Origin of the sequence: Sphingopyxis sp. Root1497, from assembly GCF_001427085.1 — a bacterium.
Classification (GTDB): Bacteria; Pseudomonadota; Alphaproteobacteria; order Sphingomonadales; family Sphingomonadaceae; genus Sphingopyxis.
The window spans coordinates 994,211-1,103,252 of the sequence record NZ_LMGF01000003.1; the positions used below are offsets into that span (position 1 = coordinate 994,211).

Sequence of the window (109,042 nt, forward strand, 5' to 3'; positions counted from 1 at the left end):
ATTCACCGCCGCCAGACGACCGGTTTCATTGGAAACTATTCCATGCTAGACCATGGCCCATGAAAGACGGCTTTACCCACGTCCATGAAACCCCGCCGCCCGGCGCCGCGGCCGACTGGACGATCGCTCAGAACTGGGACGTTTTCACCGCCGATGAACATGCGATGTGGGACCGCCTCTTCGCGCGCCAGTCGGCGATGCTGCCCGGCCGCGCGTCCGAAGCGTTCCTGCGCGGTATCGACGTGCTGCGGCTCGAGAAACCGGGCATCCCCGACTATCGCGAACTCAACGCGCGGCTGATGGCGGCGACGGGGTGGCAGGTCGTCGCGGTGCCGGGGCTCGTTCCCGACGAGGTGTTTTTCGACCATCTCGCGAACCGCCGCTTCCCCGCGGGCAATTTCATCCGCACCCCGCAGCAGCTCGACTATCTGGAAGAACCCGACGTCTTCCACGACGTCTTCGGCCATGTCCCGATGCTCGCCGACCCGATATTCGCCGACTATATGGTCGCTTATGGCGAGGGCGGGCTGCGCAGCCTGAAATTCGACGCGCTCAAACAGCTCGCGCGGCTTTACTGGTATACCGTCGAATTCGGGTTGATCCGCGAAGCGGGGGGCTTGCGCATCTATGGCGCCGGCATCGTGTCGAGCTATGCCGAAAGCGTCTTCGCGCTCGATTCGGACAGCCCGAACCGCATCGGCTTCGACCTCGCCCGCGTCATGCGCACCGATTACCGGATCGACGATTTCCAGCAGAATTATTTCGTCATCGACAGCCTCGACCAGCTGCTCGATACGACGGTGAACACCGACTTCGCGCCGCTCTATGCCGCGAACGACGCGCTGCCGCCGATCGCGATCGCCGACATCCTGCCCGGCGACGAAGTGATCACCTGCGGCACGCAGGACTATGCGCTCGCCAAGAGCGGCTGACTCTCAATCCCGGTCCTTGCGGACCTCCGATACCAGCCGCCGGCGATGCTGAAAGGCTTCGCGGTCGGGCGGCAGGCTGTAAATGCCGCGCAGCAGCGCGGCGTCGTTGTCCGATAATTCGCGGCGCCCCGCCTCGCCGTCGAACAGCGCCATGATCGAATCCTCGGGCGGCGGCGGCCTGCTGCTCAATTCGGCGAGCGCGACCATCGCCGCATAGGACGCGACCGAGTCGAGCAGGGTCCCGTCGGCCTTTTCGGCATCGATGATCACCGTCGCCGACCGCAGCGCGCGCACGACCTGGGTGCTGACGATGCTGCTGTTATATTGCCGCACCACCCCGGACGCCGCGGGCATTCCGTCGCGGCTCTCGTCGCGGGTGCTGTACCACCAGCGGATCGCGCCATCGCCCTCGACCAGCCGTTCGCGGACGACGGGCGACAGCGCCGCGGCCTGTCGCGGTGATTTGGCGAAGATCGCGCGGGTCAGGCCCTCGCCGTCGTCGGTGAAAATGACGGCGATGTTGGGGACGCACGCACCCGATGCGACGGGCGCGCCCGCCGATGCCGCGACCGCACGAATCCGCTTGTCGACGATCGCCGCGACCGCGTCATCGACGCCGACCGTGCGCGGACATATCGGCATGATCCACCGCGCGACCGGCTCGAGCCGGGCGACACCGGCGCGGCGCACGAATTCGGCGGCGCGTTTCCGCTCCTCGGCTGCGGTGATCGGGGTTCCCGTCACGACGATAGGGTCGGGATCGCTGCCGGCGGCGGCAAGCAGGGCGAGGGCGGCGATCAGGCTCATGGCAGGTCTCCCGGTGACGCGGCGCCAAGCCTAGCAAATGGCCGGAGAATTTCCAGCACCTGACTTACCAGCTCCCGAAACTCGCGTCCGACGGGCTCGCGCGGTGAAAGGCGCGCTCCTTGCGCCGCCAGCCGTAACGGCGGCGCTTGACCAGCAGCAGGCACGGCCATTCGGCGCTGCCGCCGCGCGCGGCGAGGCGAAATCCTTGCGCGCGATAGGCGGTCAGCACCGGCTCCATCTGGCGTGAGATCAGCCCGGCAAGGATTGCATGGCCGCCCGGCGCGGTGACGCTCGCGATATCGGGGGCGAGGGTGATCAGCGGCCCCGCGAGGATGTTCGCGATGACGAGGTCATAAGGCGCGCGATGCCTGATCGCGGGATGGTCGGTCCCCGGCGCGACCGCGACCGCCAGCCGCCCGCCGCCGCGGCCGAGCGGCACGCCGTTGATGCCGGCATTGTCTTTGGTGACGAAGATGCTCGCCGGATCGATGTCCGATGCGATCGTCCGTGCGCGCGGCCACAGCGCCATGGCTGCAAAGGCGAGCAGGCCGGTGCCGGTGCCGATATCGGCGATGTTGCGCGGCACGACACCCTCCCGCGCCATAAGGTCGAGCATCGCGAGGCAACCCGCGGTGGTGTCGTGCCCGCCGGTGCCGAACGCCTGGCTCGCGTCGATCAGGAAGGATGTACTGCCCGGTGGCACGCGGTCGGCAAAGCTGCTGGTGTGGACGAAGAATCGTCCCGCCTGCACGGGCTCGAGTCCTTGTTGCGAGAGGGTGACCCAGTCCTCCTCGGGCAGTTCCTCGATCACCGGCTTCGCGCCTTTGGCGCTCGGCGCCAGCGACTGCAGCAATTCGACCAGCGCCGCATCGGGCCGCTCGTCCATATAGGCGTCGAGTTGCCACTGCCCGGCATCCTCGTCGATCTCGCGCGTCACCACGACGGGGGCATCGGGCCGTGTGTCGAGTTCGGGAATGTCGCCCGACAGCGCTTCGGCCTCGGCGCGGGTGCAGGGGAGCGAGACGATCCAGCTCATTTCGCTGCGGCTTCCTTCGCCAGCCGGTCGTCGAGCCGCTTTGCGGCGCCCTCGGCATAGGTCTTGCACGCACTCGCGTCGACCAGCGGCGCCTCGCCCGCGAGTCGATCGAAGAGGTTGCTCGCGCCCGGATGCGGAGTGATCAGCAGGTCGCACGGCAACGTCGGCACCTTGGCAAAGGTCGCGCGCAGCATCGCGACATAATCGGGGTGGTCGCTGAACCGGTAATCGTCCGCCGACACCGCGCTCAGGCTATCGACATAGGCGATCGTCCGGCAATCGCCCGCCTCGCACGCGCGCCAGGTCCAGCTCGTGCTGCCCGGCGTATGCCCCGGCGTCGCGTGGATCGTCAGCCCGATGTCGCTGATCGGCAGGCGCTCGCCATCCTTGAGTTCGCGCGATACCTTGACCCCGGCGAAGGGCGGGATCGCACCACGCTGCGGATCGATCGCCTCGGGCTCGCCGCTGGTCAGCGTCGCCACCGCCTCGTGCCGCGCCAGCACCGCGGCGCCGGTCGCATCCTGCAGCGCCTTCAACCCGCCGACATGGTCGAGATGCTCGTGGCTCGCGAGCAGAGTGCGGACGTTCTTGGGGTCGAAACCGAGCGCGCGGATATTGGCGAGGATGCCCGGTGCGGTCTCCGCGGTCGCGCCGTCGATCAGCACCAGCCCGTCGGGGGTCGCGATCAGCAGCGCGGTAATGCCGCAGGTGCCGACATAATAGGTGTTGCCGAAAATCTTCGCGGGCGGCGCGGCGTCGCTCCACCCGTCGCGTCCTTCGCACGCGGTCGCGAGCGCCTTGCCGGTCGGAGCGGGCGCGGCGGGGGCAGGGGTTCGCTGCGGCGTGCAGCCGGCGAGCGCCAGCGCGGCGAGGATGGCGATTCTAGCGGACATAGCTGGCTCCGTTCACGTCGAGCACCGCGCCGGTCATCGATGCGGGCGCGTCGATCGCGCACCAGCGCGCCATTTCGCCCACTTCCTCGGGCATCGCGACGCGGCCGAGCGGAATGTCGGCAAGCAATTTGTCGCCGCCGCGGCTCTCCAGATACTCCTCGGCCATGCCGGTCATCGTGAAGCCGGGACATATGGCGAAGGCGAGGATATTCTCCTTCGCATAAGCGCGCGCGATCGTTTTTGTCATCGCGACCACGCCCGCCTTCGACGCGGCATAATGCCAGTGCGCCGGGCTGTCGCCACGATGCGCGGCGCGGCTCGCGATATTGACGATGCGGCCCTCGGACTTCCGCTGCTGCCAGTGCAGCACCGCCAAACGGCAGAATAAGGCGCTCGCGGTCAGGTTGATCTGCTGCGTGCGGTTCCAGTTGGCGAGCCAGCCGGCGTCGTCCGAGTCGATCGGGTTCGCCTCGAACACCCCGGCGTTGTTGATCAGCACGTCGATGCGGCCATCGAGCTCTGCAAGCGCGCGGTTCCAGATGCGCCCCGGCACGTCGGGGTCGGCGAGGTCGCCGTCGGCGCTCGACAGCGCGACGACCTTGGCCGTGTCGGAAACCAGCGCTTCGGCGATCGCGGCGCCGATGCCGCGGCTCGCGCCGCTGATCAGGATATGGGTTTGCATGGCCCGCCCTTAAGCGGACCCCGTCACCTTGCCAAGCATGGGGTCGGCATGCCGGTCAGGCAACGCGGCGGCTGAACTCGCTCGCGGCCTGTTCGAGCGACTGCAGCCGCTCGCCCATCTTGGCGAATTCGTCGCTCAGCACGCTGATTTCGCCAGCGACCATGCCCGAATCGTTGCGGATGCTGGCGATCGTCGACGACATCGAATCGGCGGCGAGCGCGGTTTCGTCGACCGCGGCGGTGATCGAGGTGACCGTCTGCGCCTGCGCGTCCATCGCGTCGCGGATGCGCTGCGCCGAATGCTGGACCTCGACGATCGTCGCCTGGATCGACTGGTTGGCGGCGACCGAACCCCTGGTCGCCTGCTGGATCGCGGTGATCTTGCCGGCGATATCGTCGGTCGCGCGCGCGGTTTCGTTGGCGAGGCTCTTCACCTCCTGCGCGACGACGGCAAAGCCGCGACCCGATTCGCCCGCGCGCGCCGCCTCGATCGTGGCGTTGAGCGCGAGCAAATTGGTCTGGCCCGCGATCTCGCGGATCAGGCCCAGGATCGATTCGATCGATTCGGCGTGGTGCGACAGGGCTTCGGACATGGCGACGGCTTCGCCCGCCTGTTCGGAGGCGCGGATCGCGACGTGCGAACTGGCTTCGACCTCGCTGCGCGCGTCCTCGATCGCGCGGATCAGCCCCGCGGCGGTCGAGGCGGCTTCGCGCATCGCGATCGCCGATTGTTCGGATGCCGCGGCGACTTCGCTCGTCTTGGCGATCATGCCCTTGGCGGCATGGTCGGCCGAGGCTGCCTGCCTGGCGAGTTCGCGGCGCACGCCGTCGGTTTCCTGGACCAGCGAGGCGATCGACTGGTCGAAATCGCCGGCCAGCGCCAATCGCTCGCCCGAAATGACCGCGCGGTTCAGCTTCTCGGCATAGGTTTCCATGATGTCGAATTCGAGCAGCGCGAGCCGGTTGATCGCCGCGCACAGCCGGGTCAGCCGCGCGGCATCGCCGGCGCAGGCCTCGACCACATAATGATAAGCCAGCCGCTGGCTCTCGCCGATGCACGACAGGACCGATGCCAGCGGCACCCCGACGCGCAGCGCCATATGGGTGTTCTGGCACGCGATCGTCGCCGCGGCCTGGCCGTCGGCATGGGCATATTTCTCGCGCATATGTTTCGCGCTGCCGGCGATATAGCTGGTCAGCAGGTCGCCCTCGACCTTGCGTTCGACGAGCGACAGGCCGTTGAAGGCATCCCAGTAAGCGCGCGCCATCTCGGGCTCGTGCCCGGTGACGATCGCCGCGATTTCGGCGCCATCGGCCGCCAGCTGGCCATCGAGATCATAGAAGGGGAAGCGATCCGACATCAGGATCGGATCAATCTGCTGCTTATGAATCGGATTTTCCTTCACCATGATCCTGCTTCCCTCACATCGTTCGTGGCGCGCGGCGCTGCCGTCCGCTGTCACCGGCGAAAATCATGACCGATCTATGTGGGGAAGGGGTAAATTCGGCGTTAACCAGCGCCGCGAAAAATGCGCGTCAGCCCTCGCCGCGCACCGGATAGCCCTCGAACGCCTTGATCGTGCGCAGCGCGAAGGCACTGTGCATCGCGGCGACCCCGGGCAGCCGCGACAGGCAATGGCGGTGCAGCCGGTCGAAGTCGGCGACATTGCGCGCCGCGACGCGCAGCCGGTAATCCGACGCACCCGACAGCAATTGGCACTCCAGGATTTCGTCGAAGCTCTTCACCGCGCTTTCAAAGGCGGTCAGCGCTTCCTCGCTCTGCGAGGTCAGGCTGATGTCGACGAAGACGTCGAGCCCGAGGCCGATCTTGTCGGGGTCGAGCCGCGCGGCATAGCCGGCGATGATCCCGTCGGCCTCGAGCGCGCGGATGCGGCGGTGGCACGCCGAGGCCGACAGCCCGACGCTTTCGCCGAGCTCGACCGCGGGACGCGGCCCCTGTCGCTGCAGCAGGTCGAGAAGCTTGCGGTCGATCCGATCCATCATGAAGCGCTCCAGGGCGATTTCGCGCACAATTTGTGCGCGCTTGTCGGGGAATGGACCATGATATGCAAGCACCTCGCGCGGCGAAGCTGCTATATCGGCGGCAGAGAGTCGTCGGCAACGCGAGACGCGATCGGCGGCCACCCGGCATTGGAGAGCGACGCATGATCATCGGCACCCCCAAGGAAATCAAGAATCACGAATATCGCGTCGGCCTGACCCCCGAAAGCGCGCGCGAGCTCCACGTCCACGGTCACCGCGTGCTCGTGCAGACCGGCGCCGGTGAAGGCATCGGCGCGCACGACCGCTATTATGTCGAGGCGGGTGCCGAGATCGTCCAGACCGCCGAGGAAATCTTCGCGACCTGCGACATGGTCGTGAAGGTCAAGGAGCCCCAGCCCGTCGAGCGCGCGATGCTCCGCCCCGGGCAGATCCTCTACACCTATCTCCATCTCGCCCCCGACCCCGACCAGACGCGCGACCTGATGGCGTCGGGCGCGGTGTGCATCGCCTACGAAACCGTCACCAGCCCGCACGGCGGCCTGCCGCTGTTGAAGCCGATGAGCCAGGTCGCGGGCCGGATGTCGATCCAGGCCGGCGCGACCGCGCTCGAAAAGGCGCACGGCGGCCGCGGCGTGCTGCTCGGCGGCGTGCCGGGTGTGGCGCCGGGCAAGGTCTGCATCATCGGCGGCGGCGTCGTCGGCTTCAACGCGGCGCAGATGGCGGCGGGGCTCGGCGCCGACGTCACCATCCTCGACCGCGATCCCGAAGTGCTCGAACGCGTCGGCACTTTTTTCGAGGCGCGTGCCAAGACGCGCTTCTCGAACCGCGCCAACCTCGCCGAATGCGTCGCCGAGGCCGACCTTGTCATCGGCGCGGTGCTGATCCCGGGCGCCGAGGCTCCTAAGTTGGTCACCCGCGACATGCTCGGCACGATGCGCCCGGGCTCGGTGCTCGTCGACGTCGCGATCGACCAGGGCGGCTGCTTCGAGACGAGCCATGCGACGACCCACGCCGATCCGACCTATGTCGTCGACGGCATCGTCCATTATGCCGTCGCCAACATGCCGGGCGCGGTCGCGCGTACCAGCACCTATGCGCTCAACAATGTCACCCTGCCGCACGCGCTGCGCATCGCCGACCTGGGCTGGAAAGAGGCGCTGAAACGCGACGTGCATCTTGCGCAGGGACTCAACGTCTGGAATGGTAAGGTGACGTTCGAAGCCGTAGCCGAAGCGGTCGGGACGGACTATGTGCCTGTGGAGCAGGCACTGCTGTGACAACAAGGACTTGAGACTAAAATGACCCCCAGCGAAGACCTCCCCGAAACCGGCACCGGCGAAGAAAGCGAAAACGAAGTCCTGCGCGCCGCCCGCGAACTTCAGGCGCAAAAGGAAGCCGCCGAGGCGACCGAGGCCGCCGACAAGGAAGCGACAGGAACCGGCAAGAAGGCCGGCTGGAAAACCGCCGCAGCCGCGGCCGGCATCGGCATCGGCTCGGCGGCGGTGCTCGCCGCGCTGCTCTACGCCAACCGCGGGAAGAAATGATCAGGGCATTCCGATTTCGCTGCCCTTGGGGTTGGTGAAACCGTCGGTTCCGAGCAACCAGATGTCCTCGTCGGCCATGATGATGCCCATGTCGATCGGCACGTTATAGCGCACGAAATAATGGATTTCGGTCGGCTGCGGGTCGAGCAGGTGCGATACGACGAAGAAAGCCTTCTCCTTCATCTCCTCGTCGGGGCGCGAGTCGATCATCATGCAGCTCTTGAGGAAGGGCCGCCAACTGGCGACTTTCCCGGCGGCGTCGATATCGAAACGGTAATGGCCACCGAGCGGAAAGACTCCCGCGGTCACCGACGGTGACATCATATAGGCGCGTATCCGTCCGTTGCCGTCGGGAGGCAGGATAACGCTGTTGGCGCTGCCCTCGGTGCAGAAACCCAGCTTTTCCTTCACGAAGCGCTCGGTCGCTGCGTCGCGCGCGTCGACAAGCCGGTTGGCGAGCGGCGACAGGGCGGCATCCTCGCCTTTCGGCACCAGCCCGCCTTCGACCACCGCCGCGCCCTGCATCACATAACGCACGATCGCGTAACGCGGACCGTTCCGCTGGCCGAAATAGGTGACCAGCAATTTGCCGTCGTCATGCGGTTCGACGACCCAGCCGCGCAGGTCGGGATAGTCGGCGGGTTTGATCAACGCCAGCAGCGCATCGGTGCTGTGCCAGGCCGCCTGGTCATATTGATAGATCAGCTTGCCCGTCGCCATCGCCTCGGCATTGGCGGTCTTCTCGGCTTCGGTGACCTCGGCCATGGCGGCGGGCGCCAGCGCCGCCGCCATCAGGCCGACGGCCGCCATGGCCAGAACCGCGTTTTTCCGCTTGATCACGCCCGTCTCCCCCGTTCTAAGGGGCGCAGGGTCGCAAATATTCCCGCGCCGTGCAACAAAGGCTCCTAAGCAATTGCATATCGCGGCCATGGCGCTAAACCGGCGCCCATCGACCGATTAGAGTCAGAAACGGGGCTGATATGGCTGGCAACGAACCGAGCGGCAGGCCGCTCTCGCCGCATTTGCAGGTTTATAAATGGGGACCCGCGATGACGGTCTCGATCCTCCACCGCGCCAGCGGGGACGGGTTGGCGATCGTCGGCGCGAGCATGTTCCTCTGGTGGCTCTACGCCATCGCGGCGGGGCCCGAGGCCTATGCGGCGTTCGTCGCCTGCGTCTGGCACGACCCCAGCCCTGATGCCGGCATCTTCCACATGATCACCAACATCCTGGGCAAGGTCGTGCTGGTCGGACTGACCTGGGCCTTTTTCCAGCATATGTTTTCGGGCCTCCGCCACTTCGTCCTCGACGCCGGTGCGGGTTATGAACTCAAGACCAACAAGCTGTGGTCGACCGTGGTGATCGCTGCGGGCGTGTTCGCGACCGCCGCGACATGGCTCTATATATTGGGGAGCGCACTCTGATGGGCAACGGCACGCATCTCGGCAAGGTTCGCGGCCTCGGCTCGGCCCAGCATGGTTCGCACCACTGGCTGCAGGCGCGGCTGACCGCGCTCGGCAATCTGCTGCTCGTCGGCTTCCTCGTCGTCTCGCTCCTGCGCCTGAACCTCGGCGATTTCGCCGCGGTGCATCGCTGGGCGTCGCAGCCGATGGTCGCGCTCGCGCTCATCCTGCTCGTGGTCAGCATCTTCGTCCATCTGCGCCTCGGGCTGCAGGTGCTGATCGAGGACTATGTCCACGGCGAAGCGACGCGCCTGCTCGCGCTCGTCGCGCTCAATTTCTACGCCATCGGCGGCGCCGCATTCGGGATCTTCACGATCGCCCGCATCGCACTGGCGCCCATGGCGCTCGGCCCGGGGGGCATGTGACATGACCGAAGCTTACAAGATCATCGACCATATCTATGACACCGTCGTCGTCGGCGCCGGCGGGTCGGGCCTGCGCGCCACGATGGGCAGCGCCGAGGCGGGGCTCAAGACCGCTTGCATCACCAAGGTGTTCCCGACGCGCAGCCACACCGTCGCGGCGCAGGGCGGTATCGCCGCCAGCCTCGGCAACAATTCGCCCGACCACTGGACCTGGCACATGTACGACACCGTCAAGGGGTCCGACTGGCTGGGTGACCAGGACGCGATCGAATATATGGTTCGCGAAGCGCCGCAGGCGGTCTACGAACTCGAGCACGCCGGCGTGCCCTTCTCGCGCAACCAGGACGGCACCATCTACCAGCGCCCGTTCGGCGGCCATATGCAGAATATGGGCGAAGGCCCGCCGGTGCAGCGCACCTGCGCCGCGGCCGACCGCACCGGCCATGCAATGCTCCACGCGCTCTATCAGCAGTCGCTGAAATATGACGCTGACTTCTTCGTCGAATATTTCGCGCTCGACCTGATCATGGAAGACGGCGTGTGCCGCGGCGTGATCGCGCTGTGCATGGAGGATGGCAGCATCCACCGCTTCCGCTCGCAGGCCGTCGTGCTCGCGACCGGCGGTTATGGCCGCGCCTATTTCACCGCGACCTCGGCGCACACCTGCACCGGCGACGGCGGCGGCATGGTGCTCCGCGCCGGCCTGCCATTGCAGGACATGGAATTCGTCCAGTTCCACCCGACCGGCATCTATGGCGCCGGCGTGCTGATCACCGAAGGCGCACGCGGCGAGGGCGGGTACCTCACCAACAGCGAAGGCGAGCGTTTTATGGAACGCTACGCCCCGTCGGCGAAGGACCTCGCGTCGCGCGACGTCGTGTCGCGTTCGATGGCGCTCGAAATCCGCGAAGGCCGCGGCGTCGGTCCGCACAAGGACCATATCTACCTGCACCTCGACCATATCGATCCCGCGGTGCTCGCCGAGCGCCTGCCCGGGATTACCGAGAGCGGTAAGATTTTCGCGGGCGTCGACCTGACGCGCCAGCCGCTGCCGGTCGTGCCGACGGTCCATTACAATATGGGCGGCATTCCCTGTAACTATCATGGCGAAGTCGTGACGCTGAAGGACGGCAATCCCGATACCGTCGTCCCCGGCCTGTTCGCGGTCGGCGAAGCGGCGTGCGTGTCGGTCCACGGCGCGAACCGCCTCGGCTCGAACAGCCTGATCGACCTTGTCGTGTTCGGCCGCGCCACCGGCCACCGGCTGCGCGACATCATCAAGCCCGGCGCCGCGCAGGCCGCGCTGCCCAAGGACAGCGCCGACCTCGCGCTCGGCCGCCTCGACCATTTCCGCAACGCCAATGGCGGCTCGCCGACCGCTGTCGTCCGCGACGAAATGCAGCGCGCGATGTCGATGCATGCCGCGGTGTTCCGCACCGACGAACTGATGGCCGAGGGCAAGGACAAGCTTGCCAAGACCTATCAGCGGATGAACGACATCGGCGTCACCGACCGCAGCCTGATCTGGAACACCGACCTCATCGAAACGCTCGAGCTCGACAATCTGATCAGCCAGGCGACGGTGACGATGCACTCGGCGTTCAACCGCAAGGAAAGCCGCGGCGCCCACGCGCACGAGGATTTCCCGAACCGCGACGATCCGAACTGGATGAAGCACAGCATCAGCTGGTTCGACGGCTGGGGCGGCAAGGGCGGCGGCGTCCGCCTCGATTACCGCCCGGTCCACGAATATACGCTCACCGACGACGCCGAATATATCAAGCCGAAGGCTCGGGTTTATTGAGGTGGGGTAACGTGCGGTCTCCGAATGAACATGCCGCCGCGGCGCGTCTGCTGCTGGACGATATGTGGCGCGAGGTTTCCGACGCGCCGAAGCTGGATCCGCACGACACCGGGCTTGCCGAACAGATCGACGCGATCTTCGCGGGGCGAGAGGTAGGATATAAGAAAGCAATCATTATCCAGCTGGCTGGGAAAGCGACCGACTTTTCGCTCGACGCGCAAGCACTTCAAAAGGGATCCGGCGCGCCGGGCGCTTGGGATGCTCGCGAGTTCGGCAAGCGCGTTTTTGTCCCTTGGAACGCATCTATAGGCAACCCCCTCGGCGACGCTGACGACCCTTATGTCAGCAACCAGTTTCGCAACCCGCGGTTTGATGCTTCCATTCGCGGAAAGCGAAAGGCGCTGATCCTCTTTGATGCCACCCTGAGCATATTGGAGCGGGCGAACGCGGCGGCGTCGATCGACGAGGTCGTCGACCTTCTCAGGCAGGTTTTGTTCGGTTTGAGGCGTTTGTTGCAGGACAAAACGTTCGACTACCCCATTCCGCAACGCGCCAGCCTCGATGCGACGCAGGCTGCAGTCTCGAAATTTTTGAGCGTTTCATCGGGCGGCGGCCGCCTTCAAGCGGTGGCTCATGCCCTCTTCAAAGGTCTTTCCGAAGCTGGGTTCGAATATGAAAATCTTCTGGCCCGGCATGTCAATGCGAGCGACGCCGCTGGAAAATCGCCGGGTGACGTATCGTTTTCCAAGGCGGGTCGGCGCACCGCGATCGAGGTCAAGGACCGCCTCCTGACCGCGGCGCAGGTGAGTGCGTCCGTCACGAAAGCGCGGGTATCCGAAGTAACCGAGCTTCTCTTTCTCGTGCATGGCGACAAGGGCGAGCGCATTTTCGCGACCGAAGACGACCGAACGGCGATCGAAGAGATTGCGTTGAAGGAATTTTCGTCCGGATTGAATGTCTATTGGGAATCCTATCTGCACCTGTCGCGGTCGCTGCTGGTCGTCCTTGGAGAGGAAGGGCGAAGAGATTTCTTGAAATTTGTGGGACTCGCCTTAGAAGAACAAAGCGTGGACGCTCAGCATCGCTGGGCTTGGGCGCAGATCGTTGCGGAGATTTGACCTTGCTGGACGCAATAGATCTTTTTGCAGGGGCGGGGGGGCTTTCGCTCGGTCTCAAGGACGCAGGCTGGAATGTCCAGGCTGCTGTCGAGTTCGATCAGACAGCCCTTCAGACGCATGAAGAAAATTTCCCCGGCGTCCGGCACATCGGGGACGACGTGCGCGATGTCAGCTTCATGCAGTTTCGCGATATCGACCTCGTCGCGGGCGGCCCGCCTTGCCAACCATTTTCGGTCAGCGGCAAGCGATTGGGGAAGTTCGATGTGCGGGACATGGTGCCCGAATTCGTCCGCGCGGTTGGCGAAGCGCGGCCGAAGGCGTTTGTGATGGAAAATGTCGCGGGCTTGGCGGCGGCGAAATTCAACACTTATCTGGAAGCGCGTATTTTCGAGCTCTATGATTTGGGGTATACGGTTTTTTCGCGAGTTCTGACGGCATCCGACTATGGCGTCGCGCAGAACCGCCAACGATTGTTCCTCGTTGGCATTCGGTCGGATGTCCAAAAAAGCATATTTTCATACCCCGCAGCGACCCATGGCCCATCGACCAATGTGCCCCATCTTACCGTCCGCGAGGCGTTGAAGGGTGTTCCGCAGGACACGCCGAATAACGCCAAGGTTGTCTTTTGCAAAAACCCTGTCCTGCGCTCATCGCCCTATGCCGGCATGATGTTCAACGGCAAAGGGCGACCACTCAACTATGAGGGGCTGGCTCATACGATACCGGCGAGCGCTGGAGGGAACCGAACGCATATTCTCGATCCGTTAGGTGTCACAAAAATTTATCACGCCGAACTGCTGGCAGGGAAGAAACCAAGAGTTGGTCAGCTTGGAGAGGTCCGCCGATTGACTGTACGAGAATCGGCGCGCCTCCAATCGTTCCCGGATGACTTCAAATTTCTTGGCCGCCAGAGCGCAAGATATTCTCAGGTCGGCAATGCCGTTCCACCCAAACTCGCGGCGGCGGTGGTCGACAGTATAAGGCGCGCGATAGCATAGTCCGTCACCGTTGAGATTGCCCGGTGATCAGCGTTTGAAGCCAGCCGCCGGTGATATCGCGCCACGCAGGTGTCCAGCGGTAGCCGTTTCGCGGGTCGATGACTTAACCCCCAAACCACCCATGGAAGAAATTAAGGTCGGAGAAGGGTTCGTCGACGGCCTGGCCCATGATCCAGAGCTTCTGGCACGCGATCAGGAAGAACATCAGCGCGATCGTCCACACGATGATCGTCTTGATCACCTGCCAGCGGTGCGCGTCGGCGATCGCTTTGGCGCGGGCTTTGTAATCGATGCCCAGATCGCCTTCGAACTCGGCAACGAGCTGCGCACGGCGGGTGCGCGAAATATTCGCGATGCCCGCGGCGGTATCTTCCCCGATCGAACGGCGAGTCGCCATCTTCCCTGCCCTGTCTAACGCGCTCGAAGCGCTAGTGTCACACCCTGCTCAATAGCCGGGAGCCACTGACAAAGCGTTAACCCGCAAAAAATCGATCGCGATCAGTCCGGCGCGATCCCGATCAGCTTGATCCGGGCGCTCGCGCCGCGCAGCAGTGACAGGTTGCGCGGCGCGACGTCGAGCGCGGCGGCGAGCAGTCGCAGCACCGCTGCGTTCGCGGCGCCATCGGCGGGCGGCGCGGTGACGCGCAGGTGCACGGTGTCGTCCGCGATCGTCACCGTGTCGCGGCTCGCGCCGGGGGTGACGCGCACCGCAAGCCGTCCGCTCGCCGCCAGCGCACGCAGCGCTTCGGTCAGCGCCGGCTCGGGGCGATATTTCAGATGGTCACGACCAGCTTGCCGACCGCGCTGCGGTCGCCAAGCTTGGCGATCGCCTGGCCGCCGTCGGCAAGGGCATAGGTGCCGGTGACCCGCGGCTTGATCTTGCCCTGCGCCCATAGCGCGAACAGCCGCGCGATATTGCCGCGGTTGCGCACGGGTTCGCGTGCGACGAAGGCGCCCCAGAAGACGCCGGCGACGTCGCAGCTCTTGAGCAGCGTCAGGTTGAGCGGCAGGCGCGGGATACCTGCAGGGAAACCGACGACGAGATAGCGGCCTTCCCACGCGATCGAGCGCAGCGCGGGTTCGGCATAGTCGCCGCCGACCGCGTCATAGACGAGGTTCGCACCGTTCGGCCCCACGGCCTCCTTGAACTTGTTCGCGAGCTCCTTCGACTGGTCCTTGTCGAACGGCTGGCGGCCATAGACGACGACTTCGTCGGCGCCGGCGGCCCGTGCGATCTCGGCCTTGTCCTCGCTCGACACCCCCGCGACGACGCGTGCGCCGAACGCCTTGCCCAACTCGACCGCGGCGATGCCGACCCCGCCCGAGGCGCCGAGGACGAGCAAGGTGTCGCCTTCCTTGATATGCCCGCGATCGACCAGCGCGTGGATGCTGGTGCCATAGGTCATCAGCAGCGAGGCCCCTTCGGCGAAGTCATGACCCTCGGGCAAATGATAGACATTATGCACCGAAACCGCGATCGCCTCGGCCATGCCGCCGTTACCGCAGCCCGCGATCACCCGGTCGCCGACCTTGAAGTCGGTCACGCCCTCGCCGACCTCGGCCACGAGTCCCGCGACCTCGCCGCCCGGCGCAAAGGGGCGTTCGGGCTTGAACTGATATTTGTCCTCGATGATCAGCACGTCGGGGAAGTTGACCGCGCAGGCCTTCACGTCGATCACGATCTGGCCGGCACCGGCACTCGGGCGCGGCAGTTCGCCGATGGCCAGCGTTTCGGGGCCGCCGGTGGCGGTCGACAAGAGAGCCTTCATCATCTTCTCCTCACAGGGGTGTTACAGCGAAGGTTGCAGCCAGGGCCGGTCCTGCGCCAGTTTTTTCTCATAAGTGCCGATCGCGGCGTCGCTCTTTTCGGTGATCGAAATCTCGTCGAGCCCTTCGAGCAGGCACATCTTGCGGAACGGGTCGATCTCGAAGGCGAAGCGGTCCTGGAACATCGTCGTCACCGTCTGGTTTTCGAGGTCGACATGCACCGGATCGGTCAGCGCGACCTCCATCAACCGGTCGATCGCCGCCTGCGGCAGCACCACCGGCAGGATCCCGTTCTTCACCGCATTGCCCGAGAAGATGTCCGAGTAGGACGGCGCGATCACGACGCGAATGCCAAGGTCGCCCAATGCCCATGCGGCATGTTCGCGGCTCGATCCGCAGCCGAAATTATCGCCCGCGATCAGGATCGGCGCGCCTTTATATTCGGCGCTGTCGAAAAGGTTGTCGGGGTCCTTGCGGATCGCCTCGAACGCGCCGCGGCCCATGCCCTCGCGCGTCGTGCCCTTCAGCCAGTGCGCGGGGATGATGACGTCGGTATCGACATTCTTCAGCCCGAACGGAATCGCGCGGCCATCGACCTCGTTCAGCGGGGTCATGCCATCAGTTCCCGCACATCGGTGAGCTTGCCGGTCACCGCCGCCGCCGCCGCCATCGCGGGGCTGACGAGGTGGGTGCGGCTGCCCGGACCCTGGCGGCCGACGAAATTGCGGTTGCTCGTGCTGGCGCAGCGCTCGCCCGCGGGCACCTTGTCGGGGTTCATTGCGAGGCAGGCCGAACAGCCGGGTTCGCGCCATTCGAGCCCCGCGTCGGTGAAGATGCGGTCGAGTCCTTCGGCCTCGGCCTGCGCCTTCACCAGCCCCGATCCGGGGACGACGATCGCCCATTTGACATTGGCGGCCTTGTGGCGACCCTTGATCACCGCCGCGGCGGCGCGCATGTCCTCGATGCGGCTGTTGGTGCAGCTGCCGATGAAGATATTTTCGACCGGCACATCCTGCATCCGCGTGCCGGGGGTGAGGCCCATGTAAGCGAGCGATTTCGCCGCTGCCGCCTGTTTCGACGGGTCGGCGAAGCTCGCGGGATCGGGGACGACCCCGGTGATCGGCACGACATCCTCGGGGCTGGTGCCCCAGGTGACGCTCGGCGCGATGTCGGCGGCGTCGATCACCACGACCTTGTCGTAGGTCGCGCCCGCATCGGTCGCGAGGCTCTTCCAATATTCGACCGCCGCGTCCCAGTCGGCGCCCTTGGGCGCATAGGGGCGGCCCTTCAGATAGTCGAAGGTCGTCTCGTCGGGCGCGATGAGGCCCGCCCGCGCGCCGCCTTCGATTGCCATGTTGCTGACCGTTAGCCGGCCCTCGATGCTCAGCGCTCGGATCGCGCTGCCGGTATATTCGATGACATGGCCGGTGCCGCCCGCGGCGCCGATGGTGCCGGTGATGTGGAGGATGATGTCCTTCGCGCTGATGCCGGGGCCGACCTCACCCTCGACGCGCACTTCCATCGTTTTCGCGGGTTGCAGCAGCAGCGTCTGTGTCGCGAGCACATGCTCGACCTCGCTCGTCCCGATGCCGAATGCCAGCGCGCCGATGCCGCCATGGCACGCGGTGTGGCTGTCGCCGCAGACGATCGTCGTGCCGGGCAGCGAAAAGCCCTGTTCGGGGCCGACGACATGGACGATGCCCTGCTCGGGCGCGGTCGCATCGATATAGCGGATGCCATATTCGGGCGCGTTCTTTTCGAGCGCCGCGAGCTGCGCGGCGCTTTCGGCGTCGGCGATCGGCAGCTTGTGGCCCGCCGCGTCGAGCCGTGCCGTCGTCGGTAGGTTGTGATCGGGCACCGCGAGCGTCAGGTCTGGGCGGCGCACCGTGCGTCCGCTGGCGCGTAGCCCCGCGAAGGCCTGCGGGCTGGTGACTTCATGGACAAGGTGGCGGTCGATGAAGATCAGGGCGGTACCATCGGGGCGCTGTTCGACGACATGCGCGTCCCAGATTTTCTCATAAAGGGTGCGGGGCCGAGTCATGCGGTTCACTTAAGCCCCCCCGACAACAATGCAAGCGAGTGGCGATCCAAAACGCAATTTTCGGTCGTGCGCTCTGATTCTCCCTTCGTCATGCCGGACTTGATCCGGCATCCCGCTTTGCGACGTGGACAAGCGGGACCCCGGATCAAGTCCGGGGTGACGAGGAGATGATGGTGTGGCTGGCATAATCGGCCTATGATCGCGCCATGTCGCCGCTCGCCATCCTCATGCTCGTCCTTGCCACCGTCGTGGCGATGGAAGGTGTCGCCTGGGCCAGCCACAAATATATCATGCACGGTTTCGGCTGGGCCTGGCACCGCGACCATCATGAGCCGCACGACAAGCGGCTGGAAAAGAACGACCTGTTCGCGCTCTTCGGCGCCGCGCTCAGCATATCGATGTTCGCAGCCGGCAGCCCGATGATCATGGGCGCATCGGCGTGGGAGCCGGGGACGTGGATCGGCCTCGGTGTGCTCTTCTACGGTATCATCTACACGCTCGTTCACGACGGGCTCGTCCACCAGCGCACTTTCCGCTGGGTCCCGCGCCGCGGCTATGCCAAGCGCTTGGTGCAGGCGCACAAGCTCCATCACGCGACGATCGGCAAGGAAGGCGGGGTCAGCTTCGGCTTCGTCTTCGCGCGCGACCCCGCGAAGCTCAAGGCCGAACTCAAGGCGCAGCGCGAAGCCGGCATCGCGGTCGTGCGCGACGCGCTGACCGACTAGCGATAGGCGTCGACGGTCTCGAACAGCGCCGCGACCCCGCGCCGGTCGGCTTCGCCGAGTTCGGGGCGCCAGATGTCGAAGATCAGCACGACGCGGTCGCTGTCGGCATGGTTGATCGCCTCATGCTCGATCGAATCGTCGAAGATGAGCAGCTTGCCTTCCTCCCACTGCCGCGCCTCGCCGCCGACGGTAAGCGCGCCGTCGCCGGGGACGATCAGCGGCAGGTGGCAGATCAGCCGTGCGTTGATCATGCCGTAATGCGGCGCGATATGCGCGCCGGGCTGGAGCAGCGAAAAGAGGATCGACGGCGAGCGCACCGAGATGCGGCACTGCGGAACGGTTTCGAGCGCGGCGAAGGTCGCCGGAAAGCGTGCCGCCATCTCGGGAACGATCGTGCCATTGTGCACGAGATGGAGGGCCGACCAAGAGGCGTTGTCGTGCATCCCGTTGAATTCGACGCGTGGCCGGTCCGGTGCATGCGTCAGATAGGGCTTGAACAGATCGGGGTCGGTGAGCGCCGCGTGCAGCTCGGTGCGGATCGCGTCGGTAGCGGCCTCGAAAGCGGGGACCCAGTCGAATTCCTCGCGCTCGTAGAAGCGCCGTTGCGGCAGGCCTGGGAAGAGGAAGCTCGACGGACGCTGCAATTCATAGTCGACATGGTCCTCGCCGCGCATCACCGCGAGCGCGCGGGCGAAGCCCGGGCTGCGCGCTTCGGGCGGCAGGCCGCGCGCGGCGAGGCCCGCGTCGACGGCGAGGCCGAATTCACGTTCCAGCTCGGCGGCGGCGGTGCGCGCGCCGTCGGCCAGTTGCGCGAGCGACGCCGGGAGCGTGCCGATGATGTCGGCCCGGCGCAGCGCGGTGCGATACCAGCTTGCGGCGGCGCGCCGTTCGCCCGCGGCGCGGCGGCAATCGCCCTTCCAGATCAGCGCGCGCAGGGCGCCGTCATCCTGTTCGAGGATCGCGTCGGCCGCCTTTTCCTGCCCGTCGCGATCGCCCGCGAGACGACAGGCTTCGCCCAGCATCAGCCAGACCTGCAGATTGGCATGGCCTGCATCGACCACGCGTTTCAGCGTGCCGCGCGCTTCGGTCAGGTCGCCTCTCTGCAAGGCTGTGCCGCCCTGCTGCGCGAGGCGCGTCGCTTCGCGTACATCCATCGTCGTGTCAGCCATGACGATAGTCTGCGGTGATCGACCCGGCCGCCGCCAGTTCGTCCTCATGGCTTTCCTCGCGCCAGCTTTCGGCGAGCGCCTGTTCTTCCCAGTCGCGCATCGCCGGATGCGCGAGGATATGGTCGACCCACGCCTGTCCGGCGCCGACGTCGAGGCCATAGGTGCGGATGCGAAAGGCGACCGGCGCGAAAAAGGCATCGACCGCCGAGAATGATGTGCCGGCAAGCCATGGCCCGCCGAAGCGGACGAGTCCTTGTTCGAACACTTCGCGGATGCGCGCGACATTGGCCCTCAGCGCGTCGGACATCGGCTTCGGGGTCACACGCACGCCGACGTTCATCGTGCAATCGTTACGCAGCGCCGCAAAGCCGCTGTGCATCTCGGCCGCCGCGCACTGCGCCCAGGCGCGTGCATCGGGATCCGCCGGCCACACCGCGTCGTGCCGGTCGGCGAGATAGAGCGCGATGCCGAGCGAGTCGTAGATCGTCCGCCCCTCGTGGAGCAGCGCCGGAACCTGTCCGGTCGGCGAAAAGCTGCGAAAGGCGTCGTAATTGACCGGCTGCGCGAAAGGCTCGATCCGGTCCTCGAAGACGATGTCGAGCGCGCGCATCAGCATCCACGGTCTCAGCGACCAGCTCGAATAGTTGCGGTTGGCGGTGATCAGGCAATAGTCGCTCATGTCGGGTTCCGTCGTTCAGTCGCCGGCGGCCGCGGTGCCCGCGGTCTGCCGTTCGGTCGGCGCGCGGCCGACCAGCCGGTTGCCCAGCTTGTGCGCGAGTCGGTGGCTTGGGCGTTCGCACAACAGGAAAAAGACATAGGTCATGACGCCGGTCACCACCAGATAGAGCAGAAGCGACACGACGCCATGGTCGCCGCCCTCGAACAGTCGCATCGCGACCGGATGGACGAGGTAGAGGCTGAAGGTGGCGCGGCCCATGCGGTCGAATGGGGCGGGGCCCGACCGGTCGAGCATCCGCACCAGTTCGAAGCCGAGCCAGAAGGTCGCGAAGATCGCGAAGATGTTGAGGATGAAGGCCGAAGAGGTGAAGAGGCCGAAACTGACCAACTGCGTCTTCGCGAGCTTGAAGACGACCGCCATCGCGAAGATGCCGACGCGCGTCGCGTTGATCCACAGCGCCGAAAGCCGGCCGAAGCGATGCAGATTCTCCGCCAGCCAGCAACCCGCGAGCCAGCAGGGAAAGCCCACGAGGAAGGTGCCATAGCCGAGCGCGCGATAATTGCGGTTGTCGACGAAGACATCGGCGTAGACATAATAGATCAGGATGGTGACGACGCACGAGATGGCGAGCGGGATATGCATCCGGCCGTTGAAGCGGACGAGCAACGGATAGAGGAAATAATAGATCAGCTCGCAGATCAGGCTCCACAGCACCGTCGCCTTCCAGCTCACCTCGGTGATCTGGCCGATATCGGGAAACACGAAGGCGATCATGAAGGCGATCGACGGCAGCACGATGCGGATCGACCGTTTGACGTAGAACTCGCCGGTGCTGAAGCTCTTCCCCTGGTGATAGGGGGCGTGGATGACGAAGCCCGAGATGATGAAGAACACGATGACCGCGGCGGGCCCGTTCCACAATATGTCCCATCCCGATGAAATCAGGCGATTATAACGCTCGGATTCAAAGATCTGGAAATTGGAATAATGGTGGCCGATCGCAACGACCGCCGCACAGATGAGGCGGATCGTGTCGAGACCATGGTAATAGTTGACGGCTTTGCGTTCATCGGCCTGCGACGCTGTCATCCCGCCCTAACTCCCGCCGTTTCTGCATGGCACAATGGACCGCGTTGCTAGCGAAGGAATCGCCGCAGCACCATCGAATTGCGAACAGCCGCGCTGCGCTTTTTCGGTCGTGCGGATTTGGGGTCCCACACGTCAGTTGGTGCAAAGATCGTCCGCGCGCCGGTGGCGGCGCTGTGCGACGATCGGCGACGTATAATGGGGATCATGGGCGAAGGGCAGCGACGTCCCGTCGGCGAGCGCCGCCAGCACGCTGCCGAAATCGGTGCTCGCCCGCCAGCCCAGCCGCCGCTCGGCGCGCGACGGGTCGTAGACGCGGTCGATCCGCTCGGGCAGCACCCAGCCGCGCGCGGCATAAAGCGCTTCGGCCTGTGGATGGTGGCGCGCGATCACCGCGCGTGCATCGCGGGCGAGGTCCGCGGCTTCGTCGCGGGCAAAGGGCGGCGGCGCCGACAGGATGAAGGTGTCGCAGCCGATATCGGGCGCGCGTTCGAGCGCGACAAGATGCGCGGCGGCGGCATCCTCGACGGTCAGGCGGCGGTTGAGCAACTCGTTCGCCTTCAGGTTGAGGCCGCCCGGCACCGCGAGCGTGTCGTCATCCTCGGGAAAGAAGCGCCCGGTGCGCAGGATCAGGGCGGCGATACCGTGCTCGCGGTGGACCAGCCGGCATGCCTGTTCGGCGGCAAGCTTGGTGATGCCATAGATGTTGCGCGGCTCGAGCGGGCCGAAATCCTCGTCCATCCACCACGCGCCCGCCGCGCCGGCGCCGTCGCGCACATCGGCGCGCACCATCAGCGAAGTGGTCGACGTGAAGAGGAACCGGTCGTTGCCCGCCGCAACCGCGGCCTCGATCAGGTTCAGCGTGCCGCTGACGTTGACATCGACAAACGCCTGGCGCGGGTATCGCACGATATCGGGCTTGTGCAGCGCCCCGGCATGGATGACCGCCTCGATGCCGTGGTCCGCGAAGATCCGGTCGACCAGCGCGCGGTCGGCGACGGTGCCGACGATCTGGGTGTCGTCGCCGGGGACGATGTCGAGGCCGACGACTTGATGCCCCGCGCCGCGCAGCATCGGCGCCAGATAGCGGCCAAGCCAGCCGGTCGATCCGGTGAGCAGGACGCGCATGTCAGGCGGCTTTGGCGCGCGCGGTGCGGCGTTGCGAATGGTCGGTGGCGCGGGTGTCGGCGATCAACGGCGAGGCACCGTCGCCGGTATCGGCGCTGATCGCGCGGTCGCGATAGGCGAAGCGGTCGGGGTCGGTGACGATCCGCCGCATCATCCGGTAAAGCCTCGCATAGGTGACCAGGCTGCCGCCGAGCGCGTGGACCAGGTGCGCGCCATAGCCGGTCCAGAAGGCAAAGACATTTTCGCGCGGCAGGCCGGGACGCCGCTGGGTCCGCCGCTTGATCCGCACATAGCCCGATTCGAGCTTGGCGACGCCCTCCAGCCGCACCGCCTCGCGATAGGCAAGCAGGCGGTTGACCGTCGTCTTTTTCTTGTTCGAACCGAGCGCGGCCATGCGGCGCAATATGCGCTCCATATGATCCCAGCTGTAAAAGCTGCGGTGCGCGTCGCGATAGGCGCGCTCCCATTCCTCGTCGCTCATCGTCGGATGGTGGGTGACGCGGTGGTTGAGGTCATATTTGTTGAGATCGGGGTCCATCCATGCGCCGGTGTCGACCAGACGGCGATGGTCCTCGCTGCCCGGCAGCGGGGTCAGGTAATTCAGATAGAGCGTGTCGACGGGAAGCTCTTCCTTGAGCATCTCGATATCGTGCATCACCGACGCATAGCTGTCGTTCGGGAAACCGATGATATAGCCGCAGGTGATCACCACCGGGTGGCGTTTCCACGCCAGGAACATCTCGCGATATTCCTCGACGCGGTTCTGGCGCTTTTTCGCGGCCTCCAGATTGTCGGGATTGATATTTTCCAGCCCGATGAAATTCTGGTCGGCGCCCGCGGCGACGCATTTGTCGATGAAGCCGTCGATCCGGTGCGCGAGGGTGTCGACTTGGATCGCCATGCGGACGCCCAGTCCTTCGTCCTGCAAGGCGATCAGCCGATCGAGCAAAGGCTCCCAGTGACGATTGCGCGCGAAATTATCGTCGGTCAGAAAGAAGCGCGACACGCCCTGCGCGGCGTTGGCGCGGATGATCGCCTCAAGGTCGTCGGGGGTGCGGAACCGGCTCTTGCGCCCCTGCACGTTGATGATGGTGCAGAAACTGCATTCGAACGGGCAGCCGCGGCCGAGGTCGAAACTGGCGTAACGATTGATGTTGCGGTCGACCTGCGCCTTGGGGAGGAGCGGCAGCGGCGCGCCCTCGAGATGCGGGGTCTTGCCGAGCCAGTTATAAACGGGCTTCATCGCACCGTTCGCGGCATCGACCAGCACCTCGTCGATCCGGCCCTCCTCGGCCTCGCCGGCGAAGAAGGAGACGCCGAGGTCCTGCGCCTCGACCAGTTCGGGCGGCATCGCCTTCAGCATCGACAGGCAGCCCGAGACATGGAAGCCGCCGATCGCGACCTGCACCCCGCCCGACCGCAAGTCGCGCGCGAGGTCGAGCGCGCGGGGGAACTGGTTCGACTGCACCCCGACCAGCCCGACAAACCCGCCCCCGGCGCGGCGGATCGAGCGGGCGATCTTCGCGGCGTCGACCTTGCTGTGGATCTCGTCGACCACCTCGATGCGCACCTCGCGGTCCGCGAGCACGCCGCGTGCCAGCGCATCCTCGATGATCCCGGTCAGGCAGGCGAGCGAGTTCGATGGGATGATCGACCGCCACCATTGCAGCGGATAGCCGTCGTCGTCGTAGCGCGTCGGCTTGACCAGCCAGATGTGAAAGGGGGGCCGCCTGGCATCGGTGCCGACGGCGGTGTGGCGTTGCGCGGTCAAGGATGATTCGGCGCCCAAGACCATAGTCCTAGCGCGGCGCCAGAGGCGCCGCCAGCCCTCGATTGCCCTGCCGGTTCGGGACGATTATCCCTTTGTTTCCTCGGCAATCGGGCGTGCCTTGGCCGCGGCGCCGCCCTGTTGGGGCAGTTCGCTGAGGTCGAGCCAGTTGGCGCCCGCGCGCTTGTGATAGCTGTCGATCGCTGCGAAGGGGATGCGGAAGGGGAAACCGAAATCGCTGTTCCACAGCGCGACGACGCCCGTGCGCGTCGCCGGTTCGAAGATCATCGTCGCGCGATAACCCGACACCGCCCCCGAATGGCCCTCGAGCCGGTGGCCCTCATAGGTGAAGTTCCGCCAGCCGAGGCCATAGGATGCCTCGTTCGTGGCCTGACGCAGGGCGCCGCCATAGAGCCGCGCGGTGCCGACGCGCGGGCGATGGGCGATCTGCAACGTCGCGGCCGGCAGCACCTCGGGGCGGGCGCCCATCATCGCCTGCATCCATGTGGCGAAATCGACGATATCGCTCTCGACCCCCGCGGCGGCGGGAACGCGCCAATAGGCCTCCTTGACCGGCCGGACATGGCCGTTGCCATGCGGCCTCGCCCAATCCTTCGCGCCGGTCAGCCGCGCCATCCCGTAACCCGCGCTGACCATGCCCAGCGGCAGGAAAAACCGGTCCTCGACCGCCTTGCCGAACGGCTTGTCCGCAGCGCGCCCCAATATCTCGCTCGCGGTATCGAAGGCGATGTTCTGATAGGTGTGGCAGGTGCCGGGTTCGCATTGCAGCGGCGCGGTGGCAAGGCTGGCGCGCAGCAATGCCGGGTCCTGCCCTTCTTCCAGTTTCTCGTCATAGGCGTTTTTGGTGAGGCCGGTGCGCTGCGCCAGCACATCGGCGAGCGTGATCCGCGCTTCGGCGCCGCCGGGCAGGCGCAGCGATGCGTGCGAAGCGCCGACCGGACGGTCCAGATCGATCCGGCCGTCGCGGGCCATCGCGGCGGCCATCGCGCCCGTCGCGGTCTTGGAAACCGAGGCCCAGCGGAACAGGGTCTGCAGCGTGGCCGGCGCGCCGGTCGAGCGGTCGGCGACGCCATAGGCGCGCACGAAGCTCAGCTTGCCGTCTTCGACCACCGCCACCGCCAGCCCGGCCATTTCGGGCCGCTGCGCCAGCTCGGTCAATTGCTTGTCGAGCGCGCGATAGTCGATCCGCCCGCGCCATTCCGCCGGTGTGTCGGGCAGGTTCTCGGGGGCTGCCATCGGGATCGGGATGCTGGCAAGCGTGTGGCTGCCACCAGAGGCACCAAGGCCAAACCAGCCCGCCGAGCCGAGCACGGCGAGGGCTATCAGAACAAGGAAAAAGCGCTTCATGGACTCGTGACTGAATGGCGACCTTATATTTGGCTGTCGTCTTAGCGGCGACTTCCCCTGCCGTCACCCCCGCAGCGGCTCACGGTGCCAGATGGCGCCAGGCCTTGAACGTCCCGACGGCGTAAACCGCGCCATAGACCAGCACGATCAGCGAAGACCAGATCGCGAAACTGTCGCTATGCTGCGGCCGCCACAGGTGGAGGGGCACAAAGACCAGCCCGCGCAGCAGGTAGACGCCGGTGATGACGATCAGCCCGGTCCGCAGCAGCGGCAGGCGCGGAAGCGACCCGGCGCCCGAAAAAGCATAGGCGGCCCAGACCATCAGCACGGCGGCAATCCCCAGCGTGATCAGCGTCGGCGTCCAGTCGCCGCGCGCGGCGGCGCGCGCCATGCCCTCGCCGGCGCCGAAGAACCGATACCAGTCGGGGCCGCCGAAGATGCAGGCGATGTGCAGCAGCGCGGCCAGAACCGACAGCCACCCGCCGACGATCAGCCAGGCGGAGCCGGGACCCGCCGCGACATCATGCAATATAATGCGCCGTCGTCTTTTCGGCGACGTCCTCGGCCGTCACCCCCGGCGCGAGTTCGATCAGCCGGAACGGGCTGTCATGGTCGTCGCGTTTGAACACCGCGAGGTCGGTGATGATCATGTCGACGACATTCTGTCCGGTCAGCGGCAGCGTGCACGCTGGGATGAACTTGGGGCTGCCGTCCTTGGCGTTGTGTTCCATCACGACGATGATCTTCTTGACCCCGGCGACGAGGTCCATCGCGCCGCCCATGCCCTTGATCATCTTGCCCGGGATCATCCAGTTGGCGATGTCGCCATTTTCGGCGATTTCCATCGCGCCGAGCACGGTCAAGTCGATATGCCCGCCGCGGATCATCGCGAAACTGTCGGCCGAACTGAAATAGGCCGTTTGCGGCAGCTCGCTGATCGTCTGCTTGCCCGCGTTGATCAGGTCGGCATCCTCGTCGCCTTCCAGCGGGAAGGGCCCGATGCCGAGCATGCCATTCTCCGACTGCAGCGTCACCGTCATCCCCGCGGGGATATGGTTTGCGACCAAAGTCGGGATGCCGATCCCCAGGTTGACGTAATAGCCGTCCTGCAGTTCCTTCGCGGCGCGCGCCGCCATATCATCACGCGTCCAGGCCATTATTTCGGCTCCCATTTTTTGTCGGAGGGGAAGGCGTCGTCCCAGCCCAGTTTTTCCCACGGGCCATAGACGGGGTTGGGAAAAAGGAACCAGCCCTTGTCCCATAATGCGGTGGCGTCCGCGCTGGTCGCGAGCGTCATGCGCTGCGCCGCGAGCAAATCCTTGGCGTTGAACTGCTGGCTGAAGTCGCCGAGCTGGTCGCCGCCGAGGATGATGACGCAATATTTCGCCGCGATCGCCGCGCGGCGGCCATCCTTGCTCGATCCGCCGGCGTCGTCGCCCATCAGGAACAAGGTCTCGCCATGCTTGAACGCGCCAAGCCCGGCGGCACGCAGCGTATCCTCGCTGCCCTTGGCATTGGCGGCGCTGCGGTTGGTGTTGGCGATCACTGCGATCCCCGCGGCGCGCAGGGCGTTCACCATCTCGATCGTGCCCGGCATCGCGACCGCCTTGCCCGCGCCGGTCTTTTCCCACTGGTCCCAGACCTTGGGGTCGAAGCTGGTGCCTTTCTCGGCGAAGTGGCGCATCGGGCCAAGGTTCCAGATCAAGGTCTCGTCGGCGTCGAACACGGCGGCGAAGGGCTTGTCGCCGCATGGCTCGAATGCCGGGGCATCCATCGTCGCACCAGGTGCGAGGACGACGCTGTCCGTCGGCCGCTGCTTGATCCGTGCCACGCCATAGTCGGCGATCCGCGCATTGGTCGCGCGCACCGCGACCGCGGCCTCGGGCGAACCATAAAGATATTGCAGCGCGACCGGCGGCTTGGCCGCTTCGGCCAGCGCGGGGCCGGGGGGCGGTGGAACGGAAACGGTCGCATCGGGTGTTGCTGCGCATCCCGCAAGCGACAGCGCGATGGCGACCGCGACGCCACCTGATTCAATTCGGAAGCCGGCCTTGGACATTAACTGGCCCTTTCCGTTTGATCCGGGCTTTCGATTCGAGAACGTTCCTCGTCGAAGCCCTTCCAAAGCTCGCTCAGCGCTTCTTCCTCGCTAAAGCTACCCGTCGCTGCATATCCTGCCGCGGCCGTATGCATGCATTCCACCAAAAGCGAACCGAGTAGTGCGGGCGAATTTACGACGTCGGGCGCAACGAGAACGAAGGATCGTTCCGTCGAGACCCAGAACCGAGCCACCTCGTGATACCGATCGTCGAGTTCCGCATGACCGGTCAACGGTACGGAATGAGGATGCTCCGGTCGCCGACCGAACATCACGCCGTCTCGCGCGGACGAACGGTGCGGAATTCGATCTTCTTGTCGTACGGCGCGCCGACGATCATCCGCTTCACATAGATGCCGGGCAGGTGGATCGCGTCGGGGTCGAGGCTGCCGGTCGGCACGATCTCTTCGACCTCGGCGACGCAGATTTTCGCCGCGGTCGCCATTGGCTGGTTGAAGTTGCGCGCGGTCTTGCGGAAGATCAGGTTGCCGCTCTCGTCTGCCTTCCACCCCTTGATGATCGCGAGGTCGGCGAAGATGCCGCGTTCGAGGATATAATCCTGACCGTCGAAATTCTTCACTTCCTTGCCCTCGGCGACGAGCGTGCCGACGCCGGTCTTGGTATAGAAACCGGGGATGCCCGCGCCGCCCGCGCGGCAGCGCTCGGCGAGCGTGCCCTGCGGGCAGAATTCGACCTCGAGCTCGCCGGCCAGATATTGCCGCTCGAACTCCTTGTTCTCCCCGACATAGGAGGAGATCATCTTCTTGACCTGCCTGGTGCGCAGCAGCTTGCCGAGCCCTTCGCCGTCGATGCCGGCGTTGTTGCTGGCGATCGTCAGGTCTTTGGTGCCCGCGTCGCGGATCGCGTCGATCAGCCGTTCGGGAATGCCGCAAAGGCCGAAGCCGCCCGCGCAAATCTGCATGCCGTCGAAGAGCAGTCCTTCGAGTGCGGCGGCGGCGTCGGAATAGCGCTTGTTCCCCATGAAACAGCCTCCTTGATGGGTGATCGGCGCCGACATTGGCGCATTTGATCCATCAATTCTAATTATTCTAATTTTCCGCTATGCATAAATGATGTCTATCAGTCGCATCTCGCTCTACCATCTCGAAACCCTACTGTGGATCGACCGGCTGGGAACCTTTTCGGCGGCGGCCGAGCGTCTGAACACGACCCAGCCGGCGGTGTCGGCGCGCATGCGCGAGCTGGAGCAGCGGATGGGGGCCACCCTGTTCCGGCGCGACGGGCGCGGCATGTCGCTGACCGCGGCGGGGCGCAAGCTGGTGCGCGATTGCGATCCGCTGCTGCGCGACATGCAGCGCGCGTTGCTCGGCTCGGGCGGTTTTGCCGAGGCGAGCGGGGTGGTGCGGATCGGCGCGGGCGAGATCGCGGCGGCAAGCTGCCTGCCGCCCTTCGTCGCGGCGCTCAAGGACCAGATGCCGGGGGTCGGGCTGGAGATCGAGATCGACCTCACCGCGAACCTGATCCAGCAATTGCTCACCGGGCGCACCGACATCGCCTTTGCCGCCGGGCCGGTCGCGCATCCGGCGCTCAAGACGCGGCCGATCGGCGAGGTCGCGCTGGTCTGGCTGGCGAGTCCAGCCACCGCCGCGGCCTTTGCCGAAGGGCGTGAAGGCGCCTCGGTGCCCGTCTGGTCGCTTGCCAGCCATTCGCCGATCCACGGCCGGATGCGCGAGGCGATCCGGTCGTCGCGCATCGCACAGAAATCGCTCAACCTCTGCAACAATGCGCGGATGATGATCGACATCGCGCGGGCGGGCGGCGGCGTCGGCATCTTTCCCGAACCGATGGTGCGCGGCGCGATGGCCGAGGGGGCGTTGGTCGAACTCGCGGGGCTGCCCGCGCTCGCGCCGGTCGAATTCCAGGTCGCGATGCGCGTCGCCGATACCGAGCCGGTGCTGACGCGCATTTTCGACGAAGCGGCGCAATTGCGCATCGCCGGCGCAAATTTGACCCCGGTCAATGATGGGGCATCCGGCTGACGCCAAGAGGGACCCCATCAGCACAGGAGGTCCCGATGCGTTCGATTCTCGTCCACGCCGATCATGATAGCGCGAATGAAGGGCGGTTGCAGACCGCGCTCGCCATCGCGCGGCGACAGCGCGCGCATGTCACGCTGATGATCGCGACGCCGTTCCAGCAATTCATCGCGGTCGATCCGTTCGGCGGCACCTATCTCGCCACCGAGGCGATGGCGAAGGCGCAGCTCGACGATGCCGCGCTCGACGCGGCGCTGTCGGCGCGGCTGGCGAAGGAGGATGTGCCGTGGGACATCGCCACGGCCGACGGCGATATCGCGGCGTCGCTCGCGGCGGCGGCGACCTTCGCCGACCTCGCGATCGTCAGCCTGCCGGGCGCCGGGCAAGATCGCTGGAAGGAACCCGGCCTGCTTGCCGGCGACCTTGCGCTGGCGATCAGTGCGCCGGTGCTGGCGCTGCCGCGCGACGCGGCGACGCTCGATCTCGATGCGCCCGCGATGGTCGCCTGGAACGGCAGTCCCGAGGCCGCGCACGCGCTGCGCGCCGCGCTCCCGCTGCTCGGCGGACGGCGGGTCGAACTGGTTGGCGTCGGCGAAGATGACGGACGGCTGCCCGCGACCGATGCGCTCGCCTATCTCTCGCGCCACGACATCCATGCCGGGGCGCGGGTCATCCCGCGCGGGACGCTGTCGGTCGAAGAGACGCTCGAGGGCGCCGCGCTCGACATGGGGGCGGGGCTGATCGTCATGGGCGCCTTCGGCCGCAGCCGGCTGCGCGAGACGCTGTTCGGCGGGGTGACGCGCTATCTGGTGACGAGCGGGCGCATCGCGCTGCTGCTCGCCCACTGACGCGTCAGGGCAGCGCGATCCCCAGCACCGCCGACAGGTCGGCGAGCGCCTGTTCGCCGCTCGTCACCTTGATCGCGTGCATGCCGAGCGCCGCCGCCGGTTTGCAGTTGATGCCGAGGTCGTCGAGATAGACGCACTCGGCCGGCGCGACGCCCAGCGTTTCGCACATCATCAGATAGATGGCGGGGTCGGGTTTGCGCACGCCGGCCTTGCTCGATTCGATGACATGCTCGAAACGCGCCATGATGCGCGCGACTTCCTGCGCGGCTTGCTCGCTGCGCGTCATGCCGGCGCCCTTGATCCCCATCTTGCTGCCGGGGACATTGTTGGTGATGCACCCGATGCGAAAGCCCGTCGCCTTCAGCGTGTCGAGCGCCGTCACCATGTCGGGCCGTACCGCCCCCGCGATCACCGCCAGCACCGCTTCGCCCCGCAATTCATGCCCCAGCGCGCGCGCCTCGTCCGCGAACAGCGTGTCGAAGGTCGCGGCGTCGATTTCGGCGCGCTCGAACTTCGCCCAGGCATTGTCGTCGGGGTTGGCGGCATTGACCCGCCGCACGAAATCGTGCGGCAGCCCGCGCTCGGCCTCGAGCCGGTTGAAAGCTTCAAAGGGGGACGCGGTGATGACGCCGCCGAAGTCGAAGATGACGGTGGTGATGGACATGGCGCGGCTAGAGCGAAATTTGCCCGCCGCGTCAAACCGCCATTCGCCGATCTCCCCCTCAGTCGCGCCGCCAGTCGCGCCGCGTCATCCCGACGAAGCGCTCGCCGAGCCCGCGGGCGTTGCGTGTCAATATGTCGCGCAGCGTGCGGGTCGCCTCGATCGCTTCGAGGCCCTTGGCGGTAAAGGCCAGTTCGCGGTTCGCCGGATCGCCATAGACATGGCGGCTGAGCAGCGGGTTGGTCAGGGCCTGCGAAAAGGCGTCCATCGCCACCATCGCCAGGATCAGGTCGGGCAGCGGGCCGTTGTGACCCACCGGCTCGGCGAACAGGCCGACATAGAATTCGACATTGTCGGGCGTGCCGTAAAGCGCCTCCAGCTCGCTCGCGAGGGCCTTGCGGCGGGCATCCTCGGCGGCATTCTTGCTCTTGCCGACGATGTTGCGAAAGCTTTCGGCCCGGTCGAGCCCCATGGCGGCGCGATAGGCATTATAGCCGTCGATATGGTTTACGCGTGCCTGTTCGACCGCCTTGGTCTCGGCCCGGATCAGGAAGCTCGCCGAATTGTGGAGACCAATCTGCATCGCGTTGTTTGCCGAAATCTCGGCGAACGAGGTTGCCAGCCCGTCGCGCAGCACCAGCCGGTTGTCGAGCAACAGTCCGGCACCCGGCAGCGTCGCGCCGCCCCAGACGAGGGTTTCGGGCACCAGTGAATGCCAGCGATAGAGCAGGCTGAACTCGGCGGTCATCCAATTGGGGCGATTCCAGTCGGCTTCCCACGCGACCTCGGGATCGGCGCGAAAGCGGAAGGCGGATGTGTTGATGTGGTTGATATATTCCTCGACCACGATCTTGATGAACATGAAGATCAGGATGTTGCGCGCGATCTGGAACACGCGCTCATCGTCCCAGCCGGGGTTCTGCGCGTCGAGCATCGCCGCCAGCCGGTTATGTTCGCGCAGGAACAGGGTGTTGACCATCGTCACCTGCGGCGCGGCATTGGCGCGATCGCCGCCTACCGCGAACAGCGATTTTTTCCCTTCGGGCGTGGCATGATCGAGTCCGAGCGGCGGGTCGAGGATCTGGCTGCCGTCGTCGGCCAGGAAATGCGGGTCGATGCTGCCGTCGTCGCGATAGAGGAAGGGCGGCCACTCCTCGCCGCCGACCGTCTGGGTCTTGAGCCGGCCCTTGTGCCCCGCGGTTTCGCTGCGCAGCCGCAACACATCGGTCTGGCGCCGGGTACGGCCATAGAGCGCGCTCAGGTCGATCTCGTGATTGCTCGTCGTGCGCCGCCGGTTGGTCAGCGCGTCGTCGTTCGACAACTGGGTGCGGATAAAGCCGTCGGTCAGATATTGGGCAAAGGCCGGAAACAGGCAGGTCGATTTGGCGCAGGGGCGCTGCCCGCCCGGACCGGGAGCGAACAGCGCCGCGACGCTGTTTTCGGGCGGTCGCCGGCTGCGCATCGCTTCGGCATCGGGATAACGGTTCGCCGGCAGCAGCCGCGCATTGTAACTGCGGTCGGTCAGCCCGTCCCAGCAGATATAATCATAGCGCGTGCTCCACGGATGCGGGCGGTTGCGCGCGCCGTCGACCAGCTTGTCGATCAGGAATTCATTGACTCCGCTGCGGCCGGCCACCGCGGTGATCGCCTTCAGCGCCAGATCTTCGAGAAAACTACCCATGTCGCCCTCCATCCCCCATGATCGGGATTGTTCGGACTTGGCGAGCGACGATTTTCGAAAGACGCCCGTTGCAGCGACCGGCGTTTCTGTTCTGGCCCCGCGATGGCGGGGGGCTTTTTCATACACGAAAAGCGGCGGCCCCGCACCGCCAATCGACGGGCGGAGCCGGGGATCGGATCAGGCGGGCAAGACCAGGATGCCCGCCTTCGGGTCGGCGTCGCCCGACAGCATTTCGCGATAGGCGGCAAGCGCCGCTTCGCCGCCATGGCGCTTGTCGATCGTCGCGAGTCGCGGTGCGACGTCCATGAACGCCAGCCAAGCTTCGGCGATCTTCCGCCCGAACGCCGGGCCGCCCCAGTCGGCGATGCGTTTCTGGCTGCGGCCGGGGGCGAAGAATCCCTGGCGCTCGGGGCCGGGCAGCCCCTCGACATCGGCCTGCGCATCCCAATGCGACTTGCCGACGATGATCGACGCCTGCAGATGGCCGCCGAAATGGCTGTGCACGACGCGCGTCACCGCGCCATTGCCCGCCATGTCGACGAGCGCGGCGGGTGTCGCGGCGTTGAGCGTCATGATCTGGTCATAGCTGATCACGCGGTCGTAGATGCCCTGCGCGGCGAGCGCGTCGACATTCGCGGCGCTGGTCAGCCCGATCGTTTCGGGGCGATGCCCGCCGCGCTGCGCGAGCGAAAAGCCGAGGCCGATCGCGGTCTTGCTCGACGCGCTCGCGATCAGGATCTGCTGCACGCCATAGTCGCCCTCATCCTCGAACTGGTCGGCGATCAACCAGCCGGTCAGGAACAGCGGGCGGAACACCGGCCAATAATCATGGTCCGCGGCGCGATAGTCGGGCAGCGCGCCGATCCGCTGATACTGGTTATAGATCGGGGGCAGGGTGGTGCGGCGCGGCGTCACGTCGGTGAAGCCGCCGGGACCGGCGTTGCCGACATTGAGCACCGCATGGCTCGCCATCGGATAATAGCCATAGAAAGTCTCGCCGACCGTCACGCCCTCGGCGGCGCTTTCGGTCACCGTCGCGAATCCCCACACCGGCAGACGGCCGGGCACATCGCGTTCGGCGAAGAAATCCCAATAGCCCTGGTCGTTGCCGAACAGCCCGGCGGGCTTGCCGAACACCGCATAGGTGATGTTGTTCGCGGTCATCGCATAGCTGTCGATGCGCACGCGGACCTGCCCCGGCGCCAGCGGCGCGGCCCGATCGGCCACAAGCGCGGCACGCGCAATATCGTCGCGATCGATGTCGATCGCCCATCCGGTTTCATTCATGTGCGGACCCCTCCGGCTGCTTGCCCGCGAACGCGGGATGGTCGATAGTCATACAGATGACAGCGCCCCTGACAATCGCGGTGAAACGCATTTACGAACCGGCCGAGTCGGACGACGGCACCCGCTTCCTCGTCGACCGGCTGTGGCCGCGCGGGGTGTCGAAGGAGAAGGCCGCGCTCGCCGCCTGGCTGAAGCCGCTGTCGCCCAGCGACGATCTGCGCGAACGCTTTCATCATGCGACCGCCGATTCGGATGAGGCGTGGGATGCGTTCCGCCATGGCTATTTTGCCGAGCTCGCGGGCGGCGGCGAGGCGGTGAAAGCGGCGCTGTTCACCCTCGATGCCGCCGCGAAGGCGGGTCCCGTGACATTGCTCTATGCCGCGAAGAGCGAGGAGCGGAACAATGCCGTTGCGCTGCGCGAGTGGCTGCTCGCGCGCTAACCCGCCACCGCGCCGAACAGCGACCCGATCGCGATCGTCGCCGCCATCGCCATCGCGCCCCAGAAGGTGACGCGGACCACCGGGCGCAGCATCGGGGCATTGCCCGCCCAGGCGCCCAACGCGCCGAGCAGCGCGAGGAACAGCAGCGACGCCGCCGAGACGGTCCACGGCAGCGATGCGCCGCGGTCGAAAAATACGGTCGCCAGCGGCAGCGCGGCGCCGACGGTAAAGCTCGCGGCGGAGGCGGCCGCCGCCTGGATCGGCCGCGCCGCCATCTCGCTCGACATGCCGAGTTCGTCGCGCAGATGCGTGTCGAGCGCGTCGTGCGCGGTCAGTTGCGCCGCGACCTGTTGCGCGAGCGCGCGGTCGAGCCCGCGCTGCTCGTAGATTTGCGTCAGCTCCTCCAGCTCGAACTCGGGATCGGCGGCAAGGTGGCGCTTTTCGAGCTCGACGTCGGCTTTCTCGGCGTCGCCCTGCGAACTCACCGACACATATTCGCCCGCCGCCATCGACATCGCGCCCGCGACGAGACCCGCGGTGCCGGTGACGAGGATCGACGAGGCCGAGGCGCCCGCCGCCGCGACCCCGGCGATCAGGCTGGCGGTCGACACGATCCCGTCATTGGCACCGAGGATCGCGGCGCGCAGCCAGCCGATCCGCGTGACGGCGTGGGTTTCCTCGTGCATGCGTTTCCCGTTTCTGGCCCTAATATTGCAGCTGCAGCCCCGGCCGCGCCCAGCGGGTCTTCACCAGCCGTCCGCTGCCTGACAGCGTCAGATAGGCATCCTGCCGGTCGGGCCCGCCGAACGCAATATTGGTCGTGAAAATGTCGTCGGTCGCGACGAATTCGACCAGCTCGCCCGCCGGCGACACCACCGAAATCCCGCATTCGCCGATCGTCGCGACGCAGATATTGCCCGACGCCTCCATCGCGAGGCTGTCGAAGAATTTATAGCCCGCGGGGCGATAGAGCGGGATGCCGGGGCCGCCCGGCCCCGCGTCGGCGGCGACCTTGCCCGGCGCGACGATGTTGAACTTCATCAGGCGGCAGGTGTAGGTTTCGGCGGCATAGAGTATGCTGCCGTCGGGCGACAGGCCGACGCCATTGGGGTTGTTCGACGGAAAGATGACCTCTTCGATAAAGCTGCCGTCGGCCTTGGCGTAAAAGATGCCGACGATGTCGTGGCTCCGCTTGCTGTAATCGACCTTGCCATGGTCGGTGAACCAGAAGCCGCCATGCGCATCGAACATGATGTCGTTGGGGCCGCGCAGCACGACTCCGTTGTCGCCCGACTTGTACAATATCTCGACCGCGCCGGTGTCGATGTCGATGCGTTCGATTCGGCCGCCCGAATAGTCGCTCGCGATGCCGTGCGGCGCCAGATAGCCGTTCGATTCGACATAGTTGAAGCCGCCGTTGTTGCAGCAATATAGCTTGCCGTCGGGACCGATCGCGAGGCCGTTGGGACCGCCGCCGGGGGTTGCGATCACTTCCTTCCTGTCGCCGGGCCAGCAGCGCGTGATGCAGCCGCGCTCGATCTCGACGACGATGACGCTGCCGTCGTCCATCACGACCGGCGCCTCGGGAAAGCGCAATCCGCTCGCGATCAATTCAAACTCGGCCATCCTCGTCTCCCTTGCGTGTGCTTTGCTGCTGTGCTTTGCGCGCATCATGCCCGTTCGCTCGCTCTTCGCCAGTATTTTCTACGAAGCCGACATCGGTTCGGCGGACCTGCTCGAAGAGCTGGAGGAAAGCAGCCGGCTGTTCGCCGAAGAGGATGGCGCGGGCCGGCGCTGGAGCCGCGACCATGGCTATAAGGGCTACACCAGCTACGCGAGCCTCGGCGACCTGCCCGAGCGCGATCCGGCCTTTTATGACCTGAAAAAACTGCTCGACAAGGAGGTCAAAGCCTTCGCCAAAGCGGCGCATTTCGACCTCGCCAAGCCACTCAAACTCGACAGCCTGTGGGTCAATATCCTGAAACCCGGCGGCACCCACAGCGGCCATATCCATCCGCACAGCATCGTGTCGGGGACCTTCTATGTCGCGGTCCCGCCGGGATCGGGCGCGCTCAAGCTCGAGGATCCGCGCCTCGCGATGCTGATGGCGGCGCCCGGCCGCACCGACGATGCGCCCGAACATCTGCGGCCCTTCGTCTATGCCGAACCCGCGGCAGGGCGGGTGTTCCTGTGGGAAAGCTGGCTGCGCCACGAGGTTATGCCGCACACGGGCAAGGGCGAACGCATCAGCATCAGCTTTAACTATCGCTGAGGGCGACTATATCACCCTCGTCATTGCGAGGGGCGAAGCGACGCGGCAATCCAGAGTCGCGTAAACCACCTTGGATTGCTTCGCTTCGCTCGCAATGACGAAGCTTTTGATCGAGGACCCCCCATGACCGACACCGCCACCTACGACGCCGACCTCCAACTCTTCATCAATGGCGCCTGGCGAAGCGGCGAGGGGCGCGAGGCGCGGCCGGTCTATAACCCCGCGACCGCGGGCACGATCGCCGAGCTGCCAGTGGCGACCGCCGCCGACCTCGACGAGGCGCTCGCCGCCGCCGACCGCGGTTGGCCGAGCTGGCGCGCCAAGACCCCCGACGAGCGCGCCGCGCTGATGCACAAGGCCGCCGGGATCATCCGCGAACGCGTCGACCATATCGCCACACTGCTGACGCTCGAACAGGGCAAGCCGATCGCCGAGGCGCGCGGCGAAGTGCTGTCGGCGGCGGGGCTGCTCGCCTATTTCGCCGAACAGGGCAAGCGCATCGAGGGTCGCGTGCTACAGCGTCCGGCCGGACAGCGCGCGATGGTTACCAGGCATCCGATCGGCCCCGTCGCGGGTTTCAGCCCGTGGAATTTCCCGGTCAATCTGATGGTCAAGAAGATCGCCCCCGCGCTCGCCGCGGGTTGCGTCGTGATCGCCAAGGCGCCCGAGGAAACCCCGGGTTGCACCAGCGCGATCATGCGCTGCCTGATCGACGCCGGCATCCCCGGCGATGCCGTCCAGCTCGTTTATGGCGATCCCGACATGATCAGCCGGCACCTGCTGGCCAGCCCCGTGATCCGCAAGGTCAGCTTCACTGGTTCGACCGCGGTCGGCAAGCATCTGATGAAGCTCGCCGCGGATAATGTTCAGCGCATTACGATGGAACTCGGCGGCCACGCGCCGGTGCTGATCTTCGACGATTGCGATCTCGAGGCGACGCTCGACAAGGTCGTGTGGCAGAAATTCCGCAACGCCGGACAGGTGTGCATCTCGCCGACGCGCTTCTATGTCCAGCAGGGCATTTACGACGCGTTCGTCAAGGGTTTCGCCGAGCGCACCGCGAAGGTGAAGATCGGCAGCGGTCTCGACGCCGATACCCAGATGGGCCCGCTCGCCAATGCGCGCCGCGTGTCCGCGCTGGAGGCTCTGGTCGCCGACGCCAAGGCAAAGGGCGCGCGCGTCATCGCCGGCGGCGAGGCGACCGGCAACGGCTATTTCTTCCAGCCGACCGCGATCGCCGACGTCCCGGTCGAGGCCGATGCAATGAACATCGAACCTTTTGGCCCGATGGCATTGATCCGCCCGTTCGGAACCGAGGACGAGGCGCTGGAGCAGGCGAACCGGCTGCCCTTCGGCCTTGCCGCCTTCGCCTTCACCGAAAATGGCCGCCGCATCAACCGCATCGTCGACAGCATCGAAAGCGGCATGGTCGGTGTGAACAGCTTCGTCATCTCGACCCTCGACATGCCGTTCGGCGGCATCAAGCAATCGGGCTTCGGCAGCGAGAGCGGCCCCGAAGGGCTTGAGGGCTATCTGGTCACCAAGGCGGTGCATATTTATTGAGCGGGATTGGCGGCCTTCCTCTTCATCGTCACCCCGGACTTGATCCGGGGTCCCGCTTGAGATCGAAACCGGTCGATGCCGTCAAAAAGCGGAATCCCGGATCAAGTCCGGGATGACGACAGAGGGGATATCAATCCCGCTCCAGTGCGACAAAATCGCGCGCCATCGGCGCCAGATGCGCGCCGCCGTCGACGAAGATCGTCTGCCCCGTCACCGCCTCGGCGCGCGCAAGATACATCACTGCATCGGCAATCTGCCCCGGCGTCGGCAGCGCGCCGAGCGGCATGCGTTTGCCGAGCCGCTCGACCTGCGGCGCCGAATAATCGCCGGTCGCCATCGTCAGCCCCGGCGCCACCGCGTTGACGCGTGCGCGGCCGCCGAACGCGACCGCCAGCGTTGCCGTCGCCTGCCACAAGGCCGATTTCGACAGGCTGTACGCGATCTGGTCGGGGACCGGATGGACGACGCGCTGGTCGACGATGTTGACGATCGCGGGGCGCCGCCCCTCGCTTGCGGCGACCAGCGCCTTGGCGAGCATCACCGGCGCGGACAGATTGACCTGCATCATCGCGGCGAGCGCCGCCGCCGACAGGTCGGTCCATTCGCCCTCGGCGAAATACGCCGCATTGTTGACCAGCAGGTCGGGCGCGCGGCCGAATTTCTCGATCACCGCCGGCACCAGCGCATCGACCGCAGCGGGGTCGGACAGGTCGGCGGCGAAGCGGTGGCTCACCGCTCCCGTCTCGGCCAGCGCCGCGGCCAGCACCGGGTCGGCCTCCGCAGCGGTGCGCTTGTGCAGCGCCAGCGCATAGCCTTCACGCGCCAGCCGCGCCGAAATCGCGGCGCCGACGCGGTGGATGCCACCCGTCACCAGCGCCAGCTTTTGCGTCATTTGCCCAAACCCGGCCGGGTTCGCCGCATCGTGATGCCGATCTGTTCGCCTTCCTCGGCGATCGCCAGCTTGACGATCTTGACCTCGACCGCCTCGACCTTGTCGTCCTGCAGGAACAGGGTGTCGATGATATGGTCGGCGACGCTTTCGATCAGCACGAAATGCACATCCTTGGGCAGCCCCTCGGTCGCCGCGAATTTCAGGTGCATATAGTTCTTCGACCGGCTGAGCGGCGTCGTCGGATCATAATGATCGGCCATCGCCAGCTTGGCGCGCACCGAAATACGCAGCGGCTGCGGCAAATGGGTTTCTTCGGAATAAATGCCGGTCAGCACCTGGACGGTCAGCCCGTCCACCTCCAGCCACAATGTATCGGTCACAAGAAATTCCTGTTCGGCCGGGGCGACATTCGGCTTTCCATCGCCGACCCCGGACCCTAAAGCGCCGCCGCATTAGCGAAAGGGCGCACGTTGGTCGAGTTACTTCCATTGTCGGATATTGCACCATCGGCGGTCGAGGATATCCTCGACGCCGCATTCGGGGCGGACCGCTTTGGACGAACCGCCTATCGCATCCGTCAGGGCATGGATGTGGTGCCGGCTTTGAGCTTCGCGGCGGTCGAGGATGGCGCGCTGGTCGGCACGATCCAGTGCTGGCCCGTCGCGCATGTCGACGCCGTTGGCGCCGCGACCCCGCTCGTCATGGTCGGCCCCGTCGCGGTGCGCCCCGACCTCCAGCGCACCGGCCATGGCCGCACGCTGATGACCTATATGCTGGAGGCCGCGGAGACCGAGGCCGACAGCGGACTGATGATGATCGGCGACCCCGAATATTATGGCCGCTTCTTCGGCTTCACCGCCGATGCGACCGGGGCGTGGGATTTGCCAGGCCCCTATGAAAAGCGTCGCCTGCTCGCGCGCGCGGTGAACGGGCACGGCCTGCCGACCGGCGCAGGGATGATCGGCCCGCGCTAGGCGCAAAAAACGCTGTCCTACATTATCCCGCTCGCTTAGCGTTTTTTTCGATGATTCCCTGCCTCCCCTCCCGACAGCGATTTGCGAATGAAGTTGCGCAGTTTTCCGCCATTTCTCTGAATCGGCTTCGCGCGGCTCGCCGGCGAAAGCCTGGGTCCATGGCGGTGAAACGCGGTCGGCCCCTGACGTCTTTTGCGGGAGATCGCCCCGGAACGCGTATCGTGAATGAAGTTGCGCAGTTTTCCGGGGTTTTCGTGCCGGTGCTCCTGTCGGCCCTTCGCTATCCCGAACGCGCATCGCGAATGAAGTTGCGCGGTTTTTCGCCGCTTTTTCCCGCGAAGGTCGGGGCGCCATGGTAACCCCCGCGCCATCGCTCCCCAGGGATTTCGCGCAGCTGTCGCTGACCGAGGCGGCCGAACTGCTCGCGGCGCGCAAATTGCCGCCGGTCGAGCAATGGCATCCCGAGCGCACCGGTGACAGCGCGATGGAAATCCGCACCGACGGCAGCTGGTATCATGAGGGCGGGCGCATCAACCGCCCCGCTATGGTCAGGCTTTTCTCGACGATCCTGCGCCGCGAACCCGACGGCAGCCATGTCCTCGTCACCCCCGCCGAAAAGCTCGTCATCGCGGTCGAGGACATGCCCTTCCGCGCGGTCGAGATGAAGAGCGAAGGCGCTGGCAAGGACCGCAAGCTGGTCTTCCGCCTCGACACCGACGACCTGGTGATGGCCGGTCCCGACCATCCCTTGAGCTTCGGCACCGACCCCGACAATCCCGATCCGCGCCTCCACGTTCGCGGCGCGCCCGGCAATGGCCTCGAAGCACGCGTCGATCGCGCGCTTTATTATGAGATCGCCGACCTCGCGCTCGCCGAGGGCGACGATCCACCCGCGATCTGGTCGAATGGCGCGCGCTTCGCGCTGGTGACCGCCTGATGCTCTCCGACAAGCTGCGCGTCGCGCTCGACAATCTGCTCCCCGGCGAGGATGAGGACGAAACCTATCTCGGCACGCCGACGCTGCGCGATGCCGCGGTGCTCATTGCCTTCACCGACCGCCCCGAACCGGGCATCATCCTGACCCAGCGCCCGCAATGGCTGCGTAGCCACGCGGGGCAGGTCGCCTTTCCGGGCGGCAAGATCGATCCCGGCGACGTCGACGCGGTCGACGCTGCGCTGCGCGAGGCAGAGGAGGAAATCGGACTCAACCGACGCGACGTGACGATCGCCGGCACATGCGACGCCTATCGGTCGGGCAGCGGTTATCATATCACCCCGGTGCTCGGCGTAATCCCGCCCGACCTGCCGCTCGATCCCAATCCCGACGAGGTCGAGGACTGGTTCGAGGTGCCGATCGATATCCTGTTCGACCCCGGAAATTACGCGCTCCACCATGCGCATTGGCAGGGCCATGATCGGCATTATTATGACATGATGTGGCAGGGACGGCGGATTTGGGGCGTGACGGCGGGCATCATCATCAACCTCGCGCGGCGGATGCCGGCGGGCTGGCACCGATGACCGTGCTGCCCGACGCCGAATGGCGCCATGGCGAGGGGCTGCGGCGCATCGTCACCGCGCTGCTCGCACGCGGCGGGGCGGTGAAGCTCGTCGGGGGTGCGGTGCGGGACACGCTGCTCGGCCTGCCCGTCGCCGACATCGACCTTGCGACCCCGCTGATGCCCGACCAGGTCATGCAGCGGCTCGAAAAGGCGGGGATCAAGGTCGTCCCCACCGGCATCGCACACGGCACCGTCACCGCGATCGCCAGCCACGAACGACACGAGATCACGACATTGCGCCGCGACGTCGCGACCGACGGCCGCCGCGCGACGGTCGCCTTCGCCGACGACTGGCGGGACGATGCGGCGCGGCGCGATTTCACGATCAATGCGCTCTATGCCGACCCGCTGACCGGTGCGGTCGACGATTATTTCGGCGGTCTGGCCGACCTCGACGCGGGACGCATCCGCTTCATCGGCGACGCCGCCACGCGCATCGCCGAGGATCATTTGCGGATATTGCGCTTCTACCGCTTCGCGGCGCGCTTCGGACAGGGCGAACTCGACCCCGACAGCCATGCGGCGGTGATCGCCGCGCGCCAGTCGCTGAAAAGCCTGTCGCGCGAACGCGTCGCTGACGAGCTTACCAAGATATTGGCGCTTCCCGACCCGCGTGCCATCGTCGGCCAGATGGCGACCGACGGCATGTTCGCGGTGATCCTGCCCGAACTCGCTCCCGATTTCGCCGCGACGCTCGACCGCCTGCTCGCCAATGAAGCCACTGCCGGCGCGGCCCCTTCGGCATTCCGCCGCCTCGCCGCCTTGCTCCCGCCGGACGCACCGACCGCCGAGGATGTCGCGAGCCGACTCCGCCTCTCCTCGCGCCAGCGGAAACATCTCTCCGCGCTCGCCGCGCATCGCGCTGCCGCGCTGCCGCCCCCGCGCCAGCTTGCGCACAAGATCGGCATCGAAGCTGCGACCGACGCTTATCTGCTTGCCGCGGGATCCGAAGAGGCGGCGGATGCCGCACAATCGCTGGCGGGCTGGACCGTTCCGACCCTCCCGCTCAAGGGCGGCGAGATCGTCGCGCGGGGCGTCACCGTCGGGCCCGACGTCGCGGCGCTGTTGAAAGCGGTCGAAGCGGCATGGGTCGCCGAGGATTTCCCCGATGCGGCGCGCGTCGCCGCGTTGCTCGATCAGAAGATCGGGCGCGTCAGCGACTGACGCCAGTAATCGAAGGCGGTGTCGGCGACCATCGGGTGCGCGAACAGGAAGCCCTGCCCGAAATCGCAACCGAGCGCCGACAGCAGCCGCGCCTGGTCGGCGGTCTCGACCCCTTCGGCGGTGGTCTTCATGCCCAGCGCTTCGGCCAGGCTCTGGATCGTGCGGACGATGGCGACCTTGTCACGGTCCTCGACCATATGTTCGACGAAGCTGCGGTCGATCTTGAGCACGTCAAGCGGCAATCGCTGGAGATAAGCGAGGTTCGAATAGCCGGTGCCGAAATCGTCCATCGCGACGCGCGTCGACAGCGCCTTGAGTTCGCTCAGGACCGACAGCGCGAGGTCGGGATCGCCGATGATCGCGCTTTCGGTCAGCTCGATCATCAGCCGCTCGCCGCCGATCCCGTTGGACGCCAGGGCCTGGCGCACCGCCGCCGCGACATCGTCGCGCACCAGCTGGATCGCCGAGACATTGACCGAGAAATAGCAGTCGACCGGCGCGCCGCCATTCTTGGCGTCCCATTCGGCGATCGTGCTCGCCGCCTTGGCGATCGCCCATTGGCCGAGCGGGACGATCAGCCCCGAATCCTCGGCGATCGGGATGAATTCGGTCGGCGATATCGACCGGCTGCCGGCATTGTCCCAGCGCGCCAGCGCTTCAAACCCCGACACCTTGCCCGTCGCCAGCTCGATCAGCGGCTGGAAGGCGAGGTGGAGCCGGTCCTCCTCGATCGCGCTGCGCAGCGCGGTTTCCAGCCCGAAGCGATTGTCGGACAGCATCGCGGCTTCGGGTTCGTAAATCTCGATGCGGTCGGTCTGCTTGGCGCGCTTCAGCGCGATCTGGGCGTGACGGATCTGGTCGGCGACATCGGTGTCCGCCGCGGGCTGAATCGTGCAGCCGAGCGCGCAGTCGACGCTGACCTTCAGCTCGCCGATGCGAAAGGGGTGGTCGAAACAGCCGCGAATGCGGCGCGCGATTTCGCGCACATCGGCGCGGCCGCCCGCGATGCGCGACGAAATGGCGAATTCGTCGCCGCCGGTGCGCGCCAATATGTCGCCGCTGCGCAGGCTCGACTTCAGCCGCCGTGCGACGGTGATGATCAGTTCGTCGCCCGCCAGCGGGCCGATATGCTCGTTGATGCGGCTGAACCGCGCCAGGTCGAGCAGCAGGATGGCATGGTCCGATTCGCCATCGGCGGCGATTCGCTGTTCGACCAGTTCCTCGAATCCGGCGCGATTGGGCAGGCCGGTCAGGCTGTCCGACACCAGTTCGCGGCGCAGATTGCGCTCGGTCATCATTTCCTGGGTGCGGTCGATCAGCGTCAGCAGGAACAGATTGTCGTCGCCGCATTCTTCCGACAGCGGCCCGATCGATCCACGCAGGTCGCGCGCCGCCGGGCCCTCGCCCAGCTGGCACGAAAATTCCTGCGTATCATCAGGGGCCTGTTCGGCGCGTTCGATCGCGCGGCGCAGCTCGATCGGCGCGTTCGCACCGGCGGGTGAGAGGGCGAGTCGGTCGAAGGCGGCGTTGCTCGCGTGCAGGCGAAAATTGCCGCGCGCGAGCGGCCGGATCAGCGCCGCCGGCACCGGTAATGCGTCGATCCAGCCGACGAACAGAAGGGGCCGGTCCTCGCCGGTTCGATCGATAGGCATAAAAGAGGGTTTTGTGCGACCTTTCCCCATTGCTCAAACACTATGGGGCGGGGGGTAAAGAAGCTATTTACGGCTACATCGAAAAGCGATCAGCCGAAACGATTGTTCCGTGGAAAGCCGGTGGGCGGCATGCGCCCCGCCGCGCCGCGGGCTACCCGCCACGGCGCCAGGTCGGTTTCGGTGCGCGTGCGCCCCGTATCGCCGCCCATCGCCCAGCTCAAACCGTCGGCAAAGGCAAAGGCGACCGCGTCGGACAGCCCGCCGTCGCGATAGCGTTGCAGCATCACCCCCTGGCCGCGCGCCATCACCGGCACTTCGGCGAGCGGGAAGACGACGAGCTTGCGGTTCTCGCCGACCACCGCGACGCTGTCGTCACCCGCGCCGATCGACCGCACGACGCCGAGCTGCGCCTTGGGTTTGAGGTTAACGACGTTTCGTCCCTTGCGCGTCTCGGCGATGATCTCGCCCATCTGCGCGACAAAACCGTGCCCACTGGTCGAGGCGAGCAGCAGCCGGCCGTCGGCGCTCGCCGGGAGCAGCGCGACCATGCGCGCCTCGGGGTCGATATCGACCATCAGCCGCAGCGGCTCGCCGAAACCGCGGCCGCCGGGCAATTTGTCGGCGCCGATGGTATAGAAACGCCCGTCGCTCGCCGCGATCAGCAATTTGTCCGTGGTTTGCGCATGGACGGCAAAGGCGAGCTCGTCGCCTTCCTTGAACTTGAACTCGCCCCACTGGTCGGCCGCGACATGCGCGCGCTGGGCGCGGATCCAGCCGCGCTTCGACAGGATGACTGTCACCGGTTCCTTCTCGATCATCGCGTCGAGCGGGATGTCGCGCGCCGGGGCCGCCTCGGCGATCGTCGTGCGCCGCGCGCCGAGCAGGGTGTCGAGACCATAGACCGCGCGCAGCTTCTCCAGGTCCTTGCGCAGCCGCGTCTTCTGCCGCGCCGGACTCTCGACCAGCTTCGCCAGCTCCTCGCGCTCGGCGGTCAAATCCGCCTGTTCGCGTTTCAGCTCCATTTCCTCAAGGCGGCGCAGCGAACGCAGCCGCATGTTGAGGATCGCCTCGGCCTGCCGGTCGGTCAGGATGAATTCGGCGATCATCACCGGCTTGGGCTCGTCCTCGGTGCGGATGATCTCGATGATCCGGTCGAGGTTCAAAAAGGCGATGATGTAGCCCGCGACCAGTTCGAGCCGGTCGTCGATCTTCGCGATGCGATGCTGCGCGCGGCGGACGAGCACGACGATCTGGTGCTGCAGCCATTCGGTGAGCAGCTGGTGCAGCCCCATCACCTTGGGCGTGCGTGTTGCGTCGAGCACGTTGAGGTTGAGCGCGAAGCGGCTTTCAAAATCGGTCAGCCGGTACAGGCTTTCCTTCAGCACTTCGGGGTCGACGTTGCGGCTCTTGGGGACGAGGACGATGCGCAGGTCCTCAGCGCTTTCGTCGCGCACATCCTCGAGGATCGGCAGCTTCTTGTCGGCGATGAGCTGCGCGATCTGCTCGATCAGCTTGCCCTTGGCGACGCCATAGGGGATTTCGCTGATGACGAGCTGCCAGGTGCCGCCCGCCTGTTTCTCGATCCCCGTGTCTTCCCAGCCGCTCTCGGCCTTGCCGGTCGAAAAGCGGGCGCGGACGCGAAAACCGCCGCGGCCGGTGGCATAGGCGTGGGCGATCGTCTCGGGGCTGTCGACGACGATGCCACCGGTCGGGAAATCGGGACCCTTCACATGGTCGAGCAGTTCGGTCAGCTCGGCGCGCGGGTTCTCGATCAGCACCAGCGCCGCGTCGATCACCTCGGCTGCGTTGTGCGGCGGGATGTTCGTCGCCATGCCGACCGCGATCCCGCTCGCGCCATTTGCGAGCAGGTTCGGGAACAGCCCCGGCATGATCTCGGGCTCTTCATCTTCGCCATTATAGGTCGGCTTGAAATCGACGGTGCCCTCGTCGAGGCCCTGCATCAGGTCGACGGCGACGCGGGTCAGCCGCGCTTCGGTGTAACGATAGGCCGCGGCATTATCGCCGTCGATATTGCCGAAATTGCCCTGGCCGTCGACGAGCGGATAGCGCAGCGAGAAATCCTGCGCGAGGCGGACCATCGCGTCGTACACGGCGGTGTCGCCGTGCGGGTGGAACTTGCCGATGACGTCGCCGACGACGCGGGCGGATTTCTTGTAGCCCTGCGACGGGTCGAGCCGCATCGCGCGCATCGCCCACAGCAGGCGGCGGTGGACGGGCTTCAGGCCGTCGCGCAGGTCTGGCAGCGACCGCGCGGTGATCGTCGACAACGCATAGACGAGGTAGCGCTCCGACAGCGCGCTGTCGAAGGGCGTGTCGGTCATGCCGGGAACGGGTGCGTTGCTGTCGGGATCGTCGGTCGAATTCGCCATGGTCGCGGCGCGATAGCAAGGCTGGCGCCACAAGGCAAAGGGGGTGTTGATGGCGGGCGGATGTTGGCGAAGGTGCCGCGTAGAAGAAGTTTATTGCAAATGACTCTCAATACCATATAGGGCCGGTGCATCGCCAGCGCCGGAGAGTTTATGTACGCCTTTGTCGACCGCCCCGTGGACAGCCTGTGCAACGGCGGCCGCTTCCTGTTGTGGGCGATGCGCGGCTGGGTCGGGGCGGCGGAGCGGGGCGAATGCCCGCCACGCGCACTGCACCGCGGTTTTTCGGGGATGAATGCCAGAATGGCGCTGCCCGATTTCCACGTCGCGATGGCGATGCTGGCGAGCGACGGACGCGCAGGCCTGACGCTCGCGCCGATGGCCTGCGGCCGGATCGCCGAGGATGAGGCCATCCTCATCGGGCTGTGGCGCGACGCCGCGCGCGGTGAAGCGGCGCGGCTGCGCGCGACTTTGAAGTTGCTGGTCGCGCCCGATGTTGCCGCGCCGATCGCCGGTGCCATGACCGGCGCGGTCGCCGCGCTCGGTGCGGCGGGTTTCGACCTGCCGCCGCTTTCCGCCCCACCCCCCAAGAAACATCAGGAATCCAAGTGATGAGCGACCGTATCGCCGCCGCGGCCAAGCTGGCCCCCTCCGCCTCGCTGACCGTCGAGGCGGTGCGCAGCGTCCGCCATTGGAACGACCATCTGTTCAGCTTCACGATCAGCCGCCCGTCCAGTTTTCGTTTCCGTTCGGGCGAGTTCGTGATGATCGGCCTGCCGGGTGGCGAGGGGCGGCCGCTGCTGCGCGCCTACTCGATCGCCAGTCCCGCCTGGGCCGACGAGCTGGAATTCCTGTCGATCAAGGTGCCGGGCGGCCCGCTGACCTCGCGGCTCCAGTCGATCGAGCCGGGCGACCCCGTCTATCTCGGGCGCAAGCCGACGGGCACGCTGGTCGCCGACGCGCTGACCCCGGGGCGGCGGCTGTTCCTGCTCTCGACCGGCACCGGCCTCGCCCCCTTCCTCAGCCTCGCGCGCGATCCCGACATTTATGAGCGGTTCAACGAGATCGTGTTGGTCCATTGCGTGCGTCAGGTCGGCGACCTGGCGTTCCGCGACGACCTCGAAAGCCAACTCGCCGGCGATCCGCTGGTGCAGGATCAGGCGTTGCTGCAATTCCATTATCTGCCGACGGTGACGCGCGAGCCGTTCCGTACCACGGGGCGCATCGACGCGCTGATCGACGATGGCGCGCTATTCGGCCATCCGCTGACCGGCCCGGCGGCGTTCGACCCGGCCAGCGACCGCGTCATGATGTGCGGCAGCATGGCGATGATCCGCGACCTGCAGGCGCGCTTCGAAGCGCTGGGCTTCAGGGAAGGCTCGAACGCCGCGCCGGGCGATTTCGTGATCGAACGCGCGTTCGTCGGCTAAGGCTCAGTCCGCATAGGCCTTCACCAGATCGACCATATAGTCGCGCCCGACATAGAGCGATTTCACCTCGATTCGTTCGTTGAGGCCGTGGACGCCGTTGCCGTCGGGGTCACCCCAGATGCCGGGGATGCCATAGGTCGGGATGCCGACCGCGCCGAGGAAGGTCGCATCGGTATAGCCGTTCGCCATCGACGGGATCACCTTCAGCCCCGGCCAATATTTGGCGACCAGCCTTTCCATCGGGCCGATGACCTTCGGATCGAACGGCGGCGCGGGCGGTGCGGGGCGCTTGGGCGGCAACTGGGTTATGGCGACGCCGGGGTCGCCGATGACCTTCGCCAGTTCGTCCTTGATCGATTCGATGCTGTGCCCGGGAAAGATGCGGCAGTTGATGTTCGCGCCCGCGCGCTGCGGCAGGGCGTTCGGGGCGTGGCCGCCGTCGAGCAAGGTCGCGACGCAGGTGGTGCGCAGGTTGCTGTGGAGGAACGGGTCCTCGTTGACGATCGCCTCGGCCGCCCTGTCGGCCGGGTCTTTCGCCAGCGCCACCATCGCGCCGCCGGTGTCGTCGCCGCGGATGGCGCCGGCTTCGGCAAAATAGCGCCGCGTGACGTCGGTCATCTCGACCGGAAAGTCATGCTCCTCAATCTTCGTCAGCGCGCGGGCGAGTACGTAGATCGCATTGGCGGGCACCGGCGCCGAGCTGTGCCCGCCGGGGTTGCGCGTTTCGAGGCGGAAGTTGGCGAAGGTCTTTTCGCCGACCTGCACCGACTGGCCGATCACCCGGCCCTTGCCGTCGCTGTCGCCGCCGCCGCCTTCGTTGAGCGCGAATTCGGCGTCGATCAGGTCGCGCTTGTTGGCTGCGAGCCACTCGACCCCGTTGAACGCACCATTGCTTTCCTCGCCGCAAGTCAGCGCCATCTTGATCGTGCGTTTGGGCTTATAGCCCGCCTGCTGGAAGCGGATCAGCATGTCGACCCACACCGCGGCCTGCGACTTCACGTCGAGCGTGCCGCGGCCATAGAAATAGCCATTCTCCTCGAACAGGGTGAAGGGGTCGCGCTCCCAATCCTCTCGCTTCGCCTCGACCACGTCGATATGCGCCATCACCAGGATCGGCTTCGCCGTCTTCGAGGTGCCCGGATAGACGGCGACGAGGCCGCCTTCCTTCGGATGTTCGGGGGTGGCGAAAAGGGTGAGTTGGTCGCCCGGAAAACCCGCCGCCTTCATCCTTGTCGCCATGCGCTCGGCGGCGAGGGTGCAACTGCCCGACGACAGCGTCGTGTTGGTTTCGATCAGCTCCTTGAAAACCTCCCGAAAGGCGATCTGGTCGGGGCGCGGCGCCTGCTGCGCGGCGGCGGGCGCGGCAAAGGCCAGCGCGCACAGCATCAGCGGCCAGATTTTCTTCATGATGAAATCCCCTTCGCAAACGAAGGGAGCAGAAAGCGACGGTGCTCGCAAGGCGGATTGACGGGCGGTTCGGGCCTTAAGGAGACAAAGGATACGGACGAACGCGTCCGAAATGTCTCCTTTGTCGCTTTAAGCGGAGGGTGGGTGCGGGAGGTTCGCGATAAGCTGCAAGGGGCAGGCGGCGCCGTCATCCGGCAGGGTAGATCATAGCGCGGTTTTTTAGGAAAGCAGTTTTTCGCGGGTGGGTGAGAGGTCGGTTTCGGGCGCGAGGGGGCGTTCTTGATCCTCCCTGTGGCGCAGCCAAGGGGAGGTGGCAGCGCGAAGCGCCGACGGAGGGGCTATGGCGCGACGTTGCGGCCCCTCCACCACGCCCTCCGGGCGCGGTCCCCCTCCCCATCGCTTCGCGACAGGGAGGATTCCCATGTCGGCGTCCCACCTGAAAGCCGGCGCAGTCATCGCTTATGTCCTCTGCACGGTCCTGTTGTTTTTCTTGCGCGGTTGTTGGCTTTCGCGCATCCCCGCCTTCAGGGAAGAGGAGCCTAAGTGACCGAAATCGACGATCATCCGCCCGGACTGGTGGCGCGCGCCGTGCGGCGTCTGTTGTTGCTGATGTACCGGATGCGCGGCTGGAAGGCGGTCGGCGAGGTGCCCGAACCGCGGCGCTTCATCCTGATCGCCGCGCCGCACACCAGCAACTGGGATTTCGTCAACTTCCTCGGCCTGACCGCCGACCTGAAGGTCCGCGCGCATTTCATGGGCAAATTGTCGCTGTTCAAATGGCCGCTCGCGGGCTTCATGAAACAGATGGGCGGCATCCCGGTCGACCGCCACAATGCCAGCAACGCGGTGCAGCAGATGGTCGACGAATTCGCGCGCCGCGCCGAATTCATGCTGACGGTCGCGCCCGAGGGGACGCGCGGCAAGGCGAAGAAATGGCGCACCGGATTCTATCAGATCGCACTGGCGGCGAAGGTGCCGCTCGTTGTCGGGTTCATGGATTATGGGACCAGGACCGGCGGGCTCGGCCCGTTGATCTGGCCGACGGGCGATTTTCGCGCCGACATGGTGAAGGTGCTGGAGATCTATAAAAGCTGCGTCCCGAAATTTCCGGAGCGGGCGGTGAAGTCGATCGACGATATCGTGGGGGCGGATTAGGACCGGACGCAACAGGGGCAGGAGACGGCGATGACGAGCGTGGGAATCGTGTTGGCGACCAATTTCTTCGGCCTGATCCTGGTCATCGGTGTGCTGTGGCTGATCGCGCTGTCGATCCGCGACGTGTCCTTCATCGATGCCTTCTGGGCCTTCGGCATGGTGCTGCTCGCGTGGGGCACCGCGATCCAGGTCGGCAACGAAGGGCTGCGCGCGCAATTGCTGCTCGGGCTGACGACGCTGTGGGGGCTGCGCCTCGCGACCCACCTGTTCATCCGCTGGCGGCGGAGCGGCGAAGACCCGCGTTACGAAAAGATCATCGCGGGGATCATGAAAAAGCGCCATTGGGGGTGGGAAACGACAGCGCTGGTCAGCGTCTTCCTGACCCAGGCGCCCCTGCTGTTCGTCACCAGCCTGCCGGCGCAGATCGGCATCTTTGCGAGCGCGGCATCGCCGGCGTCGCAGATCGGGGTGATCGGCTGGATCGGGGTCGCGGCGGCGCTGACCGGCATCGCGTTCGAGAGCATCGGCGACTGGCAGCTCGACCGGTTTCGCGGCGACCCGGGCAATCAGGGCAAGATCCTCGACACCGGGCTGTGGCGCTATACGCGGCATCCCAATTATTTCGGCGATGCGCTGACCTGGTGGGGGATCTGGCTCGTCGCCGCCGACGCGGCGCTGTGGGTCGCGGCGGCGAGCGTGATCGGGCCGTTGTTCCTGAGCTTCACGCTGACCAAATGGTCGGGCAAGGCGCTGCTCGAACGCGGCATGAAGCACACGCGGCCGGGCTATGACGCCTATGTCGCGCGCACCTCGGGCTTCATCCCCTGGCCGCCGAAAAAACATGGGTCGTGAAAAAGCGTGGCGCTTGATCCCGGCCTCGATGCCGACCGACCGGTCCCCGCCGATGCAAGCGCGCTCGGCGATGCGCCGCGCATCCGCGCGATCCTGACCGAAGCGGCGCGCGAAGGGCGCAGCGTCAGCTACTCCGAACTGCTCGGCGACCTTGGCTTTCGTTTCACCCGGCCCAAGATGCGCGCGGTATGCCGCACGCTCGAAGAGGTCGACCGGCTGTGCGCGGCGGACGGTCAGCCCGACATGGCGGTGCTGGTGGTGCGCGAAAGCGACCGCCTGCCCGGGCAGGGCTGGTGGGTCGGCGGCACGGCGCTGCTGCTCGGTTATCACGGCCCGTGGGAGGGCGCGGCGGCGGCGCGCTTCATAAAGGAGCAGCAGCAGGCGGTGTTCGATTATTGGTCGGGGCGATAGGTGATCAGACAGCTCGCATATCTTGTGCAGTCGGTCCTGAGTTTCATCGTCTTCGCCGGCCTTAGGGAACTGCGTCTCGACCTTTGGGCGGTTATAGCGCTGATCGTCGCCCTGAATTTCCTCGTCATCCTGATCCACGAACTCGGCCATGCCTGGGCGGTGGTGCGCTGGGGTGCAACGCTGCGCGCTATCTGCGTCATGGGCATCCATTATGACGTGCCCAAGAGGCGGCTCTCGTTTCGCCGCTTACCGCACAAGGCGGAGGTGGGTGGTTACGTTTCTTATGCGCCGCATCCGGTCCAGCATTCCTCGAAGAGCGCCCTCGCGATCGCGCTGGCCGGGCCGGGCGCCAATTTGCTTCTGGCGTTGGTTGCGGGCGCGGCGCTGCTGTTTCTCCCCGACCCCACCGCTTGCATCGTCTCGCGCGATCCGATGATCGCGATCAGCGGGGGCTATGCCGGGCTGCCCGACGAGGACGCGATGCGGCGCGCCTTTGCCGAGGTCGCGCGGCAGGAAAAATGCGTGTGGATCGGTGCGCTTCTCCACCGTTTTGCCGAGGTTCTGGCGATCCTGTCGGCGGGAATCGGTCTGTCGAACCTTCTGCCTTTCAATGGCAGTGACGGCGAAATAGTCCTGTCGCACGCAAAAGTGCTGCGCCGGAAGCGGCGCTGATCGTGGCGACGTGTCCTGCGACTCAGCGCGCCTCAGAGCCGATCGATGCGCTCGATTGCGCTGCGCAGCAGCGGCCGCAATTCGTTTGCAAAAGCCTTCGTATGTTCACGGTAGATGCGGAGGATGTCGTCGGTCGGCTCGTTCTTGCTGACGATCGCGGTTTCGCGCGCGATCATCTTCGCGTTATCGGCGATGCTTTTCTCGATGAGGCGTACGTGCCGCCATAGCGCGACGTCGTCGATCCGCGAGGTCGTGAGCGCATGGGCGAAAACCTCGCGCCCGAATTCGAGCTGGGTGAGCAGCAGGACGATGCTGTCCTTCTGCTTCGCCTTGTCCGGCCCGCCCGCGTCGCCGCGCGCGATCTTCGCGAGCGTGGCGTCGAGATCGTGCATCGCACCGCCCAGCAAATTGACGTCGTCGCGCCGGGCGGTGCGGCGGGAGCGGTCGGCGACATAGATGGCGGTGCCGGTCGCTCCGCCGATACCGATCATGGCGCCCGCGAAAGCGAGCCAGTCGCCGGGCGTCGCGCCGTAAAGGATGGCCTGCGCGATCAGGAAGACGACGACGACGGCGAGTCCCGCCAGTCCGCCGACCACAGCCTCACCGACCTTGTCTTTCCAGTGCATTGCCGCCGCGGCCGGGCCTATTTCTTCAACCCAATCTCGCGCAGCCGCTCCTGCAGATACTCATCCGCGGTGATCGGCGTCGGATAGAGGTCCGGATGTGCGGCATCGACGCAATTATCCAGCGTCTCGATCGGATAGTCCGACCGGAAGTGGAGGAAGAAAGGCATCGAATAACGCGCCACGCTCGCCCGCCCCGCATCGGGGTTACGCACGCGGTGCGTCGTCGAGGGCAGCTTGTTGTTGGTCAGCCGCTGGAGCATGTCGCCGACATTGACCGCCATCGCGCCCGGCGGGGGCGAGACGGGGAGCCAGCTGCCGTCCTTGTCGAGGATTTCGAGCCCTGCTTCCTCGGCGCCGAGCAGCAGCGTGATCGTGTTGATATCCTCATGCGCCTCGGCGCGGATGCCCTTCGCGGGCGCCTCGACCGGCGGATAATGGAGCAGGCGCATCACGCTGTTGCCGTCCTTGACCGTGTCGTCGAAGAAGGCGGGGTCGAGCTTGAGGTAGCGCGCGATGCCCGAGAGCAGCCGCGCGCCGACGCGGTCGAATTCGGCGAAGAGCTTGTCGTATGCGGTGCGGAAACCCGCGACCTCGGCGGGCCAGACATTGTTCGGCTGCTGCGCGGCGAGGCGGTGGCCCGCGGGCAGGTCGCGGCCGACGTGCCAGAACTCCTTGAGGTCGACCTCCTTCGCGCCCTTGGCGATCTCGGTCCCGAAGGGGGTGTAGCCGCGCGCGCCGCCGCCGCCGGGGATATGATAGGCGCGCTTCCGATCCTCATCGAGCGCGAAAAATTCCTTCGCCTTGTCCCACGCCTCGTCGATCAGATCGGGGTCGATGCCATGGTCGGTGATCATCGCAAAGCCGAAGCGTTCGAAGGAGGCGCCGAAATCCTGCGCGAAACGGTCGGCGGGAAGCGCCATGGAAATCACGGGTACGGCGGCGGTCATAGGTCGATCCATCTATCAAGGGGCGGCGCCAGGGCGCGCGTCATGCCATGCGATTTAGGCGTTGCGCGGCACAGGTTAAAGGGAAAAAGGCGGTTCCGTCCCGCGCATCGCTCGGCTAAGCCCGCCGCCATGGCAAAGCAATATTGGCTGATGAAATCCGAACCCGACGCCTATGCGTGGGAAACGCTGGTCAAGGACGGCAAGGGCATGTGGGACGGGGTGCGCAACCACAGCGCCAAGCTCAACATGAAGGCGATGAAGGTCGGCGACGAGGCGCTCTTCTATCACAGCAATATCGGCAAGGAATGCGTCGGGATCATGGAGATCGTCGAGGAGGCGACCCCCGATCCGACCGCCGAGGACGGCTCGCCGTGGGTCATCGTGCGCGTCGCGCCGGTTCGTCGGCTCGCGCATCCGGTAACGCTGGCGGCGATCAAGGCCGATCCGGCGCTCGCCGACATGGACCTGATCCGGCTGTCACGGCTGTCGGTCGGGCGCGTGACGCCCGCCGAGTGGAAGCATATCCTCAAAAAATCGGAAAAGCCCGGCGGCTAGAGCCGGGGCAGCGGCGTGCGCAGCTTGGTCTGCATGTGCGCGGCGACCGACGGGTGCAGCGGGTTGACGAACTCGCAGCCATATTCATTGCCGTCGACGCGGCGGACGATGCATTCGAGTTGCTGCAGCCCGGGCAGGCTGACCCAGATATGCTTGCCGATCGCCGGCCGCGCGAAGGTGTTCATGCGAAAGCCGGTCGACGACAGGTCGAACAACTCGGCGTCATAGGGGTTGAAGCCCGCCTCGCGAAACCGCGCGTTCGCCTTGACCTGCGCGCGCTCGGCGCCGCGGGTTTGGGCGCCCGGCTTGGTGGAGAATGTACCAGAGTGTTTCACGGTCGGCTGCGTTCCCGTTGAAGTGGAGCGGCGAATCTAGGGGGCGATGCTTTCGCAGCGGTAAACGGAGAGCGTAAATATCTTCGGAACGCGGCTTTACTGTCTCGCGGCGGGACGGTTTGCGCCTCAGTCCGACGGGCGGACGCGTCCGCGGCCCGCCTTGATCGTGCTGCGCGCCTTTTTGCTGTCGACGCGGCGCGCCTTCGCCGCCTTGCTCGGCTTGGTTTTCACCCGCCGTTCGGGGCGGATAAGCGCGGCATCGACCAGCGCGGCCAGCCGTTCGCGCGCGTCGGCGCGGTTCGCTTCCTGGGTGCGATAGCGGCGTGCGAGGATGACGAGTTCGCCATCGGTCGTCATCCGGCTGCCGGCGAGGGTCTTCAGCCGTTTATAGGCTTCGGGGTCGAGCCCGAGCGCATAGACGTTGACGCGCAGCTGGCACGCGGTCGCGACCTTGTTGACATTCTGCCCGCCCGGCCCGGTTCCGGCGAGGAATTTCTCGCTGATCGCCGATTCCGGAATCTCAGCCACGCGTCGGCTCCGCACCCTCCGGCGCGGCGAAACCCAGCGCGGTGAAGCGGTCGGGGAAGGGGGCTTCGGCGAGTATCGACGGCTTGTCGCCGCGCGCCACCACCAGCCGTTCGGCGTGGAGCATCGTGCGATCGCGGGGGCCGCCGGTGCCATAGACGGGATCGCCGACGAGCGGAAAGCCGAGGCCTTCGAGTGCATGGACGCGGAGCTGGTGGGTGCGCCCGGTTTCGGGGCGGAAGCGCAGCAGGCTGCGACCGCCCGCCTCGGCGAGCTTTTCCCAATGCGAGATCGACGGCTTGCCGCGCTTGCTGCCGTCGGCATCGCCGACCATGCGCCAGCCATCCTCGGCGGTCGAAATCTTGGCGAGCGGCAGGTCGATCGTGCCGCGCTCGCCCGCGACGATACCGTCGACGATCGCGAGATAGGCCTTTTCGACCTCGCGCGCCTCGAATGCCTGGGTGAAGCGGCCATGCGCCTTGGGATTGCGCGCGAGCAGCAGGCATCCCGAGGTGTCGCGGTCGAGCCGGTGGACCGCGAGCGGCCAGCGCTTGAACCCGAACTTCAGCGTGTCGAGATGATTGATCAGGCTGATGCCGCCATCGCGCGGCGCATCGACGGGCAGGCCCGCCGGCTTGTCGACGACGATCGCCTCGCCGTCGAGGAACAGGATATGGTCGGTGAGTAACATCGGCGGCCTATAGGCCGCGCGCCGGTCAGCCGAAAGAATAAACGTCCATGCCGAGCAGACCATAGGTGGTGCTCGTATGCAGCCGCTCGGCGGCGAAGGGCGTGGCGCCCGCGCCCATCGCGACGAAAAGCGGCAGGATGTGATCCATCGTCGGGTGATTGTCGTGGCCGTGCGGCGCCCGCTCGACCGCGTGCAGCACATCGTCGACCGCGAAACCGGTCACCCACGCCGGGGCGGGGGCATCAATGGCGGGGCGTGCCGAAAACAGCGCGCGCAGATTGTGCGTGATGCTGCCCGATCCGACGATCAGCACGCCGTCGTCGCGCAGCGGCGTCAGCGCCTGACCGAGCACATGATGCCATTCGGGCGAGGCGTTCGACGCGATCGAGAGCTGGACGACGGGGATATCGGCACCGGGATAGATCAGCGACAAGGGCACCCAGGCGCCATGGTCGAGCCCGCGTTCGGGATCGGCGGTGACCGTCAGGCTATGGTCGCCGAGCAGAGCGACGATGCGCGCCGCGAGCGCCGGGTCGCCCGGCGCCGGATAGCGCATCGCAAAGAGTTCGTCGGGAAAGCCGCCGAAGTCGTGGATCGTCGGCGGGTTCGCCGACGAGGTCACCGTCGCGCGGCCCCCTTGGTACGCCGCGTCGTGGTGCGCCGACACCATCAGGATCGCGCGCGGGCGCGGCAATTGGGTGCCCAGCCCGGCGAGGAAGGTCCGCGCCGGGCTGGGCTCGAGCGCCATCATCGGCGAGCCGTGCGAAACGAAAAGGCTCGGGAGACGGCGCATCGATTCAGGCCGCCTGCTTGAGGTCGGCGATCGACGCGGTCGCGCGGGCGATCGCTTCGCCGTCTACCATCTGCTGGTCGGCGGCGATGATCTGCACGTCGGTGATGCCGACGAAGCCGAGCAGCTGGAGCATGTAGCGGCTCGCGAAATCATAATCGCTGCCGACCGGCACGCCGCCCGAGGCAACGACGAGATAGGCCTTCTTGCCCTTGAGCAGGCCTTCGGGGCCGGTCTCGGTGTAACGGAAGGTGCGACGGGCGCGGGCGATCAGGTCGACCCACGCCTTGAGCGCGGCGGGGATGCCGAAATTATACACCGGCACGCCGATAACGATCGTGTCGGCGGCTTCGAGTTCGGCGATCAGCTCGTCCGAAAGCGCGAGGGCCGCGCGTTGGTCGTCGTTGCGCTCGGCATCGTCGGTGAAATTGGCGCCGACCCAGTTTTCGGTCAGCAGCGCCGGCGGGGTGAGCGCGAGGTCGCGCTGGGTGACCGCGGCGCCATAGCCTTGTTCGACAAGGCGGGCGACGAGCTGGTCGGTGAGTTGGCGGGTGGTCGAACCGCTGTTGCGGGCCGAGGCATCGATGCGAAGAATATGGGACATGATTTTACTCCTTGGACTGGAACATTGGGAAGAAGGGGGTGCCGCGAGTTCATTTACCGGGGGAAGGGGAACTCGCGGCACAGGGGTGGGCCGCCGCCAGGGGAGGGGGAGAGGCGGCGGCCCGGGGNCACCAGTTCGGCGTCGTCGATCGCCTCGACCTCGATCGTGCCGACGTCGCGCAGTGCGATGCCGTCGCGAGGGTCGGCGTCCTCGCCGTTGACGCGAATGCGGCCCTTGGCGGCGACGAGATAGGCGTGGCGCCCGGCTTCGAGGTCGTAGGAGACCTTTTCACCGGCGTTCACCGTTGCCGCGGCGACGCGGGCGTCGGCGCGGATCGGCAGGGCGTCGTCACCCTCGATGCCGCTGGCAAGCGTCACGAACTGGCCCGAGCGATCGGCCTGCGGGAACTGGCGCGCGCCCCAGCCGGGGTTGCCACCGGCACGGTCGGGCATGATCCAGATCTGGAACAGCGTGGTCTGCTCGTCCTCGAGGTTGAACTCGCTGTGCGTCACGCCGGTGCCGGCGCTCATCACCTGGACATCGCCTGCCGCGGTACGGCCGGTGTTGCCCATCGAGTCGCGGTGGGTGATCGCGCCGCTGCGGACATAGGTGATGATTTCCATGTCGCGGTGCGGGTGCGGGGGGAACCCCGCCTGCGCCGCGATGGCATCGTCGTTCCACACGCGCAGCGCGCCCCAGCCCATGCGCTTCGGGTCATGGTAGTTCGCGAAGGAGAAATGGTGGCGGGCGTCGAGCCAGCCATGATTGGCGTGGCCGAGGCTGTCGAATTTGCGAATGTCGATCATGGCGTCGTCCTTTCTATCGGCCTTCGGCGGGTGCCGCGGTGGCCGTCTTGTTGAAGCCAAGATAGCGATTGGGATCGTTTCTAAAATAGCGTAGATGGAAATCTATCGTTTCCATTTTTGACCTCGTCATTGCGAGGAGCCGGAGGCGACGCGGCAATCCAGAGTGTACGTAATCCGCCCTGGATTGCTTCGCTTTGCTCGCAATGACGGGGCAACAGGTGGCGACCATGGGCAGGCAATAGAGGACAAAGAGAATGGCGCTTCCCGATTATGAAGGCTGGGCCTGTTTCGCCGCCGTCGCCGACAGCGGCAGCTTTACCGCCGCCGCGACGACGCTCGGCCTGTCGAAGGCGAGCGTGTCGAAAGCGGTGACCCGGCTCGAGGCATCGCTCGGCATTGCCTTGCTCCACCGCAGTTCGCGCACCGTCACCGTCTCGACCGCCGGCGCCGGGCTGCTCGGCGAGGCGCATGCGATGGTCGCGGCGGCGACCACGGCGACCGAGGCGGCGCGCGGCGACCGCAACGACCTGGCCGGTCCGATCCGCCTCGCCGCGCCGATGAGCTTCGGGATCAAGGTGCTCGGCCGCCCGCTCGCGACCTTCCTCGAAATGCACCCCGCGGTCGAGATCGAGGTGATGCTGAGCGATGCGCGCCATGATGTCGTCGCCGAGGGGATCGACCTGGCGTTGCGCATCGCGAGCATGGAGGATTCGAGCCTGCTCGCGCGCACCATCGCGCCGGTCGCGGGATCGGTGATCGCGAGCCCGGCCTATCTGGAAAAACAGGGCACCCCGCGCCACCCGCTCGACCTCGGCCGCCACCGGCTGATCGGATACGGCCACCGCGAACGCGCGATGCCGCTGCGGTTCCACCGTGACGGCGAAGAGGCGACAGTGATCCCGACCGGGCCGCTCTTTACCAACAATGGCGACATCATGATCCCGCTGTTGATCGCCGGTGGCGGGATCGCAGTGCTTCCCGATTTCATCGCCGAGGAGGCGCTGGTGAAGGGCGACGTCGTCCGCATCCTCACCGACTGGTCGCTGCCGCAATCCTATCTTCACCTTCTTTCGCCACCATCGCGGCTGCGCCCGGCGCGGGTGAAGGCGTTGTCGGACCATCTGGTCGACACGCTCAAGCGCTCCTGCACCGGTGCGCATGCGCAGCATCTGATGCTCGCTTCGGGGCGTTCGGGACCCGAAACTGTGGCATGAATGCCTCGCGACTCGTGGATTCCTGCGGGTTAAATCAAAATTAACCTTTTCCCTTCATTGCTTTCATGGTTAATGTTCCGGCAGTCCCGCAACAGGGGTTCGGTCGGTGACATCACGCAGGTGATCAAGCGGACGGGTCGCGGGGTCATCGTGGGAAACAGTCAAGGGGTGCCCAATGCGCGTATTGCTGATCGAGGACGAGCCGACGACCGCCAAGGCGATCGACACGATGCTCACGACCGAAGGCTTCAACGTCTATTCCACCGATCTGGGGGAAGAGGGCCTGGATCTGGGCAAGCTCTATGATTACGACATCATCCTGCTCGACCTGAACCTGCCCGACATGCACGGCTATGACGTGCTGAAAAAGCTCCGCACCGCCAAGGTGCAGACGCCGGTGCTGATCCTGTCGGGCATTTCCGAAATGGATTCGAAGGTACGCTCGTTCGGCTTCGGTGCCGACGATTATGTCACCAAGCCGTTCCACCGCGACGAACTGGTCGCCCGCATCCATGCGGTCGTCCGCCGTTCGAAAGGCCACAGCCAGAGCGTCATCAAGACCGGCAAGCTGGCGGTCAATCTCGACACCAAGACGGTCGAAGTCGACAGCACCCGCGTCCATCTGACCGGCAAGGAATATCAGATGCTCGAGCTGCTCAGCTTGCGCAAGGGCACGACGCTGACCAAGGAAATGTTCCTGAACCATCTTTATGGCGGCATGGACGAACCCGAACTCAAGATCATCGACGTCTTCATCTGCAAGCTGCGCAAGAAACTCGCGCTCGCGTGCGGCGGCGAAAACTACATCGAGACCGTCTGGGGCCGCGGCTATGTGCTGCGCGACATCGACGAAGAAGGCAATGAAGTGCGCCGCGTCGCCTGACGCGCAGCGCACTTTTTTATCGCAGGTTTACACGGGGGACCCGGCGCGGAGCGATCCGCGCCGGTTTTCCGTTTTGCCGTCTGCAGGTCGGCTTTGGGGTGGAAAGCGGGCATTCCCTAAATCCTCCCTGTCGCGAAGCGATGGGGAGGTGGCAGCCCGCAGGGCTGACGGAGGGGCAGACGCCGTAGGCGTCGCGCGACCTCGCGGCCCCTCCACCACCGCTTCGCGGCGGTCCCCCTCCCCATGGCTTCGCCACAGGGAGGATTTATATGTCCCCTTCCGCCCGAAAACGGGCGTTACCGCCGCGCGCGCCAGTCGCTCATGTACGGATTGCCCGGCGATGCGGCGCCGAGCGACAGGCCGGGGCGCTTCGCAACGTCCTTCGGCGGCGGGATGATACGAAATTCGACGCTGCGGTCGGCCGAGGGGACGCCGCCGCCGTGTGCCGCACGCAGCTGGTCGAGGCGGATTTCCTCGTCGGTTTCGATCCCGAAACGCTGATCGACGACCCAGCGCACCGTCCCCATCATCGCCCTGTGGCCCGGCAAATGGACGGTGAGCCGTTCGCCGCGCGCCAGGCAATGCGGCGCCTGGCCGCCGATTCCGGTCTGCGACACATTGCGCACGGTCACGTCGAAGCGGCCGAACCGGTCGGATTCGAGCGCGGCCTTCACCAGCCGCGACTGGCGCGGCTGCCGTTTTTCGGCGCTTTCGGAAGCAGATTGTTCCTCGTCGTGCGACATGGGCGACCCAAATCATGCCGCCGGATCCCACTCCGGGCAGCGATTTTGGTCCCATCGCTGCCTATAGCATGGGATGGTAAATAATCGGCTAGCGCGGGCGTCGGCTCACCCTATTTTTGCGGTGGCAGGCCGCCAAATGTGACGATGCTTTCGGCACCGCCCGGCGACACCGCCGACACGCCGAAAAAATGGTCGTCGATCTGCACGCCTTTGAGCAGGATTTCGCCGCCGGCGTCGGCCTGAACCAGTTTCGAATCGGTCCAGCCACTTTTGTCGGCGCGGCGCCAATGGATGCGATAGGCGGCCGCATCCTTGACCGGCGTCCAGGCGACTTTCGTGTCCGAACTCACCGCGCCGTCGATGCTGACGCTGGCCGGAGCGGGCGGCGCGTCGGCGAGGGTGCGCGCCAGCGCGACGTTGAGCGCGGTAACGCGGGCGAGATAGGGGAAGTCCATCTCGTCGACCGTGTCGCCATATTTGCGGCCGTTCTCGGTGCGCAGATCCTGGTGCTGGTGGTCATAATCCTCGACCCCGACGGTGAAGCGGATTGCCGGATAGCCGAGTTCGAGCGATGGCAGATGATCGCCGCCGCGGCGAAAACGGTCGGGGCGGCGCACCGCGAGCACCTCCAGCCCGATCGCCGGGTTCGCTTCGCCCGCCCGGATCGCCGCCTTGGCAAGCGCGCGCGACGGGCCGTCGTCCTCGCCGCCGATGCCGCGCCGCGCGAGCTGTGCCGCCAGATCCTCCGACGCGCGGATGCCTTCGCTAAACACGCGCACCCGGCCGTCGACGATCGTGCCGTCGAGCCCATGGGTGCCGCCGACGATGTCGTTGTTAAGCATCGCCGCGACCTGCCACTTCTCGGTCTGCGCGTGCCGCGCGAGCAGCTTGCCGCCCCACAGCCCCTGCTCCTCGCCCGACAGCAGCGCATAGACGATCGTCGCGCGGTGCTTGTCCTTCGACAGCAGCCGCGCCGCCTCGATCACCAGTGCGGTGCCCGACGCGTCGTCGTTGGCGCCGGGGGCGTCGGCGGTGAAGTTCATCGGGTCGGTGACGCGGCTGTCGATATGGCCCGCGATCATGATGACATGCGCCGGATCGCCGCTGCCTTTCTGGATCGCGAGGATGTTTTCGACGATCACCCCGTCGGGTGCGCGCGGGCCTTCGAAGCGGTCGCTGATTCGCGACACCGTCAGGCAGCCGCCGCAGGTCTTGGAAATGCGCTCGAACTCGGCGGCGCCCCAGTTGCGCGCGGCGCCGATGCCGCGCTTCGGATCGGTCGCCGATGACAGTGTGTGGCGGGTGCCGAAGGCGACGAGCTTCTCGACATCGGCCTTCAGCCGCGCGGGGTCGGCGGCAGGGGTGTCATCCTTCGCGAGGGCGGGGGTGGCTGCGGTCAGCAGCAGCGCGGCGAACAGGCTGTGTTTGATCATGCCGCTTCATGCGGCTTGGCGCGGACAAAGAAAAGCCCCTCCCCCGGAGGGGAGGGGCTTGAGGAGCTTAGCGCAGGCCCGAGAATTTGATGTCCTGCACGCGGCCATAACGGATGTCGCAGCTGAACTTGCCCTGGTCGTAATAGCCGCCGCGGCCCCAGCGACCGCCGTAGCCGTCGCGGACGACGACGCGTCCCTTGACCTTGTAGCCGTCGCGCTTGCGATCGATGCTGGTCACCTGGGTGACGTCGGTGTTGCCATAGCGGCGGCTGCCGCGTTCGACCGCGCTGACGCACTGGTTCACCGCGCTGCGGCTGTTGCCATAGCGGCCATAGTCATAGCCATATCCGTACCGCGCATCATTGTCGTAGCGACCACCGCCGCGGTTGTCGTAGCGTCCATCGTAACGGTCGCCGCGGTCGTAACGGTCGTTGCCGCCGCTCGACAGGATCGCGGCGAGGCCGCCGAGGACGACGGCGCCGGCGATCACTTCGCCCGCGCTGATCCCGTCGCCATCGCGATCGCGGTCGCGGGCCATCGCGGGGGTGCTGCCGAGCAACATTGCGCCGGCGGTGGCCGCACCAACTGCGGCCTTGGTCAATTTGGTCATAGCCATGGTTCGGTCTCCTTCAACGCAGGGGGCAGAGTTCGCCGCCTGTTGATGCCGGTATAGAAGGAGGGGGGTGTCGCGGGTCTGAACCCGCCGCTTATCTGGGGTTCAGACTTGGTTTAGCGGGGGTTCAGCTTCAAAAGCAAAGGACCGCGCCACCCTTGGGTGACGCGGCCCTTTGCGAACGCGGTGGGTGGTGATCAGCCGCCGAAGTTGACGTCGACTACCCGGCCGTTGCTGTAGCTGCACCCGAAGCTGCGGACCTCGCCGCTGGCGTGCGAGGCGGTGCCGGTGACGTACCAGCCGCCATTGTTGGGCACCGTGTCGTCGACCCGGTCGACGCGGGCATCGTCGCCCATTTCGGCCTCGACCGCCCAGCTGCACGCGTCGGCGGCGCGCGCCTCGGCCTCGCCGCGGCCATAGGCGCCGGTGGATGCGTCGTTGTCGGTGTCGGGTTCGTAGCGCGGCACTTCGCGATACTGGTCGTTCGGATAGGGCGGGTCGTAGCGCGGCTCGCGGCGCTGGTCCTTGTCCTTGCTCGCGGCGCTGGCGATCGCGGCGATCGCGCCGATGACGAACAGGCCGCCGAGCACTTCGCCGGTGCTGATGTTGTCGCGGTCGCGATGGCCCCAGCCGCCGTGGCGCCCGCGCGCTTCGGCGGGAACGGCGCTCAGCCCGACCGAGGTGATGACGACCGCGGCGGCGGCGGCGATATTGGCAATCTTACGCATCGAGGATTCCTTCCCCACGCGCGGACATCGCCCATCGCGGTCCGCCATCGTCGCGCAATAGGACCAGGATGCTTTCGCGCCGCTGAACCGGTATTCGGGCACGACGAAACGTTGCCGGACGGCAAAAGGCCCGCCGTCCCTGTCGGGAGGCGGGCCCTCTGCTCTTGCCTATCCGTGGTTCAGCAGGCGCAGCGCGGCTTCGGCCGGGGCTTCCACTTCTTCTTGGCGACATAGCGCTTCCGCACCGGGACATTTTCATAATAGGAGCGGGTGGTCGTCTCGACCCGCTCGGTCACGACCGGCGCGCCGGTGGTGATGATCGTCGTCACGACGACCCCCGGGGTGTAATAGCCATAGGGCGCGCCATAACCCTGATAGCCGTAGCCGCCCTGCTGATAGACGGTCGTGCCGCCCTGGCCGTAATAGCCCTGCGGCGGATAGCCCCCGCCCTGATAGGTGCTGCCGCCCTGCTGATAGGAACTGCGGCGGCTGTGCCACTCGTCGCAGCGCTTGCGGTCGGCGTCGCTGCCGATCGCGCCGCCGGCGACGGCGCCGAGCGCGCCACCGATCAGCGTGCCTTCGGTCCGGTTGCCGCGCCCCGCGATGCGATTGCCGGCGATGCCCCCCACGACGCCGCCGACAACCGCACCGCCGACCGTGCCCCCCCGGCCACAGCGGCGATCCATTTCCTCGTCGTACCGCGCGTCGTACCCGTCATAGCGGCCACGATCGTCATAATAGGGATCGTAAGCGGGCGGCGGCGCATAGCTGGTGCCCGCACCCTCGACCGTGCCTTCGTAGCGGCCGTCGTAACGGCGGCCGTCGGGCGCTTCATAGGTGCCGTTCCAGGTGCCCGTCCAACGCCCCTCGGCGTCGTAGGTGCCGTTGACCTGGCGGTAATCGACTTCGCTCGGCACGCGGTCGGGATAACCGGTGTAGACGCGCGCGTCGGGCGCCGACGGCGCGCCATAGTCGAGCCGCGGTGCGGGATCATGGCCAAAGGCGTGCGCCTGGCCCGCCAGCAGCAGCGATCCGGCGGCGAGCCCGAGAAGAATTGCGGTGCGCATGGTCTAACTCCCTGTTCCGACAGCGGTCGCCGGGGGCGGCAACAGCGATTGGTTAACAGCTTGTTAGCAAAATCGCGGCTTTTCCGCGAATCCGTTTACCTTGACGATTTCGTCCCGATTTGGGTCAGATTCAGGCGGCAAGCGCCGCCGCAATGCGCGCGACCAGCGACTCGGCACCGGCCTGATCGTCGGCGGTGAAGCGATTGGGGATGGGGCTGTCGAGGTCGAGTACTCCGATCAACCGGTCGCCGACGACGATCGGCACCACCAGCTCGCTGCGGCTGTCGGCGTCGCACGCAATATGACCGGGAAAGGCGTGGACATCCTCGACGCGCTGGGTCGCGCGCAGCCGCGCCGCGGCCCCGCACACGCCCTTGTCGAGCGGGATGCGGATGCACGCCGCCTTGCCCTGGAACGGCCCGAGCACCAGCTCGGTCCCGTCGAAACGGTAAAATCCCGCCCAGTTCAAATCGGGGATCGCCTGCCAGATCAGCGCCGCGACATTGGCCATATTGGCGATGCCGTCGGGCTCGCCCGCAACGAGCGCCTCGGCGGCGGCGGCGGTTTCGGCCCATTGGGCGTCGGCGGTGGTGGCGGTCGGGGCGAAGGCGAAGGACATGTCATTTCCCTTTGAAGCAGGGGGGAGGGGCGAGCGGCTGAGCGTCGCTGCGCCAGCTGATGCGAAAGACGATATATTGGGCGTCATGGTCCGAAAGGCGAGGGCCATGTTTGCCGTCGAACAGGGTCGCGACCGAAAGCGGTTCGACGCGTAGCCGGTCGTTGCTGCGATACCCGATCAGGTCATAGGCCTGTTTCCATGCCGCGTGGTCGGTCATCGGCGCCGGGCGGGCGGCAAAGCCTGCGCCCTTCCCGACCAGCCGGAAGGCCGGATCGGCGGCGAAGCGTCCGCTGCGGTCGCCGGCGCGATAGTTGTTGAAATCGCCGGCCGCGATCATCGCCGTATCGGATGCCGCGAACCCGGTCAGGAAAGCGTCGTTTTCCTTCGTCTGCAACATATGCGCGGTCTCGGCGCGCGCGATCCCGACCTTGGCGGGTTCGCGCGAATTGCGATGGGTGTTGAAGATCGCGAGCGGTTCGGGCGCGCCGGGCAGGGGGAGGGCGAGGAACTGGGCGCCCTTGTTCGACAGGCAATCATATCCGGCGCAACTGTCGCGCCCGAAGGCCGTGCTGACGACGCCCATGGCGGGAAGGTCGGTCGCGACATAGAGTCCGCCATCGAGCCATTTGCCGACATGTTCGCCCTTCCACCAGCGCGCGGCGTCGGCATAGCCCGCGGGCGGCGGCGCCGCGGCGAGTTCGCGCCGCTGATCGCGTGCCGGGCCGGGAAGGATCGTGCGGAACCCGGCCGCGACGGCGATGCGCGAGGCTTCGGGCGTGAAGGCCTTGTGCAGGATCAATATGTCGGGGCCGAGGCCCGCGGCGCGGCGTTTCGCGATCCAGTCGGCAATGTGCGCCAGTTTTTCTTTGCGCCCGCTACGGATCGGCCAGGGCAAGCCCTCGACGTTCCACTGCAGCACGCGCAGCCGCATCGCGCTTCGCCCGTCGGCCAGGCGCTCGACACGCGGCAGGCCGGCGAGGTCGCCGCACGCCGCGTGGCGTTCGACGCGCGCCGCTTTCCCGTCGGGCAGGACAGCCCAGACCGCCGCCACCAGCCCCAGCAGGACGGCGGCGGCGATCCAGGGCCAGCGCCTTACTGGACGCTCAGCCCGGTCCATTTGGCGGCAAAGGCATATTTGTCGGCGGCTTCGGCGATGATCTTGTCGGTCGGCTTGCCCGATCCGTGGCCGGCGCGCGTTTCGATGCGGATCAGGTGCGGCTTGTCGCCGGCATGGGCGTGCTGGAGCGCGGCGGTATATTTGAAGCTGTGCCCCGGAACCACGCGGTCGTCGGTGTCGGCGGTGGTCACCAGCACCGCCGGATAGGCCGTGCCGTCCTTGATATTATGATAGGGCGAGTAACCGAGAAGGGTCTTGAAATCGGCCTCCTTCGACGGATAGCCATAATCGTCGACCCAATAGCGCCCGGCGGTGAAGCGGTCGAAGCGCAGCATGTCCATCACGCCGACCGCAGGCAGCGCCGCGGCGATCAGGTCGGGGCGCTGGTTGGTCACCGCGCCGACGAGCAGCCCGCCGTTCGATCCGCCCTCGATCGCCAGCTGGCCCTTGCCGGTGATCCCTTGCGCGATCAGATATTCGCCCGCGCCGATGAAATCGTCGAAGACATTCTGTTTCTTGTCTAGGCGGCCGGCGTCGTGCCACGCCTTGCCATATTCGCCGCCGCCGCGCAGGTTCGCGATCGCGAGCACGCCGCCCTTGTCGACCCAGGCGAGGCGGGTGGGCGAGAAGCCCGGGGTCATCGACACATTGAAGCCGCCATAGCCGTAGAGCAGCGTCGGCGAGCCCTTGCTGCGGTCGAGGCCCTTCTTCATCACCAGGAACATCGGCACCTTGGTGCCGTCCTTCGACGTATAGAAACGCTGTTCGACGCTGAAATCCTGCGGATTGAAGGTCAGCTTAGGCTCGGCGAAAATCTCGCTTTTGCCCGTCTGGGTGTCGAGCCGATAGATGGTCGTCGGCCGGGCATAGCTGGAGAAGCTGTAGAAGGTTTCGGGGTCGGCCGACTTGCCGCCAAAGCCCGACGCCGACCCGATATCGGCGAGGTTGATATTGGCGACCGGCTTGCCGTCGAGCGCGACCATTCGCGCCTCCGACTTGGCATCGCCGAGGTAGGACAGGATGATGCGGTTGCCGACGCGCGAGGCGCCGACCAGCGTGCCCGCCTGTTCGCCGACGAGCTGGGTCAGCGCCGCGGGCTTCCTAATATCCATCGACACCAGCCGCTGGCGCGGTGCGCCCTTGTTGGTGAGGAAGGTGAAGCGCGGCCCCTCGTTGGTCACATATTCCCAATTGTTCGCGAAATCGCTCACCAGCGACACCGGCTTGCCCGCGCCCTTGGGCCCGATCGGATAGAGCGTCAGCCCATAGCGTTCGTCGGTGCCCTCGGAGCCGATAACGATCAGATATTTGCCGTCGTCGCTGACCACCGCGCTGTTGTTGAGCTTGGGCTTGTCGGGGGTCGCGTGGATCAGCACGTCTTCGCTCTGCGGGGTGCCGAGCCGATGGAAATAGACGGTGTGATTTTCGTTGAGCGACTGGAACGCTGCGCCCTCGGCGGGTTCGGGGAAGCGCGAATAATAAAAGCCGCTGCCGTCCTTCGCCCAGTCGAGCGACGAAAATTTCACCCAGCGCACTTCGTCGGGCAAATCCTTGCCGGTGGCGACATCCATCACCCGGACGATGCGCCAGTCGGTGCCGCCGTCCTGCACCGAATAGAGCAGGTTCTTGCCGTCCTCCGACGGGGTCCATTCGGCGAGCGCGGTCGCGCCGTCCTTGGCCCAGCCATTGGGGTCGATCAGGACGCGGCCCTCGCCCTTCAGCCCTTCGCGCACGAACAGCACCGACTGCGGCTGCAGCCCGTCGTTGCGGGTGTAGAAATAGCGGGTGCCCGCCTTGCGCGGCAGGCCGAAGCGTTCGTAATTATAGAGTTCGGTCATCCGCGCCTTGAACGCGTCGCGGCCGGGCAGCGTGTCCAAATAGGCGTCGGTGACCTTGTTCTGATCGGCGACCCACGCCGCGACCTTTGGGTTGACGCGGACGTCGTCCTCCAGCCAGCGATAGGGGTCGGCGACGTCGACCCCGAACTGCGGATCGACCGTCGTGCCGCGCTCGCTGTCGGGATAGGTCAGCGCGGCAGGGGTGGTCGCGCTCGCGGCGTCGCCGGCGGCCTGTGCGGCGGCGGGGGTCATGAACAGGGCGACCAGCGCCAGCGGCGCGGTGACGGCTTTACGGGACATGGCAAGGCGACCTCTTGGTTTGGGAAATTATCGTGCGTGCCAATGTAAGGATGCAAAAGCGGGGGGCAAGCGGATTCAGGCTGGGAGGACCGGTTCAAGCGTGCCTCGATACGCCACGATCAGCCCGGCCAGGGGCAGGCGGATTTCGACATTGAACTCGAACTTGCCGTCGGCGTCGGTCTCGAAGCTCGGCCCGCCGGGCATCAGGAAACGCGGCATCGGCACGCCGAGCAGCGACCAGCGGCGCGGCACGAGCCGCATCCGGTCGCCGTCGACGACGAGCGCCATCGCAAAGGCGGCAGGGCCGAAGCGTTCGACGAGCAGAAAGGCATTTTTCCCGCTTCCCGCATATTGCAGCGAGGTAAAGCGCCGTCCGCCGAAGTCGCGCGTCCAGCGCTCACCCTTGGCTTCGGGGGTGAAAGTCACGGTCACCGGCACCGCGTCCGCTGCCTTGGGAAAGCCGATGATCGCGGCGGCGAGCCGCGCGAGCGGACTTTTGCCGCGGCGGACTTCGGCCACGCCGCGCCATCGGCGCGCGGCCTCGCTCGCATGGAGTTCGCGGACGCGGGGCGGCAAGGCGTCGAACGCCGAGCCGAGGATGCGACGATAGAAGGGCGCGTCGGGTTCGTCGGCGCGAAAGCCGGTGTGGATCGAGCGCGGTGCGAACAGCGCCTCGAAATCGGCGAGGTCGAGCGCGTCGATCGACGAGCGTGCGCCCGGCTCGGGGCGTATCCCGGCCAGCAGCTTGCGGACGATCGCCTCGATCGCCATCGACGGAATGTAGGGGCCGTCGTCGCCCTCCGCGAGCAGGTGCCAGCTGCGTTCGACCGGCACGCCGTCCGCTTGCCCGCGGGCGCGGATGAACATGCCGCCGCGATGTTCGCCAAACTTCATCCGGTTGAGGACCCAATAGAAAAGCCGCGACAAGGGTTCGAGCGAGGGCAGGCGCAGCGTCGAACGCGCTTTCGCGAGCAGGTTCAATATGCGGTGCAGGATTTCGGGCACCGGCCCCGCGCCCATCCAGATGTCGGTCAGCGCCGGATAAGCGGGGGGGAGGACTTGGAGGTCGGGGACGTCGACGAGCGAGAAATGGATATTGCGCAGCGGCAGGCGGCCGGGGACGGCGACGGTGAAGCGCAGGCTTTCGGCGAGGCCGGTGCCGTGTCCGTCCTTGCCAGCGCGCCGCAGCTTCACCGGTGCGCCGGCGTAACCCACCACCGCGCGCATGACGTTGAGCCCGATCCCGGCGTAAGGCGACGGGGCGATGCCGCCGTCGACGGTGCGGATCTCCATCGTTTTCGCCATGTCGCGCAGCACCGCGGCGGTGAGCGCGGGAAAGCTGCTGACCCCCGACAGGACGAACACCCCTGCGGCCTTCGCCGCCGCGTCGAAGCGGCTCACTCCGAAAACGAAATCGGCGCCGTCGGCGAAATCGAGATAGTCGACCCCGGCGGCGATGCAGGCTTCGATCACGCGATAGCCGTCGGCGCCATAATCCTGGAACGGCCCCGAGGCGTCGACGACGAGATCGGGCTGCTGCACGGTGAGGGCGTCCGCAATGTCGCGGCGGTCGAGCTGGAGCGGGATGACGCGCGCCTGCCCACGATAGGCCGCACAAAAACCCTCGGCGCGCTGGCGGTCGCGCCCGGCGATCAGCAGGTCGAGATCGGCGCAATCGGCGAGCAATTCGGCGAGGCGTCCGCCGAAGACGCCATAGCCGCCGAGGATCAGGATTTTCATGGGACGTCTTTCACAGGATGCGGGCGCGATGCTCGGGCGGGGCAACCCAGCAGGTTTCGCGTTTGCCGAACAGGCGGTACCGATTGCGGGCGACCCAGCGATAGACGGGATCGCGGAGCGCTGCCGGGATCAGCCGGAAGAGACCCATTAGCCGCCAGGGCAGGCCGAGCGCTTCATAGATTGAGAGTACCGCGTCGCTGTCGCGGCGCACATGATCGCCCGCGACCACCAGCATGCTCACCGGGTCAGCGGGGTCGAGGCCGTGCGCGCGGGCGAGCGCGGCGCCTTTTTCCCCCTGGATCGACGCCAGCCGGAAATGCCCCGCCCTGTCGTGGCGCAGCACGAACTGCGCATTGGCCGAGCAAAGGACGCATTCGGCGTCGAACAGGATGACCGGGCCATCAGCCATCGCGGAACAATCCGTGCTGGTTAACCAGTTCGCCGAGCAGCGCGTGCGTCACCTTGAGGTCGAAAGCAAAGCGCCCGCTGCCGAGATGCTGGTGCGTGACCATCGTCTCGCCGGGCGTGACCCAGCGGGGGAGGCGCAGCCGCAGCTGTCCCAGCTGCCAGAAATAATGGTCGGAGGTGAAGATCAGCGCATCGGCCTCGGCGCGCACGGTCAGCGCCATGCCGAAACCGCGCCCGATATGCTCCTCCAGCCCCGTCGGCCCGGCGAAGCTCTTGGCGCTGTGGATCACCTGCGGGTGGCCCGCCTTTCGGCCGTAGAGTCGCGTCCAATATTGCCCGCCGCTGCGGCGGTCCTCGCTCACCGCGACCGCCGCCGGGGCGGGGCCGCTGGCGGCGAGGGGGAGCGGCGCGCCGATCAGGCGGCAGACCTGCGCGAGCAGCCAGCCGGCGCCAGAGAGGTGCGTCCAGACGATCTCGCCGCTATAGGCCGCGACAGTCTGGCCGGTGAGGCGCTTGGAGAAGCGGCGGCGGACGTCGCCTGGCAGCGCGTCCCAGTCGGCGCGGGGGACGAGGCGGCGGAAGCTATAGTCGTAGAGCGCGTCGTCGTCGCGTACCGACGGGGCGGGGGCCGTTTCGATCCGTTCGCGCTGCGCACCGCCCCACATCGTCCGTCTCCTACTTGGCCTCTTTGCCCATGCCGGGCCGCCAATTGATCAGCTTGGTCACGCCGGCGCCCAGCTTGATCAGCCGCATCAGCGCCGGCTTCGGCACCGCCAGCATCTCGTCGTGCCAGCGCGACATCGTCGTCACGAAATCGAGCATGTCGGAAAGCCGCGCCTTCGCGCCGTCGCTCAGGCCGGGGTCGTTTGCCGCGCGCGCGACGCAGGCTTTCAGCGCCGCCTCGGCCGGATCGACCTCGCGCGCCTTGCGCCCGGCAGCGATGCGCGTCACCATTTCCCAGATGTCGGTTTCGGCGGCGAAATGATCGCGCCGGTCGCCGAGCACCGGCACGCGGCTGATCAGCCGCCAGCCGAGCAGCTCCTTGATCGAATTGGAGACGTTCGAGCGTGCGAGACCCAGCAGGTCGGCGATCTCCTCGGCGTGCAGCGGCCGGTCGCTGACGAAGAGCAGCGCGTGGATCTGCGCGACCGACCGGTTGACCCCCCATTGCCCGCCGAGATTGCCCCAATGGAGGATGAACTCGGTCGCCGCGGGGGACAGTTTCGACTCATGTTCGATTATTTCTGTCATGACAGAAATAATAGTCGAAACAGGAACGATGTCAATATTGCCGTGAGGGCGGGAACGCGGCTAGACGGGGTGCGGGGTCGCTCCGGAAGGTGGAGCTTTTATGCGGACAGGGATGGCGGCGGCTTTGCTGGTGGCGGGAACGGTTGGCGCGGCGGCGCCGAACGCGATGGCGATGCAGGTAGAGAGCGCGGCGGGCGAAGCCGAGATCGAGGCGATCGGGCAGATGGTCTCCGATGCGTTCGACCTCGACTATAGCACGCAAAAGGACGCGATCCGCGACGCCTTTATCCAGATCGAGGCGCGCGCCAAGGCATCGGCGGTGCGCTTTGCCTCGGACCCCGAGACGAGCCTGAAGCTGCGCGAATTGCAGGCCATTGGCGCCTTTTATGCCGCGCAGCACAATGATCCCGACTATGGCGATGTCGCGGGTCAGCAACAGGAAATCGCCTGGCTCGACGAGACCGTGCGGCTGCTCGGCCCGGCGCTCGCGGCGCGCGGCGGCGATGGCGATCATTATGAATTTCGCGGCGCCGCCGGACAGTTGTTCGACCATGGGCTGCGTTTCGACGATCCGCGGCTCGCCGAATGGTCGGCGATGCGGGTGCAGGCGAACCGCTACCGCGTGAAGGCGATCCCCGACGACTGGTTCGAAAAAGTGCTGCTCGCCGAGGCGCTTTACGACCATGGCTGGATGACCAGGGACCAGGCGCTGATCGACGAAGCCAATCGGATCGCCGCGAGCCTGCCCGTGGACGAATTGCGCGGTTCGCTGCGGCGCAAGCGCGACGCGGTCGCGGCGGGCGAGGCGCCCTATTGAAGGCCAGGCGATCGATCGCCCGGCGCGTGGGTTGCGGCGGCGGCCCGCGCGGCCTATCATGATCGCCTGATTTCGAAGGAAGAGTAAGCCGCCATGGATTTCCCGGCCAAGCCATCGCCCCAAAGCCTTGCCTTGCAGGATGAAGTCCATGCCCGCCACGATCACCCTCTCGAATCTTCACTACACCACCCCTGACGCCCAGCCGCTGTTCACCGGCCTCGACCTCGGCTTCGCCGCCGAGCGGACGGGGCTCGTCGGGCGCAACGGCGTCGGCAAGACGACGCTGCTGCGCCTGATTGCGGGCGAGATCGAGCCGCGAGCAGGCGGCGTGCGTGTCGCAGGCACGCTCGCGATGCTCCACCAGACCGTCCAGCCGCAACCCGGCGCGCGGATCGCCGATCTGTTCGGGGTGACCGACGCGCTGGCGCTGCTCGCACGTGCCGAGGCGGGCACCGCGACGGCCGACGAACTCGCCGACGCCGACTGGACGCTCGAAAGCCGGATCGAAGTAGCGCTCGCCCGCGTCGGACTCGCCGCGACGCCCGATACCGCGCTAGCCCGCCTGTCGGGCGGCCAGCGCACCCGCGCCGCGCTCGCCGCCGCGATCCTCGCCGAACCCGATTTCCTGCTGCTCGACGAACCGACCAACAATCTCGACCGCGACGGGCGGCAGGCGGTGATCGACTTGGTCGCCGATTGGCGCGGCGGGATGATCGTCGTCAGCCACGACCGCGAACTGCTCGAGGAAATGGACGCGACCGTCGAACTCACGTCGCTCGGTGCGGCGCGCTACGGCGGCAACTGGAGCGCCTATCGTGCGCGCAAGGCCGCAGAGCTCGCGCAGGCCGAGCAGGGCCTCGCCGACGCCGAGCGCCGATCGGTCGAGGTCGCGCGCGAGGTGCAGGCGGCGAGCGAGCGCAAGGCGCGCAAGGACAAGGGCGGGCGCAAGAAAGCCGCGAAGGGCGACATGCCGCGCATCCTGCTCGGCGCGATGAAGGACCGCGCCGAGGGCAGCGGCGGTGCGGGTGCAAGGCTGGCGGCCCGCAAGCGCGACGAAGCCGGCGACGCGCTGGCCGCTGCGCGAAGCCGCGTCGAGGTGCTTCAGCCGTTCACCGTCGCCATCGCGCCCAGCGGCCTCGCGGCGAACCGCCTTGTCGTCGACGTCGCGGATGCCACTACGGGCTATGCGTCCGGCGAACCGGTGATCGAAACCCTGTCCTTCACCATGGTCGGCCCCGAACGCGTCGCGATCACCGGCCCCAATGGCTCGGGCAAGACGACGCTGCTCGCGCTGCTCACCGGCCAGTTACAGCCATGGGCGGGGCGGGTGCGGGTGATTGCCGAGCATGCGATGCTCGATCAGACGGTGTCGCTGCTCGACCCGGCACAATCGATCCGCGACAATTTTCGCCGCCTGCATCCGGAAACCGACGAAAACGCCTGCCGCGCCGCGCTCGCGCGATTCCGCTTTCGTGCCGATGCGGCGCTACAGGTCGTCGGCACGCTGAGCGGCGGCCAGATGCTGCGCGCCGGGCTGGCTTGCACGCTCGGCGCGCCGCAGCCGCCGCAACTGCTGATCCTCGACGAGCCGACCAACCATCTCGATATCGACTCGCTCGAAGCGGTCGAGGCGGGGCTCGCAGCCTATGACGGCGCGCTGCTCGTGGTCAGCCACGACGCGCCATTCCTGGACGCGATCGGGGTGACGCGGCGGGTGGAGTTGCCCGACCCGTCATTGCGAGGAGCGTAGCGACGAAGCAATCTCCAGCTATCGTCAGTCGATACCGATGGCTGGAGATTGCTTCGCTGCGCTCGCAATGACGGCGTGGTCGCATTGCATTGCCCATGAAAAAGGGCGGCGATCCTTTCGGACGCCGCCCTTGATTTCGTTTTGCCGGAAGCGCGCCTTATGCGGCTTCCGCCTCGTCGTCATACTGATCGACGGGGCCCGAATCCTGGCCCTTGGCATCGACGTCGCGGTCGACGAATTCGATGATCGCCATCGACGCTGCGTCCGAGGCGCGGATACCGGCCTTGATGACGCGGGTGTAGCCACCGGCGCGGTCGGCGTAGCGGGTCGCGATGACGTCGAACAGCTTCTTGAGCTGCGTCTCGTCGAGCAGGCGGCTCTGCGCGAGACGGCGATTGGCAAGGCCGCCGCGCTTGGCGAGCGTGACCAGCTTTTCGACGTAGGGACGCAGTTCCTTCGCCTTGGCGACGGTCGTCATGATCTGCTCATGCTTGATCAGCGAGGCCGACATGTTGCGGAACATCGCGGTGCGGTGCGCGCTGGTGCGCTGCAGTTTGCGGCCGCCGGTTTTATGAATCATGATGTTATCCTTCGTTCGTTAAAGGCCCGTGTGAGGTAGCCCAGACCAGGTCGATTGCGGGCCGACCCTTTCCCGTTGTTGGCCCCGGCCGAAGCCGGGGCGCAAGATCAGCCGAGAAGTTCCTGTTCGAGCTTCTTGGCCATTTCCTCGATATTCTCGGGCGGCCAGCCGGGGATGTCCATGCCGAGGCGCAGGCCCATCGACGACAGCACTTCCTTGATTTCGTTCAAGGACTTGCGGCCGAAGTTCGGCGTGCGGAGCATTTCGGCTTCGGTCTTCTGAACCAGATCACCGATATAGATGATGTTGTCGTTCTTCAGGCAGTTGGCCGAACGGACCGACAGTTCGAGTTCGTCGACCTTCTTGAGCAGGAAGCGGTTGAGCTGGTTGACGTCCGACTCGTCGGCGGTGGTCGGCGACGCCGCCATGCCGATCATGCCGCTGTCGTTCATCGCTTCTTCGAAGTGGACGAAGACCTGCAACTGGTCCTGAAGGATGCGCGCGGCGTAAGCGACGGCATCTTCCGGGGTCACCGTGCCGTCGGTATCGACGGTCAGCGACAGCTTGTCATAGTCCAGTTCCTGACCGATGCGGGCATTGTCGACCTTATAGGCGACCTGGCGCACGGGCGAGAAGAGCGAGTCGACCGGGATCAGGCCGATCGGCGCGTCGACCGGACGGTTGGCGGTCGCGGGGACATAGCCCTTGCCGGTGTCGGCAACGAGTTCCATGTTCAGCGTCGCACCCTCGTCGAGGTGGCAGATGACATGGTTCGGGTTCATCACCTTGATGTCGCCCGACACCATGATGTCGCCGGCCTTCACGGTCGCGGGACCGGTGGCCGAAAGCTGCAGCCGCTTCGGGCCTTCGCCTTCCATCTTCAGCGCGATCTGCTTCACGTTGAGGACGATGTCGGTGACATCTTCGCGCACGCCGGCCAGGCTCGAGAATTCGTGGAGCACGTTCTCGATCTTGATCGACGTGATGGCCGCACCCTGGAGCGACGAGAGCAGCACGCGGCGCAGCGCGTTGCCGAGCGTCAGACCGAAGCCGCGCTCAAGCGGCTCGGCGACGAAGGTCGCCTTGCGCTTGCCGTCGCTGCCGGCCTTGATTTCCAGGTTGCTGGGCTTCTTCAATTCCTGCCAGTTCCGGATATTGACAGTCATGGTCTTCCCTTTGCTTTTGGCGGGACAGGGCGGGGGCGGAAACCGACCGGTCCGGCGTTAGGAGATAGCGGATGCCGCCCCGGACGGGGCGGATCCGAAGCAGGTATCAGACGCGACGGCGCTTGGCCGGGCGGACACCATTGTGCGGGATCGGGGTCACATCGCGGATCGAGGTGATGTGGAAACCGACCGCCTGCAGCGCGCGCAGCGCCGATTCGCGACCGGCGCCCGGACCCTTGACTTCGACTTCCAGCGTGCGGACGCCATGTTCGGCGGCCTTCTTGCCGGCGTCTTCGGCGCAGACCTGCGCCGCGTAAGGGGTCGACTTGCGGCTTCCCTTGAAGCCCATCATGCCGGCGCTCGACCAGGCAATCGCATTGCCCTGTGCGTCGGTGATGGTGATCATCGTGTTGTTGAAGGTCGCGTTGACGTGGGCGACGCCCGACGAGATGTTTTTGCGTTCGCGCCGACGAAGGCGCTGCGGTTCACGAGCCATGATGAAATCCTAATCCTAAATCCTGAAGCTGGCCGCAGGTCGTGGCGACCTCCGGCGGAAAGTAAGGAAGCGCGCCCGCAAGGACGCGCTCGAAACCTTACTTCTTCTTGCCGGCGATCGGCTTCGCCTTGCCCTTGCGGGTGCGCGCGTTGGTGTGCGTTCGCTGGCCGCGGACCGGCAGGCCCTTGCGATGACGCAGGCCGCGGTAGCAGGCGAGATCCATCAGGCGCTTGATGTTCATCGCCGTGTTGCGGCGAAGGTCACCCTCGACCGTGTGGTCGGCGTCCAGCGTTTCGCGGATCTGCAGGATCTCGGCGTCGCTGAGGTCCTGAACGCGACGCGTGTGGTCGATGCCCAGCTTGGTGGCGATGTCGACGGCGGTCTTGCGACCGATGCCGTGGATGTAGGTGAGCGCGATGATCACGCGCTTGTTGGTGGGCAAATTGACGCCCGCGATACGTGCCATGGGGTACTTTCTCCTGCTCCACAGGGCCGTAGGCAACCGGCCCCATCTCAAAGCGTCTGATTTCCAACGCAAAAAACGGACCACGAATGCGCGAGCGCGCTTCGCCGTCCGGTCAGGCTGTCGGAATGGAGGCGCAGTTAAGGTGAGTCGCCCGAATTGTCAAGCGAACTGCGGCAAAACGCACCACTGCGGCGGGTGGTCAGGCGGAGGTTGTAAGCGCCACCGCCCGGTCGTGCAAGCGATCGACGACGGCCCGGTGGATTCCGGGGGCGCAGGCGATGACCCCGAAGGCCTGCGCGCGCGGGGTGTTGAACCGCAACGGCGCGCCGAACGCGTCGGTGACCGCGGCTCCCGCCTCGGTCGCGATCAGCGCCGCGGCGGCGACGTCCCATTCGAAACCCCAGCGCAGCGTCGCGACCAGATCGGCGCGGTCGTCGGCGACGAGCGCCATGCGCAGCGCGATGCTGTTGGGCTTGGTGACGATGACAAGGTCGTTGTCGACGCGCGGCAGGGCATCGGCGGGGACGCGCGATCCCGCAAACTCGCAGCGCTGGCTCGCGTGCAGCGTCTCGCCGTTGAGCAGCGCGCCCTGGCCGCGCTGCGCGACCCACAGCTCGTCGAGCGCGGGAGCATAGAGCACGCCGAATTCGGGGGCGCCGTCGACGACGAGCGCCACGGATACGGCCCAGCCCGGGCGGCCGCGGATGAAGTCGCGGGTGCCGTCGATCGGATCGACGCACCACATCGCGCGGCACGACAGGCGGTCGGTGTTGTCGGCGGTCTCTTCGGACAGCCAGCCCGCCTCGGGCACCATTGCGCCGAGCACCGCCTTCAGCCGCGCATCGACCGCGAGGTCGACGTCGCTGACCGGGTTGTTCGGTGACTTGTACTGGACATCGACGACCTTGCCCTCGCCGCGCCAGCGCGCCATCGCCATGTCGCCGACCTCGCGGGTCGCCGCGATCACGGCTTCAAGGTTGCGGTGCGGCACGGCGGTCTAGCTCGACGCGACGGTCATGCCGTCGATGCGCAGCGTCGGGACATTGGTGCCGTGGCGGAACTCCAGATCGTCGGCGGGGACCAGCGCGGCGAACATGGCGATCAAATTGCCCGCGACGGTGAATTCGGCGATCGGTTCGGCAAGCTGGCCACCCCGGATCGCGAAACCCGATGCGCCACGGCTGTAGTCGCCGGTGACCGGGTTGACGCCCTGGCCGATCAGCTCGGTGACATAGACGCCCTCGATCACGTCGGCCATCAGCGCCGCCGGCGACACGGTGCCCGCCGCGAGGTGGACGTTGCTGACGCTGACCCCCGACGCGCCGCCGCCGCGGCTCGCATGGCCGGTGGGGGCGAGGCCGAGCTGCTTCGCCGACGCATTGTCGAGCAGCCAGCCGGTCAGGCGTCCGTCCGAAATCAGGTCGCGCGCGCTCGTCGGCAGGCCTTCGCCGTCGAAGGCGCGGCTGCGCAGCCCGCGCGGCCGGTGCGGCTCGTCGCGAATGACGATGGCGCTGTCGAACAATTGCGCCTCTTCCTTGCCGAGCAGGAAGCTGGTGCCGCGCGCGATCGACGGGCCGCCGATCGCGCCGAGCAGATGGCCGACCATGCTGCTGCCGACGCGCGGGTCGAACAGGACCGGGACCTTGCCGACCGGCGCCTTGCCGGGGTTCAGCCGCGCGACCGCACGGGTGCCGGCGCGGGTGCCGATCGCGCCGCTGGTTTCGAGGTCGGCCAGATAATGGGCGCTGTGCCAGCCATAGTCGCGCTGCATGCTCGCGCCTTCGCCGGCGATCACGCTCGCCGACAGGCTGTGCCCGCTCGCGCCATAGCCGCCGGCAAAGCCGTGGCTGGTCGCGAGCGCGAGGCGGGTGCGGCTGTGGCTCGCGCTGCCGCCTTCGCTGTTGGTGACGCCGGCGACCGCGCGCGCGGCCTCCTCGACGCTTCGCGCCGCTTCGCGCAGCGCCTGCGGGTCGGCTTCGCTGGCGTCGTCGAGATCGAGGTCGGGGATGGCGCCCCTGAACAGCAGGACCTCGGGGGCGAGGCCGGCATATTGGTCTTCGGGGGCCTCGCGCGCCATCGCGACGCAGCGGTCGACCAGCTTCGCCAGTTCGCCCGCGTCCATGTCGGCGGTCGACACGCTCGCGCTGCGCTGTCCGACGAAGACGCGCAGGCTGATGTCCTGCCCTTCGGACCGCTCGACATCCTCGAGCGCGCCGAGGCGCATCGAGACCGAGGTCGCGGCGTTGCAATAATAGAGCGCGTCGGCGGCGTCGGCGCCGGCCTTGGAGGCGGCGTCGCACAGCATCTGCGCGCGGTCGAGGGCTTCGGCTACGGTCAGCATGGCCGCGCCTTAGGGCGCGCGCGCGAAGCCGTCAAAATCTTATCGGTGAACGGCCGCCTCAGCCGCCGATGACCGCCAGGCCGGTCGTCGCCGCCATCGCGCCGCTAACCCACAGGAAGGGCAGGGCGAGCGCGGCGACCCACAGGCGCAGCAGGTCGCGGCGGAAGCGGGCGTGCAGGCCCCAACTCGCCAGCGCCTGGCGGCTGAGATGATACCAGCGCCGTTCTGTGATGCGCGCGACGGGCACCGCGATGGCGAGCAGCAGGATCAGCGCGACGACGGTCAGTCCCGAAGGGGCCCCTGCGGCGATCGCGCTCGACACGAGCCAGATCTGCAACGCAGCGAAGACGAGGAGGGCGAAGGCGGCATGAAAGGTCATCCGGCGGCCCAGGCTTCGGGCCGGAGGCACGGCACGAGGCGAGCGCCTCCACAGGCGCGGTCCGAATGTTGATGCCATTTTTTTCAGCCCCCTTAGGCCGGCGATTCCCAGAAACCCGACGATTTCAACCAATAATGACCGAGTCAAGACAGTCTGGCCCCGATTCGTTAATTTCATCCTCGATTCGGCCCAATTTGCGAACGATTCTGCGTCGAACGGCGAATTCGCCGCCAATCTGGCAACGAAAGCGGCTCAAATGAGGCTGGAGGCGGCTTGCGCGGCGCGACTCGCCGTCGGTCGAAGCCTTGCATCCATCGCCGCCCCTGATAGCGTCCATGGTCTGTCCATCCGGACCATAGACGAACAGGGGAATCATCGATGCGTTACCTCGCCTTCCTGGCTGCCCTCAGCTTGCCTCTCGCACCCGCGCTCGCGCAGGAAGCGGCCAAGACCGCTGCACCCGTCGCGCCCAAGCCCGCGGCGCTCATCGCCGATGGCATGCCCGACGTGCCCGCCGAACTCGCGTCGGCGACGCGCCCCTACATGGAAAATCGCGGCGCCAGCTTCGTCGGCTGGAATCCGGTCGACAAATCGATGCTGATCGCGACGCGTTTCGGCAACACCAGCCAGATCCATCGCGTCGCCGCCCCGATGGGCGACCGCAAGCAGCTGACGTTCGAGGAGGAGCCGGTCGGCAATGCGGCCTGGTCGCCCAAAACCGGCGACCTGATGCTGGTGCAAAAGGATATCGGGGGTAACGAATTCTACCAGATCTATGCGATGAAGAACGGCCGGCTCGAATTGCTCACCGACGGCAAGAGCCGCAACGGCATCAATGCGTGGAGCAACGACGGCACGCTCGTCGCTTACACCTCGACGCTGCGCAACGGCCGCGACAGCGACATCTACCTCATGGATCCGCGCGATCCGAAATCGGCGCGCATGGTCGCCCAGGTCGACGGCGGCGGCTGGGCGCTGCTCGACTTTGCGCCCGACAAGAGCTGGGCGCTCGTCGGCAAATACAGCTCGGTGCAGAAGTCGGACTTCTTCCGCCTCGACCTCAAGAGCGGGGCGATGACCCCGATCGGCGATCACAGCAAGACGGTGTCGCACAATGGCGGCACCTTTGCTCCCGACGGCACGATCTGGATCACCAGCGACGAGGGCGCCGAGTTCGAACGGCTCGGCACGCTCGACCCCGCGACGGGCAAGTTCACCCCGAAGGGGCCGGCGGAGAAATGGGAGGTCAGCGGCTTCGACATCGCCGAGGACGGCAGCTTCATCGCCTATACGGTGAACGAGGCGGGCATGTCGAAACTGCGCCTGCTCGACCCGAAAAGCGGCGCGGTGCGCACCGTCGACAGCCTGCCCGCCGGCATCATCGGCGGGGTCGAGATCGCGCCGTGGGGCGAGATCGGGATCAGCTTTACCTCGGCGCGCAGCGCGGCGGACGCGTTCAGCGTCGATCCAAAGACGCTGAAGGTCACCCGCTGGACCGAAAGCGAGACCGGCGGCCTCGACGTGACGAAGAATATCGAACCCGAACTGGTCAAGGTGAAGAGCTTCGACGGGCTCGAGGTGTCGGGTTTCCTCTATCGTCCCGACCCGGCCAAATTCCCCGGCAAGCGCCCTCTGATCATGAGCGTCCATGGCGGACCCGAAGGCCAGTCGCGCCCGGGCTTTATGGGACGGTCGAACTATCTGCTCAACGAAATGGGCATCGCGCTCTTCTATCCCAACGTCCGCGGCTCGACCGGTTACGGCAAGACCTTCGTCAGCCTCGACAACGGCCCGTTCAAGCGCGAGGACAGCGTCAAGGACATGGGCGCCTTCCTCGATGCGCTGGCAAAGGACGGGACGCTCGACGCGTCGCGCTTCGGGCTGACCGGGGGCAGCTATGGCGGCTATATGTGCTATGCCGCCGCGACCCACTATGCCGACAAGCTGCGCGCGAACCTGTGCGTCGTCGCGATCTCGAACTTCGTCACCTTCCTCGAAAACACCCAGGATTATCGCCGCGACCTGCGCCGCGTCGAATATGGCGACGAGCGCGTGCCCGAACAGCGCGCCAAGCTGATCGAAATCTCGCCGCTCACCCGCGTCGCCGATATCAAGAAGCCGCTGTTCATCGTCACCGGCGCCAACGACCCGCGCGTGCCGGCGTCGGAGGCCGACCAGATCGTCGCGGCGGTGCGCAAGAAAGGCGGCACCGCTTGGCACCTCGTCGGCACCAACGAAGGCCATGGCTTCGCGAAGAAGGAAAACGCCGACTATAATTTTTGGGCGTCACTCGTCTTCTGGAAACAGTATCTGCTGAACTGACGCCGGTGCGGGCTCACCAGGCGATGGTGAGCCCGCCGGTCTTGTAGCGATCCGACAATTGGTCGATCGCCTTTTGGGCCGGGATAACGCGCCATTCCATGCCGGCGAGGTCCGCGGGAAGGGCGCCGGCGTTGACGAAGCGCACCCGCATCTGGGCCTCGTAGCCCGAATTCTGCTGATAGCTGCCGACATACATGCCCGACACGTTGGTCGTGCGCGAGATCGACAGGCGGCTGAGCAGGATCATGCTGTCATACCCCTCGCGGCGCGCGGTCTGCGCCGCGCCGAGCATCGCCAGTTCTTCCACGGCGGCGATCGGCGCGAGATTGTGGGTATAGCGGATGGTCCAGATGTCGCTTTTGCCCTCCTGATTGCGCGACAATCCCGAGTCGCTGAGGAAATAGCCGTCGCCGGCGGGCTTGAGCGTCGGAACGATCTTGGATGTTTCGGGCCGGGGCAGCAGTGCCATCAGCTCGGCCGCCGGAAAGTCGAGAGCCTTGACGCGCTCGGCGTCGAAATTACTCCGCAGCCTTGCTCGAACCGCGTGGAGTTCGGCCTTTTCGGCCGCATTTTCGGTGGGAAGATTCGCCAATATATCGGCAACGATCGGCAGTTTATCCAACCCCTTGGCAATGAATTCGGCGTGAGTTTCGTCGCTGGGACGCGTGGCGATCTTGGGCCGCAGGTCGATCGCGGCCTCCCAGAGTCCGATTTCGCTTTTGGCCCGGCGCGCATAGGGCAGCCGGCGGGCGTGATCTTCGACATCCTGCTTCTTCGGCGGCTTGCCGTCGGCGCGCGGCGGTGGCGGCGCCATCGCTTCGTCGAGGTCGGCCTTCGCCTCCGCGAGCGCAGTCTTGGCCCAGGCGGTATTGCCGGCGGCGGCCTCCGCATAGGCGCGCGCGCCCTGCACCGTCGCGCGCTGTTCGATCTCTTCGAGTTCGTTCTGCTCGCCGCCCCGCAGCGTCCAGCCACCCCGCTGTTTGGGCAGGTCGAAACTGATCGTCGGTGCGATCGCGCGCGCCGCCTCCAGGTCGCCGTCGAGGAATAGCATCCAGAAAAGCGCGCGGCCGCTTTCGGGCGACAGCGGAATGGCATCCTTCATCTCCGCGGCCTGTGCGGCGAAACTTTTGTCGAGGTGCATGTGCAGCCGCGTCGCGAGCTGGCGGATCGACTGCGACCAGGGGCGGCCCGCGCGCATCTCCGCGATGGCGGCCAGTGCCTCGTCGCGCCGGCCGAGCGCGATCAGCGCATAGGCCCGGACGCCGCGGTTGCCGACACCGATGCTCTGCAGGAAATAGCCGTCCTTGTGCGCGGCGCCGAGCGCATCGCTGGCGCCGGTCAGCGCGATGGCGCGCTCGGCTTGGCCTGCCCAGACGGCATGGACCGCTTGCGCCTGCAACAGGTTGGCGCGGCGCAGCCAGAAGGCATCGATCAGGCGCGCGTCGTGCAGCGCGCGCTCGCAGGCGGCGAGGCCTCGCTCTCCAAAGGTGTAAATGTCCTTGCGGCGAATGTCGGCGGATCGCGAGGCCGCGCCGAACATGAAGGTCTCGCGCGCGATTCCGTCGGATTTTCCGCGCGGGGCATTATAGCCGTCGCAAGTCGAAAAATCCTGCTCGCTCGCGGCCGCGACGCTTGCCGTCGGCGTGACGGGTGGTGCGGGCGGGGCCTCACCCCGCGCCGAAGCCGTCGTTTCGTCCGCCTGTGCGGCAATCGCCGGCGCGGCCAAGCCCATCGCGGCCGGCAGCAGCGCCATCATTCCGATCTTCATATATCGCCCCTGTTCCCCTGTCGGAGAATCGCTAACCCAGTGTCGCTTCGCGATCAACCAGCCAGTCGGGGCGTCGCGGTCAGTTCCGCGGCGGCACCGGCAATTCAGTCGCGTCGGGTTCGGCCTGCTCGCGCTGCGGTGCGGTGCCGTTCGCCTGGGCTTCCAGGTCGGCGGCCGCCTTCTGGCGTTCGGCCATCGCGCGTTCCTCGGCGACCACCGCGGCTTCGACTTCGTCCGATGCCGCGTCGATGCCGGCGATGCGCTTGGCGCGTTCGTCGGCGATCATCGCCTGCCAGTCGGTCTTGTCGGCCGCCTGCCGTTCGGCCTTGGCGCCCGCGACGAGCGCCTGAGTACAGCCGGTGAAGCCGCCAAGGCCGACCGGCGAGCAGCTGTCGGTGCCGAAGCGGCCGACGCGCTCCATTGCGGTCACCCGGTTGAGCCAGGCCTGGTTGCGCGGATCGAGCGGGTCGCCGCCGCGGAACAGCTGCGGCACGCGATAGCGGTCGCCTTCGGGCAGGCGGTTACACACCACGATTTCGTCGCTGCTCGACGGCTCGCACTTGTCGTTGCCGTAAACGATGACCTGGTTGATCTTTTCGGCGCTCGACGTGTCGGCATCCTGCGCGGCGGCGGGGAGCGCGAACAGGCTGCCGGCAAGGAGCAGCGCGGCGAGGGGGAGGCGGGTCATCGGATCATCCTTCGTCATTTCGTGCGGAATGGCACCGCGTGCCTGCATCCGTCATGAACGGGCAGGCGGTTTCTGTATCAGATACGCTTCGACAGCGCGATGGCTGCGCGGCATCCGGCGCGGATCGCGAAGCTGAGCAGCGGATAGCCGGGCGCGCTTTCGGCGCCCGCGGCGAGTGCCGCTTCCTTATGCTCCAGCTCCTCGGCGCGGAAATCGGCGACCGCGGCGCTGAGTTCGGGGTCGCTGTCGCCGAGTTCGTCGAGCTGGTCGCGATAATGGCGGTCGATCTCGGTCTCGACCGCGGCGGTGCACGCCATCGCGGCGCGCGGCCCCATCGCGGCGGTCACCGCGCCGAGCGCGAAACCCGCGACCTTCCACACGGGCTGCAGCGCGGTCGGGCGGACGCCGCGCCGCGCGACCATGGAGTCGAAGAATTTGCGGTGGCGCTCTTCCTGTTCGGCCATATGCGCGATTTCGCGCGCCATCGGGTGGCGGTCGCCCATCACCGCGAGCTGGCCGGCATAGATGCGCGTCGCGCCATATTCGCCCGCCTGGTCGACGCGGATCATCGACGCGTTGCGCCCGTCGTCGTTGGCGCCGTCCTTTTTCGTGTCGCTCATGCGACCGATGTGGGCCGCCGGCGCAGCAGGGTCAAGACGAAGGCGGCGGCGGCGAGCGAGAAGATGGCGTTGAATCCCGCGAGCGAGATCGGTCCCAGCGTCCATTGCGGCACGTCGCAGCGGACGATCGGCGCCGCCATGATGCTGTCGAGCGTCACCGGCCCGCTGCCGGTCGAACTGCAAGTCGTCAGCCCCTGCCACCAGCCATATTCGACCCCGGCGTGGAAGATGCCGATCGCGCCGCTGATCGCGATTGCGATGGCGGCGAGCAGGGTCAGCGCCCGCATCGCGCCGTCGTTCCTGCGCAGCAGCAGCGCGAGCAGCGCCAGCACGATCGCCGCCTGGTGCGGCCAGCGCTGCCAGTAACACATCTCGCACGGGTGCAGGCCAAAGCCATATTGCGACACCAATGCGCCGCCATAGAGGAGCAGCGGCGCGGCGAGCGCCACCAGCGGCGCGGCGATACGCGAGTTCAGCATCTAACCTACCTATAGTGACGGAGAGAAGACTATCAGTTGCGGCGGACCGCCTTGGCGGGCGCCTTGGCCGGCGCGCTGCCCTGTGCCATGCGCGCCGCGGGGTTGATCCGGCCGATCGTCTGCAGCGCATAATTCATCTGGAAATCCTCGATGCCCTTGGCCTTCAACTCTTCGGCGGTCGCGGTGAAGCGCGGATCGTCCTTCTCGTCCTTTTCGAGCAGGCTATTGTCGACCTTCTTCTCGTTGATCAGGTGACGCCGCAGGTCGCTTTCGCGGAAGCGCGGACGGTCCTTGTAATCGGGGTCCGACAGCTGCGGCACGCGGATGTCGGGATCGATCCCGCCTTCCTGCACGCTGCGGCCCGACGGCGTATAATAGCGCGCCGTGGTCAGGCGCAGCGCAGTCGTGTCGGTCAGCGGCAGCACCGTCTGCACCGATCCCTTGCCGAAGCTGCGCTCGCCCATGATGACCGCGCGGTGCTGGTCCTGCAGCGCCCCTGCGACGATTTCGGAGGCCGAGGCCGATCCGGCGTCGATCAGCACGATCACCGGCGCACCGCCCGCGAGGTCGCCGGGTTCGGCGAAATAGCGTTCGATATCGCCCTTGCGGCGGCCGCGCTGCGAGACGATTTCGCCGCGTTCGAGGAACAGGTCGCTGATCCCGACGGCTTCGTCGAGCAGCCCGCCGGGGTTCGAACGGAGGTCGAGGACCCAGCCGCGCGGCTTTTTACCGAGCGATTTTTCGACCGCCATCATCGCGGCCTTGAGGTCGGTGGTCGCGTCGGCGGAGAAGCTGCTCACGGTCAGCACGCCGACGTCGCCCTTCACTTCCCATTTCACCGGCTTCAGGTCGATGATTTCGCGGGTCAGCGACAATTCGATCGGCTTGTCCTGGCCCTCGCGCACGACGGTGATGTCGATCTTGGTGCCCGGCTTGCCGCGCATCTGGTCGACCGCTTCGTCGAGCGTCAGCCCGAAGATCAGTTCCTTGTTGATATGGGTGATATAGTCGCCGGCCTTGATCCCGGCCTTGGCCGCCGGGGTGTCGGCGGTCGGCGCGATCACCTTCACGACGCCGTCTTCCATCGTCACCGACAGGCCCAGCCCGCCATATTCGCCGTCGGTCTGGGTGCGCAGGTTCGAAAAGCCGCGCGCGTCGAGATAGCCCGAATGCGGGTCGAGGCTGGCGAGCATGCCGTTGATCGCGCCTTCGATCAGTTTCGAATCGTCGACCGGTTCGACATAGTTCGACCGCACTTCGAGGAAGACGTCCATGAAGCGCGAAATCTCATTGGTCGTCGCGGTGTCGACGGTCGCCATCGCCCCGGTCGCCAGCGGCACCAGCGCGAGCGTACTCAGCGCGGCGGCGCCCTGCCACAGCGCGAAACGGCGCTTGGGGGAGGCGATGGTCTTGGTCGGTTCGGTCATGATCGTCTTTCACCTTGGCGGACGGTCCGCCCTATAATCCCCGGCCCGCCATATTCCTACGCATTGGACGGGGCGTCAAGCGCAGCATCCCATTATGGACCGGCATCCGAACGGTGGGTTAACAGGGGGCGATCAACCGAGCATCCGGGCGATATCGACCGGGCGCCCGGCGCGGCGCAGTTCGACGGTGATATGCGCGTCGCGCGCGCCGGCGCGGCCGATCGGCGCCCCGGCATCGAGGGTGTCGCCGACGCTCGCCGACAGCCCGATCATCCCGGTGAGCAGCGAGGTCCAGCCGCCGCCATGATCGATGATGACGATCTTGCCATAGCCGCGATAGTCGCCGGCGAAGCTGACCCGTCCCGGTGCCGGGGCGACGACCTGGCCGCCCGGGCGCGCGACGATGGTGATGCCGCGCGACCTGACCCCGCTGTCGTCGACCTCGCCGAGTCCCGCGACGATCCGCCCGACAACGGGCAGGCGATAGGCGCCCTGCGCAAGGTCGGCTTCCCGCGTGGATGGAGCCGCGGTGGCGGGGTTGCCGCTCGCCGGATCATTCGGGCGCTGGACCGGACCCGAAAGCTGGGCCAGCTCGGCGCGCACCCCGCTGTCGACCTCGAGCGTGTCCATCAGGTCGACGATGTCGCGCGCTTTCTCGCCGAGCCCGAGCGCGCGGTCGGCTTCGAGCCGCGCGCTGCTCATCAGGTCGCGCGAGCGCAGCCGCCCTTCATTTTCCAGCCGCGTCAGTTCGTCGCGCCGCGTCGCCAGCTGCTTCTTGCTCGCGGCGAGCGCCGCGAGCGCGACCGACTGTTGCGCGCGGGTTTCGCGGAGCTGGGCAAGCTCGCGGCGCACCCCGGCGGTGCGCCGCTCGATCACCGGCATCACCGCGTCGAGCACCGCGCGGGCGTGGACCATGTCGGTCAGCGACCCCGGCTGCGCGAGCACGGTCACCGGCGGCTGGCGCGACAGTTGCTGGAGCGAGGCGGTGAGTTCGAGCAGCGGCTGCTGCTGCTCGGCGAGCCGCGCCTGCTGTTCCGCCAGCCGCCGCCCGACCAGCGCGACGCGTGCCTCGCCGGCGCTGATGTCGGCCTCGGCCGACTGGATGCGCGCGGCGAGTGCGGCGCTGCGTTTCTTCAGCCGGTCGGCGGCGTCGGTCGCCGCCGCCGCCTGCACTTCGAGCGCCGCGCTGCGCGCCAGCGCCGCCGCCGACTGTTCCTTGGCGGCGATCAGCTGCTGGCGTTCGCGCGCGGCGATGGCGGTGGGATCGAAGGCGTCGCTCTGCGCCAGCGCCAGGGCCCCGCCGGCGAGCGCGAGGGCGATTGCGGGCAAGGCAAAGGCGAACCTCATTGCTGGCCTTCGCGGTGATAGGGGTGGCCGGCAATGATGCTCGTCGCGCGCCACAATTGCTCGGCAAGCATCGCGCGCGCCATCAGGTGCGGCCAGGTCGCGCGGCCGAAGGCGATCGCCTTATCGGCGTCCTTGCGTTCGTCCGGAGTGAAGCCGTCGGCGGCGCCGAGGCAGAAACGCGCCTCGCGCACCCCGTCATCGCGCCAGCGTTCGAGCAGTTTGGCCAGGTCGAGCGAGGTGATCTGCTCGCCCGTCTCGTCGAGCAGGATCGTGCGACTGCCGGGCGCTGCGGCAGGAACTTTCCCCCCGGTATCGGGCAATTCGGTGATCTTCTGTGGCCAGGTCACGCGCTTCATATAACGGCCGACAATGTCGGCCTCGGGGGACCGCCCGATACGTCCCCGCGCGATGATGTGCAGCAGCATGACGCCCCGCCTAGCCTCCGGCGGGCAGGGACGTCAATTTACGGCGGTGACCGGCGGCGCGTCGCCGAACGACCACATGCGCTCGAGGTTATAGAAGCTGCGCACTTCGGGGCGGAACAGGTGGACGATGACATCGCCGGCATCGATCAGCACCCAATCGGCGTTGGGCAGGCCCTCGACGCGGACGAGGCGGCCCGCTTCCTGCTTGATCCGCTGCGCCAGCTTGTCGGCGATCGCCGAGACATGGCGCGTCGACCGGCCGCTCGCGATCACCATATGGTCGGCGATGCTGCTCTTGCCGGCAAGCGGGATGGAAATGGTTTCCTGGGCCTGATCCTCGTCCAGCTGGTGGAGGATCAGCGCGTGGAGGGCTTCCACGCTGTCATTCGGTGCGGCGCCGGGCGCGGCATCCTTACTGGCGGCTATCAAGCTTATTCATTCCTTTTCGTCCGTGGCCAGCCGCGAATGCGTCAGCGGGTCGCGCATCACGCGGCCAGCATAGCGTTCGAACCAGCGGGGGTTGGCCTGCCGTATTGCAGTTGCGGATCGCACATCGGGCGAAAATCGCAGGAACACGAGGGCAGGCGGTCTCCAGTCCGTCCAGTGACTTTTCTGGTCCGCGGGCCGGACGAAGCGCCGAAGCCAACCCATCGCCTTTGCAGCATGGGTGCGGCCATTATAGCCCGGACGCGCGATAACCGCAATCGGCATGAGTCGCGCGATCCCCCGCCAGTCGCGCCATTGGGGCAATTGAGCCAGATTGTCGGCGCCCATGATCCAGATGAACTGCCGATTGGGATAGCGGCGGACCAGTTTCTTCAGCGTATCGACGGTGTAGCGCGTGCCGAGTTCGGCCTCGATCGCGGTGGCGCGAATCGGCGACCGCCGCGCCGCGCGCCGGGCGGAGGCAAGGCGCGCCGGCAGCGGCGCCATGCCCTTGGCGGGCTTGAGCGGATTGCCGGGGGAGACGAGCCACCAGAGTTCGTCGAGGTCCAGCGCGTCGATCGCATTGCGGCTGATCGCGCGATGCCCGCCGTGCGCTGGGTTGAAGCTGCCGCCGAGGAGGCCGGTGGGGATCACAGGAGGCTCTGCCAGTCGCTGCGGTTGTGGACGAAGCGCACAACAGTGATCCCGTGTCTATCGACTTCGTACAGCAGCAAGAAGGGATGGTCGGCGACAGGCCATTTCCGGATTCGCGATCCCAAGATCGCCGGGCCGGCTTGGGGGTGCTGAACTAGGAGGCTGGTTGCGGCAAGGACCGCTTCCAGCATAGGCGTGCTTGAGCCGATACCTTCGGCGTCCAGAAAATCGGCGGTCCGAAAAAGTTCTTCGTGGGCGGTTTTCGCCCATTGCAGCTGCATCAGGCCGCCTTGCGCCCTGCGATCCGGGCCTCGATTTCCGCGACCACCTGCTCGTGTGGGACGACGCGGCCCGCCGCAATGTCATCCAGTCCGACCTGAATGAAATCGACGAACTCCAATTCCTTGGTCGCGGCGCTTTCAAGAAGGCGGCCGATCACCCAAGCGCGGCTGCGCTCGTTAAACGCGGCGATCCGATCCAGCTTGGCAAGAAGATCGGCGTCGATACGGGCGGAGATGACAGCGTGCTTGGTCATGTAGACCATGTATCATTTGTATACAAATGATTCAAGGACGCGTCTGACCGCTCCCGCGCACCAGCCACTTGTATGTAGTCAGCCCCTCCAGCGCGACGGGACCGCGCGCGTGGAGCCGCCCCGTCGCGATGCCGATCTCCGCCCCCAGCCCGAATTCGCCGCCGTCGGCGAATTGCGTCGAGGCGTTGTGCATGACGATCGCGCTGTCGACTTCGGCGAGGAAGCGTTCGGCGACGGCTTCATCCTCGGTGACGATCGCGTCGGTGTGCTTGCTCGAATGCGCGTCGATATGTGCGAGCGCGCCGGCGAGGCCGTCGACCATCGCGACCGAGACGATCGCGTCGAGATATTCGCAGTCCCAGTCGTTCGCGCTGGCGGGCCCGACATGCGGGCTCAGCGCCGCGACCTCCCTGTCGCCGCGCACTTCGCAGCCTGCCGCGACCAGCGCATCGACGATGGCGAGCGGCGCGGGAAAGGCGCGGTCGATCAGGATCGTCTCGGTCGCGCCGCAGACGCCGGTGCGGCGCATCTTGGCGTTGACGGCAAGCGCCACCGCCTTGGCGGGGTCGGCGCGGCCGTCCAGATAGAGGTGGTTGATCCCGTCGAGATGCGCGAGCACGGGCACGCGCGCCTCGTCCTGCACCCGCGCGACCAGGCTCTTGCCGCCGCGCGGGATGATGATGTCGACCAGCCCCTGCGCGCGCAGCAGCGCACCGACGGCGGCGCGGTCCTGCACCGGCACCAGTTGCACCGCATCGACGGGCAGGCCGCTTTCGGCGAGCCCCGCGGCGAGCGCGGCGTGGATCGCACGATTGCTGTTCACCGCCTCGCTGCCGCCGCGCAGGATCACGGCATTGCCCGACATCAGCCCCAGTGCCGCCGCGTCGGCGGTGACGTTCGGCCGGCTTTCATAGATGATGCCGACGACGCCGAGCGGGACGCGCACGCGGCTGAGCGCCATGCCATTGGGGCGGACGGCGCGGTCGATTTCCATGCCGACCGGATCGGGGAGCGCGGCGACCGCCTCGACCGCCTCGGCGATACCGCCAAGCCGCGCATCGTCGAGCCGCAGCCGGTCGAGCATCGCCGCCGACAGCCCCGCCGCCTTGGCCGCCGCCATGTCGCGCCGGTTCGCGTCGAGAATCGCGTCGGCGCGCAGGCGCAGCTGGCCCGCCGCGGCCCGCAGGCCCGCGGCCTTTTCCGCGGTCGGCACCACGGCCAGCCGCTTGGCCGCGATGCGCGCGCGCGCGCCCATGTCGGCGATCAGTGCATCGGGGTCGGGAACGGGGGACAGGGTATGGGCTTTGGCGGTCATGCGCGCGCCCTATCATGCTTTGCGCGGCCGGTGAAAGTCTCCGTTGCACGCGCCGCGCGCGCTGCTACCTAGGCGTCATGACAGGGGACATCGAAGGGATCGGGGCGGCGGTGACCGCCGGGCTGGCGGCACGCGCGGTCGAACCGCGCCACGGCGGCCCGGATGGACATGCGGGTACGCGCTGCCTCAACTGCGGGACCAGCCTCGTCGGCTCGCATTGTCATCATTGCGGCCAGCGCGCCGACGTTCACCGCAGCTTCGGCGCGATCGGTCACGACCTCGTCCATGCGATCTTCCATTTCGAGGGCAAGATCTGGAACACGCTGCCAATGCTCGCCTGGCGCCCCGGCGACCTGACGCGCCGCTATATCCATGGCGAGCGCGCGAGCTTCATCTCGCCGCTGGCGCTGTTCCTGTTCGCGGTCTTCCTGACCTATGCGGTGCTCGCGATGGTCGGCAGCGGCGGCGGGTTCGGCGAGGGGCTGGCCAAGGCGGCGGCAAACCAGACCGAGGCGAGCGCGATCCAGGCGCGCTTCCTCGCGGAAACGGCGGAGGTCAATGCCGAGCTTGCAAAAAAGGGCCTGACGCCGGAACGAAAGCGGCAGCTCGAACAGGAGCTCGTCTCGCTGCGCAAGAGCGCCGAATATCTTGGCATCGCGAAGCCGATGACTGCGGAGGAGCGTGCAAAGGGTCCGCCGGTGCTCGAAGATCCGGGCGAGCAGATGATGACCAGCGTCGATTTCCTGTCACGGACCAAGGTCGATACCGGGGTGCCCTTCATCGACCATGGTTTCGAAAAGGCGCGCGCGAACCCGTCGCTCGTCATGTACAAGTTGCAGGCGAACGCCTATAAATTCGCCTGGGCGCTGATCCCGCTGTCGCTGCCCTTCATGTGGCTGCTCTATCCGTTCAGCCGCCGCTTCCACACCTATGACCATTTCGTCTTCGTCACCTACTCGATTTCGTTCATGCTGCTGCTGTTCGTCGTCGTGCGGCTGCTCAACCTGACGGCGCTCGGCGACGTCGCGACCGTCCTCGCGATCTTCTATGTGCCCTTCCACATGGTGCGCCAGCTGCGCGGGGCCTATCGCTCGTCGCGCTTCGGGGCGCTGGTCCGGGGCATGCTGCTGCTGTTCTTCAGCCTGTTCGCGGTGACCACCTTCATGCTGCTGCTGCTGGCGATGGGGGTCATGGGATAGGCGCGCCATATCGTCACAAAGACGGAGCAAGAAGCCGCCGGAAAATAGGGAGACTGCGATGCATCCGCTTTGGGGAGAGATCGACCGCCGCCTGCTGATCAAGCTCGGCACCGCCGGACTTGCGGCGCTGTCGCTGCCCGGCGCGGCGCGGGCGATGATGGCGCAGGGCTTCACCCATGGCGTCGCGAGCGGCGAACCGGGGGCGAATTCGGTAATGCTGTGGACACGCTATGCCGCGCCCTCCGATGCCCGGCTGACCGTCGAGGTCGCCGAAACACCCGATTTCGCGCGCATCGTTGGCGGCGGCAGCGTCGATGCCGACGGCGCCAGCGATCACACCGCCAAGCTGATGGTTCGCGGGCTGGAGCCGGGCCGCTGGTATTTCTATCGCTTCGTCGCGCCCGACGGCACCAAATCGATCACCGGCCGCACCCGCACCCTGCCGCAGGGGCCGACGTCCGCCTTCAATCTCGCGCTCTTTTCCTGTTCGAACATGCCCTTCGGCTGGTTCAACGCCTATGGCCATGCCGCATCGCGCCAGGACATCGACCTCGTCGCCCATGTCGGCGACTATCTCTATGAATATGCCGCCGGCGATTATCCGTCGGCGAAGCAGGCGCTGCCGGGGCGCGAAATCCAGCCGTCGCAGGAAATCGTCGCGCTCGCCGACTATCGGCTGCGCTACGCCGCCTACCGCGCCGACCCCGATCTGCAGCGGCTGCACCAGCTGTTTCCGATGATCGCGCAATGGGACGATCATGAATTCGCCAACGACGCCTGGAAGGGCGGGGCCGAAAACCACAATGACGGCGAAGGCAGCTGGACCGACCGTGTAGCAGCGGCCGAGCGCGCGCATGGCGAATGGATGCCGGTCGCCGACACGCGCTGGCGCGACTATCAGGTCGGCGACCTCGCGACGATCTTCCTGCCCGAAACGCGGGTGACCGCGCGCGATCGTCCGTTCGAGATCGACGAGATCGTCGCGGGCGGCGGCGATGCGGCCGCGAAGCTCAAGGCCTTTGCCGAGACCGCCTATCGCGACCCCGCGCGCCAATTGATGGGCAGCGATCAGGAAAAATGGCTGTTCGGTGGCCTCGCCGCTTCGAAGAAGGCGGGCACGCGCTGGCAGGTCTGCGCGCAGCAGATTGTCACCGGGACGCTCTTCACCCCGCCCGAATCGGCGAACTGGTTCGGCGCCAACCCGCCCGATGTCGTGCGCCGCCGCGTCGCCGCGTCACAGCTCGCCGCCAAGGCCGGGCTGCCGCTCAACATGGATGCATGGGACGGCTATCCTGCGGCGCGCGACCGGCTGCTCGGCGCGGCGCAGTCGGTCGATGCCGACCTGGTGATGCTCGCGGGCGACAGCCACAACGCCTGGGCGTTCGACCTCGCGCATGACCGCCGGCCCGCGGGTATCGAGGTCGGCGGCCACAGCGTCACCTCGCCGGGCTTCGAAAATTATACGCAGGGGATTTCGGAAGAGACGCGCGTCGCGGCGCTGCGCGGATCGTCGCCGCAGCTCAAATGGGCGAACACCTGCGATCGCGGCTATGTCTCGGTGGCGATGACCCCCGAAAAGGTCACCGCCCACTGGCACAGCGTCGAGACGATCCGCGAAAAATCGCTCGCGCTTAAGGACACGCACAGCATGACGGTGCGGCGCGGGAAAAGGATGTACGACGTGGTTTGACGCGTAGTTGATCCTCCCTGTCGCGAAGCGATGGGGAGGGGGACCGTCCGCGAAGCGGATGGTGGAGGGGCCGAAACGTCGCGCAATNGCTTCGCCACAGGGAGGATTATAAGGACCTTAGCCGTAAGGCGGCGCATCCTCGAACTCGCCGAAAGACGGATAGTCGTTCGCGACGCTCGCGGTGAAATGGGGTTCGCGTTTTTCGAGGAAGCTCGTCACGCCCTCGGCGGCGTCGGGGCTGCGGCCGCGGGCGAAGATCACCCGGCTGTCCCAGCGGTGCGCGCTCATCGGGTGCGGCGCGCCGAGCATGCGCCACATCATGTGGCGGGTCAGCGCGACCGACACCGGGGCGCTGTCGCCGGTCAGCTCGCGCGCCTTGGCGATCGCGGCATCGACCAGTTCGCCGGGGGCATGGACCGACTGGACGAGGCCCTTTTCATGCGCTTCCGCGGCGGGGACCAGCCGGCCCGAATAGCACCAGTCGAGCGCGGTCTGGATGCCGACGAGGCGCGGCAGGAACCAGCTCGATGCCGCTTCGGGCACGATGCCGCGGCGCGCGAAGACAAAGCCGTAGCGCGCGGTGTCGCTGGCGAGGCGCGCGTCCATCGACAGCGTCATCGTCGCGCCGATGCCGACCGCGGCGCCGTTGATCGCGCCGAGCACCGGCTTCTTGCATTCGAAGATGCGCATCGACACGCGGCCGCCGCCGTCGCGGATAAGCGGGTGCGACCAGTCGATCGTGCCGTCCTCGGCGACCGGGCTTGCCGATATGCCCTCGGGCAGCAGTGCCGCTTTGTCGGTGCGCTTGTCGTAATCGAAGGTCGATCCGCCGGCGCCGAGGTCCGCCCCCGCGCAATAGGCGCGCTCGCCATGGCCGGTGAAGATCACCGCGCGCACTCCGTCGTCGGCGTCGCATTCGTCGAGCGCGGCGACGATTTCGGTCATCATCCGGGTCGTGAAGGCGTTCATCCGGTCGGGCCGGTACAGCGTCAGCAGCGCGATGCCCTCATGCTTGTCGAGGCGAATCTCTTCGAAGCTCATGTCTCTCTCCTTGTCGTTGCAGCCATGGTCGCAAGGGATGCGAAGGAAGGCAAGCTCTAGTTTACGTAAGCGTAAAGGTGTAAATCCTCCCTCATCCCGTTTGGAGAAGGGGTGTCTTACGCCCGGGGATGACGCGCCCGACCTTTGCCGCTATAGGCGCCGGAACCGCCCCGGCGCCGCGCCTCGCATGAGTCGTATTCGCCGGGGCCAGCTATTTTGACGTCAAGGAAAGCATGTGCCCATGGCCCGTCGCCGCCAGATCTACGAAGGCAAAGCCAAGATCCTCTATGAGGGCCCCGAACCGGGCACGCTGATCCAATATTTCAAGGATGACGCGACCGCGTTCAACGCCCAGAAAAAGGGCACGATCAGCGGCAAGGGCGTGCTCAACAACCGGATCAGCGAGCATGTCTTCACGCTGCTCGGCAACATAGGTGTCCCGCATCATTTCATCCGCCGCCTCAACATGCGCGAGCAGCTGATCCGCCAGGTCGAGATCGTCCCGATCGAGGTGATCGTGCGCAACGTCGCCGCCGGCACGCTGTCGAAGCGGCTCGGGATCGAGGAGGGGACCCAGCTTCCCCGCACGCTGATCGAATATTGCTACAAGGACGACGCGCTCGGCGATCCGCTGGTCGCCGAGGAGCATATCGCCTGCTTCAACTGGTGCAGCCAGGAAGAATTGCACGATATCCAGGACATGGCGATCCGCATCAACGACTTCATGTCGGGCATGTTCGCCGCGGTCGGCATCCGCCTGGTCGACTTCAAGCTCGAATTCGGGCGGCTCTATGACGGCGATTTCAGCCGCATCATCCTCGCCGACGAGATCAGCCCGGATGGCTGTCGCCTGTGGGACATGACCACCAACGAAAAACTCGACAAGGACCGCTTCCGCCGCGACCTCGGCGGCGAGGTCGAAGCCTATCAGGAAGTCGCGCGCCGCTTGGGCCTGCTGCCCGAAGGCGTCGACAATGCGGTGCTCGACCTCGAAAGCCACCGCAAGAAAAAGGGCAGCTGAACGCTTGCGATAGGCGCGCTGCTACCGGATCACTGAGCGTCGTCATTGCGAGGAGCGAAGCGACGCGGCAATCCAGAGTGGGCGTAAGCCGCCCCTGGATTGCTTCGCTTCGCTCGCAATGACGCGTGTGTTTTGTCTGGCGTCGCCGCCTCAAATATTGATGCTGGTCGGGATCAAACTCGGCTGCAGATAGGGATAGGGCGCCAGCCGCTGCGCGTTGCGCGCTACGATCTCGGTCTCCACATCGGTGAGCGCGGCCTGGAACCAGGCGAGCGGACCGCTCTTCGCGGTGACGCGCGGATCCTGGAACCACAAGGGATAGGGAAAGGCGTTGCTGCGATAATCGCCGAGCGGGCGATAGTGCAGCGAACCCAGCAGTTCGAGCACGTTCAATTGCTCGAGCGCCAGACCGATCGGCGGCATCATCGCCAGCCAGCCCGGCTTGTCCTGCCCGCGCTGGCCGGTCGGGGCCGGCTCCCAGCCCGCGCCGGTGATCGCGGGGGCAAAGGTCATGATGTCCTTTTGCGGGAAATTGACCGCCGCATGCTGCGCGCTCGCAGTGAACATCACCATCGTGCAGATTTGCGCGAGTTGCCCCCGCGTCGCCACCGGGCCGAAGCCCCTGATCTTGGCTTCGGTGGCAAGGCACGCCGCCCAGGCGGTGAGTTCGGTGTCGGCGACCACCGCCGCGTCGTTGGTATAATAAAGGTCGACATATTGGCGCGCCCATTCGTGGATCGTATTCCACACCAGCAGCGCGTCGTCGCGGTACGGATAGTCGGCGAGCGCCGAACTCACCCCGACGCCGCGCGCCGCGAGGTCGGCGGGCAGCATCTTGCCATAAAAGTCGAAGGCGAGCCGCGCATCGACCGCCGCGGCCTGGCTCGAGGTGATCGTGCCCGCGAAAATATGGTCGATCGGCCCGCCCGCAGCGATCAGCGAGGTCGCCGCGGCTTCGTTGATGAACAGCGTTCCCTCATAATGCGGGACGAGCAGCGCCCAGATCGGATGGACCTCGGCGAGGTGGCGGTGCGTCGCGACGGCAAAGGCCTCGATCACCAGATGCGTGCGCGCCAGATGCGCGAACAATTCGTGATAATTGCCGTCGGCGACCTGCACGACGAGCTTCGCCATTTCCCAGCCCCACAGTTTCTCGGGCGCGGGCGAGGGCGTGAAGATCGGGAAGTCGGCGGGATCCTGACCGCACTGGATCGCGACCGGGATCAGAGAGGCGCCGCCCGGCGGCACCGCGAACAGCGCGATCGGCTGCCAGGCATATTTGGCCTCGCCGCGATAGGTGCCGGGGTCGAGCACCGCCAGGTCCTTGTAATCGAGCAGGAACAGGCGGCCGTCGGCGAGCGCGCGGTCGAGCGTGTCGCCGTTCACCACCGCGGCATATTGCTTGGCGGTCAGTGGGAAATTCGCCGGCAGCGCATTGCCGACGGCGGCGATCAGCATGTTGTTCGGCCCCTGCACGCGCAGCCGCGCGAAGCTGGCGTCGTTCTGGAAGTCATAGGCGATGCCCGGCACCGGCAGCGTCTGGAACAGCGCGCGATAGGCGTCGAGGCTGCGCGGTGCGCGGCTGCCGATGCCGGCGACCTCGTCGTCGCTGACTTTCATCAGATCCTCGATGCGCGCCTTATAGCCTTCGAGCAGGGTCAGGTGCGCGTCGCGTTCGATCGTCGCGACCGCGCTTTCGACATCGTCGACAATGCGTTCGAAGATATTACCGCCTTCATGCGCGCCATGCGCGGCGGTGATCTTGAGCGTCGAGGCCTCGATCGCGTCGCATTCGGCGAGCGCCGCGGCATAATCGGGGTGGGCTCCGGTCAATTCGCCGGCTTCGACCGCGCCGAGCTTCACCGCGAGCGCGTTGCGTACGATCGCGAGGCCGATGGTGATCAGCTTGCCGAACCAGGCGATGGTCGGCACGTCGTTCTTGGGCACGTCGGTCGCCAGCGGCACGCCGGGCAGGGTGGGGACATCGGTGGTCCACACATAGACCGACTGCGTCGCGGTCAGTTGCGCCGCGCGGGCGGCGCGCTGCGCCGGCGTGTCGTTCTGCGGCAGCGTCGGATCGGCGGACGGCATTGGCGACGCCAGCGCGGGCGTGGGTGTGGTCAGTGACGCGACAGGATAGGACATGATGACGGACTCCCCCAAAGGATCGAAATTCGGATGGGAGCGGCTGTCGCAAAACATGGTTAATATTTTGCAAGTCCGACCGTCGTGCTAGACGCGTAGCCGGATGAAAAATGGGGATTCTATCCTTAACCGATGTTTTACTCCTGCGCTCTATCCCCATGGCCATGACGGGGGTCTATCATTGGCTGAGGGCGCGGGTTTTCCCGCCGGTTCCGGAATCGATCCGGGACGATGTCGCGTTGCTGCGCGCCAATCGCATCGAGACCCTGACCCCGATGTTGTTCCTGACCCTCGCGGCGACGACGCCGACGGCGATCTACGCCGGGGTCGAAAGCGTCCATTGGATCGTTCGCCTCGGGTTTCCGATCACGCTCGCGGTCGTATGCCTGCTGGGATTTTTATACCTGCTCAAGGCGCGCGGCCGCCGCATGAGCCCGCGCCGTGCGCGGCGGGTGATCAAGGAAGCGACCTGGCTGTCGGGCACCATGGGGGCGATGTGCAGCATCTGGACGGTGACCAACTGGTTCGCCGCGCCGCCCGAGGCGCACAGCTATTATGCGATGATCATGGCGATGGGCTCGCTCGCGACCGCCTATTGCCTGTCGTCGATCCGCTTCACGACGATCGTCAACCTCGGCATCGGGCTCGTTCCGATCATGCTGCTCATGCTGACCTCGGGCAACCCGCCCGAAATCGCGGCGGGAACCAGCCTGTTCGTCGCGACCGCCTTTTTGCTGCGCATGATCTTTCAGCAGCACCGCCAGCTGATCGATCTGTTGCAACTGCAGCAACAGATGCGCGATCTCGCACACACGGACCCGCTCACCGGCCTGTGGAACCGCCGCGAACTCGACGCGCGGCTCGACCAGGAAATTGCCGCGGCGGGGTCCGATACGCGTTTCGCGATCGCCTTGCTCGACCTCGACGGTTTCAAGCCGGTCAACGACCGCTACGGTCATGGTGTCGGCGACGCGCTGCTTTGCGAAGTCGCGGCGCGCCTGCGTCACGCGTGCGGCGACCATGCGATGGTCGCGCGGCAGGGCGGCGACGAATTCGCGATCCTCGTACCCGCGGGATCGCCGCTGCTCGACACCTCGCTGTCGGGCCATATGCTGTCGGCGCTGGCGGCGCCCTATCGCATCGACGGCGCCGCGATCCGCGTCGGCGCCAGCATCGGGGTCGCAACCTGGCCCGAACAGGGCACCAGCGCGAAAAGGCTGTTCGATGTCGCCGACCGCGCGGTCTATGCGGCCAAGGCCGCCGATCGCGAGGCCATGTCGTCTGTCGAAAGCGTCGCGCGGGCCGGCTAGGCGGCGCTTGACCCGTCCGGGCGGCACGCCCAGACAGGCGGCATGACCTTCCGACCCCTGTTGCGCGCGTCGGCCGCGCTGTCGCCCCTCGTCCTCGCCACCGCTCTCGCTTTCGCCGGCCCTGCGCCGTTGCTGGCGCGCGAACCCGTCGCGGCGCCGGCGCCGGCCGCGGCCACCACCAATCCGCAGGGCGATGCGGCGCGTGCGTGGAACTTCGCGGCCAGCGACGTGCCGGTCGACCCGAACATCGTCTTCGGGGTGCTGCCCAACGGGATGAAATATGCGCTGCTGAAGAACAGTACGCCCAAGGACAGCGTCTCGCTGCGCCTGCGCTTCGACGTCGGCAGCTTTGCCGAAGCCGACGACCAGCGCGGACTCGCCCATTTCCTCGAACATATGGCGTTCAACGGCTCGACCAACGTGCCCGAGGGCGAGATGATCAAGCTGCTCGAACGCAAGGGGCTGGCGTTCGGCGCCGACACCAATGCCTCGACCGGCTTCGACCAGACCGTCTACCAGCTCGACCTGCCCAATGCCTCCGACGACCTGATCGACACCGGCCTCATGCTGATGCGCGAGACCGCGAGCGAATTGAAGATCGACCCCGCGGCGGTCGACCGCGAACGCGGCATCATCCTGTCCGAACGGCGCGCGCGCGACACCTATCAGCTGCGCAGCCTGATCGACCAGCTCGATTTCCAGATGAAGGGCATGAGCGCCCCGAACCGCATCCCGGTCGGCACGGTCGAGGTGATCCAGTCGGCCCCCGCCGCGCGCATCCGCGACCTCTATGACCGCTATTACCGCCCCGAGCGCGCAACGCTGGTGATGGTCGGCGATTTCGATCCCGCGGCGATCGAGGCGAAGATCAAGGCGCGCTTTGCCGACTGGAAGGGCCGCGGCCCCGCCGGCGCCGATCCCGATATCGGCACGATTGATTACGCCCGCGCCTCGGCCGCCGACGATTTCGTCGACCCCGCGATCGCCGACGGGGTGACGATCACCGCGTTCAAGCCGTGGGTGAAACTGCCCGACACCAAAGCCAAGCGCGCCAGGGACCTGGCCGAGGGGATCGGCGAAGCGATCGTCTCGCGCCGTCTCGCGAAGCTAGCGCTTGCCGAGGATTCGCCGATCCTCAACGGTTATTTCGGCGATTCGAACGGCTGGGACGTGTTCGACCAGGTCACGATCGGCGCCACCGCGAAACAGGGTTCCTGGCGCGAGGCGCAGGCGCTGGTCGAACAGGAATGGCGCCGCGCCGCCCAGCATGGCTTCACCCAGGCCGAGGTCGACGAACAGCTCGCCAACCGTCGCACCGCGCTGAAAAATGCCGTCGCCGGGGTCGACACCCGGCGCAGCGAGAATCTCGCCGACGTGCTGGTCGAGGCGGCGAAGGGCGATTTCGTCGTTTCGCGGCCCGAGGTTTCGCAGGCGCTGTTCGACGCTGCTGCCCCGTCGCTCGATGCCGCCGCGGTGAGCGCCGCCTTCCAGCAACGGCTCGCGGGCCTCGGCGCGCCGCTCGTCCGCGTGACGAGCAAGACCCCGGTCGAGGGCGGCACCGATGCGATCCTCGCCGCGCTCAAGTCGTCGCAGCAGGTGGCGGTCGCCGCGCCCGCCGCCGCGACGAGCGCCGCCTTCGCCTACACCGACTTCGGTACCCCCGGAAAGATCGTCAGCGACCAGCGGATCGAGGACCTCGGCATCCGCCGCATCCGTTTCGCCAACAATGTCATGCTCAACATCAAGACAACCGATTTCCAGAAGGACACGGTGTTCCTGTCGCTGCGCATCGACGGCGGCAGCCTGCTCGCGACAAAGGCCGACCCGACGCGCGTCGCACTCGCGGGGTCGATCAGCCTCGGCGGGCTCGAGGCGCACAGCCGCGACGAACTCAGCACCATCCTCGCCGGTAAGACGGTGAGTTCGAGCGTCGGCAGCGCCACCGACAGCTTCGGCGGCAGCGCGCGCACCTCGCCCGAGGATTTCAAACTGCAGGCGCAGCTGATGGCCGCCTTCCTCACCCACCCGGGCTATCGCCCCGACGGCCTCGCGCTGATCCGCCGCTTCCTGCCGCAGCAATATGCCGCGAATGACGCGACCCCCGGCGCGGTGCTCGGCCGCGACGCCGGCGGCATCCTCGCCAACAACGACCCGCGTGCGGTCACCCCGCCGCTCGACACGATGCTGGCGCTCGACTGGGCCAGCCTCAAGCCCGCGATCGCCGACAGCATGGAGCATGGCGCGATAGAGATCGGCGTCGTCGGCGACATCGACGAAGCGGCGGCGATCGACGCGATCGCCTCGACCTTCGGCGCGCTGCCCGAACGCCGCGCCACCTTCGACCCGCGCCCCGCCGCGCGCATCCGCGAGTTCGCCAAGGACCGCAGCGAACGCACGCTGATCCACAAGGGCCCTGCTGAACAGGCCGAGCTGCGCGTCTATTGGTCCGCGCGCGACGACAGCGACCTCGCCGAGGCGATGCAGCTGCAACTGCTGTCGCGGGTGATGCAGCTCAAACTGACCGAGGAACTGCGCGAGAAGCTGGGCGAAAGCTACAGCCCCGGCGCCGGCGCCAGCCTGTCGGACGACTTCCCCGGCTATGGCCATCTCTTCGCGGCGAGCAATGTCGACTACAAGGACCTCGCGACCACCCGCGCCGCGATCTTCGCCATCGCGAAGGAATTGCGCGACACCCCGGTCGACGCCGACCTGCTCGATCGCGCGCGCAAGCCGATGCTCGAGGCGATGACCAAGGCGCGGCGCGAGAACGGCTATTGGCTGCCATATGTCTCCGCCGCGACGAGCAAGGAAGCCCGCCTCGACCGCAGCCGCAAGAGCATCGCCGATGTGGAAGCGGCTACGCCTGCCGAGTTGCAGGCGCTCGCGAAACGCTACCTTACCGACGACAAGGCGCTGGTGATCAAGGCGGTGAGCGACAAGGCGGGGAAGTGAGCTCGGAGCTAGGGATTCGCGGCGGCGCAATTCTGCTCGTCGCTGCGTTCACCGCGTTGCTCGCTGCGTGCGGCAAACCAAAGCTGGAGCCGCCGAAGATTGTGGATCGCCACGCCCATTGCGATCTTGCCACGGAAAAACCGGAGGCGATTACCGACGCGGTCGCCGCCGAGCCGGTGGCTCGTGCGCTTCGCGCTATGGCAGAGCGCTCAATGCCCAATTTGCCGCGCGATCAGACCGCTCGTTTCTGGGCGGTCAAGCTGCCCTGCAACGAGATGATCGTCGCATGGCTCTTCGGGCGCCATTTTTGCGGAACGGGCGGATGCAACCTGTTGGTGTGGGATGCATCCGGCGGGCGGCTGCGCGAGATCGGCGATGTGTCCATCAGCTGGGGGCCGGTCCGCCTGCTCGGCGAGCGTCACAACGGCCGGCCGGTGTTTGGATCGTGGACGCAGGGCGGCGGTATTCAGCCCGGCTATGAACGGGCGATGCGTTTCGACGGCAATGCCTATCCGAAATCGATGGGCAAGGAAGCCGACGTCAGAATGGCGGTCGACGTACCGGGCATACTCCTGATTGGGGAGTTCCGGAAACTGGACGAGGGATTGCCGCTGTACAGCGAGCAGGGAAATCCAGGTTGAGCCCTAGGGGCTAGCGGACCTAAACCCGCCCGGGCGCCCTCGCGCGCAGGAAATTCTCCAGCGCTACGAAGATCATCTCGCGCGCGTCGCTGCCCAGCATTTCGCCGGTCAGCATATCGAACCGTGCACGGTCGCGGCGGGCTGACGCTCCGACCATCGCGGCGAGCAGGCTCTCGTCGAAGCTGACGCGCGGGCAGCAGGGCGGGGCGACGGCAAAGGGGTCGGGCCAGCTGTGGCCGATCGCCTCGACCACCAGCCGAAAGCGCCGCGCCGCGAGGATATTGCCCCAGCGCCGTTCGAGTTCGGGCATCGGGTCGCGCTCGCTGCGGCGGCAGAGGATGCAGTATCGCAGCGCGAGCACCGCCTGCGCGGCGTCGACCGGCAGGTCACGGACCAGCGGTTGTTCGGTCAGTTGTCGGATCAGCAGGCTCGATTCCATGGCGCGTCCCTTTCCCGATCGGTCCGGTCGATTGGCGCAGGTCCCGGGCCGGATCCGAAAAAGCCGCCGGCCGCTGCATGGAGCAGCGACCGGCAGGAGGGGACTGCCCCACCTTGCTATTGAGAATTACTCGCAAGTACAAGCAAAAAAAGAGGCGCCCGCAGGCGCCTCGAAAAACCGGGGTTTTTGGTATCTCGTCGCCCCCGTGAAGGCGGGGGCATTGTCGGCCTTCCCCAGCGTCGCTGCGTAAACCGGTCGCGGCCCCCGCCTTCGCGGGGGCGACGATTCGGATCAATCGTCGCCGACCGACTTCGATTGCAGCTGGATGTAATTTTCGATTCCCATGCGCTCGATCATCTCGAACTGCTTTTCGAGCTCGTCGACATGATGCTCTTCGCTTTCGAGGATGTCGGCGAACAGGTCGCGGCTGACATAGTCGCGCACGCTCTCGCTATGCGCGATGGCGTCCTTGAGCAGCGGGATCGCTTCCTCCTCGAGCGCGAGGTCGGCCTTGAGAATCTCTTCGACCGTCTCGCCGACGCGCAGGCGGCCGAGCATCTGGAAATTGGGCAGGCCGCCGAGGAACAGCACGCGATCGGCGAGCTTGTCGGCGTGCTTCATCTCGTCGATCGATTCCTCGCGCTCGAAATGCGCGAGCTTCGCGACCCCCCAATTGTCGAGCATGCGATAATGCAGCCAGTACTGGTTGATCGCGGTCAGCTCGTTCTTCAGCGCCTCGTTGAGGAAATCGATGACCTTTTCGTCGCCCTTCATGTGTCGTCCTGTCTTTTTGTCCTGGGAATGGGATGGCGGCATTATACGCCCCCGGACCCCATCAGGCCAAGGTCAAAAATGGCAGAAAACCTAGAAAAATCAGGCAGTCGCGGCGACGTCGCTGATGATATTGCGAGCGAAAGGCAGGCATTGGCCGCACTTGGGTTTGCGACCCAGTTGCGCATAGGCGGCCTTGGCGCACCGCACTTCGCCATTCCGCACGACGTCGCGCAGCTGGCTTTCCTTTATTGCGTTGCAGACACAGACGACCATGTGCGAATCCTTCTCAACAAGACTCAGATAGGGATAGTGCGACGGACTCGCAACAGGAAAGTTGCGAGTGGTTCGCATTCCGAAAAGCGGCATTTTCTTGAGTGCCCGCCCTTGCCCGCCAAGTGATTCGCGGGCATAGGCGCGCCCATCTTCCTCGCCCTCCGCAGCAAAGGTCCGCCCCATGAAAGTCCAGGTCTATGTGACGCTGAAACCCGGGGTGCTCGATCCGCAGGGCAAGGCGATCCATCATGCGCTCGAAGGCTTGGGTTTCGCCGGGGTCGACGATGTCCGCGCCGGGCGCTTCATCGAACTCGAAGTCGCCGACAGCGTCAGCGATGCCGATCTCGACGCGATGTGCGCCAAGCTGCTCGCGAACACCGTTATCGAAAACTACCGCATCCAGCGCGCCTGAAGGGAAGCAGAGCCATGAAGACCGCCGTCATCGTCTTTCCCGGCTCCAATTGCGACCGCGACATGGCGGTCGCGCTCGAAACCGTCACCGGCCAGGCGCCCGCGATGGTCTGGCACCGCGACACCGAATTGCCCGACGGCATCGACTTCATCGCGCTGCCCGGCGGCTTTTCCTATGGCGATTATCTGCGCTCGGGCGCGATGGCGGCGCGCTCGCCGATCCTCGCCGCGGTCACCGATGCCGCGGCGCGCGGCGTGCCGGTGCTCGGCGTGTGCAACGGCTTCCAGGTGCTGACCGAGGCGCAGTTGCTGCCCGGCGCGCTGATGCGCAACGCGGGGCTCAACTTCGTCTGCCGCACCGTGCCGCTGACCGTCGCGAACAGCCAGTCGCTGTTCACCGCCGGCTACAAGGCCGATGAGGCGATCGACATCCCCGTCGCGCATCACGACGGCAATTATTTCGCCGACGAAAACACGCTCGACCGGCTGGAAGGCGAGGGGCGCGTGGCGTTCCGCTACGCCGACAGCGTCAACGGTTCGGCGCGCAATATCGCGGGCGTGCTCAACGACACGGGCAATGTGCTCGGCATGATGCCGCACCCCGAACGCGCGATCGACCGCGCGCATGGCGGCACCGACGGGCTACGCCTGTTCGAGGCCGCGCTCGGCGTTCTCGCCTGACACCTCGGGCGCCGCGGCTTCGCGTCGCGGCCACCAGCGTTCGACCAGCGCCAGCGCCGTCGGCCAGAAGGCGGTGTTCCAGATATCGTGCCAATGGCCGGGTTCGGGGGCGAGCAGCCCGCGGATATATTCGCCCTGCACGTCGAGCCATTCGCCCGCCAGCGCGACCGCGACCACTGCGCCCCACGCCATCCATGCCGGGCGCCGTAGTCCGGCGCGGACGATCAGATAGACCCCCATGCCGGCATAGATGTGCAGCGCGTCCTTGCTCAGGCCGCTGCCGTCGATCAGCACCAGTTTGAATTGCTGGTAGAGGAAGGACGCTTCGGCGAACATCGGCTCAGACCTTGGCCTTGAACGGGCTGAAATCGGTGCCCTCGTCGAAGATGTCGACCCCCTCGCGGTGCTTGAGCGCGCCGACGACCACGTAAGTCACCGGGGTCAGCACCGCTTCCCACGCGACCTTCATCGCCCAGTTGGTCACCATCACCAGCACCACCTGTTGCGTGGTCCAGATGCCGAGGAAGGCGACGGGGTAAAAGATCAGGCTGTCGACGCCCTGGCCGACGACGGTCGATCCGATCGTGCGCATCCACAGATGCTTGCCCTCGGTCGCGATCTTCATCCGCGCGAGGACGAAGCTGTTGACGAATTCGCCCGCCCAGAAGGCGACGATCGACGCGACGACCAGCCGCCAGGCGTTGCCGAAGGTGCTGACATAAGTGGCCTGGCACAATGCGCCGCTGCTCGCGCCGGCATCGCCCTTCACCGCGAGTGTCTCGGTTCCCTGGCACCACCAGTCGGCCGCCGGCGGCATCGCGAGCACGACCCAACTCATCACCGCCATGAACACCAGCGCGGCAAAACCGGTCCAGATCACCCGCCGCGCGCGGGCATAGCCATAAACCTCGGTCAGTACGTCGCCGATGACGTAACCGAGCGGAAAGAACAGGATGCCGGCGCCGAATGTCAGCGGTCCGACCTCGGCCAGTTTCGACGCCCCGATGATGTTCGACAGCAGCAGGATCGCGACGAAGGCGGCCATCACCAGATCGTAATAACGGAAATGCCGCACCGCGGCGGCATTGGTGCGGGCGGGCGCGTGTGCGGGCTGGGCGGTGTCGGTCATCGCCGTCTTGCTTATCCTGCTTTGCGCCCCGCGCAAACCGCGCTATTCGCGCGATCCACAGCCTCTGTGCATGCGCCCGTAGCTCAGCTGGATAGAGCACCCGCCTTCTAAGCGGGTGGTCGCAGGTTCGAATCCTGCCGGGCGCACCATATTTTCAATGGCCTAGCGCATATTTTTGGCATTGATGTGTCGCACGATCTGCCAACATTTTCCACGCATTTCCGCCCATTCCCTCGGTGTCACGGCGTGTCCCTGGATCACGGATGGAACATGATAGCCGTAGCCTCCACTGCCCAGCCTGACGACGAAATTGCGCGCGGACGGATTATAGAAACTCGATAGCCCGTCGTGATTGATCTATCCGTTCGATGGTATCGCCAGCGCCCTCGAGTTGAAGGCAATCCGCGAAGCCACGCAGGTTGCTTTCAAGGGCGTCGCCGTCGTCCGGCCGCGTTTGGCGCATAATCTCAGCTACGACCGGCGCTGACGCTCGATTGAGCGGGCCGGCGCGCCGCAGGGCTTCGGCGACCGTGTCGTCGGCGAGTGCATCCACTATGCCGAGATTGAGAGCCTCGTCGGCGTCGATGACGCGTCCTTCGAGCACGAACAGTCTCGCGCGGTGCGACCCGATCAGACGCGCGAGCCGCTGCGGCCCACCGGCACCCGGCGGAATCCCCAGCCGCGTCTCGGGAAGGCCGATCGCGGTGACGCCGCGCTGCGC

Annotated in this window: 117 protein-coding genes, 1 tRNA gene and 2 pseudogenes (1 of these 120 only partly in view); 40 read left to right on the forward strand and 80 right to left on the reverse strand. The window is 66.4% G+C overall.

What is annotated here, in order from left to right; translation table 11 throughout:
- The first annotated feature begins 59 nt into the window (after positions 1-59).
- Positions 60-932, forward strand: coding sequence for a phenylalanine 4-monooxygenase (gene phhA / locus ASD67_RS08130; RefSeq protein WP_056345793.1), 873 nt, complete (start codon positions 60-62; stop codon positions 930-932).
- 3 nt (positions 933-935) lie between these two features.
- Here phhA and ASD67_RS08135 read toward each other — a convergent pair whose 3' ends face one another.
- The 6 genes from ASD67_RS08135 to ASD67_RS08160 form a co-directional block, all read right to left on the reverse strand.
- Positions 936-1,739: a hypothetical protein gene (locus ASD67_RS08135; RefSeq protein WP_056345794.1), complete on the reverse strand. Its 804-nt coding sequence runs from the start codon at positions 1,737-1,739 to the stop codon at positions 936-938.
- A gap of 64 nt (positions 1,740-1,803) precedes the next feature.
- Positions 1,804-2,775: a 50S ribosomal protein L11 methyltransferase gene (locus ASD67_RS08140; protein ID WP_056345796.1), complete on the reverse strand. Its 972-nt coding sequence runs from the start codon at positions 2,773-2,775 to the stop codon at positions 1,804-1,806.
- Positions 2,772-3,668 (reverse strand): subclass B3 metallo-beta-lactamase, encoded by an 897-nt coding sequence (gene bla, locus ASD67_RS08145; RefSeq protein ID WP_056345798.1) that lies wholly within the window; start codon positions 3,666-3,668, stop codon positions 2,772-2,774. The genes ASD67_RS08140 and bla overlap by 4 nt, the downstream gene beginning before the upstream one ends.
- The gene (locus ASD67_RS08150; protein WP_056345800.1) at positions 3,658-4,350 is read right to left on the reverse strand and encodes an SDR family NAD(P)-dependent oxidoreductase; all 693 of its coding nucleotides are present in this window, start codon (positions 4,348-4,350) and stop codon (positions 3,658-3,660) included. Before ASD67_RS08150 ends, bla begins: the two co-directional genes overlap by 11 nt.
- 55 nt (positions 4,351-4,405) lie before the next feature.
- Positions 4,406-5,758 carry a methyl-accepting chemotaxis protein gene (locus ASD67_RS08155; RefSeq protein ID WP_056345803.1) on the reverse strand — a complete coding sequence of 451 codons (1,353 nt, stop codon included), beginning with the start codon at positions 5,756-5,758 and terminating at the stop codon, positions 4,406-4,408.
- A 127-nt stretch (positions 5,759-5,885) separates the two neighbouring features.
- Complete coding sequence (locus tag ASD67_RS08160; protein ID WP_056347182.1) at positions 5,886-6,350, reverse strand: Lrp/AsnC family transcriptional regulator; 465 nt, start codon at positions 6,348-6,350, stop codon at positions 5,886-5,888.
- Between the two features lie 164 nt (positions 6,351-6,514).
- Here ASD67_RS08160 and ald point away from each other — a divergent pair, with 164 nt between their 5' ends.
- Together ald and ASD67_RS08170 are read left to right on the forward strand one after the other, a co-directional pair.
- On the forward strand, positions 6,515-7,630 hold the full coding sequence (gene ald, locus ASD67_RS08165) for an alanine dehydrogenase (RefSeq protein WP_056345804.1): 1,116 nt from the start codon (positions 6,515-6,517) through the stop codon (positions 7,628-7,630).
- 21 nt (positions 7,631-7,651) lie between these two features.
- Entirely contained in the window at positions 7,652-7,897 is a 246-nt protein-coding gene (locus tag ASD67_RS08170) for a hypothetical protein (protein WP_056345806.1), read from the forward strand.
- On the opposite strand, the gene ASD67_RS08175 is transcribed toward ASD67_RS08170, so the two are convergent.
- Positions 7,898-8,737, reverse strand: coding sequence for a hypothetical protein (locus ASD67_RS08175; RefSeq protein WP_056345809.1), 840 nt, complete (start codon positions 8,735-8,737; stop codon positions 7,898-7,900).
- A gap of 140 nt (positions 8,738-8,877) precedes the next feature.
- Between ASD67_RS08175 and sdhC the strand changes: the two genes are divergently transcribed.
- The 5 genes from sdhC to ASD67_RS08200 are packed head-to-tail and all read left to right on the forward strand — an operon-like array spanning position 8,878 to position 13,645.
- Complete coding sequence (gene sdhC, locus ASD67_RS08180) at positions 8,878-9,321, forward strand: succinate dehydrogenase, cytochrome b556 subunit (protein WP_056345811.1); 444 nt, start codon at positions 8,878-8,880, stop codon at positions 9,319-9,321.
- On the forward strand, positions 9,321-9,725 hold the full coding sequence (gene sdhD / locus ASD67_RS08185; protein ID WP_056345814.1) for a succinate dehydrogenase, hydrophobic membrane anchor protein: 405 nt from the start codon (positions 9,321-9,323) through the stop codon (positions 9,723-9,725). Before sdhC ends, sdhD begins: the two co-directional genes overlap by 1 nt.
- 1 nt (position 9,726) lies before the next feature.
- Positions 9,727-11,529 carry a succinate dehydrogenase flavoprotein subunit gene (sdhA, locus tag ASD67_RS08190; protein WP_056345816.1) on the forward strand — a complete coding sequence of 601 codons (1,803 nt, stop codon included), beginning with the start codon at positions 9,727-9,729 and terminating at the stop codon, positions 11,527-11,529.
- A gap of 11 nt (positions 11,530-11,540) precedes the next feature.
- The gene (locus ASD67_RS08195) at positions 11,541-12,647 is read left to right on the forward strand and encodes a restriction endonuclease, SacI family (RefSeq protein ID WP_056345818.1); all 1,107 of its coding nucleotides are present in this window, start codon (positions 11,541-11,543) and stop codon (positions 12,645-12,647) included.
- On the forward strand, positions 12,644-13,645 hold the full coding sequence (locus tag ASD67_RS08200) for a DNA cytosine methyltransferase (protein WP_082544910.1): 1,002 nt from the start codon (positions 12,644-12,646) through the stop codon (positions 13,643-13,645). Before ASD67_RS08195 ends, ASD67_RS08200 begins: the two co-directional genes overlap by 4 nt.
- Positions 13,646-13,748: 103 nt before the next feature.
- Here ASD67_RS08200 and ASD67_RS08205 read toward each other — a convergent pair whose 3' ends face one another.
- The 5 genes from ASD67_RS08205 to leuC form a co-directional block, all read right to left on the reverse strand.
- Positions 13,749-14,042: a hypothetical protein gene (locus ASD67_RS08205; protein ID WP_056345822.1), complete on the reverse strand. Its 294-nt coding sequence runs from the start codon at positions 14,040-14,042 to the stop codon at positions 13,749-13,751.
- A gap of 101 nt (positions 14,043-14,143) precedes the next feature.
- Positions 14,144-14,353 (reverse strand): DUF167 family protein, encoded by a 210-nt coding sequence (locus tag ASD67_RS23430; protein ID WP_187141227.1) that lies wholly within the window; start codon positions 14,351-14,353, stop codon positions 14,144-14,146.
- A 65-nt stretch (positions 14,354-14,418) separates the two neighbouring features.
- A complete protein-coding gene (locus tag ASD67_RS08215) occupies positions 14,419-15,414 on the reverse strand; it encodes an NADPH:quinone oxidoreductase family protein (protein ID WP_056345824.1) in 996 nt (331 codons plus the stop codon).
- A gap of 21 nt (positions 15,415-15,435) precedes the next feature.
- Positions 15,436-16,026, reverse strand: coding sequence for a 3-isopropylmalate dehydratase small subunit (gene leuD, locus ASD67_RS08220; protein ID WP_056345826.1), 591 nt, complete (start codon positions 16,024-16,026; stop codon positions 15,436-15,438).
- On the reverse strand, positions 16,023-17,453 hold the full coding sequence (gene leuC / locus ASD67_RS08225) for a 3-isopropylmalate dehydratase large subunit (protein WP_056345828.1): 1,431 nt from the start codon (positions 17,451-17,453) through the stop codon (positions 16,023-16,025). The genes leuD and leuC overlap by 4 nt, the downstream gene beginning before the upstream one ends.
- A 206-nt stretch (positions 17,454-17,659) precedes the next feature.
- On the opposite strand from leuC, the gene ASD67_RS08230 reads away from it, so the two are divergent.
- Complete coding sequence (locus ASD67_RS08230; RefSeq protein ID WP_056345830.1) at positions 17,660-18,178, forward strand: sterol desaturase family protein; 519 nt, start codon at positions 17,660-17,662, stop codon at positions 18,176-18,178.
- Here the strand turns inward: ASD67_RS08230 and ASD67_RS08235 are convergent.
- From ASD67_RS08235 to ASD67_RS08280, 11 genes are all read right to left on the reverse strand, one after another.
- On the reverse strand, positions 18,175-19,347 hold the full coding sequence (locus ASD67_RS08235; RefSeq protein ID WP_162248557.1) for an aspartyl/asparaginyl beta-hydroxylase domain-containing protein: 1,173 nt from the start codon (positions 19,345-19,347) through the stop codon (positions 18,175-18,177). The two genes, ASD67_RS08230 and ASD67_RS08235, sit on opposite strands and share 4 nt — an antisense overlap.
- The gene (locus ASD67_RS08240) at positions 19,340-20,026 is read right to left on the reverse strand and encodes a glutathione S-transferase family protein (RefSeq protein WP_056345834.1); all 687 of its coding nucleotides are present in this window, start codon (positions 20,024-20,026) and stop codon (positions 19,340-19,342) included. The genes ASD67_RS08235 and ASD67_RS08240 overlap by 8 nt, the downstream gene beginning before the upstream one ends.
- A 15-nt stretch (positions 20,027-20,041) precedes the next feature.
- The gene (locus tag ASD67_RS08245) at positions 20,042-21,115 is read right to left on the reverse strand and encodes an acyltransferase family protein (protein ID WP_056345837.1); all 1,074 of its coding nucleotides are present in this window, start codon (positions 21,113-21,115) and stop codon (positions 20,042-20,044) included.
- 132 nt (positions 21,116-21,247) lie between these two features.
- A complete protein-coding gene (locus ASD67_RS08250; protein WP_056345839.1) occupies positions 21,248-22,240 on the reverse strand; it encodes an NAD-dependent epimerase/dehydratase family protein in 993 nt (330 codons plus the stop codon).
- A gap of 1 nt (position 22,241) precedes the next feature.
- The gene (locus tag ASD67_RS08255) at positions 22,242-24,011 is read right to left on the reverse strand and encodes a B12-binding domain-containing radical SAM protein (protein WP_200937994.1); all 1,770 of its coding nucleotides are present in this window, start codon (positions 24,009-24,011) and stop codon (positions 22,242-22,244) included.
- Positions 24,012-24,095: 84 nt separating this feature from the next.
- On the reverse strand, positions 24,096-25,376 hold the full coding sequence (locus tag ASD67_RS08260; protein WP_056345841.1) for a serine hydrolase domain-containing protein: 1,281 nt from the start codon (positions 25,374-25,376) through the stop codon (positions 24,096-24,098).
- A gap of 79 nt (positions 25,377-25,455) precedes the next feature.
- The gene (locus ASD67_RS08265) at positions 25,456-25,905 is read right to left on the reverse strand and encodes a hypothetical protein (protein ID WP_056345843.1); all 450 of its coding nucleotides are present in this window, start codon (positions 25,903-25,905) and stop codon (positions 25,456-25,458) included.
- A complete protein-coding gene (locus tag ASD67_RS08270; RefSeq protein ID WP_056345845.1) occupies positions 25,898-26,533 on the reverse strand; it encodes a CoA transferase subunit B in 636 nt (211 codons plus the stop codon). The genes ASD67_RS08265 and ASD67_RS08270 overlap by 8 nt, the downstream gene beginning before the upstream one ends.
- Positions 26,533-27,435, reverse strand: coding sequence for an HAD family acid phosphatase (locus tag ASD67_RS08275; protein WP_056345847.1), 903 nt, complete (start codon positions 27,433-27,435; stop codon positions 26,533-26,535). Before ASD67_RS08275 ends, ASD67_RS08270 begins: the two co-directional genes overlap by 1 nt.
- Entirely contained in the window at positions 27,435-27,746 is a 312-nt protein-coding gene (locus ASD67_RS23990) for a DUF5076 domain-containing protein (protein WP_443028029.1), read from the reverse strand. The genes ASD67_RS08275 and ASD67_RS23990 overlap by 1 nt, the downstream gene beginning before the upstream one ends.
- Positions 27,746-28,456 (reverse strand): CoA transferase subunit A, encoded by a 711-nt coding sequence (locus tag ASD67_RS08280; protein WP_056345849.1) that lies wholly within the window; start codon positions 28,454-28,456, stop codon positions 27,746-27,748. Before ASD67_RS08280 ends, ASD67_RS23990 begins: the two co-directional genes overlap by 1 nt.
- 91 nt (positions 28,457-28,547) lie before the next feature.
- Here ASD67_RS08280 and ASD67_RS08285 point away from each other — a divergent pair, with 91 nt between their 5' ends.
- Together ASD67_RS08285 and ASD67_RS08290 are read left to right on the forward strand one after the other, a co-directional pair.
- Entirely contained in the window at positions 28,548-29,474 is a 927-nt protein-coding gene (locus ASD67_RS08285) for a LysR family transcriptional regulator (RefSeq protein WP_056347189.1), read from the forward strand.
- Positions 29,475-29,509: 35 nt separating this feature from the next.
- Positions 29,510-30,319, forward strand: coding sequence for a universal stress protein (locus tag ASD67_RS08290; RefSeq protein WP_056345852.1), 810 nt, complete (start codon positions 29,510-29,512; stop codon positions 30,317-30,319).
- Between the two features lie 4 nt (positions 30,320-30,323).
- Here the strand turns inward: ASD67_RS08290 and ASD67_RS08295 are convergent, their stop codons facing one another.
- The 3 genes from ASD67_RS08295 to ASD67_RS08305 form a co-directional block, all read right to left on the reverse strand.
- Complete coding sequence (locus ASD67_RS08295; protein ID WP_056345854.1) at positions 30,324-30,983, reverse strand: HAD-IA family hydrolase; 660 nt, start codon at positions 30,981-30,983, stop codon at positions 30,324-30,326.
- Between the two features lie 58 nt (positions 30,984-31,041).
- Positions 31,042-32,661 (reverse strand): peroxidase family protein, encoded by a 1,620-nt coding sequence (locus ASD67_RS08300; RefSeq protein WP_056345856.1) that lies wholly within the window; start codon positions 32,659-32,661, stop codon positions 31,042-31,044.
- Between the two features lie 177 nt (positions 32,662-32,838).
- Positions 32,839-33,948 (reverse strand): DUF2855 family protein, encoded by a 1,110-nt coding sequence (locus tag ASD67_RS08305; RefSeq protein WP_056345858.1) that lies wholly within the window; start codon positions 33,946-33,948, stop codon positions 32,839-32,841.
- 56 nt (positions 33,949-34,004) lie between these two features.
- Here ASD67_RS08305 and ASD67_RS08310 point away from each other — a divergent pair, with 56 nt between their 5' ends.
- Positions 34,005-34,388, forward strand: coding sequence for a DUF488 domain-containing protein (locus ASD67_RS08310; RefSeq protein ID WP_056345860.1), 384 nt, complete (start codon positions 34,005-34,007; stop codon positions 34,386-34,388).
- Here the strand turns inward: ASD67_RS08310 and ASD67_RS08315 are convergent.
- Positions 34,385-35,074 carry a VIT1/CCC1 transporter family protein gene (locus ASD67_RS08315; protein WP_056345863.1) on the reverse strand — a complete coding sequence of 230 codons (690 nt, stop codon included), beginning with the start codon at positions 35,072-35,074 and terminating at the stop codon, positions 34,385-34,387. The genes ASD67_RS08310 and ASD67_RS08315 overlap by 4 nt on opposite strands.
- A 19-nt stretch (positions 35,075-35,093) precedes the next feature.
- A complete protein-coding gene (locus ASD67_RS08320; RefSeq protein ID WP_056345865.1) occupies positions 35,094-36,014 on the reverse strand; it encodes an SMP-30/gluconolactonase/LRE family protein in 921 nt (306 codons plus the stop codon).
- Positions 36,015-36,060: 46 nt separating this feature from the next.
- Here ASD67_RS08320 and ASD67_RS08325 point away from each other — a divergent pair, with 46 nt between their 5' ends.
- Both ASD67_RS08325 and ASD67_RS08330 read left to right on the forward strand, forming a co-directional pair.
- Positions 36,061-36,660: a TIGR02466 family protein gene (locus tag ASD67_RS08325; protein ID WP_056347191.1), complete on the forward strand. Its 600-nt coding sequence runs from the start codon at positions 36,061-36,063 to the stop codon at positions 36,658-36,660.
- A gap of 123 nt (positions 36,661-36,783) precedes the next feature.
- Positions 36,784-38,223 (forward strand): NAD-dependent succinate-semialdehyde dehydrogenase, encoded by a 1,440-nt coding sequence (locus tag ASD67_RS08330; RefSeq protein ID WP_056345867.1) that lies wholly within the window; start codon positions 36,784-36,786, stop codon positions 38,221-38,223.
- A 130-nt stretch (positions 38,224-38,353) separates the two neighbouring features.
- Here ASD67_RS08330 and ASD67_RS08335 read toward each other — a convergent pair whose 3' ends face one another.
- Both ASD67_RS08335 and ASD67_RS08340 read right to left on the reverse strand, forming a co-directional pair.
- Positions 38,354-39,115, reverse strand: coding sequence for an SDR family oxidoreductase (locus ASD67_RS08335; RefSeq protein ID WP_056345869.1), 762 nt, complete (start codon positions 39,113-39,115; stop codon positions 38,354-38,356).
- Positions 39,112-39,495 (reverse strand): dihydroneopterin aldolase, encoded by a 384-nt coding sequence (locus ASD67_RS08340; RefSeq protein ID WP_056345871.1) that lies wholly within the window; start codon positions 39,493-39,495, stop codon positions 39,112-39,114. The genes ASD67_RS08335 and ASD67_RS08340 overlap by 4 nt, the downstream gene beginning before the upstream one ends.
- Positions 39,496-39,603: 108 nt before the next feature.
- Here ASD67_RS08340 and ASD67_RS08345 point away from each other — a divergent pair, with 108 nt between their 5' ends.
- The 4 genes from ASD67_RS08345 (at position 39,604) to ASD67_RS08365 (ending at position 42,815) form a co-directional block, all read left to right on the forward strand.
- Entirely contained in the window at positions 39,604-40,089 is a 486-nt protein-coding gene (locus ASD67_RS08345) for a GNAT family N-acetyltransferase (protein ID WP_235535607.1), read from the forward strand.
- A gap of 352 nt (positions 40,090-40,441) precedes the next feature.
- Positions 40,442-41,026: a DUF1285 domain-containing protein gene (locus ASD67_RS08355; RefSeq protein WP_056345879.1), complete on the forward strand. Its 585-nt coding sequence runs from the start codon at positions 40,442-40,444 to the stop codon at positions 41,024-41,026.
- Positions 41,026-41,610 carry a CoA pyrophosphatase gene (locus tag ASD67_RS08360; protein ID WP_156377616.1) on the forward strand — a complete coding sequence of 195 codons (585 nt, stop codon included), beginning with the start codon at positions 41,026-41,028 and terminating at the stop codon, positions 41,608-41,610. Before ASD67_RS08355 ends, ASD67_RS08360 begins: the two co-directional genes overlap by 1 nt.
- The gene (locus ASD67_RS08365) at positions 41,607-42,815 is read left to right on the forward strand and encodes a CCA tRNA nucleotidyltransferase (RefSeq protein ID WP_056345882.1); all 1,209 of its coding nucleotides are present in this window, start codon (positions 41,607-41,609) and stop codon (positions 42,813-42,815) included. The genes ASD67_RS08360 and ASD67_RS08365 overlap by 4 nt, the downstream gene beginning before the upstream one ends.
- On the opposite strand, the gene ASD67_RS08370 is transcribed toward ASD67_RS08365, so the two are convergent.
- Positions 42,788-44,467 (reverse strand): putative bifunctional diguanylate cyclase/phosphodiesterase, encoded by a 1,680-nt coding sequence (locus ASD67_RS08370; RefSeq protein ID WP_235535608.1) that lies wholly within the window; start codon positions 44,465-44,467, stop codon positions 42,788-42,790. The two genes, ASD67_RS08365 and ASD67_RS08370, sit on opposite strands and share 28 nt — an antisense overlap.
- A gap of 89 nt (positions 44,468-44,556) precedes the next feature.
- Positions 44,557-46,857: a DNA topoisomerase IV subunit A gene (parC, locus tag ASD67_RS08375; RefSeq protein ID WP_056345885.1), complete on the reverse strand. Its 2,301-nt coding sequence runs from the start codon at positions 46,855-46,857 to the stop codon at positions 44,557-44,559.
- 150 nt (positions 46,858-47,007) lie between these two features.
- Between parC and ASD67_RS08380 the strand changes: the two genes are divergently transcribed.
- On the forward strand, positions 47,008-47,466 hold the full coding sequence (locus ASD67_RS08380; RefSeq protein WP_056345887.1) for a hypothetical protein: 459 nt from the start codon (positions 47,008-47,010) through the stop codon (positions 47,464-47,466).
- Complete coding sequence (locus ASD67_RS08385; protein WP_056345889.1) at positions 47,466-48,284, forward strand: ferredoxin--NADP reductase; 819 nt, start codon at positions 47,466-47,468, stop codon at positions 48,282-48,284. The genes ASD67_RS08380 and ASD67_RS08385 overlap by 1 nt, the downstream gene beginning before the upstream one ends.
- Positions 48,285-48,287: 3 nt before the next feature.
- Here the strand turns inward: ASD67_RS08385 and ASD67_RS08390 are convergent, their stop codons facing one another.
- On the reverse strand, positions 48,288-49,691 hold the full coding sequence (locus tag ASD67_RS08390) for a M20/M25/M40 family metallo-hydrolase (protein ID WP_056345892.1): 1,404 nt from the start codon (positions 49,689-49,691) through the stop codon (positions 48,288-48,290).
- A gap of 543 nt (positions 49,692-50,234) precedes the next feature.
- On the opposite strand from ASD67_RS08390, the gene ASD67_RS08395 reads away from it, so the two are divergent.
- From ASD67_RS08395 to ASD67_RS08410, 4 genes are read left to right on the forward strand one after another with little or no spacing between them, the layout of a single operon-like run.
- The gene (locus ASD67_RS08395) at positions 50,235-50,846 is read left to right on the forward strand and encodes a lysophospholipid acyltransferase family protein (protein WP_082544915.1); all 612 of its coding nucleotides are present in this window, start codon (positions 50,235-50,237) and stop codon (positions 50,844-50,846) included.
- Between the two features lie 30 nt (positions 50,847-50,876).
- Entirely contained in the window at positions 50,877-51,698 is an 822-nt protein-coding gene (locus ASD67_RS08400) for a DUF1295 domain-containing protein (protein WP_056345894.1), read from the forward strand.
- A gap of 6 nt (positions 51,699-51,704) precedes the next feature.
- Positions 51,705-52,109 carry a hypothetical protein gene (locus ASD67_RS08405; RefSeq protein WP_056345900.1) on the forward strand — a complete coding sequence of 135 codons (405 nt, stop codon included), beginning with the start codon at positions 51,705-51,707 and terminating at the stop codon, positions 52,107-52,109.
- The gene (locus ASD67_RS08410; protein ID WP_056345902.1) at positions 52,110-52,781 is read left to right on the forward strand and encodes a site-2 protease family protein; all 672 of its coding nucleotides are present in this window, start codon (positions 52,110-52,112) and stop codon (positions 52,779-52,781) included.
- 32 nt (positions 52,782-52,813) lie between these two features.
- Here the strand turns inward: ASD67_RS08410 and ASD67_RS08415 are convergent, their stop codons facing one another.
- Positions 52,814-53,407, reverse strand: a complete 594-nt coding sequence (locus ASD67_RS08415; RefSeq protein WP_056345903.1) for a hypothetical protein — start codon at positions 53,405-53,407, stop codon at positions 52,814-52,816.
- A 17-nt stretch (positions 53,408-53,424) separates the two neighbouring features.
- Positions 53,425-54,354, reverse strand: coding sequence for an isopenicillin N synthase family dioxygenase (locus tag ASD67_RS08420; RefSeq protein WP_056345905.1), 930 nt, complete (start codon positions 54,352-54,354; stop codon positions 53,425-53,427).
- Positions 54,355-54,483: 129 nt separating this feature from the next.
- Here ASD67_RS08420 and ASD67_RS08425 point away from each other — a divergent pair, with 129 nt between their 5' ends.
- Positions 54,484-54,909, forward strand: coding sequence for an EVE domain-containing protein (locus ASD67_RS08425; RefSeq protein ID WP_056345907.1), 426 nt, complete (start codon positions 54,484-54,486; stop codon positions 54,907-54,909).
- On the opposite strand, the gene ASD67_RS08430 is transcribed toward ASD67_RS08425, so the two are convergent.
- The 6 genes and pseudogenes from ASD67_RS08430 to ASD67_RS08455 all read right to left on the reverse strand — a co-directional run.
- Positions 54,906-55,244 carry a PilZ domain-containing protein gene (locus tag ASD67_RS08430; protein WP_056345908.1) on the reverse strand — a complete coding sequence of 113 codons (339 nt, stop codon included), beginning with the start codon at positions 55,242-55,244 and terminating at the stop codon, positions 54,906-54,908. The genes ASD67_RS08425 and ASD67_RS08430 overlap by 4 nt on opposite strands.
- 126 nt (positions 55,245-55,370) lie before the next feature.
- Entirely contained in the window at positions 55,371-55,772 is a 402-nt protein-coding gene (gene arfB / locus ASD67_RS08435) for an alternative ribosome rescue aminoacyl-tRNA hydrolase ArfB (protein WP_056345910.1), read from the reverse strand.
- The gene (locus tag ASD67_RS08440; RefSeq protein ID WP_056345912.1) at positions 55,765-56,460 is read right to left on the reverse strand and encodes an RluA family pseudouridine synthase; all 696 of its coding nucleotides are present in this window, start codon (positions 56,458-56,460) and stop codon (positions 55,765-55,767) included. Before ASD67_RS08440 ends, arfB begins: the two co-directional genes overlap by 8 nt.
- A gap of 25 nt (positions 56,461-56,485) precedes the next feature.
- Positions 56,486-57,253, reverse strand: coding sequence for a DODA-type extradiol aromatic ring-opening family dioxygenase (locus tag ASD67_RS08445; protein ID WP_056345913.1), 768 nt, complete (start codon positions 57,251-57,253; stop codon positions 56,486-56,488).
- Positions 57,254-57,257: 4 nt separating this feature from the next.
- Positions 57,258-57,854, reverse strand: coding sequence for an FMN-dependent NADH-azoreductase (locus tag ASD67_RS08450; protein ID WP_056345915.1), 597 nt, complete (start codon positions 57,852-57,854; stop codon positions 57,258-57,260).
- A gap of 128 nt (positions 57,855-57,982) precedes the next feature.
- A pseudogene (locus tag ASD67_RS08455) lies at positions 57,983-58,660 on the reverse strand (pirin family protein); the annotation flags it as partial.
- 254 nt (positions 58,661-58,914) lie between these two features.
- On the opposite strand from ASD67_RS08455, the gene ASD67_RS08460 reads away from it, so the two are divergent.
- On the forward strand, positions 58,915-59,874 hold the full coding sequence (locus tag ASD67_RS08460) for a LysR family transcriptional regulator (RefSeq protein ID WP_056345918.1): 960 nt from the start codon (positions 58,915-58,917) through the stop codon (positions 59,872-59,874).
- Positions 59,875-60,049: 175 nt separating this feature from the next.
- Complete coding sequence (ctrA, locus tag ASD67_RS08465) at positions 60,050-60,757, forward strand: response regulator transcription factor CtrA (protein ID WP_056345920.1); 708 nt, start codon at positions 60,050-60,052, stop codon at positions 60,755-60,757.
- Positions 60,758-61,053: 296 nt separating this feature from the next.
- Here the strand turns inward: ctrA and ASD67_RS08470 are convergent, their stop codons facing one another.
- From ASD67_RS08470 to ASD67_RS08525, 12 genes are all read right to left on the reverse strand, one after another.
- Entirely contained in the window at positions 61,054-61,500 is a 447-nt protein-coding gene (locus ASD67_RS08470; RefSeq protein ID WP_056345921.1) for a PilZ domain-containing protein, read from the reverse strand.
- Positions 61,501-61,610: 110 nt separating this feature from the next.
- Complete coding sequence (locus tag ASD67_RS08475) at positions 61,611-62,933, reverse strand: M20/M25/M40 family metallo-hydrolase (RefSeq protein WP_056345925.1); 1,323 nt, start codon at positions 62,931-62,933, stop codon at positions 61,611-61,613.
- A gap of 67 nt (positions 62,934-63,000) precedes the next feature.
- Positions 63,001-63,549 (reverse strand): hypothetical protein, encoded by a 549-nt coding sequence (locus ASD67_RS08480; RefSeq protein WP_056345927.1) that lies wholly within the window; start codon positions 63,547-63,549, stop codon positions 63,001-63,003.
- Between the two features lie 194 nt (positions 63,550-63,743).
- The gene (locus ASD67_RS08485; RefSeq protein ID WP_056345928.1) at positions 63,744-64,274 is read right to left on the reverse strand and encodes a hypothetical protein; all 531 of its coding nucleotides are present in this window, start codon (positions 64,272-64,274) and stop codon (positions 63,744-63,746) included.
- Positions 64,275-64,453: 179 nt separating this feature from the next.
- Positions 64,454-65,341, reverse strand: a complete 888-nt coding sequence (locus ASD67_RS08490) for a glycine zipper 2TM domain-containing protein (RefSeq protein ID WP_056345930.1) — start codon at positions 65,339-65,341, stop codon at positions 64,454-64,456.
- Positions 65,342-65,471: 130 nt separating this feature from the next.
- The gene (locus ASD67_RS08495) at positions 65,472-65,960 is read right to left on the reverse strand and encodes a GAF domain-containing protein (protein WP_056345932.1); all 489 of its coding nucleotides are present in this window, start codon (positions 65,958-65,960) and stop codon (positions 65,472-65,474) included.
- A 1-nt stretch (position 65,961) separates the two neighbouring features.
- Positions 65,962-67,077, reverse strand: a complete 1,116-nt coding sequence (locus ASD67_RS08500) for a hypothetical protein (protein ID WP_156377617.1) — start codon at positions 67,075-67,077, stop codon at positions 65,962-65,964.
- A complete protein-coding gene (locus tag ASD67_RS08505) occupies positions 67,053-69,215 on the reverse strand; it encodes a prolyl oligopeptidase family serine peptidase (protein ID WP_056345936.1) in 2,163 nt (720 codons plus the stop codon). The genes ASD67_RS08500 and ASD67_RS08505 overlap by 25 nt, the downstream gene beginning before the upstream one ends.
- Before the next feature lie 75 nt (positions 69,216-69,290).
- Positions 69,291-70,955 (reverse strand): SDR family oxidoreductase, encoded by a 1,665-nt coding sequence (locus ASD67_RS08510; RefSeq protein WP_056345938.1) that lies wholly within the window; start codon positions 70,953-70,955, stop codon positions 69,291-69,293.
- A gap of 10 nt (positions 70,956-70,965) precedes the next feature.
- On the reverse strand, positions 70,966-71,364 hold the full coding sequence (locus ASD67_RS08515) for a thiol-disulfide oxidoreductase DCC family protein (RefSeq protein WP_056345942.1): 399 nt from the start codon (positions 71,362-71,364) through the stop codon (positions 70,966-70,968).
- The gene (locus tag ASD67_RS08520) at positions 71,357-72,028 is read right to left on the reverse strand and encodes a DUF4166 domain-containing protein (protein WP_082544918.1); all 672 of its coding nucleotides are present in this window, start codon (positions 72,026-72,028) and stop codon (positions 71,357-71,359) included. The genes ASD67_RS08515 and ASD67_RS08520 overlap by 8 nt, the downstream gene beginning before the upstream one ends.
- A 10-nt stretch (positions 72,029-72,038) precedes the next feature.
- Entirely contained in the window at positions 72,039-72,614 is a 576-nt protein-coding gene (locus tag ASD67_RS08525) for a GbsR/MarR family transcriptional regulator (protein ID WP_056345943.1), read from the reverse strand.
- 100 nt (positions 72,615-72,714) lie between these two features.
- Between ASD67_RS08525 and ASD67_RS08530 the strand changes: the two genes are divergently transcribed.
- The 3 genes and pseudogenes from ASD67_RS08530 (at position 72,715) to ASD67_RS24000 (ending at position 75,181) form a co-directional block, all read left to right on the forward strand.
- The gene (locus ASD67_RS08530; RefSeq protein ID WP_156377618.1) at positions 72,715-73,431 is read left to right on the forward strand and encodes a hypothetical protein; all 717 of its coding nucleotides are present in this window, start codon (positions 72,715-72,717) and stop codon (positions 73,429-73,431) included.
- 244 nt (positions 73,432-73,675) lie between these two features.
- A pseudogene (locus tag ASD67_RS23995) lies at positions 73,676-74,020 on the forward strand (ATP-binding cassette domain-containing protein); the annotation flags it as partial.
- A gap of 120 nt (positions 74,021-74,140) precedes the next feature.
- Entirely contained in the window at positions 74,141-75,181 is a 1,041-nt protein-coding gene (locus ASD67_RS24000; protein ID WP_443028030.1) for an ATP-binding cassette domain-containing protein, read from the forward strand.
- A 157-nt stretch (positions 75,182-75,338) separates the two neighbouring features.
- Here ASD67_RS24000 and rplQ read toward each other — a convergent pair whose 3' ends face one another.
- The 7 genes from rplQ to ASD67_RS08570 form a co-directional block, all read right to left on the reverse strand.
- Positions 75,339-75,761, reverse strand: coding sequence for a 50S ribosomal protein L17 (gene rplQ / locus ASD67_RS08540; protein WP_056345950.1), 423 nt, complete (start codon positions 75,759-75,761; stop codon positions 75,339-75,341).
- A gap of 107 nt (positions 75,762-75,868) precedes the next feature.
- Positions 75,869-76,927 carry a DNA-directed RNA polymerase subunit alpha gene (locus tag ASD67_RS08545; RefSeq protein ID WP_056345952.1) on the reverse strand — a complete coding sequence of 353 codons (1,059 nt, stop codon included), beginning with the start codon at positions 76,925-76,927 and terminating at the stop codon, positions 75,869-75,871.
- 106 nt (positions 76,928-77,033) lie between these two features.
- Complete coding sequence (gene rpsK, locus ASD67_RS08550) at positions 77,034-77,423, reverse strand: 30S ribosomal protein S11 (RefSeq protein ID WP_003040416.1); 390 nt, start codon at positions 77,421-77,423, stop codon at positions 77,034-77,036.
- Positions 77,424-77,520: 97 nt separating this feature from the next.
- Positions 77,521-77,889, reverse strand: coding sequence for a 30S ribosomal protein S13 (gene rpsM, locus ASD67_RS08555; protein ID WP_056345954.1), 369 nt, complete (start codon positions 77,887-77,889; stop codon positions 77,521-77,523).
- Between the two features lie 199 nt (positions 77,890-78,088).
- Positions 78,089-78,880 (reverse strand): inositol monophosphatase family protein, encoded by a 792-nt coding sequence (locus tag ASD67_RS08560; RefSeq protein WP_056345956.1) that lies wholly within the window; start codon positions 78,878-78,880, stop codon positions 78,089-78,091.
- A gap of 6 nt (positions 78,881-78,886) precedes the next feature.
- The gene (locus ASD67_RS08565) at positions 78,887-80,230 is read right to left on the reverse strand and encodes a TldD/PmbA family protein (protein WP_056345958.1); all 1,344 of its coding nucleotides are present in this window, start codon (positions 80,228-80,230) and stop codon (positions 78,887-78,889) included.
- A 58-nt stretch (positions 80,231-80,288) separates the two neighbouring features.
- Positions 80,289-80,609, reverse strand: a complete 321-nt coding sequence (locus ASD67_RS08570) for a hypothetical protein (RefSeq protein WP_235535609.1) — start codon at positions 80,607-80,609, stop codon at positions 80,289-80,291.
- Between the two features lie 378 nt (positions 80,610-80,987).
- Here ASD67_RS08570 and ASD67_RS08575 point away from each other — a divergent pair, with 378 nt between their 5' ends.
- On the forward strand, positions 80,988-82,931 hold the full coding sequence (locus ASD67_RS08575; protein ID WP_056345962.1) for a S9 family peptidase: 1,944 nt from the start codon (positions 80,988-80,990) through the stop codon (positions 82,929-82,931).
- Between the two features lie 13 nt (positions 82,932-82,944).
- Here ASD67_RS08575 and ASD67_RS08580 read toward each other — a convergent pair whose 3' ends face one another.
- The 12 genes from ASD67_RS08580 to ASD67_RS08635 form a co-directional block, all read right to left on the reverse strand.
- Positions 82,945-84,699: a hypothetical protein gene (locus ASD67_RS08580; RefSeq protein ID WP_056345964.1), complete on the reverse strand. Its 1,755-nt coding sequence runs from the start codon at positions 84,697-84,699 to the stop codon at positions 82,945-82,947.
- Between the two features lie 79 nt (positions 84,700-84,778).
- A complete protein-coding gene (locus ASD67_RS08585) occupies positions 84,779-85,387 on the reverse strand; it encodes a hypothetical protein (protein ID WP_056347201.1) in 609 nt (202 codons plus the stop codon).
- A gap of 77 nt (positions 85,388-85,464) precedes the next feature.
- Positions 85,465-86,007 (reverse strand): demethoxyubiquinone hydroxylase family protein, encoded by a 543-nt coding sequence (locus tag ASD67_RS08590; protein ID WP_056345966.1) that lies wholly within the window; start codon positions 86,005-86,007, stop codon positions 85,465-85,467.
- Positions 86,004-86,486, reverse strand: coding sequence for a disulfide bond formation protein B (locus ASD67_RS08595; RefSeq protein ID WP_056345968.1), 483 nt, complete (start codon positions 86,484-86,486; stop codon positions 86,004-86,006). The genes ASD67_RS08590 and ASD67_RS08595 overlap by 4 nt, the downstream gene beginning before the upstream one ends.
- A 32-nt stretch (positions 86,487-86,518) precedes the next feature.
- Positions 86,519-87,913: a S41 family peptidase gene (locus tag ASD67_RS08600; protein ID WP_056345971.1), complete on the reverse strand. Its 1,395-nt coding sequence runs from the start codon at positions 87,911-87,913 to the stop codon at positions 86,519-86,521.
- A 132-nt stretch (positions 87,914-88,045) separates the two neighbouring features.
- Positions 88,046-89,260, reverse strand: coding sequence for a murein hydrolase activator EnvC family protein (locus ASD67_RS08605; protein WP_056345974.1), 1,215 nt, complete (start codon positions 89,258-89,260; stop codon positions 88,046-88,048).
- Positions 89,257-89,685, reverse strand: a complete 429-nt coding sequence (locus ASD67_RS08610; RefSeq protein WP_056345975.1) for a 23S rRNA (pseudouridine(1915)-N(3))-methyltransferase RlmH — start codon at positions 89,683-89,685, stop codon at positions 89,257-89,259. The genes ASD67_RS08605 and ASD67_RS08610 overlap by 4 nt, the downstream gene beginning before the upstream one ends.
- A gap of 33 nt (positions 89,686-89,718) precedes the next feature.
- Entirely contained in the window at positions 89,719-90,114 is a 396-nt protein-coding gene (gene rsfS, locus ASD67_RS08615) for a ribosome silencing factor (RefSeq protein ID WP_179102119.1), read from the reverse strand.
- Between the two features lie 6 nt (positions 90,115-90,120).
- The gene (locus ASD67_RS08620; protein WP_056345979.1) at positions 90,121-90,765 is read right to left on the reverse strand and encodes a nicotinate-nucleotide adenylyltransferase; all 645 of its coding nucleotides are present in this window, start codon (positions 90,763-90,765) and stop codon (positions 90,121-90,123) included.
- Positions 90,762-91,046, reverse strand: a complete 285-nt coding sequence (locus tag ASD67_RS08625; RefSeq protein WP_056345981.1) for a type II toxin-antitoxin system RelE/ParE family toxin — start codon at positions 91,044-91,046, stop codon at positions 90,762-90,764. Before ASD67_RS08625 ends, ASD67_RS08620 begins: the two co-directional genes overlap by 4 nt.
- On the reverse strand, positions 91,046-91,300 hold the full coding sequence (locus ASD67_RS08630; protein ID WP_162248559.1) for a CopG family ribbon-helix-helix protein: 255 nt from the start codon (positions 91,298-91,300) through the stop codon (positions 91,046-91,048). Before ASD67_RS08630 ends, ASD67_RS08625 begins: the two co-directional genes overlap by 1 nt.
- A gap of 31 nt (positions 91,301-91,331) precedes the next feature.
- Complete coding sequence (locus ASD67_RS08635; protein WP_056345986.1) at positions 91,332-92,615, reverse strand: glutamate-5-semialdehyde dehydrogenase; 1,284 nt, start codon at positions 92,613-92,615, stop codon at positions 91,332-91,334.
- A 77-nt stretch (positions 92,616-92,692) separates the two neighbouring features.
- Here ASD67_RS08635 and ASD67_RS08640 point away from each other — a divergent pair, with 77 nt between their 5' ends.
- Both ASD67_RS08640 and ASD67_RS08645 read left to right on the forward strand, forming a co-directional pair.
- Positions 92,693-93,814: a DUF3667 domain-containing protein gene (locus tag ASD67_RS08640; protein WP_056345989.1), complete on the forward strand. Its 1,122-nt coding sequence runs from the start codon at positions 92,693-92,695 to the stop codon at positions 93,812-93,814.
- Between the two features lie 58 nt (positions 93,815-93,872).
- Positions 93,873-95,504 (forward strand): alkaline phosphatase D family protein, encoded by a 1,632-nt coding sequence (locus ASD67_RS08645; protein ID WP_056345991.1) that lies wholly within the window; start codon positions 93,873-93,875, stop codon positions 95,502-95,504.
- A gap of 117 nt (positions 95,505-95,621) precedes the next feature.
- Here the strand turns inward: ASD67_RS08645 and ASD67_RS08650 are convergent, their stop codons facing one another.
- On the reverse strand, positions 95,622-96,545 hold the full coding sequence (locus tag ASD67_RS08650) for a crotonase/enoyl-CoA hydratase family protein (RefSeq protein WP_056345992.1): 924 nt from the start codon (positions 96,543-96,545) through the stop codon (positions 95,622-95,624).
- A 241-nt stretch (positions 96,546-96,786) separates the two neighbouring features.
- Here ASD67_RS08650 and purC point away from each other — a divergent pair, with 241 nt between their 5' ends.
- Positions 96,787-97,566, forward strand: a complete 780-nt coding sequence (gene purC, locus ASD67_RS08655; RefSeq protein ID WP_056345994.1) for a phosphoribosylaminoimidazolesuccinocarboxamide synthase — start codon at positions 96,787-96,789, stop codon at positions 97,564-97,566.
- A gap of 150 nt (positions 97,567-97,716) precedes the next feature.
- On the opposite strand, the gene ASD67_RS08660 is transcribed toward purC, so the two are convergent.
- Complete coding sequence (locus tag ASD67_RS08660; RefSeq protein WP_056347203.1) at positions 97,717-99,711, reverse strand: lipoxygenase family protein; 1,995 nt, start codon at positions 99,709-99,711, stop codon at positions 97,717-97,719.
- 158 nt (positions 99,712-99,869) lie between these two features.
- Between ASD67_RS08660 and ASD67_RS08665 the strand changes: the two genes are divergently transcribed.
- From ASD67_RS08665 to ASD67_RS08675, 3 genes are read left to right on the forward strand one after another with little or no spacing between them, the layout of a single operon-like run.
- On the forward strand, positions 99,870-101,021 hold the full coding sequence (locus tag ASD67_RS08665) for a GGDEF domain-containing protein (RefSeq protein ID WP_235535610.1): 1,152 nt from the start codon (positions 99,870-99,872) through the stop codon (positions 101,019-101,021).
- 42 nt (positions 101,022-101,063) lie between these two features.
- Positions 101,064-103,973, forward strand: a complete 2,910-nt coding sequence (locus ASD67_RS08670; protein WP_056345996.1) for a M16 family metallopeptidase — start codon at positions 101,064-101,066, stop codon at positions 103,971-103,973.
- Positions 103,970-104,614, forward strand: a complete 645-nt coding sequence (locus ASD67_RS08675; protein WP_156377619.1) for a hypothetical protein — start codon at positions 103,970-103,972, stop codon at positions 104,612-104,614. The genes ASD67_RS08670 and ASD67_RS08675 overlap by 4 nt, the downstream gene beginning before the upstream one ends.
- 19 nt (positions 104,615-104,633) lie before the next feature.
- Here ASD67_RS08675 and ASD67_RS08680 read toward each other — a convergent pair whose 3' ends face one another.
- The 3 genes from ASD67_RS08680 to ASD67_RS08690 form a co-directional block, all read right to left on the reverse strand.
- Positions 104,634-105,053 (reverse strand): hypothetical protein, encoded by a 420-nt coding sequence (locus tag ASD67_RS08680; RefSeq protein ID WP_056346000.1) that lies wholly within the window; start codon positions 105,051-105,053, stop codon positions 104,634-104,636.
- A 291-nt stretch (positions 105,054-105,344) separates the two neighbouring features.
- On the reverse strand, positions 105,345-105,827 hold the full coding sequence (gene bfr, locus ASD67_RS08685) for a bacterioferritin (protein ID WP_056346002.1): 483 nt from the start codon (positions 105,825-105,827) through the stop codon (positions 105,345-105,347).
- Between the two features lie 99 nt (positions 105,828-105,926).
- On the reverse strand, positions 105,927-106,100 hold the full coding sequence (locus tag ASD67_RS08690) for a (2Fe-2S)-binding protein (RefSeq protein ID WP_056346003.1): 174 nt from the start codon (positions 106,098-106,100) through the stop codon (positions 105,927-105,929).
- A 181-nt stretch (positions 106,101-106,281) separates the two neighbouring features.
- Between ASD67_RS08690 and purS the strand changes: the two genes are divergently transcribed.
- Positions 106,282-106,512: a phosphoribosylformylglycinamidine synthase subunit PurS gene (purS, locus tag ASD67_RS08695; protein ID WP_056346005.1), complete on the forward strand. Its 231-nt coding sequence runs from the start codon at positions 106,282-106,284 to the stop codon at positions 106,510-106,512.
- Between the two features lie 14 nt (positions 106,513-106,526).
- A complete protein-coding gene (gene purQ / locus ASD67_RS08700) occupies positions 106,527-107,192 on the forward strand; it encodes a phosphoribosylformylglycinamidine synthase subunit PurQ (protein WP_056346008.1) in 666 nt (221 codons plus the stop codon).
- Here the strand turns inward: purQ and ASD67_RS08705 are convergent.
- A complete protein-coding gene (locus ASD67_RS08705; RefSeq protein ID WP_056346010.1) occupies positions 107,154-107,528 on the reverse strand; it encodes a hypothetical protein in 375 nt (124 codons plus the stop codon). The genes purQ and ASD67_RS08705 overlap by 39 nt on opposite strands.
- 4 nt (positions 107,529-107,532) lie before the next feature.
- A complete protein-coding gene (locus ASD67_RS08710) occupies positions 107,533-108,321 on the reverse strand; it encodes a queuosine precursor transporter (RefSeq protein WP_056346011.1) in 789 nt (262 codons plus the stop codon).
- A gap of 72 nt (positions 108,322-108,393) precedes the next feature.
- Between ASD67_RS08710 and ASD67_RS08715 the strand changes: the two genes are divergently transcribed.
- Positions 108,394-108,470: transfer RNA gene (locus ASD67_RS08715), tRNA-Arg, on the forward strand.
- A gap of 176 nt (positions 108,471-108,646) precedes the next feature.
- Here ASD67_RS08715 and ASD67_RS08720 read toward each other — a convergent pair.
- Positions 108,647-109,042, reverse strand: partial view of an enoyl-CoA hydratase/isomerase family protein gene (locus tag ASD67_RS08720; RefSeq protein ID WP_056346014.1) — the 3' end only. Its footprint extends 396 nt past the window's final position; the window shows 396 of its 792 coding nt (coding positions 397-792); the start codon falls outside the window, past its right edge; its stop codon occupies positions 108,647-108,649.

Excerpts from the sequence above, each read along its gene's own strand:
- sdhA (WP_056345816.1), top strand. The coding sequence starts at position 9,727 with ATGACCGAAGCTTACAAGATCATCGACCATATCTATGACACCGTCGTC.
- parC (WP_056345885.1), bottom strand. The coding sequence starts at position 46,857 with ATGGCGAATTCGACCGACGATCCCGACAGCAACGCACCCGTTCCCGGC.
- ASD67_RS08625 (WP_056345981.1), bottom strand. The coding sequence starts at position 91,046 with ATGCAGCTGCAATGGGCGAAAACCGCCCACGAAGAACTTTTTCGGACC.
- ASD67_RS08635 (WP_056345986.1), bottom strand. The coding sequence starts at position 92,615 with ATGACCGCCAAAGCCCATACCCTGTCCCCCGTTCCCGACCCCGATGCA.
- ASD67_RS08640 (WP_056345989.1), top strand. The coding sequence starts at position 92,693 with ATGACAGGGGACATCGAAGGGATCGGGGCGGCGGTGACCGCCGGGCTG.
- bla (WP_056345798.1), bottom strand. The coding sequence starts at position 3,668 with ATGTCCGCTAGAATCGCCATCCTCGCCGCGCTGGCGCTCGCCGGCTGC.
- ASD67_RS08280 (WP_056345849.1), bottom strand. The coding sequence starts at position 28,456 with ATGGGGAACAAGCGCTATTCCGACGCCGCCGCCGCACTCGAAGGACTG.
- ASD67_RS08520 (WP_082544918.1), bottom strand. The coding sequence starts at position 72,028 with ATGTGGGGCGGTGCGCAGCGCGAACGGATCGAAACGGCCCCCGCCCCG.
- ASD67_RS08510 (WP_056345938.1), bottom strand. The coding sequence starts at position 70,955 with ATGAAAATCCTGATCCTCGGCGGCTATGGCGTCTTCGGCGGACGCCTC.
- ASD67_RS08205 (WP_056345822.1), bottom strand. The coding sequence starts at position 14,042 with ATGGCGACTCGCCGTTCGATCGGGGAAGATACCGCCGCGGGCATCGCG.
- ASD67_RS08650 (WP_056345992.1), bottom strand. The coding sequence starts at position 96,545 with ATGAGCTTCGAAGAGATTCGCCTCGACAAGCATGAGGGCATCGCGCTG.
- sdhC (WP_056345811.1), top strand. The coding sequence starts at position 8,878 with ATGGCTGGCAACGAACCGAGCGGCAGGCCGCTCTCGCCGCATTTGCAG.
- ASD67_RS08450 (WP_056345915.1), bottom strand. The coding sequence starts at position 57,854 with ATGTCCCATATTCTTCGCATCGATGCCTCGGCCCGCAACAGCGGTTCG.
- ASD67_RS08575 (WP_056345962.1), top strand. The coding sequence starts at position 80,988 with ATGCGTTACCTCGCCTTCCTGGCTGCCCTCAGCTTGCCTCTCGCACCC.
- ASD67_RS08260 (WP_056345841.1), bottom strand. The coding sequence starts at position 25,376 with ATGAAGCGCTTTTTCCTTGTTCTGATAGCCCTCGCCGTGCTCGGCTCG.
- rpsM (WP_056345954.1), bottom strand. The coding sequence starts at position 77,889 with ATGGCACGTATCGCGGGCGTCAATTTGCCCACCAACAAGCGCGTGATC.
- bfr (WP_056346002.1), bottom strand. The coding sequence starts at position 105,827 with ATGAAGGGCGACGAAAAGGTCATCGATTTCCTCAACGAGGCGCTGAAG.
- ASD67_RS08135 (WP_056345794.1), bottom strand. The coding sequence starts at position 1,739 with ATGAGCCTGATCGCCGCCCTCGCCCTGCTTGCCGCCGCCGGCAGCGAT.
- ASD67_RS08240 (WP_056345834.1), bottom strand. The coding sequence starts at position 20,026 with ATGAGCGACTATTGCCTGATCACCGCCAACCGCAACTATTCGAGCTGG.
- ASD67_RS08475 (WP_056345925.1), bottom strand. The coding sequence starts at position 62,933 with ATGATCAAACACAGCCTGTTCGCCGCGCTGCTGCTGACCGCAGCCACC.
- ASD67_RS08390 (WP_056345892.1), bottom strand. The coding sequence starts at position 49,691 with ATGAAGAAAATCTGGCCGCTGATGCTGTGCGCGCTGGCCTTTGCCGCG.
- ASD67_RS08155 (WP_056345803.1), bottom strand. The coding sequence starts at position 5,758 with ATGGTGAAGGAAAATCCGATTCATAAGCAGCAGATTGATCCGATCCTG.
- ASD67_RS08600 (WP_056345971.1), bottom strand. The coding sequence starts at position 87,913 with ATGACCGAACCGACCAAGACCATCGCCTCCCCCAAGCGCCGTTTCGCG.
- ASD67_RS08365 (WP_056345882.1), top strand. The coding sequence starts at position 41,607 with ATGACCGTGCTGCCCGACGCCGAATGGCGCCATGGCGAGGGGCTGCGG.
- ASD67_RS24000 (WP_443028030.1), top strand. The coding sequence starts at position 74,141 with ATGATCGTCGTCAGCCACGACCGCGAACTGCTCGAGGAAATGGACGCG.
- phhA (WP_056345793.1), top strand. The coding sequence starts at position 60 with ATGAAAGACGGCTTTACCCACGTCCATGAAACCCCGCCGCCCGGCGCC.
- ASD67_RS08590 (WP_056345966.1), bottom strand. The coding sequence starts at position 86,007 with ATGAGCGACACGAAAAAGGACGGCGCCAACGACGACGGGCGCAACGCG.
- ASD67_RS08285 (WP_056347189.1), top strand. The coding sequence starts at position 28,548 with ATGTCTATCAGTCGCATCTCGCTCTACCATCTCGAAACCCTACTGTGG.
- ASD67_RS08505 (WP_056345936.1), bottom strand. The coding sequence starts at position 69,215 with ATGTCCCGTAAAGCCGTCACCGCGCCGCTGGCGCTGGTCGCCCTGTTC.
- ASD67_RS08630 (WP_162248559.1), bottom strand. The coding sequence starts at position 91,300 with ATGACCAAGCACGCTGTCATCTCCGCCCGTATCGACGCCGATCTTCTT.
- purS (WP_056346005.1), top strand. The coding sequence starts at position 106,282 with ATGAAAGTCCAGGTCTATGTGACGCTGAAACCCGGGGTGCTCGATCCG.
- ASD67_RS08150 (WP_056345800.1), bottom strand. The coding sequence starts at position 4,350 with ATGCAAACCCATATCCTGATCAGCGGCGCGAGCCGCGGCATCGGCGCC.
- ASD67_RS08705 (WP_056346010.1), bottom strand. The coding sequence starts at position 107,528 with ATGTTCGCCGAAGCGTCCTTCCTCTACCAGCAATTCAAACTGGTGCTG.
- ASD67_RS08570 (WP_235535609.1), bottom strand. The coding sequence starts at position 80,609 with ATGACCTTTCATGCCGCCTTCGCCCTCCTCGTCTTCGCTGCGTTGCAG.
- ASD67_RS08370 (WP_235535608.1), bottom strand. The coding sequence starts at position 44,467 with ATGCCTATCGATCGAACCGGCGAGGACCGGCCCCTTCTGTTCGTCGGC.
- ASD67_RS08230 (WP_056345830.1), top strand. The coding sequence starts at position 17,660 with ATGTCGCCGCTCGCCATCCTCATGCTCGTCCTTGCCACCGTCGTGGCG.
- ASD67_RS08290 (WP_056345852.1), top strand. The coding sequence starts at position 29,510 with ATGCGTTCGATTCTCGTCCACGCCGATCATGATAGCGCGAATGAAGGG.
- ASD67_RS08275 (WP_056345847.1), bottom strand. The coding sequence starts at position 27,435 with ATGTCCAAGGCCGGCTTCCGAATTGAATCAGGTGGCGTCGCGGTCGCC.
- ASD67_RS08355 (WP_056345879.1), top strand. The coding sequence starts at position 40,442 with ATGGTAACCCCCGCGCCATCGCTCCCCAGGGATTTCGCGCAGCTGTCG.
- ASD67_RS08310 (WP_056345860.1), top strand. The coding sequence starts at position 34,005 with ATGACAGCGCCCCTGACAATCGCGGTGAAACGCATTTACGAACCGGCC.
- ASD67_RS08380 (WP_056345887.1), top strand. The coding sequence starts at position 47,008 with ATGTACGCCTTTGTCGACCGCCCCGTGGACAGCCTGTGCAACGGCGGC.
- ASD67_RS08315 (WP_056345863.1), bottom strand. The coding sequence starts at position 35,074 with ATGCACGAGGAAACCCACGCCGTCACGCGGATCGGCTGGCTGCGCGCC.
- ASD67_RS08530 (WP_156377618.1), top strand. The coding sequence starts at position 72,715 with ATGCGGACAGGGATGGCGGCGGCTTTGCTGGTGGCGGGAACGGTTGGC.
- leuD (WP_056345826.1), bottom strand. The coding sequence starts at position 16,026 with ATGACCCCGCTGAACGAGGTCGATGGCCGCGCGATTCCGTTCGGGCTG.
- ASD67_RS08580 (WP_056345964.1), bottom strand. The coding sequence starts at position 84,699 with ATGAAGATCGGAATGATGGCGCTGCTGCCGGCCGCGATGGGCTTGGCC.
- ASD67_RS08335 (WP_056345869.1), bottom strand. The coding sequence starts at position 39,115 with ATGACGCAAAAGCTGGCGCTGGTGACGGGTGGCATCCACCGCGTCGGC.
- ASD67_RS08300 (WP_056345856.1), bottom strand. The coding sequence starts at position 32,661 with ATGGGTAGTTTTCTCGAAGATCTGGCGCTGAAGGCGATCACCGCGGTG.
- ASD67_RS08460 (WP_056345918.1), top strand. The coding sequence starts at position 58,915 with ATGGCGCTTCCCGATTATGAAGGCTGGGCCTGTTTCGCCGCCGTCGCC.
- ASD67_RS23990 (WP_443028029.1), bottom strand. The coding sequence starts at position 27,746 with ATGTTCGGTCGGCGACCGGAGCATCCTCATTCCGTACCGTTGACCGGT.
- ASD67_RS08515 (WP_056345942.1), bottom strand. The coding sequence starts at position 71,364 with ATGGCTGATGGCCCGGTCATCCTGTTCGACGCCGAATGCGTCCTTTGC.
- sdhD (WP_056345814.1), top strand. The coding sequence starts at position 9,321 with ATGGGCAACGGCACGCATCTCGGCAAGGTTCGCGGCCTCGGCTCGGCC.
- ASD67_RS08140 (WP_056345796.1), bottom strand. The coding sequence starts at position 2,775 with ATGAGCTGGATCGTCTCGCTCCCCTGCACCCGCGCCGAGGCCGAAGCG.
- ASD67_RS08690 (WP_056346003.1), bottom strand. The coding sequence starts at position 106,100 with ATGGTCGTCTGTGTCTGCAACGCAATAAAGGAAAGCCAGCTGCGCGAC.
- rplQ (WP_056345950.1), bottom strand. The coding sequence starts at position 75,761 with ATGATTCATAAAACCGGCGGCCGCAAACTGCAGCGCACCAGCGCGCAC.
- ald (WP_056345804.1), top strand. The coding sequence starts at position 6,515 with ATGATCATCGGCACCCCCAAGGAAATCAAGAATCACGAATATCGCGTC.
- ASD67_RS08420 (WP_056345905.1), bottom strand. The coding sequence starts at position 54,354 with ATGACCGCCGCCGTACCCGTGATTTCCATGGCGCTTCCCGCCGACCGT.
- ASD67_RS08500 (WP_156377617.1), bottom strand. The coding sequence starts at position 67,077 with ATGGACCGGGCTGAGCGTCCAGTAAGGCGCTGGCCCTGGATCGCCGCC.
- ASD67_RS08305 (WP_056345858.1), bottom strand. The coding sequence starts at position 33,948 with ATGAATGAAACCGGATGGGCGATCGACATCGATCGCGACGATATTGCG.
- ASD67_RS08320 (WP_056345865.1), bottom strand. The coding sequence starts at position 36,014 with ATGGCCGAGTTTGAATTGATCGCGAGCGGATTGCGCTTTCCCGAGGCG.
- ASD67_RS08545 (WP_056345952.1), bottom strand. The coding sequence starts at position 76,927 with ATGACTGTCAATATCCGGAACTGGCAGGAATTGAAGAAGCCCAGCAAC.
- ASD67_RS08490 (WP_056345930.1), bottom strand. The coding sequence starts at position 65,341 with ATGCGCACCGCAATTCTTCTCGGGCTCGCCGCCGGATCGCTGCTGCTG.
- ASD67_RS08480 (WP_056345927.1), bottom strand. The coding sequence starts at position 63,549 with ATGGCTATGACCAAATTGACCAAGGCCGCAGTTGGTGCGGCCACCGCC.
- purC (WP_056345994.1), top strand. The coding sequence starts at position 96,787 with ATGGCCCGTCGCCGCCAGATCTACGAAGGCAAAGCCAAGATCCTCTAT.
- ASD67_RS08585 (WP_056347201.1), bottom strand. The coding sequence starts at position 85,387 with ATGACCCGCCTCCCCCTCGCCGCGCTGCTCCTTGCCGGCAGCCTGTTC.
- ASD67_RS08660 (WP_056347203.1), bottom strand. The coding sequence starts at position 99,711 with ATGTCCTATCCTGTCGCGTCACTGACCACACCCACGCCCGCGCTGGCG.
- ASD67_RS08385 (WP_056345889.1), top strand. The coding sequence starts at position 47,466 with ATGAGCGACCGTATCGCCGCCGCGGCCAAGCTGGCCCCCTCCGCCTCG.
- ASD67_RS08470 (WP_056345921.1), bottom strand. The coding sequence starts at position 61,500 with ATGTCGCACGACGAGGAACAATCTGCTTCCGAAAGCGCCGAAAAACGG.
- ASD67_RS08235 (WP_162248557.1), bottom strand. The coding sequence starts at position 19,347 with ATGGCTGACACGACGATGGATGTACGCGAAGCGACGCGCCTCGCGCAG.
- ASD67_RS08330 (WP_056345867.1), top strand. The coding sequence starts at position 36,784 with ATGACCGACACCGCCACCTACGACGCCGACCTCCAACTCTTCATCAAT.
- ASD67_RS08440 (WP_056345912.1), bottom strand. The coding sequence starts at position 56,460 with ATGTTACTCACCGACCATATCCTGTTCCTCGACGGCGAGGCGATCGTC.
- ASD67_RS08270 (WP_056345845.1), bottom strand. The coding sequence starts at position 26,533 with ATGGCCTGGACGCGTGATGATATGGCGGCGCGCGCCGCGAAGGAACTG.
- ASD67_RS08525 (WP_056345943.1), bottom strand. The coding sequence starts at position 72,614 with ATGACAGAAATAATCGAACATGAGTCGAAACTGTCCCCCGCGGCGACC.
- ASD67_RS08605 (WP_056345974.1), bottom strand. The coding sequence starts at position 89,260 with ATGAGGTTCGCCTTTGCCTTGCCCGCAATCGCCCTCGCGCTCGCCGGC.
- ASD67_RS08250 (WP_056345839.1), bottom strand. The coding sequence starts at position 22,240 with ATGCGCGTCCTGCTCACCGGATCGACCGGCTGGCTTGGCCGCTATCTG.
- ASD67_RS08665 (WP_235535610.1), top strand. The coding sequence starts at position 99,870 with ATGGCCATGACGGGGGTCTATCATTGGCTGAGGGCGCGGGTTTTCCCG.
- ASD67_RS08295 (WP_056345854.1), bottom strand. The coding sequence starts at position 30,983 with ATGTCCATCACCACCGTCATCTTCGACTTCGGCGGCGTCATCACCGCG.
- ASD67_RS08565 (WP_056345958.1), bottom strand. The coding sequence starts at position 80,230 with ATGCTGACCGTAGCCGAAGCCCTCGACCGCGCGCAGATGCTGTGCGAC.
- ASD67_RS08445 (WP_056345913.1), bottom strand. The coding sequence starts at position 57,253 with ATGCGCCGTCTCCCGAGCCTTTTCGTTTCGCACGGCTCGCCGATGATG.
- ASD67_RS08170 (WP_056345806.1), top strand. The coding sequence starts at position 7,652 with ATGACCCCCAGCGAAGACCTCCCCGAAACCGGCACCGGCGAAGAAAGC.
- rpsK (WP_003040416.1), bottom strand. The coding sequence starts at position 77,423 with ATGGCTCGTGAACCGCAGCGCCTTCGTCGGCGCGAACGCAAAAACATC.
- ASD67_RS08710 (WP_056346011.1), bottom strand. The coding sequence starts at position 108,321 with ATGACCGACACCGCCCAGCCCGCACACGCGCCCGCCCGCACCAATGCC.
- ctrA (WP_056345920.1), top strand. The coding sequence starts at position 60,050 with ATGCGCGTATTGCTGATCGAGGACGAGCCGACGACCGCCAAGGCGATC.
- ASD67_RS08485 (WP_056345928.1), bottom strand. The coding sequence starts at position 64,274 with ATGCGTAAGATTGCCAATATCGCCGCCGCCGCCGCGGTCGTCATCACC.
- ASD67_RS08680 (WP_056346000.1), bottom strand. The coding sequence starts at position 105,053 with ATGGAATCGAGCCTGCTGATCCGACAACTGACCGAACAACCGCTGGTC.
- ASD67_RS08245 (WP_056345837.1), bottom strand. The coding sequence starts at position 21,115 with ATGACAGCGTCGCAGGCCGATGAACGCAAAGCCGTCAACTATTACCAT.
- ASD67_RS08325 (WP_056347191.1), top strand. The coding sequence starts at position 36,061 with ATGCCCGTTCGCTCGCTCTTCGCCAGTATTTTCTACGAAGCCGACATC.
- ASD67_RS08360 (WP_156377616.1), top strand. The coding sequence starts at position 41,026 with ATGCTCTCCGACAAGCTGCGCGTCGCGCTCGACAATCTGCTCCCCGGC.
- ASD67_RS08400 (WP_056345894.1), top strand. The coding sequence starts at position 50,877 with ATGACGAGCGTGGGAATCGTGTTGGCGACCAATTTCTTCGGCCTGATC.
- ASD67_RS08425 (WP_056345907.1), top strand. The coding sequence starts at position 54,484 with ATGGCAAAGCAATATTGGCTGATGAAATCCGAACCCGACGCCTATGCG.
- ASD67_RS08610 (WP_056345975.1), bottom strand. The coding sequence starts at position 89,685 with ATGCTGCTGCACATCATCGCGCGGGGACGTATCGGGCGGTCCCCCGAG.
- ASD67_RS08595 (WP_056345968.1), bottom strand. The coding sequence starts at position 86,486 with ATGCTGAACTCGCGTATCGCCGCGCCGCTGGTGGCGCTCGCCGCGCCG.
- leuC (WP_056345828.1), bottom strand. The coding sequence starts at position 17,453 with ATGACTCGGCCCCGCACCCTTTATGAGAAAATCTGGGACGCGCATGTC.
- purQ (WP_056346008.1), top strand. The coding sequence starts at position 106,527 with ATGAAGACCGCCGTCATCGTCTTTCCCGGCTCCAATTGCGACCGCGAC.
- ASD67_RS08215 (WP_056345824.1), bottom strand. The coding sequence starts at position 15,414 with ATGAAGGCTCTCTTGTCGACCGCCACCGGCGGCCCCGAAACGCTGGCC.
- ASD67_RS08415 (WP_056345903.1), bottom strand. The coding sequence starts at position 53,407 with ATGCACTGGAAAGACAAGGTCGGTGAGGCTGTGGTCGGCGGACTGGCG.
- ASD67_RS08645 (WP_056345991.1), top strand. The coding sequence starts at position 93,873 with ATGCATCCGCTTTGGGGAGAGATCGACCGCCGCCTGCTGATCAAGCTC.
- ASD67_RS08495 (WP_056345932.1), bottom strand. The coding sequence starts at position 65,960 with ATGTCCTTCGCCTTCGCCCCGACCGCCACCACCGCCGACGCCCAATGG.
- ASD67_RS08670 (WP_056345996.1), top strand. The coding sequence starts at position 101,064 with ATGACCTTCCGACCCCTGTTGCGCGCGTCGGCCGCGCTGTCGCCCCTC.
- ASD67_RS08160 (WP_056347182.1), bottom strand. The coding sequence starts at position 6,350 with ATGGATCGGATCGACCGCAAGCTTCTCGACCTGCTGCAGCGACAGGGG.